106 protein-coding genes and 2 pseudogenes (2 of these 108 running past the window's edge) are annotated in these 115,343 nt (G+C 40.9%); 48 read left to right on the plus strand and 60 right to left on the minus strand.

Annotation, left to right across the window (positions count from 1 at the left end; translation table 11 throughout):
* The 3 genes from FTT77_RS03945 to FTT77_RS03955 all read right to left on the minus strand — a co-directional run.
* A protein-coding gene (locus FTT77_RS03945) for a TIGR01777 family oxidoreductase (protein ID WP_180108952.1) crosses the window boundary here: on the minus strand, nt 1-710 show its 5' portion. 226 nt of this gene lie to the left of the window's left edge; 710 of the gene's 936 nt are visible here — the first part of the coding sequence; it begins with the start codon at nt 708-710; its stop codon lies beyond the left edge, outside the window.
* Nucleotides 711-776: 66 nt separating this feature from the next.
* Entirely contained in the window at nt 777-1,226 is a 450-nt protein-coding gene (locus FTT77_RS03950) for an ABZJ_00895 family protein (RefSeq protein WP_180108953.1), read from the minus strand.
* Between the two features lie 400 nt (nt 1,227-1,626).
* A complete protein-coding gene (locus tag FTT77_RS03955) occupies nt 1,627-2,571 on the minus strand; it encodes a GGDEF domain-containing protein (RefSeq protein ID WP_180108954.1) in 945 nt (314 codons plus the stop codon).
* Nucleotides 2,572-2,740: 169 nt separating this feature from the next.
* Between FTT77_RS03955 and FTT77_RS03960 the strand changes: the two genes are divergently transcribed.
* The 3 genes from FTT77_RS03960 (at nt 2,741) to FTT77_RS03970 (ending at nt 8,113) form a co-directional block, all read left to right on the plus strand.
* Nucleotides 2,741-3,118 carry a VOC family protein gene (locus tag FTT77_RS03960; RefSeq protein ID WP_180108955.1) on the plus strand — a complete coding sequence of 126 codons (378 nt, stop codon included), beginning with the start codon at nt 2,741-2,743 and terminating at the stop codon, nt 3,116-3,118.
* A gap of 138 nt (nt 3,119-3,256) precedes the next feature.
* Complete coding sequence (locus FTT77_RS03965) at nt 3,257-4,510, plus strand: exonuclease SbcCD subunit D (protein WP_180108956.1); 1,254 nt, start codon at nt 3,257-3,259, stop codon at nt 4,508-4,510.
* Between the two features lie 9 nt (nt 4,511-4,519).
* On the plus strand, nt 4,520-8,113 hold the full coding sequence (locus FTT77_RS03970; RefSeq protein WP_180063882.1) for an AAA family ATPase: 3,594 nt from the start codon (nt 4,520-4,522) through the stop codon (nt 8,111-8,113).
* 48 nt (nt 8,114-8,161) lie between these two features.
* On the opposite strand, the gene FTT77_RS03975 is transcribed toward FTT77_RS03970, so the two are convergent.
* Nucleotides 8,162-8,962, minus strand: coding sequence for a thioesterase family protein (locus tag FTT77_RS03975; protein ID WP_180108957.1), 801 nt, complete (start codon nt 8,960-8,962; stop codon nt 8,162-8,164).
* A 193-nt stretch (nt 8,963-9,155) separates the two neighbouring features.
* Nucleotides 9,156-9,842 carry a YggS family pyridoxal phosphate-dependent enzyme gene (locus FTT77_RS03980; protein ID WP_180040456.1) on the minus strand — a complete coding sequence of 229 codons (687 nt, stop codon included), beginning with the start codon at nt 9,840-9,842 and terminating at the stop codon, nt 9,156-9,158.
* Nucleotides 9,843-9,967: 125 nt separating this feature from the next.
* On the opposite strand from FTT77_RS03980, the gene FTT77_RS03985 reads away from it, so the two are divergent.
* Nucleotides 9,968-11,005 carry a type IV pilus twitching motility protein PilT gene (locus FTT77_RS03985; RefSeq protein ID WP_078190026.1) on the plus strand — a complete coding sequence of 346 codons (1,038 nt, stop codon included), beginning with the start codon at nt 9,968-9,970 and terminating at the stop codon, nt 11,003-11,005.
* Between the two features lie 27 nt (nt 11,006-11,032).
* Nucleotides 11,033-12,154, plus strand: coding sequence for a PilT/PilU family type 4a pilus ATPase (locus FTT77_RS03990; RefSeq protein ID WP_168379063.1), 1,122 nt, complete (start codon nt 11,033-11,035; stop codon nt 12,152-12,154).
* A 78-nt stretch (nt 12,155-12,232) separates the two neighbouring features.
* Here the strand turns inward: FTT77_RS03990 and fur are convergent, their stop codons facing one another.
* Nucleotides 12,233-12,670: a ferric iron uptake transcriptional regulator gene (gene fur / locus FTT77_RS03995; protein ID WP_078193101.1), complete on the minus strand. Its 438-nt coding sequence runs from the start codon at nt 12,668-12,670 to the stop codon at nt 12,233-12,235.
* A gap of 112 nt (nt 12,671-12,782) precedes the next feature.
* On the opposite strand from fur, the gene FTT77_RS04000 reads away from it, so the two are divergent.
* Nucleotides 12,783-13,181, plus strand: a complete 399-nt coding sequence (locus FTT77_RS04000; RefSeq protein ID WP_078193102.1) for an outer membrane protein assembly factor BamE — start codon at nt 12,783-12,785, stop codon at nt 13,179-13,181.
* 43 nt (nt 13,182-13,224) lie between these two features.
* Here the strand turns inward: FTT77_RS04000 and FTT77_RS04005 are convergent, their stop codons facing one another.
* The 9 genes from FTT77_RS04005 to FTT77_RS04045 all read right to left on the minus strand — a co-directional run bounded on the left by FTT77_RS04005 (nt 13,225) and on the right by FTT77_RS04045 (nt 22,785).
* Nucleotides 13,225-13,551 carry an RnfH family protein gene (locus FTT77_RS04005; protein ID WP_180004252.1) on the minus strand — a complete coding sequence of 109 codons (327 nt, stop codon included), beginning with the start codon at nt 13,549-13,551 and terminating at the stop codon, nt 13,225-13,227.
* A complete protein-coding gene (locus FTT77_RS04010) occupies nt 13,551-14,633 on the minus strand; it encodes a hypothetical protein (protein ID WP_180004250.1) in 1,083 nt (360 codons plus the stop codon). The genes FTT77_RS04005 and FTT77_RS04010 overlap by 1 nt, the downstream gene beginning before the upstream one ends.
* 142 nt (nt 14,634-14,775) lie before the next feature.
* Nucleotides 14,776-15,231 (minus strand): bacteriohemerythrin, encoded by a 456-nt coding sequence (locus tag FTT77_RS04015; RefSeq protein WP_078190032.1) that lies wholly within the window; start codon nt 15,229-15,231, stop codon nt 14,776-14,778.
* Between the two features lie 263 nt (nt 15,232-15,494).
* Nucleotides 15,495-16,343: a class II glutamine amidotransferase gene (locus FTT77_RS04020; RefSeq protein WP_111885279.1), complete on the minus strand. Its 849-nt coding sequence runs from the start codon at nt 16,341-16,343 to the stop codon at nt 15,495-15,497.
* Between the two features lie 209 nt (nt 16,344-16,552).
* Nucleotides 16,553-17,461 carry an acetylglutamate kinase gene (argB, locus tag FTT77_RS04025; protein ID WP_078190033.1) on the minus strand — a complete coding sequence of 303 codons (909 nt, stop codon included), beginning with the start codon at nt 17,459-17,461 and terminating at the stop codon, nt 16,553-16,555.
* 10 nt (nt 17,462-17,471) lie between these two features.
* Complete coding sequence (locus tag FTT77_RS04030; RefSeq protein WP_180108958.1) at nt 17,472-18,896, minus strand: phosphomannomutase/phosphoglucomutase; 1,425 nt, start codon at nt 18,894-18,896, stop codon at nt 17,472-17,474.
* A gap of 562 nt (nt 18,897-19,458) precedes the next feature.
* Nucleotides 19,459-19,911, minus strand: a complete 453-nt coding sequence (gene dut / locus FTT77_RS04035) for a dUTP diphosphatase (RefSeq protein WP_111885270.1) — start codon at nt 19,909-19,911, stop codon at nt 19,459-19,461.
* Between the two features lie 64 nt (nt 19,912-19,975).
* The gene (locus FTT77_RS04040) at nt 19,976-22,015 is read right to left on the minus strand and encodes a UvrD-helicase domain-containing protein (RefSeq protein ID WP_078193107.1); all 2,040 of its coding nucleotides are present in this window, start codon (nt 22,013-22,015) and stop codon (nt 19,976-19,978) included.
* A gap of 137 nt (nt 22,016-22,152) precedes the next feature.
* A complete protein-coding gene (locus FTT77_RS04045; RefSeq protein WP_168379081.1) occupies nt 22,153-22,785 on the minus strand; it encodes an OmpA family protein in 633 nt (210 codons plus the stop codon).
* A gap of 247 nt (nt 22,786-23,032) precedes the next feature.
* On the opposite strand from FTT77_RS04045, the gene FTT77_RS04050 reads away from it, so the two are divergent.
* From FTT77_RS04050 to FTT77_RS04075, 6 genes are all read left to right on the plus strand, one after another.
* Nucleotides 23,033-23,956, plus strand: coding sequence for an acyltransferase (locus FTT77_RS04050; RefSeq protein ID WP_180050356.1), 924 nt, complete (start codon nt 23,033-23,035; stop codon nt 23,954-23,956).
* 15 nt (nt 23,957-23,971) lie between these two features.
* Nucleotides 23,972-25,036, plus strand: coding sequence for a preprotein translocase subunit SecA (locus tag FTT77_RS04055; RefSeq protein ID WP_373683471.1), 1,065 nt, complete (start codon nt 23,972-23,974; stop codon nt 25,034-25,036).
* Between the two features lie 125 nt (nt 25,037-25,161).
* Nucleotides 25,162-25,881, plus strand: a complete 720-nt coding sequence (minC, locus tag FTT77_RS04060) for a septum site-determining protein MinC (protein ID WP_078193110.1) — start codon at nt 25,162-25,164, stop codon at nt 25,879-25,881.
* Between the two features lie 65 nt (nt 25,882-25,946).
* A complete protein-coding gene (minD, locus tag FTT77_RS04065) occupies nt 25,947-26,759 on the plus strand; it encodes a septum site-determining protein MinD (RefSeq protein WP_067670152.1) in 813 nt (270 codons plus the stop codon).
* A gap of 2 nt (nt 26,760-26,761) precedes the next feature.
* A complete protein-coding gene (gene minE / locus FTT77_RS04070; protein ID WP_078190039.1) occupies nt 26,762-27,034 on the plus strand; it encodes a cell division topological specificity factor MinE in 273 nt (90 codons plus the stop codon).
* A gap of 183 nt (nt 27,035-27,217) precedes the next feature.
* The gene (locus FTT77_RS04075) at nt 27,218-27,505 is read left to right on the plus strand and encodes a PA4642 family protein (protein WP_067766167.1); all 288 of its coding nucleotides are present in this window, start codon (nt 27,218-27,220) and stop codon (nt 27,503-27,505) included.
* Between the two features lie 82 nt (nt 27,506-27,587).
* On the opposite strand, the gene FTT77_RS04080 is transcribed toward FTT77_RS04075, so the two are convergent.
* Complete coding sequence (locus FTT77_RS04080; RefSeq protein ID WP_180108959.1) at nt 27,588-28,490, minus strand: AEC family transporter; 903 nt, start codon at nt 28,488-28,490, stop codon at nt 27,588-27,590.
* A 104-nt stretch (nt 28,491-28,594) separates the two neighbouring features.
* On the opposite strand from FTT77_RS04080, the gene FTT77_RS04085 reads away from it, so the two are divergent.
* Nucleotides 28,595-29,491: a LysR family transcriptional regulator gene (locus FTT77_RS04085; protein ID WP_168379094.1), complete on the plus strand. Its 897-nt coding sequence runs from the start codon at nt 28,595-28,597 to the stop codon at nt 29,489-29,491.
* Nucleotides 29,492-29,532: 41 nt separating this feature from the next.
* Here FTT77_RS04085 and FTT77_RS04090 read toward each other — a convergent pair whose 3' ends face one another.
* Nucleotides 29,533-32,646, minus strand: coding sequence for a DNA translocase FtsK (locus tag FTT77_RS04090; protein WP_180108960.1), 3,114 nt, complete (start codon nt 32,644-32,646; stop codon nt 29,533-29,535).
* Nucleotides 32,647-32,896: 250 nt separating this feature from the next.
* Here FTT77_RS04090 and trxB point away from each other — a divergent pair, with 250 nt between their 5' ends.
* The 3 genes from trxB (at nt 32,897) to FTT77_RS04105 (ending at nt 35,530) form a co-directional block, all read left to right on the plus strand.
* The gene (gene trxB / locus FTT77_RS04095; RefSeq protein WP_111885274.1) at nt 32,897-33,850 is read left to right on the plus strand and encodes a thioredoxin-disulfide reductase; all 954 of its coding nucleotides are present in this window, start codon (nt 32,897-32,899) and stop codon (nt 33,848-33,850) included.
* Nucleotides 33,851-33,961: 111 nt separating this feature from the next.
* Entirely contained in the window at nt 33,962-34,693 is a 732-nt protein-coding gene (gene aat / locus FTT77_RS04100; RefSeq protein WP_180108961.1) for a leucyl/phenylalanyl-tRNA--protein transferase, read from the plus strand.
* Between the two features lie 21 nt (nt 34,694-34,714).
* Nucleotides 34,715-35,530, plus strand: coding sequence for an arginyltransferase (locus FTT77_RS04105; RefSeq protein ID WP_180108962.1), 816 nt, complete (start codon nt 34,715-34,717; stop codon nt 35,528-35,530).
* Between the two features lie 84 nt (nt 35,531-35,614).
* On the opposite strand, the gene rimI is transcribed toward FTT77_RS04105, so the two are convergent.
* The 7 genes from rimI to FTT77_RS04140 all read right to left on the minus strand — a co-directional run bounded on the left by rimI (nt 35,615) and on the right by FTT77_RS04140 (nt 43,481).
* Complete coding sequence (rimI, locus tag FTT77_RS04110; protein WP_180108963.1) at nt 35,615-36,073, minus strand: ribosomal protein S18-alanine N-acetyltransferase; 459 nt, start codon at nt 36,071-36,073, stop codon at nt 35,615-35,617.
* 117 nt (nt 36,074-36,190) lie between these two features.
* On the minus strand, nt 36,191-37,072 hold the full coding sequence (locus FTT77_RS04115) for a metal-dependent hydrolase (protein ID WP_180008205.1): 882 nt from the start codon (nt 37,070-37,072) through the stop codon (nt 36,191-36,193).
* Between the two features lie 218 nt (nt 37,073-37,290).
* Nucleotides 37,291-38,481 carry an elongation factor Tu gene (gene tuf, locus FTT77_RS04120; protein WP_180002848.1) on the minus strand — a complete coding sequence of 397 codons (1,191 nt, stop codon included), beginning with the start codon at nt 38,479-38,481 and terminating at the stop codon, nt 37,291-37,293.
* Between the two features lie 93 nt (nt 38,482-38,574).
* Complete coding sequence (fusA, locus tag FTT77_RS04125; protein ID WP_180004228.1) at nt 38,575-40,710, minus strand: elongation factor G; 2,136 nt, start codon at nt 40,708-40,710, stop codon at nt 38,575-38,577.
* A gap of 131 nt (nt 40,711-40,841) precedes the next feature.
* Nucleotides 40,842-41,312 (minus strand): 30S ribosomal protein S7, encoded by a 471-nt coding sequence (rpsG, locus tag FTT77_RS04130; protein WP_005011815.1) that lies wholly within the window; start codon nt 41,310-41,312, stop codon nt 40,842-40,844.
* 178 nt (nt 41,313-41,490) lie between these two features.
* On the minus strand, nt 41,491-41,865 hold the full coding sequence (gene rpsL, locus FTT77_RS04135) for a 30S ribosomal protein S12 (protein ID WP_000246374.1): 375 nt from the start codon (nt 41,863-41,865) through the stop codon (nt 41,491-41,493).
* Between the two features lie 155 nt (nt 41,866-42,020).
* Entirely contained in the window at nt 42,021-43,481 is a 1,461-nt protein-coding gene (locus FTT77_RS04140) for an EcsC family protein (RefSeq protein ID WP_180073192.1), read from the minus strand.
* A 273-nt stretch (nt 43,482-43,754) separates the two neighbouring features.
* On the opposite strand from FTT77_RS04140, the gene FTT77_RS04145 reads away from it, so the two are divergent.
* Together FTT77_RS04145 and hemJ are read left to right on the plus strand one after the other, a co-directional pair.
* Nucleotides 43,755-44,984: a beta-ketoacyl synthase N-terminal-like domain-containing protein gene (locus tag FTT77_RS04145; protein ID WP_111885033.1), complete on the plus strand. Its 1,230-nt coding sequence runs from the start codon at nt 43,755-43,757 to the stop codon at nt 44,982-44,984.
* 68 nt (nt 44,985-45,052) lie between these two features.
* Complete coding sequence (gene hemJ, locus FTT77_RS04150; RefSeq protein WP_180022661.1) at nt 45,053-45,505, plus strand: protoporphyrinogen oxidase HemJ; 453 nt, start codon at nt 45,053-45,055, stop codon at nt 45,503-45,505.
* Nucleotides 45,506-45,575: 70 nt separating this feature from the next.
* Here the strand turns inward: hemJ and FTT77_RS04155 are convergent, their stop codons facing one another.
* The 9 genes from FTT77_RS04155 to FTT77_RS04195 form a co-directional block, all read right to left on the minus strand.
* Nucleotides 45,576-45,818, minus strand: coding sequence for a hypothetical protein (locus tag FTT77_RS04155; RefSeq protein WP_180022662.1), 243 nt, complete (start codon nt 45,816-45,818; stop codon nt 45,576-45,578).
* Between the two features lie 51 nt (nt 45,819-45,869).
* A complete protein-coding gene (locus FTT77_RS04160) occupies nt 45,870-46,100 on the minus strand; it encodes a hypothetical protein (protein WP_180022663.1) in 231 nt (76 codons plus the stop codon).
* A 71-nt stretch (nt 46,101-46,171) separates the two neighbouring features.
* Nucleotides 46,172-46,837, minus strand: a complete 666-nt coding sequence (locus FTT77_RS04165; protein WP_180108964.1) for a hypothetical protein — start codon at nt 46,835-46,837, stop codon at nt 46,172-46,174.
* Nucleotides 46,838-46,945: 108 nt separating this feature from the next.
* Nucleotides 46,946-47,419 carry a peptidoglycan-binding protein LysM gene (gene lysM / locus FTT77_RS04170; RefSeq protein ID WP_078190053.1) on the minus strand — a complete coding sequence of 158 codons (474 nt, stop codon included), beginning with the start codon at nt 47,417-47,419 and terminating at the stop codon, nt 46,946-46,948.
* Nucleotides 47,420-47,609: 190 nt separating this feature from the next.
* Nucleotides 47,610-47,846, minus strand: coding sequence for an acyl carrier protein (acpP, locus tag FTT77_RS04175; RefSeq protein ID WP_078190054.1), 237 nt, complete (start codon nt 47,844-47,846; stop codon nt 47,610-47,612).
* An 85-nt stretch (nt 47,847-47,931) separates the two neighbouring features.
* Nucleotides 47,932-48,666, minus strand: coding sequence for a 3-oxoacyl-ACP reductase FabG (gene fabG, locus FTT77_RS04180; RefSeq protein WP_078190055.1), 735 nt, complete (start codon nt 48,664-48,666; stop codon nt 47,932-47,934).
* Nucleotides 48,663-49,643, minus strand: coding sequence for an ACP S-malonyltransferase (fabD, locus tag FTT77_RS04185; protein WP_180073191.1), 981 nt, complete (start codon nt 49,641-49,643; stop codon nt 48,663-48,665). Before fabD ends, fabG begins: the two co-directional genes overlap by 4 nt.
* 205 nt (nt 49,644-49,848) lie before the next feature.
* A complete protein-coding gene (gene rpmF, locus FTT77_RS04190; protein ID WP_004279227.1) occupies nt 49,849-50,031 on the minus strand; it encodes a 50S ribosomal protein L32 in 183 nt (60 codons plus the stop codon).
* 77 nt (nt 50,032-50,108) lie between these two features.
* Nucleotides 50,109-50,666, minus strand: coding sequence for a DUF177 domain-containing protein (locus tag FTT77_RS04195; protein ID WP_180108965.1), 558 nt, complete (start codon nt 50,664-50,666; stop codon nt 50,109-50,111).
* A 97-nt stretch (nt 50,667-50,763) separates the two neighbouring features.
* Between FTT77_RS04195 and FTT77_RS04200 the strand changes: the two genes are divergently transcribed.
* From FTT77_RS04200 to FTT77_RS04210, 3 genes are all read left to right on the plus strand, one after another.
* A complete protein-coding gene (locus FTT77_RS04200) occupies nt 50,764-51,426 on the plus strand; it encodes an elongation factor P hydroxylase (RefSeq protein ID WP_180026727.1) in 663 nt (220 codons plus the stop codon).
* Between the two features lie 89 nt (nt 51,427-51,515).
* Nucleotides 51,516-52,133, plus strand: a complete 618-nt coding sequence (locus FTT77_RS04205; RefSeq protein ID WP_078190059.1) for an L-threonylcarbamoyladenylate synthase — start codon at nt 51,516-51,518, stop codon at nt 52,131-52,133.
* Nucleotides 52,134-52,236: 103 nt separating this feature from the next.
* On the plus strand, nt 52,237-52,563 hold the full coding sequence (locus FTT77_RS04210; RefSeq protein WP_180108966.1) for a hypothetical protein: 327 nt from the start codon (nt 52,237-52,239) through the stop codon (nt 52,561-52,563).
* A 14-nt stretch (nt 52,564-52,577) separates the two neighbouring features.
* On the opposite strand, the gene FTT77_RS04215 is transcribed toward FTT77_RS04210, so the two are convergent.
* A complete protein-coding gene (locus FTT77_RS04215) occupies nt 52,578-53,297 on the minus strand; it encodes a GNAT family N-acetyltransferase (RefSeq protein WP_180108967.1) in 720 nt (239 codons plus the stop codon).
* A gap of 339 nt (nt 53,298-53,636) precedes the next feature.
* Between FTT77_RS04215 and FTT77_RS04220 the strand changes: the two genes are divergently transcribed.
* The 3 genes from FTT77_RS04220 to rluB are packed head-to-tail and all read left to right on the plus strand — an operon-like array spanning nt 53,637 to nt 56,184.
* Nucleotides 53,637-54,431 (plus strand): ScpA family protein, encoded by a 795-nt coding sequence (locus FTT77_RS04220; RefSeq protein WP_180108968.1) that lies wholly within the window; start codon nt 53,637-53,639, stop codon nt 54,429-54,431.
* Nucleotides 54,428-55,024 carry an SMC-Scp complex subunit ScpB gene (scpB, locus tag FTT77_RS04225; RefSeq protein WP_168379583.1) on the plus strand — a complete coding sequence of 199 codons (597 nt, stop codon included), beginning with the start codon at nt 54,428-54,430 and terminating at the stop codon, nt 55,022-55,024. The genes FTT77_RS04220 and scpB overlap by 4 nt, the downstream gene beginning before the upstream one ends.
* A 41-nt stretch (nt 55,025-55,065) precedes the next feature.
* Complete coding sequence (rluB, locus tag FTT77_RS04230) at nt 55,066-56,184, plus strand: 23S rRNA pseudouridine(2605) synthase RluB (protein WP_180005438.1); 1,119 nt, start codon at nt 55,066-55,068, stop codon at nt 56,182-56,184.
* Nucleotides 56,185-56,234: 50 nt separating this feature from the next.
* On the opposite strand, the gene FTT77_RS04235 is transcribed toward rluB, so the two are convergent.
* The 6 genes from FTT77_RS04235 to FTT77_RS04260 all read right to left on the minus strand — a co-directional run bounded on the left by FTT77_RS04235 (nt 56,235) and on the right by FTT77_RS04260 (nt 65,681).
* Nucleotides 56,235-57,974 carry an ABC transporter ATP-binding protein gene (locus FTT77_RS04235; protein ID WP_180026725.1) on the minus strand — a complete coding sequence of 580 codons (1,740 nt, stop codon included), beginning with the start codon at nt 57,972-57,974 and terminating at the stop codon, nt 56,235-56,237.
* 13 nt (nt 57,975-57,987) lie between these two features.
* On the minus strand, nt 57,988-59,127 hold the full coding sequence (locus FTT77_RS04240) for an ABC transporter permease (protein ID WP_078190066.1): 1,140 nt from the start codon (nt 59,125-59,127) through the stop codon (nt 57,988-57,990).
* Nucleotides 59,128-59,134: 7 nt separating this feature from the next.
* On the minus strand, nt 59,135-60,073 hold the full coding sequence (locus FTT77_RS04245) for an ABC transporter permease (protein WP_180108969.1): 939 nt from the start codon (nt 60,071-60,073) through the stop codon (nt 59,135-59,137).
* Between the two features lie 10 nt (nt 60,074-60,083).
* On the minus strand, nt 60,084-62,099 hold the full coding sequence (locus tag FTT77_RS04250; RefSeq protein WP_078190068.1) for a M3 family metallopeptidase: 2,016 nt from the start codon (nt 62,097-62,099) through the stop codon (nt 60,084-60,086).
* A gap of 23 nt (nt 62,100-62,122) precedes the next feature.
* A complete protein-coding gene (locus tag FTT77_RS04255; protein ID WP_373686319.1) occupies nt 62,123-63,886 on the minus strand; it encodes an ABC transporter substrate-binding protein in 1,764 nt (587 codons plus the stop codon).
* A gap of 67 nt (nt 63,887-63,953) precedes the next feature.
* Complete coding sequence (locus FTT77_RS04260; protein WP_180050335.1) at nt 63,954-65,681, minus strand: ABC transporter substrate-binding protein; 1,728 nt, start codon at nt 65,679-65,681, stop codon at nt 63,954-63,956.
* 772 nt (nt 65,682-66,453) lie between these two features.
* On the opposite strand from FTT77_RS04260, the gene FTT77_RS04265 reads away from it, so the two are divergent.
* From FTT77_RS04265 to FTT77_RS04285, 5 genes are all read left to right on the plus strand, one after another.
* Complete coding sequence (locus tag FTT77_RS04265) at nt 66,454-69,120, plus strand: TonB-dependent receptor (RefSeq protein ID WP_168379578.1); 2,667 nt, start codon at nt 66,454-66,456, stop codon at nt 69,118-69,120.
* 148 nt (nt 69,121-69,268) lie between these two features.
* Nucleotides 69,269-69,967 carry an energy transducer TonB gene (locus tag FTT77_RS04270; RefSeq protein ID WP_180026721.1) on the plus strand — a complete coding sequence of 233 codons (699 nt, stop codon included), beginning with the start codon at nt 69,269-69,271 and terminating at the stop codon, nt 69,965-69,967.
* A 37-nt stretch (nt 69,968-70,004) separates the two neighbouring features.
* Nucleotides 70,005-70,880 carry a MotA/TolQ/ExbB proton channel family protein gene (locus FTT77_RS04275; protein WP_373686699.1) on the plus strand — a complete coding sequence of 292 codons (876 nt, stop codon included), beginning with the start codon at nt 70,005-70,007 and terminating at the stop codon, nt 70,878-70,880.
* A 14-nt stretch (nt 70,881-70,894) separates the two neighbouring features.
* A complete protein-coding gene (locus FTT77_RS04280) occupies nt 70,895-71,320 on the plus strand; it encodes a biopolymer transporter ExbD (protein WP_078190074.1) in 426 nt (141 codons plus the stop codon).
* A gap of 18 nt (nt 71,321-71,338) precedes the next feature.
* Nucleotides 71,339-71,752 (plus strand): biopolymer transporter ExbD, encoded by a 414-nt coding sequence (locus tag FTT77_RS04285; protein WP_078190075.1) that lies wholly within the window; start codon nt 71,339-71,341, stop codon nt 71,750-71,752.
* 104 nt (nt 71,753-71,856) lie between these two features.
* On the opposite strand, the gene FTT77_RS04290 is transcribed toward FTT77_RS04285, so the two are convergent.
* From FTT77_RS04290 to FTT77_RS04315, 6 genes are all read right to left on the minus strand, one after another.
* Nucleotides 71,857-72,315: a nucleoside deaminase gene (locus tag FTT77_RS04290; RefSeq protein ID WP_180008179.1), complete on the minus strand. Its 459-nt coding sequence runs from the start codon at nt 72,313-72,315 to the stop codon at nt 71,857-71,859.
* Nucleotides 72,316-72,354: 39 nt separating this feature from the next.
* Nucleotides 72,355-72,999 carry a dethiobiotin synthase gene (bioD, locus tag FTT77_RS04295; protein WP_180026719.1) on the minus strand — a complete coding sequence of 215 codons (645 nt, stop codon included), beginning with the start codon at nt 72,997-72,999 and terminating at the stop codon, nt 72,355-72,357.
* A complete protein-coding gene (gene bioC, locus FTT77_RS04300) occupies nt 72,996-73,784 on the minus strand; it encodes a malonyl-ACP O-methyltransferase BioC (protein ID WP_180026718.1) in 789 nt (262 codons plus the stop codon). The genes bioD and bioC overlap by 4 nt, the downstream gene beginning before the upstream one ends.
* A 7-nt stretch (nt 73,785-73,791) precedes the next feature.
* Entirely contained in the window at nt 73,792-74,949 is a 1,158-nt protein-coding gene (locus FTT77_RS04305; protein ID WP_180026717.1) for an 8-amino-7-oxononanoate synthase, read from the minus strand.
* Entirely contained in the window at nt 74,946-76,238 is a 1,293-nt protein-coding gene (bioA, locus tag FTT77_RS04310) for an adenosylmethionine--8-amino-7-oxononanoate transaminase (RefSeq protein ID WP_180026716.1), read from the minus strand. The genes FTT77_RS04305 and bioA overlap by 4 nt, the downstream gene beginning before the upstream one ends.
* Before the next feature lie 86 nt (nt 76,239-76,324).
* Nucleotides 76,325-77,086: a hydrolase gene (locus FTT77_RS04315; RefSeq protein WP_180008174.1), complete on the minus strand. Its 762-nt coding sequence runs from the start codon at nt 77,084-77,086 to the stop codon at nt 76,325-76,327.
* Nucleotides 77,087-77,246: 160 nt separating this feature from the next.
* Here FTT77_RS04315 and FTT77_RS04320 point away from each other — a divergent pair, with 160 nt between their 5' ends.
* Complete coding sequence (locus FTT77_RS04320; protein ID WP_180026714.1) at nt 77,247-77,813, plus strand: peroxiredoxin; 567 nt, start codon at nt 77,247-77,249, stop codon at nt 77,811-77,813.
* Nucleotides 77,814-77,870: 57 nt separating this feature from the next.
* Here FTT77_RS04320 and bfr read toward each other — a convergent pair whose 3' ends face one another.
* Both bfr and rlmF read right to left on the minus strand, forming a co-directional pair.
* Nucleotides 77,871-78,335, minus strand: coding sequence for a bacterioferritin (gene bfr, locus FTT77_RS04325; RefSeq protein WP_067762676.1), 465 nt, complete (start codon nt 78,333-78,335; stop codon nt 77,871-77,873).
* A gap of 361 nt (nt 78,336-78,696) precedes the next feature.
* Entirely contained in the window at nt 78,697-79,671 is a 975-nt protein-coding gene (gene rlmF / locus FTT77_RS04330) for a 23S rRNA (adenine(1618)-N(6))-methyltransferase RlmF (protein ID WP_180005444.1), read from the minus strand.
* Between the two features lie 425 nt (nt 79,672-80,096).
* On the opposite strand from rlmF, the pseudogene FTT77_RS04335 reads away from it, so the two are divergent.
* Both FTT77_RS04335 and FTT77_RS04340 read left to right on the plus strand, forming a co-directional pair.
* A pseudogene (locus FTT77_RS04335) lies at nt 80,097-81,431 on the plus strand (ISNCY family transposase).
* Between the two features lie 333 nt (nt 81,432-81,764).
* Nucleotides 81,765-82,853, plus strand: coding sequence for an aldehyde reductase (locus FTT77_RS04340; protein ID WP_257224017.1), 1,089 nt, complete (start codon nt 81,765-81,767; stop codon nt 82,851-82,853).
* A gap of 66 nt (nt 82,854-82,919) precedes the next feature.
* Here the strand turns inward: FTT77_RS04340 and FTT77_RS04345 are convergent, their stop codons facing one another.
* Together FTT77_RS04345 and omp38 are read right to left on the minus strand one after the other, a co-directional pair.
* A complete protein-coding gene (locus FTT77_RS04345; protein ID WP_180026731.1) occupies nt 82,920-85,040 on the minus strand; it encodes a TonB-dependent siderophore receptor in 2,121 nt (706 codons plus the stop codon).
* Nucleotides 85,041-85,475: 435 nt separating this feature from the next.
* Complete coding sequence (omp38, locus tag FTT77_RS04350) at nt 85,476-86,528, minus strand: outer membrane protein Omp38 (RefSeq protein ID WP_180026712.1); 1,053 nt, start codon at nt 86,526-86,528, stop codon at nt 85,476-85,478.
* 378 nt (nt 86,529-86,906) lie between these two features.
* Here omp38 and FTT77_RS04355 point away from each other — a divergent pair, with 378 nt between their 5' ends.
* From FTT77_RS04355 to FTT77_RS04365, 3 genes and pseudogenes are all read left to right on the plus strand, one after another.
* Nucleotides 86,907-87,428, plus strand: coding sequence for a GspH/FimT family protein (locus FTT77_RS04355; RefSeq protein WP_180026711.1), 522 nt, complete (start codon nt 86,907-86,909; stop codon nt 87,426-87,428).
* A 113-nt stretch (nt 87,429-87,541) separates the two neighbouring features.
* Complete coding sequence (locus tag FTT77_RS04360) at nt 87,542-88,717, plus strand: thiolase family protein (protein WP_180026710.1); 1,176 nt, start codon at nt 87,542-87,544, stop codon at nt 88,715-88,717.
* 207 nt (nt 88,718-88,924) lie between these two features.
* Nucleotides 88,925-89,374: pseudogene (locus FTT77_RS04365) on the plus strand (VOC family protein).
* 69 nt (nt 89,375-89,443) lie between these two features.
* On the opposite strand, the gene FTT77_RS04370 reads toward FTT77_RS04365, so the two are convergent.
* From FTT77_RS04370 to FTT77_RS04390, 5 genes are all read right to left on the minus strand, one after another.
* On the minus strand, nt 89,444-89,929 hold the full coding sequence (locus FTT77_RS04370) for a DUF934 domain-containing protein (RefSeq protein WP_168379542.1): 486 nt from the start codon (nt 89,927-89,929) through the stop codon (nt 89,444-89,446).
* Entirely contained in the window at nt 89,922-91,565 is a 1,644-nt protein-coding gene (locus tag FTT77_RS04375) for a nitrite/sulfite reductase (RefSeq protein ID WP_078190090.1), read from the minus strand. The genes FTT77_RS04370 and FTT77_RS04375 overlap by 8 nt, the downstream gene beginning before the upstream one ends.
* 265 nt (nt 91,566-91,830) lie before the next feature.
* A complete protein-coding gene (locus tag FTT77_RS04380; protein WP_180108972.1) occupies nt 91,831-94,236 on the minus strand; it encodes a glucose/quinate/shikimate family membrane-bound PQQ-dependent dehydrogenase in 2,406 nt (801 codons plus the stop codon).
* Between the two features lie 170 nt (nt 94,237-94,406).
* Entirely contained in the window at nt 94,407-95,645 is a 1,239-nt protein-coding gene (locus FTT77_RS04385) for a carbohydrate porin (protein WP_257222677.1), read from the minus strand.
* Between the two features lie 216 nt (nt 95,646-95,861).
* A complete protein-coding gene (locus FTT77_RS04390) occupies nt 95,862-96,983 on the minus strand; it encodes a CaiB/BaiF CoA-transferase family protein (RefSeq protein ID WP_111885009.1) in 1,122 nt (373 codons plus the stop codon).
* 210 nt (nt 96,984-97,193) lie between these two features.
* On the opposite strand from FTT77_RS04390, the gene FTT77_RS04395 reads away from it, so the two are divergent.
* On the plus strand, nt 97,194-98,204 hold the full coding sequence (locus FTT77_RS04395) for an AraC family transcriptional regulator (protein WP_078190094.1): 1,011 nt from the start codon (nt 97,194-97,196) through the stop codon (nt 98,202-98,204).
* Between the two features lie 50 nt (nt 98,205-98,254).
* On the opposite strand, the gene FTT77_RS17370 is transcribed toward FTT77_RS04395, so the two are convergent.
* Nucleotides 98,255-98,692: a hypothetical protein gene (locus FTT77_RS17370; RefSeq protein WP_257224698.1), complete on the minus strand. Its 438-nt coding sequence runs from the start codon at nt 98,690-98,692 to the stop codon at nt 98,255-98,257.
* Between the two features lie 38 nt (nt 98,693-98,730).
* Between FTT77_RS17370 and FTT77_RS04405 the strand changes: the two genes are divergently transcribed.
* The 3 genes from FTT77_RS04405 to FTT77_RS04415 all read left to right on the plus strand — a co-directional run bounded on the left by FTT77_RS04405 (nt 98,731) and on the right by FTT77_RS04415 (nt 102,899).
* Nucleotides 98,731-99,936: an acetyl-CoA C-acetyltransferase gene (locus FTT77_RS04405; protein ID WP_180108973.1), complete on the plus strand. Its 1,206-nt coding sequence runs from the start codon at nt 98,731-98,733 to the stop codon at nt 99,934-99,936.
* 307 nt (nt 99,937-100,243) lie between these two features.
* Nucleotides 100,244-102,376 (plus strand): 3-hydroxyacyl-CoA dehydrogenase NAD-binding domain-containing protein, encoded by a 2,133-nt coding sequence (locus FTT77_RS04410; RefSeq protein ID WP_180108974.1) that lies wholly within the window; start codon nt 100,244-100,246, stop codon nt 102,374-102,376.
* A gap of 184 nt (nt 102,377-102,560) precedes the next feature.
* Entirely contained in the window at nt 102,561-102,899 is a 339-nt protein-coding gene (locus tag FTT77_RS04415) for a hypothetical protein (RefSeq protein WP_078190097.1), read from the plus strand.
* A 79-nt stretch (nt 102,900-102,978) separates the two neighbouring features.
* On the opposite strand, the gene FTT77_RS04420 is transcribed toward FTT77_RS04415, so the two are convergent.
* Nucleotides 102,979-103,404: a GNAT family N-acetyltransferase gene (locus tag FTT77_RS04420; RefSeq protein WP_252725871.1), complete on the minus strand. Its 426-nt coding sequence runs from the start codon at nt 103,402-103,404 to the stop codon at nt 102,979-102,981.
* Nucleotides 103,405-103,415: 11 nt separating this feature from the next.
* The gene (locus tag FTT77_RS04425; protein ID WP_180108975.1) at nt 103,416-104,639 is read right to left on the minus strand and encodes an SAM-dependent methyltransferase; all 1,224 of its coding nucleotides are present in this window, start codon (nt 104,637-104,639) and stop codon (nt 103,416-103,418) included.
* A gap of 107 nt (nt 104,640-104,746) precedes the next feature.
* Here FTT77_RS04425 and FTT77_RS04430 point away from each other — a divergent pair, with 107 nt between their 5' ends.
* Together FTT77_RS04430 and FTT77_RS04435 are read left to right on the plus strand one after the other, a co-directional pair.
* Nucleotides 104,747-105,388, plus strand: a complete 642-nt coding sequence (locus tag FTT77_RS04430; protein WP_180011623.1) for a hemolysin III family protein — start codon at nt 104,747-104,749, stop codon at nt 105,386-105,388.
* 145 nt (nt 105,389-105,533) lie between these two features.
* Nucleotides 105,534-106,847, plus strand: a complete 1,314-nt coding sequence (locus FTT77_RS04435; RefSeq protein WP_111885003.1) for an MFS transporter — start codon at nt 105,534-105,536, stop codon at nt 106,845-106,847.
* A 297-nt stretch (nt 106,848-107,144) separates the two neighbouring features.
* Here FTT77_RS04435 and FTT77_RS04440 read toward each other — a convergent pair whose 3' ends face one another.
* Nucleotides 107,145-108,155, minus strand: coding sequence for a metallophosphoesterase (locus tag FTT77_RS04440; protein ID WP_078190102.1), 1,011 nt, complete (start codon nt 108,153-108,155; stop codon nt 107,145-107,147).
* Nucleotides 108,156-108,259: 104 nt separating this feature from the next.
* On the opposite strand from FTT77_RS04440, the gene FTT77_RS04445 reads away from it, so the two are divergent.
* Nucleotides 108,260-109,879 (plus strand): phospholipase D family protein, encoded by a 1,620-nt coding sequence (locus FTT77_RS04445; RefSeq protein ID WP_257224699.1) that lies wholly within the window; start codon nt 108,260-108,262, stop codon nt 109,877-109,879.
* Nucleotides 109,880-109,923: 44 nt separating this feature from the next.
* Here FTT77_RS04445 and FTT77_RS04450 read toward each other — a convergent pair whose 3' ends face one another.
* The gene (locus FTT77_RS04450; protein WP_180108980.1) at nt 109,924-110,748 is read right to left on the minus strand and encodes a 1-acyl-sn-glycerol-3-phosphate acyltransferase; all 825 of its coding nucleotides are present in this window, start codon (nt 110,746-110,748) and stop codon (nt 109,924-109,926) included.
* Nucleotides 110,749-111,158: 410 nt separating this feature from the next.
* Here FTT77_RS04450 and hflX point away from each other — a divergent pair, with 410 nt between their 5' ends.
* The 6 genes from hflX to FTT77_RS04480 form a co-directional block, all read left to right on the plus strand.
* Entirely contained in the window at nt 111,159-112,493 is a 1,335-nt protein-coding gene (gene hflX, locus FTT77_RS04455) for a ribosome rescue GTPase HflX (protein ID WP_180026700.1), read from the plus strand.
* Nucleotides 112,494-112,536: 43 nt separating this feature from the next.
* Complete coding sequence (locus FTT77_RS04460; RefSeq protein WP_168379556.1) at nt 112,537-112,908, plus strand: hypothetical protein; 372 nt, start codon at nt 112,537-112,539, stop codon at nt 112,906-112,908.
* Between the two features lie 11 nt (nt 112,909-112,919).
* The gene (locus FTT77_RS04465) at nt 112,920-113,594 is read left to right on the plus strand and encodes an LrgB family protein (RefSeq protein WP_078190106.1); all 675 of its coding nucleotides are present in this window, start codon (nt 112,920-112,922) and stop codon (nt 113,592-113,594) included.
* Nucleotides 113,595-113,842: 248 nt separating this feature from the next.
* On the plus strand, nt 113,843-114,295 hold the full coding sequence (locus FTT77_RS04470) for a DUF2147 domain-containing protein (RefSeq protein ID WP_168379557.1): 453 nt from the start codon (nt 113,843-113,845) through the stop codon (nt 114,293-114,295).
* 60 nt (nt 114,296-114,355) lie between these two features.
* Nucleotides 114,356-114,805 carry a DUF2147 domain-containing protein gene (locus FTT77_RS04475; protein WP_168379558.1) on the plus strand — a complete coding sequence of 150 codons (450 nt, stop codon included), beginning with the start codon at nt 114,356-114,358 and terminating at the stop codon, nt 114,803-114,805.
* Between the two features lie 143 nt (nt 114,806-114,948).
* On the plus strand, nt 114,949-115,343 hold the 5' portion of the coding sequence (locus tag FTT77_RS04480; RefSeq protein WP_180005129.1) for a DUF2147 domain-containing protein. Its footprint extends 52 nt past the window's final position; 395 of the gene's 447 nt are visible here — the first part of the coding sequence; its start codon is at nt 114,949-114,951; its stop codon lies beyond the right edge, outside the window.

The raw sequence follows: 115,343 nt of genomic DNA on the forward strand, positions 1-115,343 counted from the left end.
ACTAAATTAAAAATATGCGGATCGATTGGCGTGGGTTCAAGCAACCCATATTTTTTCTCTGCTTGTTTCATTAAAAACAGCATACTTCGGATCACATCTTGTATATGTATCCACACAAAAGGCTGCCGACCGGAACCTATTTTGTTGACCAAATTGAGCTGAATCGGTCGCAGCATTTGCGGTAAGATTCCGCCACCTTCAGCCAAGACCACACCTAGTCGTGTGATAATGGTATTTTGTTCAGGAAATTGGCGTGTGACTTGCTCCCAACTTTGGCATAGCTCTGACATAAAAATGGCTTGTGGTGCAGCATTTTCATCGCACACTTTTGTCCATTGTTCTTCAATATCAATACCATAATAACCAACAGCCGAACCTGAAATAATGCATTTCGGAAAAATTTTACGTTTACGTAAATATTGATACAGCGCTTCTGTGGTTTTGACCCGACTTTCTAACAATTGCTGTTTACGCGTCTCTGTCCAGCGACCTTTGCCGATACTTTCACCTGCAAGATTAATCACATAATCAATTCTGTCATGAGGAATTTGATCGAGCTGCTGTACCCAAGTTAAATGTGGTGATTTAGAAATACGCCCAGCCTTACGACTGAGCCCAATCACTTTATAATCCGCAGCTAAAAGTGCCTTGATGAGATGTGTGCCAATAAAACCGCTGCCACCCGTCAGCAGTACTGTGGGCTGATGCATAATTTGTTCTTATCTATATGAAATAATACTGTTATCTATAGAACAAGATCACCAGATGATCAAGCTTTATGCGCCAAACTTTTGAGAAGCCATCCGCTGTGCTTGCGGACCATAAAACCAATAGGTGATTAAATACAAAGGGATAGCCATCAGTAATAACATGATCACCATTAAACTCATAAACTGAGGATGTTGAACATAGAGCATTAAATTTTGCCAAATTTCAGGATCTTTTCTTGAAAAAATTGCGATACCCAAAAGTACAAAAGCTAAATTATATAACCAAAAAATCAGGCTAAAACCTAAGGTAAATTTTTTACGCTCTGCCTGTGTCGGTGCTCTCTGATTTTTATTTAAAAACCGAAATAACACCACGATCATGGCAATCAGGTAGGGTACGACCGTTAAAATACCACCTACACCCTGTGGCAATAATGCAGCGATCACACCGCAAATACAGGTCATGATTAAACAAATGAAAAAAAACAATAAAAAATAACGTGTTAAAGACACCATGACCCTAACCCAAGAAGAAGTTGACACCTAGTATAAAAAAAAATGCATTTTTTTTCATTTTCATGTCAACCAATCTGTAATCAGCTACGTTATATAGGGTACAAGGTCTGTAGCAACCGATGATTTGGACGGCATCCACAATGTTTCGGTGACCTTTTTAAAAGCAATAAGTTTCATTTTGAATTTAAGTATGAACAGCAGCCATCACTTAAATTTGAAATCGATTTTTTGACCGACGATTTCATCATCACTCGAATCGTCGGTCTTTTATTTTGTGCCTCATGCATTTAGCATCGAATTTTATTCTTATATTCTACACCCCAAAAAAATCAGCCGATAAAATATCGACTGACTGAAAATTTTATGCAAGTTTAAAATAAGTCACAACTGCAAATCTATGTTATGCAGCACAGTAGCGATTACGCCCCTGTCTTTTGGCTACATAGAGGTTTTTATCAACTTGATCCAGAAATTGCATTGGATTATCCAGATCTGAAGGAATAATGGTTTTTACCCCCATGCTGAGTGTGACGAGTTCCGACACTGCAGAGGCTTTATGCGGTAATCGTGCAGCACGCACGGCATCCATAATTCTATCGGCCATCACTGCTGCTGCGGCTTCATTGGTCTCTGGTAAAATCCAAGCAAATTCCTCGCCACCAAAACGCGCAACTAAATCACGAGGTCGTGTACAACAAGATTCCAAACTTTTAGCAATTTGACGCAGACAGGTATCCCCAATCACATGACCATTCAAGTCATTGTATTGTTTAAAATAATCTAAATCGATCAAAATTAAACTCAGCGACTTTTGCGTGCGGATTGCGTTTAACCATTCACGCTGGTAAAAGTCATCAAACAAACGTCGATTTGCAATACCAGTTAAGCCATCTTTATATGAATATTCTTCGAGCTGACGTTGCAATTTTTGTAGTTGTTCCTCTTGTTTTTTCCGCTCGGAAATATCAAACATAAAGCCGACAAGACAATCTACATCACCATTTGGTTTACGCACGACATGAACAACATCACGTATCCAAAGATATGAACCATCTTCTTTAAGTGCACGATAATCTGCTTCATGATCTATACCAGCCATCGACTGTGAAACACAATAATTCAGTACATAATTACGGTCTTCCTCGTGCATACGTGATGCCCAATCATCTACCGTTTTCCAACTACTTTGTTTCCAACCGAGTAACTTTTCAATTTGCGGTCCAATATAACTAAATGTTTTACTGTCCCAATCAATACACCAAGGAATGGCTAATGTAGACTCTAATAAAGTCTTATACACCATACTATTTGCAAGTTTTTCTTCATCAAAAGGATTATTTGGCATGTTGCATCTCCTGCTACCCCAAATGCAGGCAATATACCCGCTGTACAATAATTCACCTATATACAGGATTAGAACAACATTTTATATTCCTAGTTCTTGGTATTTTTTAACCTAATTTCAGATCTCTACTATTTGAAATGTGTAATCCATCAAAGAAAATATAACAACAATGAACCAGCTCTACTATTTTGAAATTAAAAGTTCCGATCCAAAGCGTGAAGTGGCCTTTTATTCTGCAGTTTTCGGTTGGACATTTACCCCAGTTGAAGGGCTACCAATTCAGTACTTCCGTATTGAAACTCAAGGTATTCATGGTGGCTTGTTAGAACGCCCTGCTCAGACGCCACCGACGCACTGCGGCACCAATGCATTTACCTGTAGTTTTGAAGTTGAAGATTTCGACCAAATCACTAAGAAAATTTTGGCGCAAGGTGGTCAAATTGCCATGGAAAAATTTGCGATCCCCGGTCAATGTTGGCAAGGCTATTTCTTAGACCCAGACCACAATACCTTTGGCCTTGTGCAAGTCGATCCAAATGCACAGTAAACACTTGGTTTTTGATTGGGGAGCTTCTACTTGTCGAGAACGACTTAGTTTGACGTATGAATGATTAATCGCCCTCGAAAACGTGACCATCTGTGATACTTTAGAGCCCAATCAATTTTTTTGATTTTTGGGGCTTGCATGACTGTTCGTTTTTTTCATACTTCTGATTGGCATTTAGGACAATTTTTCTATAACCACTCACGTGACTACGAACATGAACAGTTTCTCAATTGGCTGCTTGAACAAATAGCACAAAAACAGCCACATGCCCTGCTCATTGCAGGCGATGTTTTTGATGTGATCAACCCCGCTTCCAGAGCGCAAAAACAGCTCTATCAATTTTTAGCCGATGCGCATGTGCGTGCCCCGCACATGCAAACCCTGATGATCGCAGGCAATCATGACTCAGGTTACCGTATTGAACAAGTTGAGCCATTATTAGAAAAATACCATGCCAAAGCTGTTGGCGTGGTCCATAAAAATACTGAAGGTCAGCTCGATTTAGACCGATTACTCGTGCCTATTTATGATGAACACAAAAATATTGTGGCATGGTGTCTAACCTTACCTTTTTTACGGGCTGCCGAGATCACCGGATTCAATGATCAAACCACCAATAGCCAAAACGCTATTACCTATGTGCATCAGCAATTAATTGCGGAAGCCAAAGCACGTAAAACTTCAGATCAAGCCTTAATTTTAATGTCACATGCCCACATGCAAGGCGGTGAAACGTCGGACTCAGAGCGCCCGATTATTATTGGCAATGAAGAAGCGCTTTCGACTGCCCTATTTGATGATGTAATTGACTATGTCGCACTTGGGCATTTGCATAAACCGCAAAAAGTCGCACAGACCCATATCCGTTATAGCGGCTCACCGATTCCCCTGTCATTTAGTGAAATTAATTATAAGCACCAAGTGCTTGAGATCAGTATTGATCCAACTCAAACAGATGAATCACGCTTTCAAATGGGGTCCTTAGCAATTCCGCGCAGTGTGCAATTGCATCGCATCAAAGGCACAATTCCAGAAGTTTTGGCACAATTATCTGCTTTGGCGAGCGGTGAAATTGAAGATATTGATCAGCGTGAATATGTCGAAATTGAATACCATACCGACACCCCGCCTGCACCTAATTTAAGACAGCAGTTTGAAGAGGCTTTAGCGCCAAACCGTTATCGTCTCGTACGGATTAGTCGTCGTTATTTAAATACAGATGTAAATGATTCGAAGCAAGCTGCAATTAACCTTGATCCGCCTACACCAGAACAACTATTTCAAAATCTTTGGGAAAAACAAGGGTACGGTGCTGATGATACCGTAATGAAAGATTTTTTAAGTTTGGTGGATGAAGCACAAAAATCACTTGAAGATGATGCGAACGCTTAAGGAATTGCCATGAAAATTTTATCTATACGTATTAAAAACTTGGCATCTTTAGCGGGTGAACATTTTATTGATTTTGAATCTGAGCCTTTAGCCAGTGCAGGCTTAGTAGCAATTATTGGCAAAACTGGTGCAGGTAAATCAACCATTTTAGATGCCATGTGTTTGGCGCTGTTTAATCGTGTGCCACGTTTAAAAGACAGCGATGGTAAACTGATCGATATCGATGGTTCAGAGTTGCCAACCAACTCACCGCAAACCGTATTACGCCGTGGCACAGGTCAAGGCTTTGCCGAGCTCAGCTTTGTTGCCCAAGACCAAAAAGTCTATTCAGCGCGTTGGGAAATTAAACGTGCCCGTGAAAACCCAAATGGCAAATTGCAAAGCGTACAGCGTTCACTGAAATGCTTAACGGATGGCAGTGTCGTTGCAGATAAAACTAAAGCGGTTGAGAGCCAAATTTTACGCATTACTCAACTCAGTTTTGAGCAATTTACTCGTGCTGTTTTACTGGCTCAGTCAGAAGTGACCGCTTTTTTAAAAGCGCGTGATAATGAACGTGGCGAGCTATTGGAATATCTGACCAATTCCAGTATTTTCGGAAAAATTGGTCAATTGGCCTTTGAAAAAACTAAACAAATTGCCAATCAGCGTAAAGAGCTGGAAAATGTTTTAGGACATATTGAAATATTGTCTGATGAAGATCTAATAACAACCACGAATCAATTCAATACGGTTTCTACAGAATATAAAAAGCTGGAAATAGAAAAATCAGCGTTCGAAAAAAATCAACAGTGGTATGAACAAAAGCAAAAATACGAAACTGATGTGCAAGCACGTCAGCAACAACTACAAAATCAGCAACAACAACTTGATGCACTTGCGCCTGAAAAGCTACAACTGCAACAACTTGAACGCTTTTCATCTATACGCCCAAGTGTAATTCAACAAAAAAATATCAAGCTTGAAATTGCACAATTACAGCCGCAATTGACACATGCACAACAGCATTTTTCAGAGATTGAACAACAATTCAATGCTGAAAAAACCATCTTTGAAAAAATAGATACAGAACAAAAACAACAGCATCAATTTGAGATTCAACATCAAGACAAAATTAAACTGGTGCGTGACCGGATTGCTGAACGTCTTGTATTGGTAGATCAATTACGCAAAGCGCAAGGTGATTTTAAAGAGATTGAAAACCAACTTGTTCCGCATATCAACAATGAAAAACAGATGAAGGAACAGCTTGAGCAACTGCAAACCAATATTGCTCAACACACGGCACAGCTAGAAAGTTCAAATCACTTTGCCTCACTCGATGATGCACTTTCAGCGCATATCACACAGACTCAACGATTTATTCAAAGTTATGCACAATTTGAAAAAAATTATGGCAATGTGCAACAAGCCAATACACAATTACAGACACAACAAAAACAACTTGAAAAATTAACGCAAACATTTGGGCAAGAAGATGCGCTCAATCAGAAAATTTCATCACTACGTTACGAACGTGACCAGCTTTTACAAAAATTAAATCAGCTCAATGTTGTTCAGCAACAATGGCAAAGCTTCCAAAATATTGATGCTGAAAACACCAATCTCATGACGGTGAAACGTACACTAGCTCAGCAAATTAAACAAAGTCATACGCAGCTAAAAACGGCCGAACTTACCTATCAAACGCAGAAAAATGAGCGTGAAAAACTGCAACACATGTTGCAACAACAGCGCTTACTGAATACGGAAAATATTGAAAAATTGCGTGCAGATTTGGTCGATGGCGAAGCGTGTTTAGTCTGTGGAAGTACCCATCATCCTTATTCAGAAAAAGAAGCTTTTTCTGATGAATTACTGAAACTACAAACGCAACAAGAACAACAAGCACTTGCATTGGAAAAAGTGGCTTTCGAAGCTTGGCAAAAATTACAAACCACCTCCACTCAGCAAACCGCGTTAATGGATGCCAATGCGCAACAGCTAGCGACCTTAAAAATACAACTTGATCAGGCAAAAAATGCGCTTCAACAACAATTAAATATTCTAAATATTTCTTTTGATTTTTCACATCAGCATGAAGCCTTGGCGCAACTGATTCAGACAAGAATCAATGAATCACAACAAGCGCAAAAACAAACTGAAGATGCCTTAATTTCACATGAAAATGCTCAAAAACAAAGTCATGCACTCATAACTTCAATTCAACAAACCACACAGCACTTATCCAGTGTGCAACAAGCTGAAATCAATATTCAGCATATTCTCATTGTGTTGAATGACGTAGAAAAAAAATTATGGGAACAGTCGACTTTAAGCGCGGCTAAACAGATTTATCACACACTACAACAACGTCAAAATTACTTAAAGCAACGCCACGAGTTAAATACTCAATATAATCAAACTTCACAACAGCTTGAGCACTATCAGCAACAAATTAAATTTAGTCAGGAAAAAATTCAAACGGCTCAAAATCTAATTGAAAATTTAACAATTGAGGGCAAAAAAAATAGTGATATTGCGATTCAAACTATTTTTGAGATGACCCAAACACAAGTTGAAAAACCACATGATTGGTTAAATGATTTTGACCAAAACAGACAACTGTTACAGACGAGATTCAATCAGGCTCGTCAAACATTCGATCAAGTACGTCAAGCCTTTGAAACCAGTCAAAGTCGCTTAAAAGAATACCTCACCCAGCAAACACAATTAGTCACTCAAATGAGGCATGTTGAAAATACGCTTCAACAATGGATGAGCCAAAATTCAGAATTTAGTGAAACGCTGTTAGCGCAACTTAGTGCAATTTCATATGAACAAGAACAGCAGCTTAAACAGCGTGTTTTAAATGCAGAACGTGCCTATTCAGATGCTCAAGCAGGTATTCAGGCTATTCAAGAAACGTTGAAACAGCATTTAAAAACACAGCCTGAAATACAAATTTTACAAATCGAGCGTGTCATTGCACTAAATCTTAAAGCCCTTGCAGAACAGCAAGAACTTAGAGATCAACTTAAAAGTAAGTTAGATGTTCATTTTTCTAACCTCAGCAAACAAAAACAATTTGCCGATCAGATTCAACAGATCCAATCTGAAGAACATCGTTGGAATAAAATTTCGAGCTTAATGGGCGATGCAACGGGCAAGAAGTTCCGTGATTTGGCGCAGCAATATAACCTTGATATTTTAATCGAGTATGCTAACCAGCAATTGGCGATACTTTCACAGCGCTATACCTTAAAGCGCCTTGAAAATTCCTTAAGTCTAGCCATTATCGATCATGACATGGATGGCGAAACTCGCTCTGTCTCTTCGCTTTCAGGTGGTGAGTCGTTCTTAACAGCACTCGCTTTATCCTTAGCCATTGCAAGCATGGCATCAGGAACAACGAAAATCGAAAGCCTATTTATTGACGAAGGATTTGGCACGCTAGATGCCTCAAGTCTACACATGGTCATGAATGCTCTAGATCAGTTGCAAAACCAAGGCCGTAAAGTAGTATTGATCTCGCATATTCAAGAAATGCACGAACGAATCCCTGTGCAAATTCAAGTCAATCCTGTCGGAGCAGGTGCAAGCACCATCCAAATCGTATCTTAAAAAAAGCCTGCTTAAAGCAGGCTTTATAATTTTTGATTCTCTAGATCATTACGTCCCGAGTGGACGTAGCGTTAAAATCTGTTCACTACGCCCAAATGGGCCATGGACATCATGCAATACAGAACTACTCAAACCAACACCATCCGCTCCATACTGCTGCACGGTTTCCAGACCTAACCACTGTCCCTGTGGTAAACGGTGCAAATGGATTTGTAGATCCAGATTTGGAAAGCCCCAGCCAAATGGCCAATCCTGACGCGGAACAATACCATTGGCGGTATCAACCATGCCCATTAAACGGACAAAATCAGCAGTCGGCTCACCTTCAACCATGTCATGCTGTGTTCTCAGCCACACAATGCCTTGACCTGCACGGCGCCGATGGCTTCTTGCTTCAATCGACTGAATATATCCCCCCGGCCACTGACGGATACCGTCCCAAATCGGCGCAGTTTCTGGCCCAGTCACATCAGCATCCTCCAAACCTTTCACGGACTGGCTATTTTGCGTCATCATGCGCCAAGTGCGTGCCACAATGCAGGTTTTGCCCTGAGCCCGCATTTCAGATTCAATCAGTTCAATGGTTTTTCCCGGACGAATCACTTGCGTGATTATTTCAAACTCGCCAGCAGGAATTAAGCCCAAAATATCGAGGCTAATGCGCCCGATACGCATATCATGACGTGGTGAAAAACGGTCTAATTCAGCACAAATAATGCCTGTAGCTGGTGCCATGTGTTGCTCATGTGCATTCCATGCACCTTGTGCTAAATTGGTCGAATGGTAATGTGCCGTGACACAGCCTTGCGCATCTACGTCGCGTTGAATCAACTGATAATATGCCGTCATGAACTTCCCTATTTGTCCAAGTGTGAATTACTTCAATATCAAAAACATCCTGATTATTTTGTACTCAACTTTAATGGAAAGTTCAAATTAAAAGGCTCACTTTGAACCCATAGGTTTCATCTATTGTGAAAATTTATCTGCTGTGCTTACACTTTATAAGCCTAGTTTTTGAAAGCAGGCTGAATCTTCTGTCCTATTTTGAATAATCACGTGCGCCAAACAATGCTGTCCCCACGCGAACCATCGTTGAACCCGCAGCAATCGCATCAGTCATATCGCCTGACATCCCCATACTTAATGTATCCCAATCTTCAGGTTTCGCATGCTGTGCTTTGACGTGTTCAAAGAGCATTTTGGCATCAGCAAACGCTTGCGGATTGTTTGGAGCAGGAATCACCATCAGTCCACGTAAGCGTAAATTCGGTAGCGTAGAAATCTGTGCGACCAAACCTGCTACTTCATTCGGCTGACAGCCATCCTTCGTATCTTGCGCATCAATATTGACTTGTAGGCAAATATTCAAAGGTGCTTGCGTCGCTTCTCGCTGGCTTGATAAACGCTCCGCAATAATCAAACGGTCTACCCCATGCACCCAAGCAAAGTTTGAAGCCAAATGTTTGGTTTTATTGCGCTGTACATGACCAATGAAATGCCAATCAATCTCTAAATCTGCCAAAGCCTCAATTTTTTCAAGCGCTTCTTGCAGATAATTTTCACCAAATGAGCGTTGCCCCGTTGCATACATTTCTCTTAGCATTTCAGCAGGATGCGTCTTAGATACAGCCAACAATTCAACCGATTGCTGTGGTCGACCCGCAAGTTGGCAAGCCTGCTCAATTTGCTGCAAGACTTGATTTCGTGCTTCTTGAAGTTTATTCATTGACTGGGTTCTCATTTCATTCATCTTTTTTTGCATTGCCCTGCAACTAAGTGTTGGTTAAGCTGTGGGAAAGCCTTATTATTCTATCAAAATAATTAAGATTTAATTTTTATCTCGGGGATTTTATGGACATTACAGAACTATTGGCCTTTGCTGCCAAAAATAACGCTTCGGATTTACATTTATCTTCTGGTATGCCACCAATGATTCGTGTGGATGGTGAAGTTCGTCGTATCAACCTTCCTGCTCTTGAACATAAAGAAGTGCACAAATTGGTTTACGACATCATGAACGATAAACAGCGTCGTGATTACGAAGAAAAATTAGAAACTGACTTTTCATTTGAAGTACCTGGTGTGGCTCGTTTCCGTGTGAACGCATTTAACCAAAACCGTGGTGCTGGTGCCGTATTCCGTACCATTCCTTCAAAAGTACTAACCATTGAAGATCTTGGCATGGGCCAAATCTTCAAAGATATTTGTGAATATCCACGTGGCATCGTATTGGTGACCGGTCCAACAGGTTCGGGTAAATCAACCACGCTTGCTGCGATGGTTGATTACATCAACGACAACCGTTATGACCATATTTTAACGGTCGAAGACCCGATCGAATTTGTACACGAATCAAAAAAATGCTTGGTCAACCAACGTGAAGTACACCGTGATACGCACGGCTTTAACGAAGCACTTCGTTCCGCACTGCGTGAAGACCCGGATATTATCTTAGTCGGTGAGATGCGTGACCTTGAAACCATTCGTTTGGCGCTGACAGCTGCTGAAACCGGTCACTTGGTCTTCGGTACACTCCATACAACCTCTGCCGCAAAAACCATTGATCGTGTGATTGACGTATTCCCTGCTGAAGAAAAAGACATGGTTCGTGCCATGTTATCTGAATCACTTCAAGCCGTAATTTCACAAACCCTACTCAAGAAAAATGGTGGCGGTCGTGTGGCTGCGCATGAAATCATGATCGGTATTCCTGCGATCCGTAACTTGATTCGTGAAAACAAAGTCGCGCAAATGTATTCTGCGATTCAAACGGGTGCCAACTACGGTATGACCACACTCGATCAAAGCTTAAAAAACCTTGTCGCAAAAGGCATTATTAGTACGCAAACTGCACGGACTGCAGCAAAACAACCCGAATCTTTCTTGTAATTTTTTTATTTTTCTGGGGCGATCGTTATGGATTTTAACGGCTTACTTGATTATATGGTGGAGAAAAAAGCATCGGATTTGTTTATTACAGCCGATGTTGAACCCTCGATTAAGATCAATGGGCAAATTTTGCCAATTGGCTCGACTAAGTTACCGGGCCCGACTGTCGGTCAAATCTTACATTCGATTATGTCTGACAAACAGCGTAAGGAATTTGCCGATACGCGCGAATGTAACTTTGCCATTAGTAATACCAGTAAATCTGCTCGTTTTCGTGTCAGCGCCTTTCAACAACGTGACCAGCCAGGTATGGTTCTGCGTCGTATCGAAACCGTTATTCCAACGATGGATGAGTTGAAATTACCGCCGATTTTAAAAGAATTAGCGATGACCAAGCGTGGCATTATCATTTTCGTAGGTGCAACGGGTACAGGTAAATCAACCTCTTTGGCATCTTTGATTGGCTATCGTAATGAAAATAGCAAAGGTCATATCATTACAATTGAAGACCCGATTGAATTTGTACACCAACACCGAGGCTGTATCATTACCCAACGTGAAGTGGGTATTGATACCGACTCTTTCGAAGTTGCCTTAAAAAATACGCTACGTCAGGCACCTGACGTGATTCTGATTGGTGAGATTCGTTCACGAGAAACTATGGACTATGCGATTGCCTTTGCTGAAACCGGTCACTTGGTTTTTGCAACACTGCATGCCAACAACGCCAACCAGGCCATCGATCGTATCATTCACTTCTTTGAAGCAGATCGTCATAGTCAGCTATTCATGGACTTGTCTTTGAACTTAAAAGCAATGGTTGCGCAGCAGTTGATTCCAACCATTGATGGTAATTCACGTCGTGCTGCCATTGAGATTTTGATCAACTCACCTTTAATTTCAGACTTAATCCGTAAGGGTGAAGTGCATGAAATTAAAGACCTGATGAAGCGTTCTCGTGAACTAGGTATGCAAACCTTTGACCAAGCCTTATATGACCTTTATAAAGCCAAGCAAATTAGCTACAAAGATGCGCTCAAACATGCCGACTCACCGAACGACCTGCGTCTACAAATTAAATTGTCTGAAGAAGGCGGTGAGCATTTACTGCGTGCAAATTCAAATATTACCTTTGATGGTCAACATTAATTTTGCTTAAACGCTTTCGGAAATAAAAAACAGACTTCACATGAAGTCTGTTTTTTATTCATTCTCATCCGCATCGGATTATTTTTTACGATATGCTTCTTGGCATTCAGGCGCATCACAATAGCCATAAAGATTTAATGAGTGACCTGTAAGTTGGAAACCAAATTTTTCTGCCACTTGATGTTGCTCATGCTCAATCACATCATTAGTAAATTCCACCACTTTATTGCAGTTTTGACACACAATATGGTCATGGTGATCTTCTTGCATAATCTCAAAAACAGAATGATTGTTTTCAAAATGATGGCGTTGAATAATACCTGCAGCTTCAAACTGTGTTAACACGCGATACACAGTTGCTAAACCCACATCTTCACCCTGTTCAAGTAAAGTCTTATAAATATCTTCTGCGCTTAAGTGATGTTGTCTTGAATTTTCAAGCAATTCCAATATTTTAATTCGTGGAAGTGTAACTTTAAGTCCAGCTTTACGTAAATCTTGATTTGAAATAGGCATGAAAAAAGGTCTCTCAACAAAATTAAAGTTGGAATATGCAACAAAGTTTAGATGCAGTATGATCTATCCTTGGATCAAATGCATCATAATTAATTTGGGATAGTTTAGCAAAATGCAAAAAATCATGCTGACGTTATTTGTCACTTCATTGCTCGTAGGCTGTTCAACCTTGGGCGTTTATAAAGTTGATATTCCACAAGGTACACCTTTAACTCAAGCACAAGCGGCTAAAATTCAAGTGGGAATGAGCCACCAACAAGTTCGCTTTTTGCTAGGTAGTCCAACTGTTGCCGATCCAATGAATCCGTTACGTTGGGACTACATTTATAAGTATACCCCAGGAACATATGCTAAAAAAGCCAAGATTCCTGCTGCACATGGTCAACACTTAAAAATCTTCTTTGACCAAAACGGTATCGTTCAAAAAATTGAAGGCTTAGAAACCATTCCAGAGTCTCAACCTGGCTTACCAGGTTCTAAAGAAGCGATTTTAACTGCGCCACCACTATAGTCGCTTTCAGATAAAAATAAACCCCTAAATTTAGGGGTTTTTTTTATAAGTACAATTGTTTGAAACGATTGCCTCGACAATAACGACCAACGGGATTTTTCTTGGCGCGATTACGACGAATATCTTTCGGATTAATGGTTAATGCACGATAGATTTCGACACGATCACCTGCTTCAAGTAACTGAGATGAATCGCTTACACGCGCCCCGAAGATTCCTAGTGTTAATACTTCTGGTAAATCTACTTGTTTTCGAATGCCACTTTGCACAATAGCATCTTCAACCGTCATACCGGGATTAAAGATTAGAGGAATTAATATCTGCTGTTCCACGCTCGCATAAGCCACCCACACTTGTAACTGAGCTGTCATTAGAATAACTGCCCAATCACAGCCACCAATGCCAATATTATTGACAAGGGCACTACGATACGTACAGCAATACGCCAAATATTATAAAAGGTTTCATGACTGAAGTTCATTGACTTACGTAGATGACTAATCTTCATAATCCAACCTGCGAAAATCGCATAAATCAGACAAATAATTAAGCCCCAAATCAACAAGGCAATATTAAATACTGGAACAACAGTGCTCAGTGCCCATACAAAAACCGCAACCAATAAAATCGCCCATTGCACCACTATGGCCAATTGGCGTTGTTGTAATTGTTCACGTGCCATTTGAATCAGCAATGCTGAAGCTGCGACTAAACCCACAACCAGTGCTAAAGCAGATACTTGTGCTTTTGCTGCGAAAAAGGCAAAAGCAACCACTGCCAAAAGTTGAGCGATCCAAATCGGAAATACCGTTTTGCTTGCAATCTCTTGTTGCTTCACGGCTGGTAAACTTGACTGCCAATACAAGCCCATCCCCAAACCACTTGCTACGAGCGCCAAGACAGTTGCATTGCCCCACTCACTAAATTCGAGCGCAGTCATTTTCCACTCTGGTAAGGCAGTTCCCATAACATTCGCTAAAACTACTGCAGCAATCACACCAATAGCGGTCAAAATCACTAAAAATTGGCGTGGTACAAACGACAATGCAAATGCAATGACCGCAAGGACAGCCAAAATAATGCTATAGGCAAAGCCATTAGCTGTAAAAATTGCCACATATTGCGACGCGGCTGAAAGCATGGCACCTGCTAAAAATGGAATAAATACTACGGCAAGCCAACCGACTATACGCCATTTGGGTGAAGCATCCGCATCACGTGTTAGCGAAGACAGTGCTTGAACTGCTGTAATTTTTGAACGTTTTGCTAAAGCAATTTCCAAATAACATAGCGGTAAAGCTAAAATAAGCATTGTACCTAGCCACAACAGCCAGAAATCTAGCTGACGTTCAATTTGAATACCTGTTACCGGTGCTAAAGTTGCAATAATGATAAAAGATAAACAGAACGCCATCAGTGGCGATAACCATTTCGACATCGCATTGTCCTGCATGACAAATTCCTTTGAAAATTCTAGCGCTATTTTGCCTTGCTGTGCCTTGAAAATCAAAAACAAAAAGCAAATCACCTTAAAGGTGATTTGCTGCGCAAATGATATTATTAGAATTTAATTGTTTTTATTTCATTTTTTGAGGTTATGAAAAGAAACGTGCAAACCAATTTTTGCCTTTTTTCTTTTCTTTTTCTTTGATGATACCCATCATATTTTCTTTAACCGCACCGACATAATCAGCATCATCGTGCTGAATATGGTTAATCAGCCATTTTGAAAGCACTTCATGTAATTCATTTTCAATCGCATGCCCCATTTCAAAACGGTCACGGTAAGATTCAATTTTTTTAATAAATAAATCATGTACGCGTTTATGTGGCACACGATATTTATAACCCGCTTCTTCTTGTAAAGATTCTTCGAAGGTAAAATGTGATTGCGTGTAATCAATAATGTTTTCCAGAATTTGTTTTACACGATCACGATCTGTATTTGCGTCAATGCCATCAATTTCATTGATGTAGTCAAGAATCCGTTTGTGTTGATCGTCAATCACATCGATACCAGTATTGTATTCTGGAACCCATTTCATTTTCATTACGACCACCTATAAATATGAAGGACTTATCACGTAAATTTCATCATATAATTAAAGAACTTAAATAAAAATGAAGTAAAAAGGTTGGTTTTAATTGAAATACTGCCATTCATATTGTAATCAATTGTTTTTATTATGTTAATTTATTTAATCCCGAGTATAAAGCTAAGATATTTTTTAATCAATTCAATATCTTAGAAAACACCCTTAATTCAATAAAGTGTAAGATATTCATTTTTATAATGAATATCTTTCATTCAAAATTAATACTGATCTGCACGTGTGACACGTTTTAAAGATGGGTCCAGCCGCTCACGTTCTAAACGTTCAACAACCGTCTTTGCAGCACGAATTGGACGACCATGTTGAAATAAAATCATTTCACCCGGCTCAAATGCTGTCCAAACTTCGTTTTGCGTTAGGGGTTCAGTGGTAATCACGGCAACACGGTCTTCAGGCGTAGTGACTTCACTAAAATCGACTTCAACATCAATATCAATCAACTGTGCAGGCTGAAATGGAAACTCTCGAACCAGCCAATGCAGCTTGGTAATCGCATAACTAAATAGCGCCTGCCCATTCGACAAACAAAAATTAAAGGTGCCATGTTCTGCAATTTTAGGAGAAATTTCTAATAACAGATCAAACACCTGATCGAGTGTAGGTTCGGTATAACCAAAACGTTTCACCATTTGCTCGAGCAAATAGCAAAAGGCCAATTCACTGTCGGTATTGCCGACGGGGCTGAAGCGCCCTGTGAGCTCAGGCTGAAAGCCATGTAGGTCGCCATTATGTGCAAAAATCCACTGTCTGCCCCACAATTCACGACTAAATGGATGTGAGTTTTCAAGATTAATTTTGCCTTGTGTCGCTTTACGAATGTGTGCAATCACATTGCGAGATTTAATCGGGTAGTTTCGGATCAGCTCAGCAATCGGAGACTCTACAGCAGATTGATTGTCGACAAATAAACGACATGCTTTATCTTCAAAAAAAGCGATACCAAAGCCATCACAATGATCTGAGGTAATTCCTGCTCGCTGCGAAAATCCCCGAAACGAAAAAGTTATATCGGTAGGAGTCGCACAATTCATTCCGAGCAGCTGGCACATATCGATCATTTCAGCAGTAAATCTATGATTTCTCTATTGTGCATGACAGTTTTAGTTGTTGTAAATCTAAAATCGGCGCCATTGTAAGAGTTTTTATAATCCAACAGGGCAAATACATTATTTGATCTTTTCAAAAGTTACTTAGCCAACTGATAAATAATAAAAAAGCCTCAAAAGAGGCTTTTTTATATCAAAAAATGCTAAGTATCTTAAGCTTTTTTCACATTGGTTCGATTGGTGATTAATGTACCCACACCATGATCCGTAAAGATTTCAAGTAATGTTGCATGAGGTACACGACCATCAACAATATGTGCGCTGATTACGCCGCCTTTGACTGCATCTAATGCACAGCCAACTTTCGGAATCATGCCGCCATAGATCACGCCAGTTTCAATCAAACGATCGACTTCTTGGGTGGTTAACCCAGTCAGCAGATTTTTATTTTCGTCTAAAACACCCGTGATATTGGTCAATAAAATTAGCTTTTCCGCACCCAATGCTTCAGCCACTTTACCTGCAACCAAGTCAGCATTGATGTTATAGGTGTTGCCGTCTTCGTCTACACCTAATGGTGCAATCACAGGAATAAAATCGCTTTGGGTAAACATTTCAAGTACGTCAGTTTTCACACCAACCACTTCGCCAACTAGACCTAAATCAATCTGTTTTACTGAACCATCTTCGGCTGTTTTTTCCATCAATAATTTTTGCGCACGGATCAAATTACCATCTTTACCCGTTAAACCAATTGCACGGCCACCGTGTTTATTGATTAAGTTCACAATCGATTTGTTCACGCTGCCGCCCAAGACCATCTCGACAACTTCCATCGTTGCAGGATCAGTCACGCGCATACCGTCGATACGATCAGACTCACGGCCTAATTGTTTGAGGAATGAATCCACTTGTGGACCACCGCCATGAACCACAATCGGATTTAAACCAACCGTTTTCAGCAGCACGATATCACGTGCAAATGAGCTCTCAAGCTCAGGATCGGTCATGGCATTACCACCATACTTCACTACCAGCGTCTTACCCGCAAAACGTTGAATATACGGCAAAGCTTCCGTCAGGATTTGTGCTTTGTCGATGCCAGTATGTTGATGTGGCATTTGCCTCTCCTTATTGAGCATCTGGAATGTCATGAGCAATGTCTGGATAGTGCTCAACTAACATGGAAACAAACAGATCTCGTATTTCTTTTAAGCGTGCTGATGAGTTGGCATCAAAGCGTAAAGTGAAATACTCACCTGTATTCGATGCTCGAATGATGCCAAATCCATCATCAAAATCAAGGCGTATTCCATCAATTTTACTGATTTGTGCCGGAATTCGCGTAGAATTGGCTTCAACCTGCTTTAAAACTTCCGCTGGATCATGCTGATGCGTACTGACATATAAATCTTCGGTACTAAAGCGCTCCGGATATTTCGCCAAAGCTTCTGACAATGTCAGCCCCTGAGTTTGAATATATTCTAATACCCTTAAGGCAGCATATAGACCGTCGTCATAGCCACCACCACGACCGTCATTAAAAACATAATGCCCTGCGTATTCACCACCAAAAACCGCTTTGCCTTTAGATTGGGAAATATATTTTCGCAAGAAACTACTGCCCGTTCGAATCATGACAGGCTGCGCATCTAGATCAGACACGGTATCCCGAATCATTGTTGAACATTTCACATCAAATACCACCTCTGCATGTGGTTTTTGAGTCAAACAAATTTCAGCAAATAAACACAATAATCGATCTGCAGAAACGACTTTGCCAGTCTCATCAATCAGCACTAAACGATCACCATCACCATCTAAAGCAATGCCAATATCGGCTTTTTGTAGCTGTATGGCTTGGCGGAGATGGGTTAAATGTTTGAGCTGTGATGGATCTGGAGCATGATCAGGGAAATGTCCATCAGCTTGGCAACGTAATGCCAAAACTTCACAGCCTAATTTATTTAATAATAAGGCTGCACAATGCCCAGCTGAACCATGCATGCCATCGATCACCACTTTAAGCGGTTGCTGTAAATGAATGTCATCTAAAATAAATTTCTGATAAGCCAAACAATATTCAGGCTTGATTTCGTGTGGCTCAAGTTCAGTCATCAAATGCACACGTTCCGATGAAAAACAATTTTGTGCTTCGACTGCAACGTGTTGAATCATCTCTGGACAAGGTGGCTCACCTTTGATAATCCACTTGATACCATTATCTGATTTTGGATTATGACTCGCCGTCACCATAATGCCATTGCCTTGAAATTGTCCCGCAATAAAATACAACATCGGGCTTGAGCAGCAGCCAATAATTTCCGCTTCAAGGCCAGCCTCATGGCAGACTTTTTGAATTATTTTTGCATAGGTTGGACTGGTTAAACGCGCATCATAGCCAATAGCAAGTCTCTTTTGCCCTACATCTAAATATTGTTTGACTAAGCCACAAGCAATTGACTGAACTAAATCAGCATTTAAGAGCGATATTTTCCCGCGAATGTCATATGCACGAAAAATATGTTGCGGAAAGTGACTAAACAGTGAACCCATACTATGTTCTTCTAATTACATCTTTATTAATTAAAAAATCTTAAATTCTATTGAGAATTTAAGCTTTTAATTAAAGGATAAAATCCTGAAAAAAAGTGTAGCTTTTTTATAACAATTTTAGTTAATAATCAATTAATAATATTTAAATACTGATCTAAAAATTACAATAACATTTATCCGCTAAATTATTTTTAAAATTAAATCAATATTTTATATTAAAAAAATTATCAAATCATCCCTTAGTTTTAAATATTTTACTTTTCAAACATTTTTAATTCATTTTTCTAATGTGTATAAATATAGTAAATCGATCAAATTTAAACCAATATACAAAATTCTAATTATTCTTTACCCTCACCTCTAAAATATAAACCAAGTAAATTCATCAGAATTAAAAATCCCGATAAGATCCAAAATATTCTAAATATCGATTTGAATTTGAATAAATTAAAAATTTAAATTAAATGATATAAATAAAAACCATCACGAGGATGGTTTTTTATTCGCTACTTGATTGTAGGCATTTACTTGTCAACACACTGGATCAAAAGTCTTGCGCTGATTAGTTTTTACCTGTATGACCAAAACCGCCTGCTCCTCGTTCAGTGGCTTCAAACTCATCCACAATATCAAACTGAGCTTGTACAACTGGCACTAAAACATATTGTGCTAAACGCTCACCCGGCTCTAGGCTAAATGCCGTTTGGCTACGGTTCCAAACAGATACCATCAATTCACCTTGGTAGTCAGAATCAATTAAACCGACCAAGTTACCCAACACGATTCCGTGTTTATGACCTAAGCCTGAACGCGGCAAAATTAAACCTGCAAAGTTAGTATCTTCGATATAAATCGATAGGCCTGTTTTTACCAGAACAGTTTGACCCGGTTCAATCACGGTGGTTTCTTCTACACATGCACGTAGATCAAGACCTGCTGAACCTGCTGTTGCATAAGTTGGCATTGGCCATTCCGTACCTAAACGTGTGTCGAGAACTTTAACTTGAACTTTCATGGTCCATTCCTGTTTCAATAAAACGAATTTCAAAAAATAAATAAAATATTCTACGCTTTAAGCTTTAACGCTTAATCAGCGCACGTAAATTTTCTAAATAATGCTGTGCTTGCTGTTTAGGATCGATATCCCCTGCCAGCTTTTTCTTGCGCCCTAACCACTCCAATTCATCTTGTGGCAGTTCGTCCAAGAAACGGCTTGGTGTCATTTGTCGCATTTGACCACCGGCTTTACGCTGCTCTGCAAGAGTCATGGTTAAACCTTGACGTGCACGAGTAATCCCCACATACATCAGTCGACGTTCTTCCTCAACCGTGTCGGCAGCAATGGAGTTTTTATGCGGTAGAATTTCTTCTTCCAGACCAATCAAATAAACGAATGGAAATTCCAGACCTTTCGACGCATGAAGTGTTAACAAATTGACTTTATCGGTGTCTTCTTCTTCTTGTTGCTGTTCTAACATATCGAGCAGCACCATTTTACGAATCACACTTTCAATGTTCTTTTCATCTACATCTTCAGCGCGGTTTATCAAACTTTGAATACTGCTATATAGCACTTCAATATTATCCAGTTTGGTTTTTTCCTGCGCAGGTGTAGCTGCAGATTCTTTAACATAGTCGATATAACCTGCTTCAATCATCATGCGACGAATGATCGGAACAGGTTCATCATCTTCTAATAATTCACGAGTAAAGGTCGAAATAAAGTCCGCAAATTCGGCCAATTGGGTTGTGGCTTTTTTCGGAATCGCCATGCTTAAGCGCTGGTCACCTGCTGCACTGAGTAAGGATAAATTACTTTCCTGCGCAAATAAGCCAAGCTTTTCCAAAGTCACAGGACCAATCGCACGTTTTGGCGTATTGATAATTCGTAAAAATGCACTGTCATCTTCAGGGTTGATGATCAAACGTAAGTAGCTCATCAAGTCCTTAATTTCAGCACGAGCGAAGAAAGACTGACCACCCGATAATTTATACGGGATCTGCATTTGGCGTAGCTGTGTCTCTAGAGCACGCGCTTGGAAATTACCACGGTATAAAATGGCGTAGTCTTTCCAATTTTTACCGTTCATCAGCTTGTGCGTAATCAAGTCTTTTACCACGCGTTCTGATTCATCATCGTCATTACGACAAGTAATCACGCGGATCACTTCACCATGGCCTTTATCTGACCAAAGCTTTTTATCGAAAATATGTGGGTTATTGCCAATAACTGTATTGGCAGCTTTTAAAATACGACTGGTCGAGCGATAGTTTTGCTCAAGCTTAATCACTTTCAGATTACGGAAATCTTCCTTCAATAAAGCCATATTCTCAGGCTTAGCACCACGCCATGCATAAATCGATTGGTCATCATCACCTACCGCGGTGAACTGTCCCATGACACCCACGAGTAATTTCACCAAAATATATTGCGCGGTGTTGGTATCTTGATATTCGTCGACCAATAAATAGCGGATTCGATTCTGCCAACGATCACGCACTTCTGCATTTTCTTGTAATAAGCGCGTCGGCATGACAATCAAATCATCAAAATCCACAGCATTGTAGGCACGTAAATTACGCTCATACAGTTGATACAGATGTGCAAACTGAACGTCTTCTGCTGTTTCACAGGTGGTATGCGCTTGCTCAGGTGGAATCAGATCGTTTTTCCAATCTGAAATCATTTTCATGGCTTTGGCAATCAGCTCTTTACTTTCTGCACCGGATAAATTGTCGCGATGCATTAAGTCCATCAAAATGCGTTTGCAGTCATCTGCATCTAAAATTGAAAAGTTATTTTTCAGTGGTGTATTTTTTAATTCCAAACGGAGCATGTTTAGCCCGAAGTTATGGAATGTAGAAACCGACAGCCCTTTTGCCTCTTCACGGCTCATCAGCTTCGTCACACGCTCTTTCATTTCACGCGCAGCTTTGTTGGTAAAGGTCATCGCGGTGATACGGTGCGCAGGAATACCACAATGCTTCACCAGATAGGCAATTTTACGGGTAATCACCGATGTTTTGCCTGAACCTGCCCCTGCAAGTACTAACAAGGGTCCTTGAGTGTATTTCATTGCTTCAAGTTGCTTGTCGTTCAACTGACTTGCCAGTGACATAGTCTTTCCTCTTATTAATTCGAGGATGATTATAGTCATCTGAAACGATCTTGCCTAATGCAAAATGTATTTTATCGGTCATTAAAAATGCCATAAAAAAAGCCACCCGAGGGTGGCCTTTCGTTTCGAACTAAAACTTATTTAGTTTCGTAAACTGAGATTTCTACGCGACGGTTTTGTTCACGACCTGCAGCAGTTGAGTTATCCGCTACTGGAGAAGTTGAACCGTAACCACGTGCAGTAATACGAGTTGAAGAAATACCTTGAGACGCTAGGTAGTTTTTCACTGAGTTTGCACGGTTTTGAGAAAGTGGGTTGTTGATCGCATCAGAACCTGTGTTATCTGTGTGACCGTGTACAACGATTGCAAGTTTGTTTGCAGTACCGTCTTCACGCAATACTTTAGCAACGTCATTCAACGCAGATTGGAACTGAGATTGAATAGTTGAAGAGTTAGTTGCGAAAGTTACTGATGGCATAACAAGGTTGATCGAACCATCTGGATTACGACCTACGTCAACACCAGTACCAGCCAATTCTTGTTTAAGACGTTTTTCTTTCTTATCAAGAAGAAGACCTGCACCACCACCAACTACAGCACCAATTGCAGCTGCTTGACCCATTTTGTCTTTATCAGCATTAGAATAAGCAATACCAGCGCCTAAAAGAGCACCTAGACCAGTACCGATTGCTGCTTTGTCATATTCCATGTTTTGACAACCAGTAAGTGCCATTGCCCCAACTACTGCCGAAATTACTAGTGCACGCATTGCATGCCTCCTTCTTTGTGTTTTGTTGTATGGTTGAAATGATGAAGTAAAACAAATGGCTGAACCATTGATTTTTTGTTAATAATAAAACGTTTAGTTACAATTTGTAATATGAATACGAGATTTATTTGTTAATTCCATCACAATTTCTTCACAGTTCTGCAGATGCCCTTTTTTATTTAATCAACTCGAACTATATTTATTAGAATCAATCATTATTTGGACAATTTCCGCTAGGACTTTTTATATGTCATCTCAAACAAATAAGCAACCGACACTAAAAAAAATTAGCAAAGGACTTACCGTCGGTTCAGTTATGACAGGCAGTACTTTTTTCCATGGTCCTCCTGTACTAGCCCTTGGTCTAACCAAACTCTTTAAAAAATCAAAAAAGGTTGATGAAACCAACATAAAAATTACCAACAGTTGGCTCATGGTCAATAACTGGTTAATTGATCACGTTTTACCCAACACAAAATGGGATATCACCATCGATGAAGGCCTCGACTTAAATTTGCATGGTCGCTATCTCATGACCTGTAATCATCAGAGTTGGGTCGATACGACAGTCAACCAATATTTTGGTTTAACCCGTATGCCACTGACGCGTTTCTTTACCAAATGGGAACTCATTTTCATTCCATTTGTTGGTCAAGCTTTTAAAATTTTAGGCTTTCCAATGATGAAACGACACAGCAAAGAACAAATCGCGAAAAATCCTGAACTTAAATATCGAGATATGGAAGAAGCGCGTAAATCTTGTGAACAGTTATTGAGCCAGCCTTTTACCCTGCTGAACTATTTGGAAGGCACTCGCTTCACCCCTGAAAAACATGCGCAACAGCAATCACCGTATCAAAACCTTCTTAAGCCGAAAGCGGGTGGTTTAGCACTGGCACTCAATATTTTAGGGGATCAAGTTGATGCTCTCGTAGATATGACCATCGTCTATCCAAATGGTGCACCAGGTTATGGCGAATTTTGGCTCGGTGAAGTTCCGCGTATCGCCGTGGATTTACGTAAAATTGAAATTCCAACGTGGGTGCATGGCGGCAACTATGAAGATGATGCAGAATTCCGTGAAAAATTTCAGCATTGGGTAGATGAGCTGTGGACGGAGAAAGACCAACTCATTACTCGTATGAAAGCTAAATACTCAGTTACTGAATAATTAAGAAGAAGTTTTATGTCGCAGAACAGCATGCCGCAAAACAAGAAATCTAAATATCATCATGTCAATCCAAACAGTTGGTCATTCAAACTGTTTTTGATTTATGACATATTCATGGTGTTTATTATTGTTTTTAACTTGTTCTGCCTGTGCATGAACTTTTTCCTCATGAGCAATCTTGGCAGTTGGTTCTTTAACAGTATCCACCTGCCCGATGTGCTGAGTTTTTACCGTGAACATTTACATCCATGGGTGATTACTACCGAAGCGTGGTTCATTATCTTTTTGATTGTAGAATTGTTGGTGCGCTGGGCGATTGCCATCATCAACAAGCACCATCAGCGCTGGTTCTTCTTCCCGTTTATACATTGGTACGAAATTTTAGCTATTGTGCCGCATTTACGTTTCCTGCGTTTATTTCGTGCGGGCATTATTGCTTATCGACTGTATGAAATGGGCTATCAAATCGTGCCTTCTGCATGGCAGAAAAAGGCATTGTTCTACTATCGAGTCGTGATGGAAGAACTGTCAGATCGTGTGGTACTTACCGTGTTAGATGGTGTTAAGCATGAGCTCAATACCAGTACAACCCATAAAGACCTAATTAGTAATCTTGTGCAGCATCACCGTGAGATGTTCACCCAAGTTTTAGCTGAGATTTTGCAAGAAAATTTAAGCAAAGAGCTACGTACTGAACGTGAATTGATCGCCAAAAATGTCGGACAAATCGTCAGTCAGGCCATCGAAGACACTCCAGAACTCACGCAGCTATTGCGCTTAGTGCCAATCGTTGGCAGCCGCATTGAACAGCAGATTCAAAGTATCGGGCAACGTTTGGGTGAAAATATTACCCAAGGTTTAATTTCCCCATTGGCTTATCCCAATACATCGACGGCTCAAAAACCCAATCTATATTTAGACATTTCACAGCGTGTTAGCCGTATTGAAATCGAAAATAATGTCCAGCTGGATGAGTTGGTTCGCTCTGCGGTTTTTGAAAGTCTAGAGGCTATTCGTAAGCAAGTGAAAGTAAAACAGTGGCAGCAGATTATGCAGGAACAGGACCAAGCTACAGAATAAACACTTAGTCAAAAATAATTGCGAACTCCGCTAGAGTATTCATGCAAATTGTTCTAGGATTTGCTCTATTTACAACATAACTACTTCGGCACAAAAGTAATAGTTAGAAGTCTCAAGGATTCAATATGGCTGATATACGGATAAAAGGCAAAATGGTCAATGCGATTCGCATTCACCTCGATACCAATGATCATGATGCGATCCGCCAGCAACTTACTCCAATGTTCCAAAAGGCTTTTCCACCCGGAACATTAGCCGTGATTGAAAGTACGGTTGATCAAGAACTAATTGCACTGATTCAACTACTTATTAGTATTGAAATTCAACCGATTGGTGTCACTGAAGGTCCGCTATCGGACCAAGCACGTGCTATCCAATTTCCCGTAGTTCCTGCGGATCGCAAACTACAACAAGTTAAACCGACACGCGAACAAGTGGTTGAAGAACCCGCGCCTGCAGAAGAAAAAACCGAAGATAAAATTGCTGCAGTCGAAGTACCGACCATTCGTCATGCTACGTCGTATCACAATGAAATCTTGCGTACAGGTCAATGTTTAGTCCAAGACCATGGCGATATCATTATTAATGCTGGTATTAATAGCGGTTCAGAAGTAATTGCTTCAGGAAATATACATATTTATGGTAGTGCTCGTGGTAGAGTCATTGCCGGAGCTGGTGGGAACACGGCTGCACGTATTTTCTGCCATTCATTAGAAGCTGAATTGGTTTCAATTGCAGGGACTTACTGTGTCGCTGATGACATTCCACCTCATGTGGTCAAACAGCCAGTACATATTTATTTGAATGACCAGCAAGAGCTAGTATTTGAAGCTTTGCAATTTTAATGTATAAATAATCACCAAACCCCTAATTAAAAAAGGGGATTTAAACCATAACAGGAGTGGATTCGGTGGCGAAAATTGTTGTCGTAACATCAGGTAAAGGTGGCGTAGGTAAAACAACTACAAGCGCATCTTTTGCAACAGGTTTAGCCCTTCGCGGCCACAAAACTGTTGTGATCGACTTTGATGTGGGTTTACGTAACCTTGACTTGATCATGGGCTGTGAACGCCGCGTTGTATATGACTTTGTAAACGTATTGAATAACGAAGCTCGATTACAACAAGCGCTTATTCGCGATAAAGATATTGAAAATCTCTACATTTTGCCAGCATCTCAAACACGTGATAAAGACGCGTTAACAGATGAAGGTGTAGCACGTGTGATGGACGAACTTTCTCAAGAGTTCGATTACATTATTTGTGACTCACCTGCGGGTATCGAACGTGGTGCAATTTTAGCAATGTATCATGCTGATGAAGCGATCATTGTGACGAACCCAGAAATTTCTTCGGTACGTGACTCTGACCGTATTATTGGTATGCTCGACAGCAAAACCAAAAAAGTAGAACAAAACGAAGGTCGTATCCGTAAGCATCTCTGTATTACACGTTTCAATCCAGAACGTGCGGATAAACAAGAGATGTTGACGATTGATGACATTTCAAAAGATATTTTACGCGTACCGACTTTAGGTGTTATTCCTGAATGTAAAAGCGTTCTACAAGCATCAAACGAAGGTAAACCAGTGATTCTGTTTACAGAAGAAGCGGCTGGCCAAGCGTATGATGACCTTGTTGCACGTTTCCTTGGTGAAGAGCGCCCTTACCGTCATATTACGGTAAAACCTAAGGGTTGGTTAGCACGTCTATTTGGAGCGTAATCATGGCAGGATTCTGGAGCAAACTTTTTAGCAGCGACGAGAAACCGTCAAGCGCACAAACGGCAAAAGACCGTTTAAAAGTCATCGTGGCATCTGAAAATGGTTTAGGTAAACGCCTTAGCCAAGACAAGATTGACATGATGAAAAAAGAAATCATGCAAGTAGTAAACCGCTATGTTCGTGGTGTAGATGAGCAACATATTCAAATGTCTGTTCGTTCTGAAGCGAATATTGAAATGCTTGAAATGAATATCAATTTGCCTGAAGAACGTTAATCTGAATACTGATTAGTCAAGCAAATTGAATCAAGGCAAAATATGAGCCAGAACAAAGCACTGCTTTGTTCTGGCGCAAGACCAGAAGCTTTGCTTCGAATAGACTAAATGAGTAAAGCCTTGCTTTGCTGATCTAGTCTCAAATTTTGCTTTTTTATATATCAAACCAGCAAGGAGATTGCGATGGCATTATCTCAGCCAGCAACGTTCAACGAAGAATGGTCAGATGAGCGTGTATTTGCCTACCTTACTCAGCTTCCTCCTGAAGGAGTGAATGGCGACTTTCACGTGCTTTACCATGCTTTCAAACATATGCGTCCAAATGACTATGAGCGTCTTTTGACTCAATTCGTTGCCGATGGCCGTGATGTGAACGCAACTAATCCTGAAGGTCAGCGTATTCATGACGTGATTGCTCAATACCCACGTCAAAGCGCAGGTTTCCTCGAAGTATTGGCAAAATTTGCTTAATTTCGAGTAACAAAAAAAAAGCCCGCATCATGCGGGCTTTTTTTATCTGATTTAAAATTAGCATTATTGAATATCATCATAATCAATGCATAGTCAACATGAGCAATGGAAACATCAAGCCAAAACCAATGGTTTGTACACTAATAATGGCCGCCATCAGTTGTGAATCACCTTGATAATAGCGCGTTAAAATATAGGACGATGATGCAGTCGGCAAAGCAAAAAATACCACTAAAATTATCCGTTCAAAATCAGTTAAACAAAGACAACTACTTATCACATAAGCCAAACTCGGCATTAAAACTAATCGCCCAATCGTATTTAAACTCAGACGACGTACATCTGCACGCATCTGCTGAAACTGTAATGCCGCTCCCACAGACAATAAACCCAAAGGTAAACTCATTGCCGCCAATATTTTTAGCAGCTCGGGTAAACCATTAAATAAGGTGAGACCTGATAAATTAAATAGAACACCGACTACACAACCTAGAATGAGCGGATTTTTCGCGATAGAAATACAGGTTTGTCCAAGCTGTTTAACGCTGATATTGGAAAAAGACAGGACAGAAATGATATTCACCAAAGGAACAGCCACAGCAATCAACATCGCAAACATTTGCATGCCTTCTGAGCCAAACAGCGCCCCCATTAATGACAAGCCAATATAGGTATTAAAACGGATATGACTTTGGATATACACGCCAAAACGCTGCACGGGAATATGCATAAACTGCTTGATCCCCCACAACACGATGCTGATCAAACAGGTGCCCGCAACCAGTACTGTCAACATTCGTGAAACAGTGTTCATATCCAATTGCACGGCTGATACATTCAAAAAAAGCAGCACAGGAAATAAAACGTAGTAATTGAGTTTTTCTGAATTTGCCCAGAATTCATCCTGAACAAACTGTGTGTATTTAAGCACATAGCCCATTGCGATTAATGCAACGAGGGGAAACAATGCGACGACGATATTCATGCTATACGCCTTGAAATAAACAAGCTATTTCATCTTTAACCATTTATGTAGCACAATATAATCCTCATCTAGACTCATAACAAAATGAGCAATTACTCATGGCAATGACATTTTCTCAGCTTGAAATTTTTATTAAAGTCGCAGAACAACAAAGCTTTACTCTCGCTGCTCGGCAACTGGGAATTACTCAGTCGGCTGTCTCTCATGCCTTAAAGTGTTTAGAGCAACATTGGAATGTCAGCTTATTTAGCCGTGAGCAAGGCGAAATAAGCCTGACCCACATCGGTCAGCAGTTATTGCTACATGCCAAAGAAGTCATCAATACCGCACAAATCATGCAGCAAGAAGTGCATGCCGCACATGGTATTCAACAAGGAACGCTGAGAATTGGTTCGTTTGGTTCTTCTAGTTCGATTCATCTGCTTCCAGAGCTGCTCAAAGCGTATCGGGAGCGCTATCCGCATATTGAAATCTATGTCGAAGAAGGTACCGATGCAGAAGTGTCACGTTGGATTTCTGAACGTCAGATTGATGTTGGTTTTGCTGTACTCCCTAAGCCGCAGCTGTTCACTTTCCCCCTAATTCAAGACATTTTCATTGCCTTGATTCCAGATAGTTATTCAGTTTCCAAACACAGTCATTTAAATATCCAAGACCTGCAAAACTACCCCTTTATTATGACCCGTGCAGGCAGCCAGTCCCATGTGGAAAAACTGCTTAAACAACACCACATACAACCTAAAATCACCTATCAAATGTCGCAACTGCTAACCATTTTAAACATGGTGAATTTACAGGAAGGGATTGCTATTGTTGCGGATATGGCGATGCCTACTGAGCTGTTGGCGCTACATCCACATGTGGTTAAACGTCCACTCTTTCCAAATACCCAACGGCAGATTGGACTCGCCGTAAAAAATCAAAAACTCATGAGCCCTGCCTGCAAAGCTTTTATCGAATTGGCCCAGTCCATGTTCTACCAAGATGAGTTCTCAATCTAAAAATAAAAAAACCTGCCGAAGCAGGTTTTTTATTTTAGGACTTAGACCAAAATATCTCGTTTACCATTTGGCCCCATCCCACTGACGATGCCATTTTCTTCCATCTGATCAATAATCCGTGCAGCACGGTTATAGCCGAGACTGAATTTACGCTGTAAAGATGACGTCGATGCTTTACGTGTTTCTAAAACGAAACTAACACATTGATCATACAACGCATCACGGTCTGATCCGCCATCACCATCTTCAAAACCGCGAGATGTCGGCTCTTCATCATAAGGCGTGAGGATTTCATCGACATAATTCGGTTCACCGCGCTCACGCCATGCATCACAAATACGGTTCACTTCATCGTCTGAAATAAACGCGCCATGTACTCGTTCAGGTTCAATTTTACCCGGTCCGAGGAACAACATATCACCATGACCCAGTAAGTCTTCCGCACCACCAGCATCTAAGATAGTACGTGAATCCAGTTTACTGTTCACACGTAGCGCAGCACGGGTTGGAATATTGGCTTTGATCAAACCCGTCACCACATCTACGGTTGGACGCTGTGTCGCCAACAGCAAATGAATCCCTGCTGCACGTGATTTTTGTGCAAGACGGGTAATCATTTCTTCGGCTTTTTTACCCACTTGCATGATCATGTCAGCAAATTCGTCGGCAACAATTACGATCAACGGCATTGGCTGTAAACGTGGCGCACGACTTTGGGTTGCAGAGTCATCTGGCTTCCAAGTTGGATCGATGAGATCTTCACCATTGGCCATTGCTTCTTCAATTTTACGGTTAAAGTCAGTCAGCTTACGCACTTTCATCAAGGACATCAGCTTATAACGACGCTCCATTTCATTGACACACCAGTTCAATGCACTCACCGCATCTTTCATGTCGGTTACAACAGGCGTTAATAAATGTGGAATATCGTTATAGTTGGCAAGTTCCAACTGTTTCGGGTCAATCATGATGAGTCGCAGTTGCTCAGGTGTATATTTCAACAACATCGATAGCAACATGGCATTGACTGCGACTGACTTACCAGAACCTGTAGTACCTGCCACTAACATATGTGGTGCTTTCGCCAAGTCTGCCAAGACAGGATTACCGGAAATGTCTTTACCCATCGCCATACTAAGTAAGGCATTTGGATCACGGTATGCCGGCGTTTCTAACAGCTCAATAAGTCGAACCATTTCACGTGAACTATTCGGAACTTCAATCCCGATATAGGGTTTACCTGGAATCACTTCCACCACACGTACAGAGGCCATAGACATTGAACGCGCCAAGTCACGTGAAATATTGGTCACTTTTGACGCTTTTACACCGGGTGCCAAGTCCAGTTCAAAACGTGTCACGACAGGGCCCGGCTGTGCCTCTACAACTTTAGCTTTGACATTAAACTCTTGCAGCTTAATTTCTAACAGTTCAGACAAACGAGACAATTGCTCTGCAGTGAAATTAACTTTCTTATTCGGATCTACAGGATCTAATATTTCCAATCCCGGCAAAGTCGGTAAATCCAAACGTTTTTGTGCCACTTGCATCGCACGAGACATTGGACGACCAGAGGCATCGGTTAAAGGCGCATCAAAGTCAAAATCATCTTCGAGATCTAAATCGATGTCTTCAGGTTTACCTGCCGTTTCTTGCCACACTTCACGGAATGCATCTTTATTCGAGCTGATTAAGGCTTTTTCATCATCAGATACAAAAGTCTGCGGCTGTGTATTGATTTCAGCACGAACCAAAGGCGTAGATTGCGCATAACTACTGGTTGTACGAACTGGCTGTACCTGTTCTATTGCTCGCTCTGCTTCTTCAACCAGCAAATCATCGAGATCATTAAATTCAGCTTCAGCACTGATATTTTTCGGTGTGGTGAGCGTTGTCGTTTTTGCAGCTGCCACACCTAATCCTACAACAGTTGCAGCAGTACCTGTTGCAAAATCATTTGAATGCGTTGCAGGACTTTCACTTTGTGCTGTATTAAATGGGCTATGCACATCAGTCGCTGTTTTACCATTTGGAACAGCGGCTAACAGCTCATCGAAGATCTCATCATCATCCCAATCCACTGATTTTTTAGCAGGTTGCACCGCTTCTGTCGGAGAAGTCGAATGCACATCCGCTGCTTTGTTGAAATATTCAGTTTGATTGGCAGGCTGCTCTTCTTCTGCAGCTTTCAGTAAAGCATCAATATCTTGTTTGTGCCGTTGGTCATCATTTGAATGCAAGGCACGCCAAACCTCTCCCGTCGCAACAACACGTTGTTGATCTTGCTCAAGCTGACGCACTTTCGCCAAAGTATGTTCAAAATCTTCATCGGATGGTGTAGCAGTCTCCGGCGAATTTACCTTAGATAAATGCTGTGCATTGCCTTCTTTGTCTGCCCATTCTTTATCAGCAATATCATCAAATAAACGCTCAGCAACACGATCACGTACTACAGGGTCAACCTCTACAGCATGATGCTCATGGGCGGGTGTGACTGGTGCAATCACTTTTGATACATTAGTAGCCACACTGCCTTTTTTAGTAGATGGTACGGTACGGTCAAAAGCAGTATCTCCTTCAGGGACATTGCGATAGAACAAATCTTGGAGATAAGCCGGTGTGGACTTCATGGTTGCCCATGTCTTATTCCACTTGATACCAAAGGCCAAAGTGAACAACATGATCCAAAATGCAATGAGAAATACTGCTGCACCATAGACCGTTAAAATTTGTTCAAGACTTTGACCCAGTTCATAACCAATAATCCCGCCCGATGCATTTTCTAAAGTATCTTCGGGAACATTCCAAAACAGGAAAAGTAAACTTGAAGTTGCCAGCAAAATAAAGAACTGAGCGGCATAGCGAAATGGACGGTTTAGAAAACTACGTGGCCACCAGACTTGAATTGCTTCGAGAAATAAATAGACAGGTATCAGCAAACTTGCCCAACCTAAAAATCCATAGAGTAAGTCAGCTATCCATGCGCCTGCGACGCCGCTAGCATTTGAAACTTGCTGAGTATCACTGGATAAATGCATCCATCCCGGATCAAATGGCGTATATGTGACTGTTGCAAGGAACAGATATATCCCAAATGAAACAAGGAATAATGTCATTATTAAGCGCTGTGCATATGCACCCGACACCGCTGTCATATACGTTCCTGTAACCAATTCTTCAATGTTTTTGTCATTACCCACAACAAAAATGGGCTGAATCTAAACCTGTTATTATGCACCTGTTCAATAAAAAAGATGCAAGATAATTTAAGTATAGTTGTTAACTTTATTGTATATAGCTCAAAACGATTTTGATGATCAATAATATCGACTTTAATCTCACACAATCGTTTCAAACTTTGACGTATAATTCCACAAATTATCATATAAAAAAAGGATTCTACGGATGAGCGCTCGTCACTCACGTCTAATTATTTTAGGTTCTGGTCCTGCAGGTTATAGCGCTGCGGTATACGCTGCCCGTGCGAACCTGAAACCGACACTCATCGCAGGTATTCAATTAGGCGGTCAATTGACTACAACGACAGAAGTAGACAACTGGCCAGGTGGTGCAGAAGGTTTAACAGGCCCAGCCCTAATGGAACAAATGCAAGCTCATGCTGAACGTTTTGGTACAGAAATTGTGTATGACCATATCAACGAAGTGGACCTCAATGTTCGTCCGTTCGTGCTTAAAGGCGATATGGAAGAGTTTACTTGTGATGCATTGATTATTTGTACAGGTGCAACTGCACAATATTTAGGTCTTGAATCAGAAGCTGCTTTCATGGGTCAAGGCGTGAGTGCATGTGCAACATGTGACGGGTTCTTCTACAAAAACCAAAAAGTTATGGTTGTCGGCGGCGGTAATACTGCTGTGGAAGAAGCGCTTTATCTTTCAAACATTGCTTCTCATGTCACTCTTGTACACCGTCGCGACACTTTACGATCAGAGAAAATTCTGCAAGATCATCTTTTTGCAAAAGAAAAAGAAGGTAAAATCAGCATCATCTGGAATCACCAAGTGGATGAAGTGATTGGTGATACGACGGGTGTGACTTCTGTACGTATTAAATCTACGCAAGATGATTCAACTCAAAATGTTGATGTCACTGGTATGTTTGTGGCTATTGGTCACAAACCAAACAGCGGTATTTTTGAAGGCCAATTAAACTTACGTGACGGCTACATCCAAGTTCAAAGTGGCACAGCGGGTAACGCAACACAAACGTCTATTCCCGGTGTATTTGCTGCGGGTGATATTGCCGATAGTATCTACCGTCAAGCGATTACTTCTGCAGGTTCAGGCTGTATGGCTGCACTCGATGCTGAAAAATACCTTGATGCACTCGGCGAATAATCTTTTGCTTCAGTCATTTGCTTAGCTAAATAGTTTTAAAAAATTAGCCGACCTGATGGTCGGCTTTTTTATGTATGATAAATATCCGTGTACCTCAATAAGAAGCTTGGCATGCCGATACTCCCTCCTTCTGAATTTACTTTCCCCGATCCAGTTGAATGCGATCCTGATGGTGAAGGCTTAATTTGCATCGGTGCTGACCTCTCCCCTTCCACACTGTTTGAAGCCTATAGTCACGGTCTTTTCCCATGGTTCAGTGAAGGTGATCCAATTTGTTGGTGGTGTCCTGAACCCCGCTGCATTATTCGACCGCATGACTATCATCCGAGTAAATCGTTATTACGCAGCATGAAAAAAATAGACTATAAGATCACCATTAATCATGCGTTTGAAACTGTGATTCGCTCATGTTCTTTGCCGCGTAGTTATGCCAATGAAACATGGATTTCAGAAGATATTATTCAGGGATATTCTGCGCTGTTTGACGCAGGCTATGCTTATAGCATTGAAGTTTGGGAAAACGAGACTGTTGTAGGTGGCCTCTATGGGGTCAATATTGGTCATGGCTGCTTTGGCGAGTCTATGTTTAGTACACGAACAGATGTCTCTAAAATGGCGTTTTACACCTTAATGCTCATCGGGCAAGAGAATCAGTTGCCATGGATTGATTGCCAATTGGTCAACGATCACCTCTTAAGCTTAGGTGCGAGTACACTTTCTCGCCAACAATACCTTAATTCGTTACAAGATGTTGTTAAACAACCCTCTATCGATTGGAAAAAGTATCAGGACAGTGTATTTTCAAGTAAAACAATAGCGCAATGGGCAAGTCTCAGCGCATGACAATAAAAGAGGGATATTACGATGAATTCCTATCAACCGAAGTCCCTGTTGAACGAATTACAGTACTACATCACGCCTCCGCATGATTGTAGCTACTTAGAAAATAAATCTGCCCGGATGGTCTTTCTTGACCCTGTCCATCGTATTGATGTGGTCACGTTATCTGAACTTTCCCGCATGGGTTTTCGTCGTAGTGGTGATTTTGTCTATCGCCCTGAATGTCATCTTTGTCGCCAATGTCTGTCCTCACGTGTGCCTGTTCTTGAATTTCAAATGAACAGCGTGCAAAAAAAAGCGTGGAAACGGAATCAAGATTTAACGGTGAAAATTAGCCGCCCTCAAGATACCGATGCAAAGCATTATGCCCTGTACGAACGCTATATCAATGAACGGCATGCTGATGGTGATATGTACCCACCCAGCCAAGATCAATTTGAAAAATTTTTAATCAATAGCTGCACTGACAGTTTCTTTTTAGAGCTGTGGTTGGATGAGCAACTGATCAGTGTATCTACCTGTGATCCACTCGATGATGGTATTTCAGCGGTATATACCTTTTTTGATCCTGATGAAAGCCGTCGCTCATTAGGTACTTTTGCCATTCTGAAACAAATCGAGCATGCACAAAAGCTTGGACTGCAATATGTCTACTTGGGCTATTGGGTGCCCGATTCGCAAAAAATGAATTATAAATCTCAGTACATTCCACTGGAACTTCTGCTTGATGGACAATGGCGTCGACTCAACCGACCACTGACCCAAGAAGAAATCAGCCAACTGGGGGATTCCCTGATGACCACCCTGCCTTCTGGTTGGAATAATCCTATTATTAAATAAAAGGGATCAACAAAAGATATTCAATAAAAAAGCATCCGTTTATTCACGAATGCTTTCTTTAAATCTGACTACGCTTCACCACTTTTATTTAAATAAAGCTGCAAAATCATCACTACAAGCCTTCACCATAATAATGGCATGTTCTCGTGTTCCATCGGCATTTGGATAATAATTCTTTCGCAAATCGATTTGATGAAAATCCGCTTTTTCATATAAACGGATCGCAGGTTGATTACCTTCTCGTACTTCTAAGAAGATTTGAATGGGGTTATTTTTGAGTAAAGCAATAGATTCATCGAGCATTTGAAAACCTAAGCCTTTGCCTTGCTGGCCCGGATCGATCGCCATCAGCAATAAATTTGCTTCATCTAAAACGGGTTGTAAAATGCAAAAACCTACAACTTTTCCTTGTCGCTCAATCACCGTACTTTGATAGGCAGCAATCGATTCTTGAAATTGTTTTATGGTCCAAGGATGGCTTTGTACGCGGCGCTCGATATCGTAAACCTGCTGTACATCAGCGTCTTGCATCAAACGAATCATCTTCGTTTATCTTTCTATAGCTAGGGTATGCGCATTATAAAAAGTTTGTCTCTAAAGTTGAATAAAAAAAAGAGCGATTTACATCGCCCTTCTCAAAAAGTCACCACAGCGCTGTGATTAGAGACCCAAATAAGCTTTCCACGTTTTTAACAAACCTGAAGTATCTAAATCATTCGGGTGAAAACCAGGTTTAAAATACATCAGCATTTCTTTACCCATACCAGTGATGATGCCTTTTGAAGGGCTATAACCATAGGTATAAATATCTTTTAATGCTTCAAAATTAAGCTTGTTATCTTCTTTTAATAAACGAGCAACAAAGTAGCTTTGTACGAAGAATAAAGTCACCATTGCGCCAATCAATGAACCTGTACGGAGTGCGTAGGCCTTAATTCCCTGACCAAAGACACCTTCAAAAACATCATAAGCCACGGCTTTATGTTCATTTTCTTCAATCGCATGCCACAACCACATATTTTTCATGGTTTCATCTGTCATTAAAACTTGAATATGTGGGTTAACCAATAACTGTGAAGCAATCGTTGCAGTGAAATGCTCAAGTGCCGTAGTTGCGGTTAGATCCACCATTTCTTGAGTAATACCAACAGGTTTACCAATACGTGCAAAGACTTTGCGCACGCCTTGGATAACTCGACCCGTTGCCTTATCAAGCGTTTCGACATCATGACCGTATTTTTGTGCAGAAGCATTGAAGCCTTCATGCTCTTGCGTATGCATGGCTTCCTGACCAATGAAAGCACTAATTTCTTTTTGTAAGGCTTCATTGTTTGCGATCGCTGGGTGTTTACGTACGGCACGCACACTATCAATAAAGAACATTTCACCCGCTGGAAATAAAGCAGATAATGCGGTCATAAAATGTGTCAAACCAGCTGAGCCGTTCATCCAATACTCTGGTACTGCATCAAATTCAAAATTCATGCGACGTACAGGGAAACTTGCACCTGCTCGATTAGTAATCTTTACTTTAGCGTTCATGCCTAACTCCTTTTTGAGTTATTAAATACTCAAACTTTTTATTGGTTTTCTTGAGTTCATATTACGGTTTTATTGAAGCGTAATTATTTCAGTTAAGGACAGTGAATTATCACTAAAGGACAGCTTTAAAAAATATTGTCAGACAATTTCCCCTATCACATTGAATAAGCATAAAAAAAAGCGCCTCAAAGAGGCGCTTTTTTACACACATTTAGTGATTATGCAGTTACTTTAGAAACTACACCAGCACCAACTGTACGGCCACCTTCACGGATCGCAAAGCGTAAGCCAGCGTCCATTGCGATTGGGTGGATTAATTCTACTGACATTTCTACGTTGTCACCAGGCATAACCATTTCAACGCCTTCTTTAAGCGCGATCGCACCAGTTACGTCAGTTGTACGGAAGTAGAACTGTGGACGGTAACCGTTAAGGAATGGAGTATGACGGCCACCTTCGTCTTTAGAAAGTACGTATACTTCTGCGTCGAATTTAGTATGCGGTTTGATTGTACCTGGTTTAGCAAGTACTTGACCACGTTGAACGTCTTCACGTTTAGTACCACGTAGAAGAACACCACAGTTCTCGCCCGCACGACCTTCGTCAAGAAGTTTACGGAACATTTCTACGCCAGTTACAGTTGTTTTAACTGTATCTTTAATACCAACGATTTCAACTTCTTCGCCTACTTTCACGATACCAGTTTCAACACGGCCAGTTACTACTGTACCACGACCTGAAATTGAGAATACGTCTTCGATTGGCATAAGGAATGCTTGGTCGATAGCACGTTCTGGTTCTGGGATGTAAGAGTCAAGAGCTTCAACAAGAGCAACTACAGCATCTTCGCCGTATTGACCAGCTTCACCATTAAGCGCTGCAAGAGCAGAACCACGGATTACTGGAGTGTCGTCGCCTGGGAAGTCATAAGTAGAAAGAAGTTCACGAACTTCCATTTCTACTAATTCAAGAAGCTCTTCGTCGTCAACAAGGTCGCATTTGTTTAGGAATACAACGATGTAAGGTACACCTACCTGACGAGAAAGAAGGATGTGTTCACGAGTTTGTGGCATTGGACCATCAGTCGCAGCACATACAAGGATCGCACCATCCATTTGCGCAGCACCAGTAATCATGTTTTTAACATAATCGGCGTGACCTGGGCAGTCTACGTGAGCGTAGTGACGGATTGGAGAATCGTATTCTACGTGTGAAGTATTAATTGTAATACCACGTGCTTTTTCTTCTGGTGCAGAGTCGATTGCAGCGTAATCTTTCGCTTCACCACCGAATTTTTTTGCACATACAGTTGCAATTGCAGCTGTTAAAGTAGTTTTACCGTGGTCGACGTGACCAATTGTACCCACGTTAACGTGTGGCTTATTACGTTCGAACTTAGCCTTAGCCATGAGATCTTCCTTTTTAAACTACTCATGCAGGGATACTGCATGAGCATTTGGTTTTTAACTATGAATTAGTTTGGGCTTATAGTAATCGAAAGATTACTCGTCGTCACCTTTTTTACCGCCAGATTGGAACTTAGCGATGATGCCTTCAGCCACGTTACGTGGTGTTTCAGCGTATTTAGCGAATTCCATAGAATAAGTTGCACGACCTTGAGACATAGAACGCATATGAGTTGCGTAACCAAACATCTCAGAAAGTGGAACTTCTGCACGGATAGCTTTAGTACCACCAGGTAAATCGTCCATACCTTGAACAAGACCACGACGACGGTTTAAGTCACCCATGATATCGCCCATGTAGTCTTCTGGAGTTTCTACTTCAACTTTCATGATAGGTTCAAGCAAGATAGGATCTGCTTTCATGAAACCGTCACGGAATGCGTAAGAACCAGCCATTTTGAACGATAATTCGTCAGAGTCGACGTCATGGTAAGAACCATCGAACAATGTCGCTTTGATGCCAACAACTGGATAACCAGCTAGGACACCATTCTTCATACGTTCTTGGATACCTTTGTCAACCGCACCGAAGAATTCTTTAGGTACTACACCACCTACAACTTCTTCAGCGAACTCGTAATCTTTGCCAGCATCTTCAGCAAGTGGTTCTAAACGTACGTATACGTGACCAAACTTACCTTTACCACCAGTTTGACGTACGAACTTACCTTCTTGTTCAACTGATTTTTTGATCGTTTCACGGTAAGCTACCATTGGTTTACCAATGTTCGCTTCAACGTTGAATTCACGCTTCATACGGTCAACAATAATGTCAAGGTGAAGCTCACCCATACCAGCAATAATTGTTTGACCAGATTCTTCGTCAGTACGTACGCGGAATGAAGGGTCTTCTTTCGCCAAACGACCTAAAGCAACAGACATTTTTTCTTGGTCAGCTTTAGTTTTAGGCTCAACCGCAAGCGCAATTACTGGCTCTGGGAATTCCATACGCTCTAGTGTAATTACATTGTTTTCATCACATAATGTATCACCAGTCGTAGTATCTTTAAGACCTACACATGCTGCGATATCACCCGCACGAATTTCTTCAATATCGTGACGGTCATTTGCGTGCATCTGTACGATACGGCCAACACGTTCGCGCTTCATTTTAACTGGGTTATAGCAAGGGCTACCTGCTTTAAGCACACCAGAGTAAACACGTACGAATGTTAAGTTACCTACAAATTTGTCGTTCATGATTTTGAACGCAAGCGCAGAGAACGGAGCATCGTCAGACGCTTCACGAGAACCTTCAGTTTCGTCTTTGTCGTCAAGGATACCTTTAATCGCCTCGACATCAGTCGGCGCAGGTAAGAATTCAATTACAGCATCCAACATACGTTGAACACCTTTGTTTTTGAACGCTGAACCACATAGCATTGGTTGAATTTCATTCAACAATGTACGTGCACGTAAACCTGAAACGATTTCTTCTTTAGTTAACTCACCTTCTTCAAGGTACTTGTCCATGAGTTCTTCTGATGCTTCCGCAGCAGCTTCAACCATGTTAGTACGCCATTCGTTAGCTAGTTCAACTAATTCAGCAGGGATTTCGCCATATTCAAACTTCATACCTTGAGACGCTTCGTCCCAGATAATCGCTTTCATTTCGATTAGGTCAACAACACCCTGGAAGTTTTCTTCTGCACCGATTGGAACAACGATTGGCACTGGATTACCACCAAGACGTGTTTTAACTTGTTCAACAGCACGGAAGAAGTTCGCACCAGTACGGTCCATTTTGTTCACGAATGCAATACGTGGAACTTTATATTTATTTGCTTGACGCCATACAGTTTCAGACTGAGGTTGTACACCACCTACAGCACAGTAAACCATGCATGCACCGTCAAGAACACGCATAGAACGTTCAACTTCAATAGTGAAGTCTACGTGTCCTGGGGTATCAATTACGTTAATACGGTGCTGTTCGAATTGGTTACCCATCCCTTTCCAGAAGCATGTTACTGCCGCTGAGGTAATAGTAATACCACGTTCTTGCTCTTGTTCCATCCAGTCTGTAGTTGCAGAACCTTCGTGAGTTTCACCAAGTTTGTGACTCTCACCTGTGTAGAACAAAATACGTTCTGAAGTGGTAGTTTTACCAGCATCAATGTGCGCAGAGATACCAATGTTACGATAACGAGAAATTGGGGTTTGACGAGCCATGATTTCTAGCATTCCTAAATTTTGTTGTTTAAAACAGGACGCTTTAAGCTGCATAGCAACTTAAAGCGATTCGATGACAAAACAGTGACAACTGATTTGTCACCCTCCTGAATAGGGGCTGTTTTATCCGCTTAGAAACGGTAATGAGAGAAGGCTTTGTTGGCTTCAGCCATACGATGCACATCTTCACGTTTTTTGATCGCTGCGCCTTTACCTTCAGCTGCATCAAGCAACTCACCAGCAAGACGTAAAGCCATAGTTTTTTCAGAACGCTTAGCAGCAGCATCTACTAACCAACGCATAGCCAAGGCAGTACGACGGGATGGGCGTACTTCCATAGGCACTTGGTATGTAGCACCACCAACACGGCGTGCTTTTACTTCGACCATAGGACGAACTTTTTCAAGAGTAGTCTCGAAAAATTCAACTGGGTCTACTTTAGATTTTTCTTGAACGCGGTCTAAAGCACCGTAAACGATACTTTCAGCAATAGATTTTTTACCATCTTGCATTACGTGGTTCATGAATTTAGCGATTGTTTGGCTGCTGAACTTAGGATCCGGAAGGATTTCACGGGCAGCAACTACGCGACGTCTTGGCATTTTAATACACCTAATAAATATGACACTTCAGGTTACTCCAGCAGGTGCACAAAGTGTCATGTGCTTTCGCTGGCCTTACTATACGTCGCTTGGAATTTTCACAAAAAATGCAGAAATCAGACAAGCGAGACGATAAAGGATTGCAGTTCTAACGAACTAAGAAGTTAATCTTTTCAGATTATTTCTTAGGACGTTTAGCACCGTATTTAGAACGAGACTGGTTACGATCTTTAACACCAGCACAGTCTAAAGAACCACGAACGGTATGGTAACGTACACCCGGTAAATCTTTAACACGACCACCACGGATAAGAACAACACTGTGCTCTTGTAGGTTATGGCCTTCACCACCGATGTAGCTAGAAACTTCGAAACCTGAAGTTAAGCGAACACGGCAAACTTTACGCATTGCTGAGTTAGGTTTTTTAGGTGTAGTTGTGTAAACACGTGTACAAACACCACGACGTTGTGGACAAGCCTTCAACGCAGGAACTTTAGATTTTTCAACTAAAGTTGTACGACCCTTACGGATCAACTGATTTGTTGTTGCCATTTGGCAATTCTCCCGTTAATAAAAAGCCCCAAAAAATACTACTTTTTGAGGGCATGCAATTGTAAGCGAAGACTTAAAATTGGTCAACAATATACGATCATCGAAAACATTTATTCATCGTGATTTGCGCAATTTTTCAGCCACAAATAAATAGTTTATTTTTCAGAAGAATCTGCTGATTTTTTTGTAACTTTATCTACGGCTGCTGTTTTGGCTTTACGCGGCTTAGTTTTGGGTGCAGCTTTTTCCACTGGGACATCCTCCTGCTGTACAGATTCCAACACATCAAACTCATCTTTTTCAGCTAAAGTAGGTTTTTGCGCAGCCCCGGGTGCATGAGGCTCAACAACTTTCTCCGCAAGTGCCTCCAAACCTTCTGAGACTTTTTGTTCCTGCTCTACTTCCACTTCGGCTGCATCAGAGTTTTTAACTTGTGCTTTTTTGATGACTTTTACTGCGCGGATACTCTCATGACCTGCAACATCTATGGTCTGATCTAGTACCGGCTCAGCCAAATCAATATCTTTCGCCTTAATACCTTCTAGTAATTTAGGTGTTGCTTGAGCAAGCAACTCAAGAGAACGCTCATAGGCATGTAAAGGTGACAAGCTAATATCCTGATGCTGCAAAATATATTGGCGCGCATTAGAAAAGACTTGCTGTGCCTTCTGATTCACTTCATCCACTAAACGGCGACTATACACTACACTTACACCAACACTCGCCACAGGAGATAATCGTGATAGCTGATTTAACAATGAAACTTTTGGCATTTGATTGAGCCATGCCCACTTAAACTGACCATTTTCATCTAGTACATATTTTTTCAATGCTGCTGCATCAGTATCTGAACCCACCAATTGCTGCAATTGATGTAAATCACTATTTTGTAGCGTACTACTCAGAGCTTTTATTGCCATAAGCAAAGTTTGTTTTTCTGCAATTAAACTCAAGTCGACCTGTTTAAAAATAAACTGAACAATATCTTGGTCACTTTCTTTGCTTAAGTCGAAACCATAAGAACGTCCAACTTGATAAATCACTCGCAGAGTCATAATCAGTGAAGCAGGGATATCAATACTTGAACCAATGACACCTGTCGCACCTGTTAAAGCCCCTTGAATCGAAGCAATCCATTTATTTTGCTCACCCAGAGCCTGACTAATACGACGCGAACGATCGACATCTTGTGTCAACTCTTCTAAATCACGTACCCCAGCTTCATCCAGTACAGCATCTACAGATGAAATATCCGAACTAAAATGATTAAGTCGATCAAATAAATAATCAGAAATTTTGTCACTAAATTGAGGAGCAACAAAATTAGCCACATTATTTACAGTATTAAAATGTCGACCGAATAATTGTCTAGAAACATTTGGAACGTGTTCACGTAAGATTTGCTGCGGATTATCATATTTTTTTACATCAAATACGCCCGCTTGCCTTGACTGCCCCTCCAAGGTTTGACCATTTTTTTGAGGTTGAATGACCTTAGTTACGGATTCGGGTGCGACATGATTAATGATGGACACCCCAGTAGAACTGAACTTTTTAGCCACTCCAAAGGCGTTTGAGAGTAGACCTGCCGTTGGTTTATTATTCGTTTTCACCATTCCCTACCTCATTAAAACTATTCTTGAAATTATTGATAAATACTAGGTGTAGTCAAACTTTATCACAACTTGAATATGTATCTTTAAGTTAAGTTTTTTGCTGCAAAGTTGCAAATTAGCTCAGTCAACAATAGGCATAGGATTTGCCATAAGAATTCAAAAAGCTTTCTGCTATCATTATTCCAATCAAATTATATGAGTTCGCCTATTTAGAAAGTTTCCTTCGTATACTTTCTATAGCTTGCTCACACACTACCTATAAAGGATCTGTAGATGAAACGTGTTGTAATCACTGGTATGGGCATCAACTCATGCATTGGTAATACATTAGAAGATGTCACTCATTCTTTGCAAAACGGGATTTCTGGAACACGTTTCAACCCAAGTTATGCTGAACTTAATTTTAAAAGTCATGTCAGTGCGGCTGCAGAACAAAACTTTGACGGTATTGACCGCCGTTTAAAACGCTTTATGGGCGTATGCGCAATGTATGCATACAACTCAGCTTTGGCTGCGGTAGAAAATGCAGGCTTAACAGCAGAACAAATCGGTGGTAATCCACGTTACGGTATTGCGGGTGGGTCAGGTGGTGGTTCAACTGCATCTGTTGTTGAAATGAAAGAACTTCTAGACACCAAAGGTGCACGTAAAGTTGGTCCATTCTTTGTACCACGTAATATGACCAACACCATTACTGCAAACGTGGGTGTTGCATTTAAAATGCAAGGTATTGCACACACCATTACTAGCGCATGTGCAACATCTGCAGATGCCATTGGTTATGCATACAATTTGATTCAATTAGGCAAACAAGACTTAATGCTTGCCGGTGGTGGTGAAGAAGACCATTGGTCACAAAGTCTTTTATTTGATGCAATGGGCGCACTTTGTTCAAAATATAACGACACTCCAGAGACTGCTTCACGCCCTTACTCTGCTGACCGTGACGGTTTCGTGATCGCTGGCGGCGGTGGCTTCGTTGTACTAGAGTCACTTGAACATGCTCAAGCACGTGGTGCAAACATTTTGGCTGAAGTTGTCGGCTATGCAGCAAATTCTGACGGCGCTGACATGGTTGCACCATCGGGCGAAGGTGCGACGCGTTGTATCCTTATGGCTTTAGAAGAAGCTAAACAACATGGTGTAGATACCATCGACTATGTTAATACACACGGTACATCTACTCCGGCAGGCGATGTCACTGAACTTAAAGCGATGGAGCGTGCTTTCGGTGAAGGGCAAGTTCCTCCGCTCAGCTCGACCAAATCGATGACCGGTCACAGTCTGGGTGCTGCAGGTGTACAAGAAGCGATTTACTCTATTTTAATGATGCAAAATGACTTTATAGCACCAAATATCAACGTGACTGAACTTGACGAAGGTGCAAAACCTTTTGATATCGTACTTGAAAAACGTGATGCAAAATTGAATACTGTGATGAGTAACAGTTTTGGTTTTGGCGGTGTAAACGCTTGCCTCGTTTTCAAAAAATGGGAAGCATAATATAAAGTTTGCTGCTTTGGCGCTTCGGTGCCAAAGCACATACCCACCGCCCTTTTAAGGGTTAATATATGGATGCTCCATCAGATGCTTTCCTCTGGGTAAAAGCATTGCATATCATCGCAGTTGTTTGCTGGTTCGCAGCGCTATTCTATCTCCCTCGCCTTTATGTCTACCATGCTATGAGTGATGATGCTACGAGTCATCAGCGCTTTCAAATCATGGAACGTAAGCTATACCGCGGCATTATGTGGCCCGCTATGATTGCTACACTGATCACGGCGCACTTCCTCGTCGATTGGGGCGATGCAACACGACACTACCATGAAGCGCTTTGGTTCTATTTAAAAGTTGGATTGGTTGGACTATTGGTGATTTATCATTTTGTTTGTGGTTATTACCGTAAAAAGCTTATCGAAAATGCACATTATAAGTCGCATAAATTCTGGCGTTATTTTAATGAAATGCCCACTTTGATTTTATTTGCGGTTGTCATTTTAGTTGTAGTGAAGCCAAGCTTCTAAACGACTGTAAAAAAAGCCCCTACTCATTGGGGCTTTTTTATTTCTATATCAAAATGTTTATATACAAAAACTACAACTGCACACAGCTATCTAAAATATTCCAATTGTGTGCTCTAAATTGCTCACGCGGATACGGCACTTCAGCACACAACATCCCCTCTTTCTTAAAGAAACGTCGACCGTGGCTATTTTGATTCAACTGCATTAAATCAGTCGCACCCTGATTCAACAAATTAAAAATCATAATTCGATCATTCAAAATGTGCCCCGCAAGTACATAGCGCTCCCAAGGCACCCACTCTATATTGGACAAAGTATTGCCCAAATAATTTTTGATATGCCAAGATGAATACTGTCCCTGTTTTTAACCACCCTGCATCCTAAACGAATCATAAGAAAGCTCAGATAGCTGTGCCGCCTCTTCATATTGCTTAAACAATTGATTTGCAGTTTGATTTGGCAAATACAACCAATACATCAAGGAGGTATTCCAGCCCGATGACTGCTGCACCTGATCCAACACCGCATATATGCCATAGGCTTCCAATTGTGCTGCTGAGCGCAAACTCAACTGACTGGCACTTAAAGGCTCCAAATAAACTACTTGTCCAGTCTTTAACTGCTCATTACGTATAATTCAAACATAACGTGCCAGCCAGCTTTGAATCAACATCCTTTCAACCAATGAGTTCGGGCGCTCAAGCATCTGCTGCAATCTGTGATATTCAGCCATATAGCATCCAGCTTATCCTCTTTATTTAACGCAATATTGATCTGATAAAGGATCGCTAACTGATTTAAATACTTAAAGTCTGGATATGCGGAATTACTCGGCATACTTAAACTGCGGTATTGGTCTGCATGCTGCAACCATGTGTTAAAGCGCTGCAACGGCACCTTTTCTTGCTGTATCAACGCATCAAGCACCTGATGATGCTCAACAACAAATGCGCTAGCTGCCTTAGGATCATCGACCAGCAATTGCTGAAACTCCGCAACTAAATTCGTCTGTTCTTCTGACCACTTTTCACGTGTTAGCTTCGCATTCAATGGCTGGCCCAATACATTCTGATGCTCTTGCCCCAACAAACTAAATGCCCAATCTTGATGATAACGATAGCGCCCAACATTCAATGCCGAAAACCGATCTGCGGCATTCAGCCCAAGCAAGTTAAAATACGGCTCTTGTGTGTAATTTGAATGATAAGAAATTTCAGACTGCTGCCACTTGAGCACCCGAGGATCAATACGCTCATCCCACCGCAGCCAAAGACAAAAACACACAACAACTGCAAGCAACAGCAAGAAAATAAAGATGATTTTTTGTTTCATTGATTTCTTATTTTGAATTATTTCAGCCGCATTATATTCAACTTCACCATTCACGCATACAAAAAAAAGCCATCACAAGATGGCTTTTTTTACTTTAAACACAAATATTTATGCAGGAATACGAAGCACCTGACCTGGGAAAATGTCATCGGCATTTTTTAGCAAAGGACGGTTTGCTTCAAAAATTTTATTGTATTGATTTGCATCACCATAAAATTCTTTAGAGATTTTAGACAGGTTATCCCCCGACTTGACAGTATAGAACTTACTTTCAGGCTCAGGACTCGTCACTGTTAACTGATCATCCACTTGCGCCACATGATCAATATTCCCTACCGCCAAGATAATCTTTTCACGATCCGCTTGGCTTTGTACCTGACCTTTCACTGTCGCTAGATCTGAAGTACCGTTATAACTCACAGACAAACCAGTTACAGGCAAGCCCAGTGCTTTAATATGACCCAATAACTTATTGGCAATTTCTTGTGCAGATGGTTCAGAAGGTGTTGCTGGCGCTGCCTGAGGCTCTGCAGGTGCTGTATTTTTTTTACCGATACCTTTTACAAAATCAAAAAGACCCATGTTTTTCTCCGTTGTTTTTACTGTTTTAAATAATTTAACTATTGTTCAAACTCTATTTTTATAGCTAAAAAATAACCGCTTTTGAGTTGTTGTTGGTGACAGAAACGTAAGCTAATGTAAAAACAAAATATTCGGCATAAAAAAGCCACCGAATGGTGGCTTTTTAAATCAGCATCGCTGAAATCTAAAATTAACCTAGTTTCTTAGAAACATAGTCAATTGCAGATTGTACAGTAGTGATTTCGTTTGAATCTTCATCAGGAATAGTGATGTCGAAATCGTTTTCGAAAGACATAACTAATTCAACTAGGTCTAGAGAGTCTGCACCTAAGTCATCCATGAAAGAAGCTTCGTTTTTGATCTCGTCTGCTTTAAGACCAAGTTGTTCAGCTACTGCTTGTTTTACGCGTTGTTCGATATCGCTCACAGGAATTCTCCTCATTGCTTGTGGCGTTTTTAATGCCGTTAGTTTAATTGAATCTAAATCGTTTTGAAAGTTTATACTTGAGCGCTTAGCTCATGTATAAACCACCATTTACATGTAATACAGTTCCGGTAATGTAACTTGCCTTTTCAGAAGCAAGAAAACTTACGGCATTTGCGATATCTTGCGGCTCACCTAAACGGTTTAAAGCCACTTGATCACTCATCTTTTTACGAATTTCTTCGCTTAACTGTTCTGTCATTTCTGTTGCAATAAAGCCCGGAGCCACTGCATTCACAGTGATTTGGCGGCTTCCCATCTCTTTTGCAAGGCTGCGACCAAAGGCCTCAATCCCTGCTTTTGCAGCAGAATAGTTTGCTTGTCCTGGGTTAGCAAAATGTGCAACCACAGAACTAATATTAATAATTCGTCCAAAACGTGCTTTGGTCATGCCCTTTAAAACACGTTTAGAAAGTCGATAAACGGCTTTCAAATGAATGTTGAGAATGTCATCCCAATCATCTTCTGACATACGAAGTAACAAATTATCTTTGGTAATACCCGCATTGTTCACTAAAACCAATACAGAACCAAAGTTTTGCTCAATGTCTGATACCAATGCATCGATTGCAGTTGCATCACGTACATCTAGAACTTTACCCGCACCATTTTCAGCAAAAGCAGCAGATAATTTTTCCGCACCCGCTTCTGAAGTTGCAGTACCTACAACAAAATAACCGTCTTGAATCAATTGCTGAGCAATTGCTGCTCCAATCCCTCGGCTCGCACCTGTTACTAAAGCAACTTTGCGTTCTTGTGTCATGCAATTTTCCCTTCTGCCACTAAAATGGCATTCAGTGCATCTTCCATACGACCTTTCGTGTCGAGTGGGAATGCTTTTTCAATATTTGGCAAACGTTTTGCGAGATTCGCAAGGACATTACCCGGACCACATTCAGCAATGTACTGAATACCTTGGTCTTGCAAATACTGCATGGTCTTTGTCCACTGTACAGATTGGTATAACTGTGCAGTTAACGCCTGACGTAATTGCGCTACATCAGTCGCGATTTCAGCGCCTACATTTTGTATTACAGGTATAGTAGGCAGCTCAATGGCAGTTTGTTCCAATGCTGTCGCAAACTGTTCAGCAGCAGGTTTCATCAATGCACAATGCGATGGCACAGAAACCGGAAGTGCAATTGCCTTACCGCCATTTTCCTTAGCAGCAGCCATAACCGCTTCAACCATGGCTTTATCACCCGCAATGACAACTTGACCTTGTGCATTGTAGTTTGCAGCATCTACTGAACCTGGGCCTTCTGCTTGAGCACAAAGTTCAATGACTTTGACATCATCTAGACCCAAAATTGCCGCCATTGCACCTTGACCTTCAGGTACAGCACTTTGCATCAACTGACCACGTAGGTTCACCAGTTTAACGGCATCACCTAGGCTCATCGCTCCCGCAGCAACCAAGGCGCTGTATTCACCTAATGAGTGACCTGCAAGGTATTTCGGTGCAACACCACCTAACTCTAACCACACACGCCATAAAGCAATACTGGCAGTCAGTAGTACAGGTTGAGTAAATTCTGTTTGGTTTAACCCTTCACCACTTTGCGCAATTTGCCAAAGATCAAAGCCAGCCGCTTCTGATGCTTCTGCAAATGTTGCTTGCACACTACTAAACTGTTCTGCAAGTTCAGCGAGCATGCCGACTTTCTGTGACCCTTGACCCGGGAACACGAATGCAGTTTTAGTAGCTTGAGCTGCTTGCTCGAGTTGTTTAGCAGACATAAAAAAATCCTTTATCAAGACTGGTGAATTTATGCTATTTGGACATTTATTCAACACAATCCCATGTAAGCTTGTTTCAGGGACGGAAATTTAACACTTAATTTTTGTCTTGGTAATTGCCAAATGCAACAAAAAATCGGTACAAAAAAAGGGAGCTTAACGCTCCCATTTTTTCTACTAAGCTTGACGCTTAATACATCACCAATTATTCAGCAGATGCTTTAGCGAATAATTGACGACCACGGTAGATACCATCTTTAGATACGTGGTGACGACGGTGAGTCTCGCCAGTAGCTTGGTCTACAGTTAATGCATTCTCGGTTAAAGCGTCATGTGAACGGCGCATGTCACGGCGAGAGCGACTTTTACGGTTTTGCTGAACGGCCATGATGGCTCCTTACAAAGATCGAAAAAATGGATCAGAACAAATTCGATTGTCTTATACTCAAGAGTATAACACAAAAATTAGTTAAGTTTACCCTTCAAACCTGCCAAAACATCAAACGGGTTGTCCCGTTTTTCTTCAACAAGCTCTTCAGCGGCAGGTTGATGCTTATGTTCACAAGCGTCATGCTTAGGTGACAAAGGCATCAACAATAACAATTCATCCTCTATCAGTGAGAGTAAATCAGCAGTCGCAGGCGCATCATATGAACCTTTGGTTGTTGCTTCACTTTCACCTAAAACGATGAAATCAGCATCCTCATCCAAGCGCTCTATCAGTGACTCGTCATCTACAAGAGCTAGATGAAAACTTGAAACAAACGGGATCTCAACAGTATCCAGACAACGCTGGCATTCCATTGGAACATTTGTTTCAACATGACCATCTAGCCATACAATGCGATGATAAGCATCCATTGATAGCTTACAGTCTATGTTAATCAATTGATCATCAATTGATCCAACAGCTTCACGAGCAATACGAACAAAGCGAGATAATGGCAGTGTTCCTGACCATTTAAAGCCCTGTTCAGCCCATTTAAACGGCTCAATCTGTGCCGGAAAGGTATTTGCTGACATAATTAAGGCGGCAATTCTACAAATTCATCAGTACTCTGTCAAAGATTAAGATACAATTTTGTACTTATTTAGACAGACCATTTGGGTAACTTAAGTTATGCATCTGTTGCAGCCGCAAACAGAAGTGAATATTTCATCACTTATGAGCACAATTTCAACGCTTGATTCTGACATTTCAACCGACCAAGTGCAACTCTCGGCTTGGGAGAAACTTTCCACAGAAACAGAACACGTCGATTGGCTCATCTTACACTTTAATCATTGGTTTTCCCACCTGAATGTGAGCTTAGTGAAAGGTGACTTTGAGCCCGAGTACTTTCCTGCTGATTCAAACGGCCCTGCCCGTATTCAATTTGCTCATGGTTATTTCAATAGCGCTTTGCATGAAATTAGCCATTGGACTATTGCTGGCGAGCAACGCCGTTTACTTCCCGATTTAGGCTATTGGTATGCACCAGATGGTCGCAGCAAAGAGCAACAAGCCCTCTTTGAACAGGTAGAAATTAAGCCCCAAGCGATCGAATGGTTATTTGCCAAAGCCTTTGGACGTAAGTTTCGTGTATCACTCGATAACCTCACTGGTGAAGGAGGAGATGGCAGCAGCTTTAAAGATAATGTCTATGCACAATTACAGGCTTATTTTAAAGGTGAAGCCAAACTTCCACGCGATGCTTGGCGCTTTATCCAATGCATTTGCCACTGTACACGTGCTGGCAAAATGTTACAGGCGAATGAATTTCAACGTGAAATGCTTGATTAAATTATACAATTTGACTGCATTTCACGTTGCACAAAGCGAATAGACCGCGACATAATGTCTAGAGCTTTTAATAATAAGAGGAAAACGACATGTTGCATTTAAGAATACATCCGGAAAATCCTCAACCCCGTTTAATTACGCAAGCCGTTGAACGGATTCGTGCCGGCGATGTGGTGGTTTATCCCACAGATGCCGCCTATGCCATCGGTTGCCAGATTGGGAACAAAAATGCCATGGAACGCATTGCCCAAATTCGTCAGCTCGATGCTAAACATCAATATGCGATTATTTGTGCAGATTTATCTGACATTGCCACGTATGCCAAAGTCGACAATGCCATGTATCGTTTATTGAAAAATAACACCCCTGCGGTCACCACCTTTATTTTGCCTGCGACCAGTGAAGTTCCTCGCCGTTTAATGCATCCTAAAAAGAAAACCATTGGACTGCGTATTCCGAGCAACCCGATTTGCCAATTGTTACTCAAAGAACTCGGTGAACCTTTATTAACATCGACCTTAATTTTACCGGGCCAAAAAGAACCGATTGATGATCCTTACGAAATTGAACTGCAAATCGGCAAAAGAATAGATGTATTAATTGATGGCGGTTTAGGTACTTTAAATACCACTAGCGTTGTAAACCTTGCAGGTGAATACCCTGAAGTGATTCGCCGTGGTGTCGGTGATGTCAGTGCCTTTGAATAGCATGTACTGTTAAATACATGCTGTTACCGATCAGAGGCACAGCATGTAAAAGTCCTCTGCTCAAAACGCGGTTAAAGCACCTTTCGATAAAGGAATCGACCTGATGACTTTATTTCAAATGTTACTCAAGCTGCAAAATGCGACAGACCTCAGTGTCTCCGAGCAAAGCAGTCTCAATCATTTTGCTATATATGCCACTGAGCCTTGGACTTTAGAATCCACGGCTCAACTAAGGGCAATAGATAAAAATTTAATTTCACCAATAGCGACAACACCGCCGCAGGTTTTTCGTTATTTTCTGCATGCATCAACGGTCAAATCACTGTTTAAACGTAAAGCTAATCAAAATCTCTGCTCGCAAGCGCAGTGCCAACTCATCATCGAATTTGCACTTGAGCAGAGAGTCTTACCAACAGGCTCAAAACCTTGATAGTGCGCTTTTCCTCAAGCGCTATAAAGCTGCATAAATTCTTTTAAATGAATTTTTTGTTGCCCTTGCTCATCAAAATTATTTGTATCGAGCCATGCTGCATAAGCTTGAGACAACATTGGCCAATCCTGATCCAACATCGCAAACCAAGCGGTATTACGATTACGACCTTTCACAATCACATGTTGACGAAACAACCCTTCAAATTGAAAGCCAAAACGCAAAGCAGCATTTTTCGAAGGCGTGTTCAAGTCATCACACTTCCACTCCACCCGTCGATAACCTGCTGCAAAGCACGCTTTTAACAATAGATAAATGGTTTCTGTTGCTGCGGTTGATTGCTTCATTAAACTTGAAAAATAGACATTGCCAATTTCGATGACAGCATGTGCTGGGCGTACATTGAGCAAACCAACCCATCCTACAATGGCATCACCAACTTCAATGACATAATGCATCGAACCTGCTAGATGAAAGGATTGCTGAAAATAATCACGCAATTGCTGCATGCTTTGAATTTGAGAATAAGGCAAATACGTCCAACAGCGTTCATCGGGTTCTTGTTGTACTGTCTGCCATAGCCGCTGTAAAAGACTATCATCAAGCTGATCGGGCAACATCGGAATAAGTCGAACAGATTGCCCCACTTCGGTTTTACATCTGAACTGGCATAGTTCAAACTGCGCCAACGTCATCCCTACGGCCTGACCCCATTGATTATATTGTTGTGGCATAGCAAATATACTTTTAGTCAATTCATTCAAATCATTTCATGCTGGACGCCCATCATCCAGATATCACAGCTTAAATGAGTTCATGGATTGATGAGTGTATTTTTTACAATTAACACAAGATGTGATCGATATCACAGCTTTAAAATTTTACATGTGTATAAATAAAGCCTATTCCCTATAAATTTTAAGTTTTTTACCCAATTCAACCGTTCAGTAATTTCTTTAAACGCATTTTTCCATTACACTATTCCCTATAACTTTTGTGCTTTTACTTTCGATGTGAGATCGAAGCGAAAGCTGTCTGCATGCCTTTGAAAATTCGCGTGGCCTATAATTGCAATGAACCAAACTGTCCATAATTCTATGGAAGATGCTCCACACATTCGTGTTTTGGATGAGTGGCAAGAAGCTATTCCAGAAGATTTGTACATTCCACCCGCTGCATTTGAAATTCTATTAGAGCATTTCGAAGGACCACTCGACTTTCTGATTTACCTGATTCAAAAAAATGGCTTCGACTTATTACAAGTCGATATTGCCCCGATTGCATCCCAATATTTGTCCTATATGGATACAATGAAATCTCTAGATATTGAATTAACCGCAGACTATATGGTGATGGCAGCCCTATTGGCCGATTTAAAATCGCGTCTATTATTGCCAAAACCTAAATCGACCGCAGCACATGAACAAGATCCTAAACAAGAATTGATTGACCGTTTAGAAACCTATTTGCGCATCAAACAAGCTGCGGAAAGATTAGGTCAAATGTCGGTATTGGATCGAGATACTTTCGATACCAATGTCAGTTTAGGAACTATTGTCGAAACCAATGATGGCTATGACATTCAATTACTTCGTGATGCCATACTCTGTGTTTTTAATCGACCAGAACCAGTTACCCACCAAATTTTGCAAGAGCCTGTCTTACTCGAAGAACGTATTGCTTATATTGAAACTAAGCTTGAGTCAGGTGAAGTATTAGACTTTGCGGACTTACTCAAACCAAGCCAAGGCCGCATGGGTGTTGTCGTGACATTTATGGCCGTATTGGAACTGACACGCCAACAAAAAGTTCAAATTGTCGCATCAGGTGTAGAAGCACCGCTTGCAATTCAGGGAGCACGTGCATGAACACTGAACTTAAACAAATGACTGCGGTGACTTCAGAAGATAATCTGCATGAAATTTTGATGCAGCTTGAAGCCATTATTTTTGCCAGTGAAGCGGCAGTGAGTATTGCCCGTTTAAAAGAGGCTTTCCAAGACCGTTTCAGTAAAACTGAATTACGCCAATATTTGCAGCAACTTTCAATGCTGCAACACGGCAGATCAATTGAACTTGTTGAAACCGCTCAAGGTTTCCGTTTTCAAGTACGTGCAAAATATCGTAATATTATTGCACAGACCTGGCCTGAACGACCAACTCGTTTATCGCCATCCTTGCTCGAAACTCTTTCTGTCATTGCTTACCATCAACCGGTAACCCGCGCAGATATTGAGCAAATCCGTGGGGTGACCAACAATAGTCAAATTTTACGTACGTTATTTGACTGGAACTGGATTAAAGAATCTGGTTTTCGTGAACTCCCAGGACGACCCGCGTTGTTAGTTACAACGCCTCAATTTTTAAATGCTTTTGGTCTAACCTCTTTGGGCCAATTGCCTCCCCTGCAGGATGCCAAGGAAGCTTTTATGGCCCTCGATGCGAATGCACCGAAGTCATAAATAGGTGAACTGTTGATGATAATTTCTAAGGTTATGCTGTCATGAGTGAAAAATTGCAAAAGGTGCTCGCACGCGTTGGTTTGGGTTCTCGCCGTTATATGGAAGAAGTCATTGCCGCTGGTCGTGTGAGCGTAAATGGGCAAGTTGCCCAAGTGGGTGAACGTATTGAACCGGGTGATGAGCTTCGCATCGATGGTCGTAAAGTTCAGTTCCAAATTGAAGACGAAATTCGTCGCCGTGTGTTGATTTACTATAAACCAGAAGGCGAAATTTGTTCACGCAATGACCCTGAAAACCGTCCAACGGTATTTGAACAATTACCTCAAATTACCGGTGATCGCTGGGTAATGGTAGGTCGTCTAGATATCAACTCTACAGGTCTATTGCTGTTCACAAATGATGGTGAACTGGCGAACCGTTTAATGCACCCTTCTAGCGAAATCGAACGTGAATATGCCGTTCGTGTCATGGGTGAAGTCACTCCTCAGTTAAAAAACAACATGTTACAAGGCGTTGTTTTAGATGATGGCCCTGCAAAATTTGAGTCATTCTCTGAAATTGGTGGTGACGGTATTAACCGTTGGTATCAAGTGGTCGTAAAAGAAGGTCGTAACCGCGAAGTTCGTCGTATTTTCGAATCTCAAGGCTTAAAAGTGAGCCGTCTTTTACGTACACGTTATGGTTCAGTAATTCTGCCACGCGAACTACGTACTGGTCGCTGGATCGAGCTAGATAAACAAGATATCGACAACTTAACCAAGTCCGTTGAGCTTAAACCACGTCAAGGTACTGGCCTGTTTGGTATGGCGAAACGTCGTACTGAACGTATGCAAGATAAACCAATGGCAGCACGTCGTGGTGGTTACTTACGCCAACAACGTCGTGACAGTGACGAAAACCAGCCACAACAAAGCAATGGTTATCAAGACAACCGTGGCGAACGTCGTACTGGTCGTACTGAAGGTGTTTTCCAAGGCAATGGATTTAACCGTTCAGAGCGTCGCAACGAAGGGTTCAACAATAACCGTAATGATCGCAACAGTGAAAACTTCGGTAACCGTGAACGTCGTAACGACAATTTTGGCAATCGTGAGCGTCGTAATGACTCTGTGCCAAGTCGCGCATTTAGCGGAAACAACAAAGGCTTTAAGAAATTTTAATTTCTTAAGTATAAAAAAACCGCTCATTTGAGCGGTTTTTTTTATGATTACTAAGCAAATTGTTCAGTGGTTTGTGGAATCGCACTCAGCAAACGCTTGGTATATTCATGCTGCGGCGATCTATACAACTCATCCGAGTTTGCAATTTCAACGATATCACCATGGTTCATCACCATGATTTGGTCAGAAATATATTTCACTACAGATAAATCATGTGAAATAAAGATATAGCTCAAACCAAACTCATCTTGTAAGTCTTGCAATAAATTCAGAACTTGGGCTTGAACCGAAACATCTAATGCAGAGACAGACTCATCACAGATCAAAATTTCTGGCTTTAAGGTCAAGCATCGTGCAATGGCAATACGTTGACGCTGACCACCAGAAAACTCATGTGGATAGCGATAAAATGCTTGTGCAGGCAAACTGACACGTTCAAGTAAATCAAACGCCATTTGCTCTCGTTCTGCATCATCCTTCCCAATCTGATGCACTTGCATCGGCTCCATCAGAATTTGACCCACAGTAAAACGTGGATTAAGTGAAGCATATGGGTTTTGGAAAATGATCTGTATTTTGCGCTGATATTGGGTAAATTCTTTTTCGCTCATCGCCAAAATATCATGACCTTCAAACAGCGCCTGACCACCTGTCGCTTCCTGTAGACGCATCAGTAAAAGGCCGATTGTGGTTTTACCTGAGCCAGACTCTCCAACCAACCCGAGCGTTTTACCTTTCGCCAGTTGAAACGAGACACCTTTGACCGCCTGATATTCATCCTTACCAAATAAACCCTTGCGGCTATAAAAAGATTTTTTCAGGTCTTTGACATCTAAAATAATCTGTTCGTTACCCGTAAGACCACGCGTTCGTTGTCTACGGGTTTCCTCAGATAAATGCACATCCTCAATCAGCTCATCACCATTTTGACGCATAAAATCACTGATCATTGGCAATTTATAAGGACGCTCAGACATCTGAGGACGGCACTTGAGCAAAGCGCGTGTGTAAATATCTTTAGGATGATCCAGCACTTCATTGACCAAGCCTTGTTCACGGATTTCTCCATGACGCATGACAATCACCTGATCGGCAATTTCACTTACCAATGCTAAATCATGTGTAATGAACAGCATCGACATCTCACGTTTCTTTTGCAAGGCTTCGAGTAAATCTAAAATTTGCTTTTGAATCGTCACATCAAGTGCTGTGGTTGGCTCATCTGCAATCAATAACTTCGGCTCACATGCAATTGCCATAGCAATCATGACCCGCTGTTGTTGGCCACCTGACATTTGGCTAGGATAGGCATCAATTTTCGTTTCAGGAGAAGGAATACCCACTTCCTTCAATAATTCCAAAGTCCGTGCTCTTGCCTGCTTACGTCCCATACCTAGATGAAGTCGTAATACTTCTGCAATTTGATCACCCACCGTAAAGACAGGATTGAGTGACGACATCGGTTCCTGAAAAATCATCGCAATATCTTTACCGCAGATATTGCGCATTTCTCTTGGTGACAGACTCAGTAAATCCCGCCCTTCAAAAACTATTTTACTGCTCGTATCTATACGGCTTTGATCACGTGGCAACAGCCCCATGGTTGCCAACGAGGTCACCGACTTGCCACTGCCAGATTCTCCCACAAGCGCCACAGTTGTATTGGCAGGAATGTCAAAAGATATTCCTTTGACCGTTTCGATATAACTTTTATCTTCAGCTTTAAAGCTCACTTTCAGGTTTTGAACACTGAGGAGCGTTGGTTTAACAGTTTGATTTTGTTCCGTCATCCTTTACTCCTCCTTATTTCAATTTTGGATCTAATGCATCACGCAATGCATCAGTAAACATTGAAAATGCCGTAACCAAAACCGCCATCGCTACAGATGCTGCGATAAGTTGCCACCATTTACCTAAAATCAATTCACTTTGTGCTTCATTAAGCATACTTCCCCATGACACAACCCCAACAGGAACACCAAATCCCAAGAAGCTCAAAATCACTTCTGACTTAATAAAGGCCACCACTAAAATCGAGATTTGCACCAATGCAATATGACTGACGTTCGGAAAGATATGCACAAAGATGCGTCGGAAATGACTCACCCCTATCGCTTTGGCAGCGAGTACATATTCACGCGAAGTATGTTTCATATACTCTGCGCGAATCAGACGATACACCCCCGTCCATCCAGTAAGCCCTAGAATGAGGACAATCGATAAGATCCCCTTTTGCTGTAGTACAGCAGCAATCGCAAGAACCAAGAGCAAATACGGAATCGAGGTAAAAATGTTATAGAACCAGTTTAAAATATCATCAACCCAACCACCAAAGTAGCCAGAAATTGCCCCTAAAATTGTCCCAATCACGACAGCAAGTAATGCAGCTACCACGCCAACAATAATAGATGTTTCAGCACCCTTAATGGTTTTTTGCAGGACATCCTGCCCCCATTTATCCGCACCAAACGGTAAAGTTTGTTTTAGCTCGCTTTGTTGATCTAACAAATGACCACCCAATTGCTGATCAATCGCCTTCATATCTTCTGCTAATGGATCGACAACGCCATAGTAGTCAATTGCATTGGCACCACCTTGCTCAGTCGCAATCTCTGCATTCAGTTCAGCAATTACATCCTTTAAAGGATCAACAGGATTTTCAGGCAATGCCATATCTTCTGCTGATGCTTTGGTTTTGGCTGTTTCATTGAGTTCCGCCCCAATAAAACTTGGAGGTGCATAACTAACTGCCACTTCTTTATTCCAATTGGATGCAACCACGCCTGTCATCGACAATAGCAACACCACGAAATAGCACAGTACAACGAACAACGACACCATCGCTAATTTATCGGCCTTTAGGCGTCGCATCGCCAACTTCCACAAGCCAGTCGATGCAGGTGTTGATGCCGTTGCTTTGGTCTTATTGAATATTCCTAGCATAGGCCACCTACTTCAACTGAACGCGAGGATCGACAAGTTTATAAATCAAATCCGCGATTAAGTTAAAAATCATTGTAGCCGCTGCAACGTAGACTGTAATCGCCTTAATGACAGGGAAGTCACTGCGTTCAACAGCAATAATGACTTCACGACCAATACCCGGAATACCAAAGAATCGTTCAATCAGGAAAGCGCCTATCAGCAGTGCCGGTAGACTCGACATGACATCGGTAATAATTGGAATTGAGGCGTTACGCAGTACATGTACACCTAAAATACGGCTTTCACCCACACCTTTTGCGCGCGCAGTTCGAACATAGTCTTGATTGACTTCATCCAATACAAAACTGCGGTATAAGCGCAAAGTTGGCGCAATACTCACCACCAACATAATTAATATAGGCAGTAAACCGTATTTAAATAAGTTTTCGCTAAAGTGATCACTCCAGCCTTGAACCGGAAACCAACTCAACTGATATGTAAATACGTATTGGAAAACAATAATGTAAACCAAAATACTGATCGACATACCAATCGTACAAAGCATCATAATCATACGATCGGTTAATGTGCCACGAACTGAAGCCACAGCAAGTGCCAAACCAATTGAAATGATCGTTTGCAAAATAGTTAAAGGAATTAAAATCGTCAGTGACGGTCCTAGACGGGTCAAAATAATATCTGACACCGACTCACCTGTACTCCAACTCATTCCATAATCAAAAGTTAAAATCTGCTTAATGAAAATCCACAATTGTACATAATAGGGTTGATCAACCCCCAACTGTTGACGGATGTTTTCAATTTGCTCTGGGTTCGACATTTTGCCTGCTAGAATATATGCAGGGTCCCCACCTACCCAGTTAAATAAGAAGAATATGAGCAGAACAACCCCCAACATCGTTGGGATCATCTGCCATATACGCCGTATGATATATGCCAGCATAAAGTTGTCCTTACTTCACTCGTTGTCCAGTAATTTCATCAAAGAAAGCTTTGTTATCAGGTTTACGACCTAAGAAATCATGCACCAATTTTTCTGCTTCATATTGACCACCTTGCGACAAGATCGTTTTGCGGTAGCGTTGTCCCACTTCAGGGTTATTTAGGTTATCTCCGAAAGCAGACAACATATCGAGTGCCATCACTTCAGACCACATATAGCCATAATAGCCAACTTGATAACCGCCCATGATATGGTTGAATTGTCCTGGGAATTCAGTACTTGGGACATAGCCTAAAGCTGTCTCGCCTTCCATTTTCTTCCAAACATCTAAAGGTTTAACACTCAAAGCATCTGATGAGTGAAGTGCCATATCATATTTTGCATACAAGGCTTGACGTGCATAATGTAAACCACGTCCATAGCTATGAACTGCTTTTAATTTATTAATCAGGGCATCATCTACAGGTGGACACGCTGGATTACAGTAATTTGCAAGCGTAGATAAAGTTTCTTTACGACGTGCCCACTCTTCATACATTTGTGAAGGCGCTTCTACAAAGTCGCGCTCTACTGAAGTCCCCGATTGAGATGCATAGCGTGTATTGGACAAAATACCGTGTAAAGCATGACCAAACTCATGAACAAAGGTTTCAAGTTCATCACTATTTAAACCTTTACGGTTAAAGTTGGTCACTAAAGCAGAAATCGGTTTACGCTTAGTCAAGGTACTACCACCTTTTACGCCCCAAACAGCTGCATGACCGTACTTCCCTTCACGTGGGTATTTATCGATATATAAACCACCAAGCAGCTCACCGGTCTTTTTATCTTTTACATCATAATATTCAACTTCTGACTGCCAAACATCAACTTTCGCAGGCTTAAATTCAATGCCATAAAGGTCAGATGAAATGGCAAAAATCCATTCTTGAGATGCTTGGGTTGGGAAATAGTCACGCAATTTTTCTTGATCGATTTGATACTTTTCTTTGCGAAGTTTTTCACTCCAATAACTCTCACTCCAGCGATTGATTTCAGCTTTTTCGAGTGGAATTTTCAGGCTTTTCGCTTTGAACTCACGTAAAGTCTCAACTTCTTTTTTCTCTAAAGGTGCCACCGTTTGATGAACATCGGCTAAGAACTTATTCACTGTTTCAGGGTCTTTTGCCATACGGTGTTGCAACACCCATTCGGCATAGCTTTTTTTGCCAAAGAGCTGCGCAATTTCATAACGTAAATCCATTGCTTGCTTTAACAATACTAAGTTTTTCTCAGTACCACGACGCGTGAATGCAGTTTGGTAACGCTTACGCGCATCATCACTTTCTGCTAGTTCCATAAATGGACGGTATTCTGGGTATTCAAAACCGAGCAAATAATTGCCCTTTTCATTTTTCTTTAAGCCCGAAATATAGCTGTCTGGCAAGCCTTTCAACTCCGCCGGTGTAAACTCCAGTTTTTCTTTATTATCTCGTACATTACGCGCATATTCTTGTTCAATTTTTGCCAATTCATCAAAGATAGCTTTCAAACGTGCACGTTTTTCAGGTGTAAATTGCACCCCTGTATTTTCAAAACCATCCAAGATGTCTTGACGCATTTTTTTATCAATTTCGTCATTGGTTTTGAGTTTTTTAATTTGCTCATAAAGTTTTGGATTTTGATAAACCGAAGTTTGAAACTCCATAATTTTAATTTCACAATCTTCCGCAGCCTTACGTAAAGCCTCATCAGGATCGACGTTGCTATATAGTCCGATTGGTCCATAAAAATCTTCAAATTTGGCAAAAATTTGATCCCACTCCGCCAAAACAGGTGCTGCTTTTGCATTATTTTTTATCTTTTTTTGCTCAAATGCCGCTAAATCTGTTTTCACTTGCTGAATTTTGGCATCACACAGCGCAGGTATTTCTTTGGCTTGGAACTTTGGCAAAGTACTCCGTATTGAATCTTCGGCTTGAACGAATTGGCTAGCGCCGATCATCAACATACTGAGGGTGGTGAGTTTCAAAGCTTTATTTTTCATAATTTCTCCAGTTTTGTTCCATTTTATTTTTTCGGGTCAATATCGATGTACATCCATTCTGTTGCCAAAATTGGATGCTTTTTATAACCAATCACGCGTGGTTGCGACAACACACTACGGTAACGTGCATAATTAATTTGGACAGGCATATACACTTCTAATATGCGTGACATTTTCCGATAGACTGCATCCCGCTCTGGTCCCGGTTTCATACGCTGTGTTTGTTCATATAAACGGTCGTATTCAGGTATTTTTGAACAGCCGTTGTTGGTGACATTGATATTTTTGCCATAGAACAATTGCATAAAATTGTCTGCATCTGGATAGTCTGCGATCCATGCAGATGCTTTAAACATGGTTTTACACTGTTTTTCGGCTTTTAAAGCTTCTGCAAATGGCATCGACTTTGTTGTCATTTTTATTTTGATGCTATCTAAAGTTTTCTTCCAAAATTCGCCCGACTGCTGACTACGGCTACTATTGCCCGCTATCGTCATTTCAATCGTTAGCGGTTTACCATTCGGTTGAGTACGCCAACCATCTGCGCCGACTTTATAGTTATAACGATCGAGCAATAAATTTGCCGCTTTGACCGAATATGGAATACTCGACTTATAATTCGGGTCATAGCCGACAACACCGAGTGGAATTGGGCTTTGTAATTTTTGCGCATCACCATTCATCAAAATTTTGATTTGATTATCTGCTGAATAAGCCATCGCCATTGCACGACGTAATGCAATTTTTTCTTTACTAAAACCACCAACCACAGGGTTTTGCATATTCCAATAGTGATAGTCGATAGAGGGGTCAGAAATGCGCGACATTTGGATGCCTTTTTTAGCCAACTCAGGCTTTAGCTCTCCATCTTTTAAGGCTTGTACCGACAAATCTCCATCGAGCACCAACAAATCAGCTTCATTTTTTGCAAAGGTCAACCAACGTGATTGTGATTCTTCCATCACCTGAATATCAATCACACCAATTTGTGGCATTTTTTTGCCTTGCATGGCTTTTACGATCTTTTCATCTTTGGCATCTGATGCCTTGAAGTCCCAGACAAAACCACGATAGTTGGGATTGGCCTTTAAAATAATTCGTGAGCCAGGTGTCCAGCGCGTCAAAATATATGGCCCTGTACCCACCGGTTTACCCATCACAAAACCCGCTTTGTCTCGATATTTTTCGACCACTTCACGTGCCATAGCCGATGCAGGTTGATGAGCCAATAACATTGGAAAGTTTTGATCTGGAGAATTTAAACGAATGACAAGGGTATAACGATCAGGAGTTTGTATGCCTTCAATTGGTGCATCATAGTCAAACTTACCTGTTTTTTTCGCCTTATCTAAAACCTTCTCCATGCCTAAAATGCGGCCATCGAGTAGCCAACTGTTTGGTGAGCGAAGTTGTGGATCGACTAAACGTCTAAAGGTATATGCATAATCAGCCGAGGTTAACTCTCTTTTCTTGCCCTTAAACACAGGATCATCAGCAAAATAAATGCCTTTTTGCAGGCGAATGGTATAAGTCAAACCATCAGCACTGATTTCTGGCATCGCAGCCGCCGTTTTAGGAACCAACTTTGCTGGTGATGCTAAATAGTCATAGGTATATAAGGTTTCAAAGATTGAGGTATTCACATGTGCAGAATACAGATCATGTACGCCAACTGGGTCAAAACCTGTTTCTGCGACAGGGAAAATATGACGTAAAACTTTATTTGGATCTGCTGGATTCTTTGCCATTGCTAATGTCGGCATCGCACTGAATAGCACTCCCCCCATCAAACACGCTGTAGCAAATTTGGTTAGCGTAAAATTCGAATTTCGCTTCATTGTAATCCTGACTCAATTATTTTTTACTAGGCTGAATATCGAGATATTGCCAACTGGTGTTCATCATTGGATGTGTTTTATACCCCTGAATTTCAGGGTGAATTAACCAATTACGAATCCGTGTAGAATGGATAATCCAAGGGTTATCCGCTTCAATTTGACGGTTCATTTTTTCATAAAAAGGTTCACGATCTTTAGGTTTCAACACAATTGCTTGTTTATATAAAGCGTCATAAGCTTTAGATTGATAACAACTTAAATTCCCTTGTCCTGAATTTGGCCCATATAGTAATTGAGCAAAGTTCTCCCCTTCAGGATAATCTGCAATCCACGCTCCTGACCACATCATATATTTACATTGCATTGCTTCTTTTAAATTATCAGCAAAGTTACTGACCTTAAACTGTACCCGTATCCCAATGGCATCGAGATTTTTTTTCCACAACTCAGATTGAATCACTGATTTAGAGCTATTTTCAGTATTTATTTTTAAGGTCAACGCTTTACCATCGGGCAAGGTTCGATAACCATCAGCACCTTTCTTATACCCAAATCGATCCAGTAATTTATTGGCCAGCAATGGGTTATATCCCAAACTGCTGCGATATTTTGGATTAAAGCCACTCACACCTTCTGGCAAAAACATTTCAGCCTTTACGGCCTGCCCTTGATATAACTGTTTAATCGCTTCAGCTTGATTGTATGACATGCTGATAGCACGGCGTAACGCAATCTTTTCAAGGCTTTGACCACCGACAAGCGGGTCTTGCATATTGAACATGCTGTAGGTGATTTCAGCATCTTTATTTGGATAATGCTTAATGCCGAGCTTTTGCATATCAGGCTTAAGTTTATTTTGCGAATCTAAGGCTTGCGGTACTGCATTTGAGGTCAATTTATCAAAATTCAGCTGCCCTGTTTTAAATGCTAACCACCGTGACTGTTCTTCTTCAATAATACTGACGGAAACTTTGCCGATTTGCGGCATTTTCTTCCCGTTCATTTCTTTAACTAACTGATTGTCCCAAGCTGTGCCTGTCGATTTAAAATTCCAGACAAAACCACGATAATTCGGGTTTGCAACCAGTTCGATCTTGCTACGTGGCACATATTTACTGAGCTGATACGGTCCCGTTCCCACAGGATGCTGTGCAATTTTATTGCCATAAAATTCAACAACTTCTTTTGAAATTGCACCAAACGTAACATAGGCCAAAATATATTGAAAATTATAGTCAGGGCGCGTCAAAGTAATTTGCAAAGTATAAGGATCTATCGCTTTTAGGCCGGCAATAGCCGCATTGTAATTAAATTTTCCTGACTTCTTTGCATCCGCAACGACCGCATCCCCTCCTAAGATTTTGCCATCAATAAATGAATAGGTCGGAGAACGGTTAGCTGGATCTAAAATTCGTTGAATCGCGTAAATGTAATCTTGCGCAACTAGCTCGCGTTTTTTTCCCTTAAAGGCTGGATCATCTGAAAAATGGATGCCTCTTTTGATTTTGAAGGTATAGACTTTTCCTTCTTGTTCAATCTTTGGCATCGCTTCAATGGTATTTGGAACAAGAACAACAGGACGTGCTAGATAGTCATATTTCAATAAGGGTTCAAAAATGGCTTCCGCAATATTGCCACTATAATAATTATAGGTTTTGACCATATCAAAACCATCATCAGGTGCTTCAAATGCAATATTTAAAACTTTATTCGATTGTGCAGAAGCTTGAACCTCGGCCATCATCCCTGTTGAAATTAATAATGCAAGGAGCGCTATTTTAAATTTTCTAGTTTCCAAACCTTTTCCTTTCTGATGATTTTTTAATAATACAAAGCCGCAAGCAGACTTTAAATAAAGCCACCCTCACTAAAATAAAACAATCTAGTTTAAATTGAGTTTTAAACGTAGAACTTAATACAGCAATTAATATAAAGCGAAATTCATGCCACCACTCCTTGGTTGAAAGTTATCTGAATTAAATATCCTTTTAAATTCATTTTTTAAGATAAATTTATACTAATAGCGACTTTCCGAGTAAAGCTCGTTTTTATCAAAAATTCAACTCTTGGATGTGTACTCATCCATGCACATTCTGCACAAATATAATACATTCCTGATTCATAATGGATCATGTTCAGATGAAATGACAGACAACAGACAACTAAGCCACTGAATTTATGGTTTTTATTTTTTATTTATTTCTCTTATTAGCCTTATAAATCAAACACATAAATATGAATTAAATCACACTTTTTATGGTTTAATTTGCACCTAATCATGTTTTTAAATTTTTTTTTGATCAAATGTTAAATTCCCAACAAACCCCAATCAAAAGGATAATTTTAAAAAATATACTTACCGTTCATCTTAAATTTCTCCAATTTAAAATCAATAATGTAGATATTTATCAGTATTTTATATTTGAAAATAAAATTTAAATATAAATATGGCACTTGAATTGCTTAAAAAGAATCAAGCAATATCGCTAACTACAACAAAAAGGAATACTTTTACTATGAAAGAGAAAAAAAATGCTAAATCTGTGGGGGGCACACCATTTAGCAAAACAATACTTAAATTAAGTACTCTTAGTTTAAGTATGCTGTGTTTATCTTTAGCGCATGCAGCAGATAATACGGACGAAGAAGAGAAAGCTCAGCCAAAAGTAGCTAAAGTGACCGTAACAGGCTCTTCAATTAAAGGGGTAGCAGCACAGAGTGCATCACCAATTACGGTGATTAAAGCTGAAGAATTAATTAAACAGGGTGTTACCACTGTGGAAGAAGCGATGAATAAAGTCAGTGCTAACCAGGCTGGCTTTGTGACTTCCCAGAATATTGGTAAAAGTAATACCTCTGGTTCTTCAGCAAATTTACGTGGTATTGGTACCGATAAAACACTTGTCCTTTTAAATGGTCGCCGTCTGGCAAATAGTCCATTCAGTACTTCAGAAGTCAATTTGAATATCATTCCATTGGCAATGGTAGACCGCGTCGAAGTCCTACGTGATGGTGCATCTGCCGTTTATGGTGCAGATGCAATCGCAGGTGTAATCAACTTTATCACTAAAAAACAATATACAGGCGCTGGTATTAGCGGAGGTATATTTGCACCTGAAGAAGCTGGAGGCGATAAAAAGGACGTCTCTATTTTTGGTGGTTATGGCGATTTAGATGAACAAGGTTTTAATGTCTATGGTGTTATCGATTATCGTAAAACCGACCCAATCTGGGCTAAAGATCGTAAAGTCAGTAAACGTGGCGGTTTAATTCCTGAACTCGGTATGGCAATTGGATCGACAGCTGGATTCCCTGCAAATATCGGTGATTCAGGCGTTGGTATTGTTAACCCGTATATCAACGATAACTGTAATAATGCACCAAATACATTTGTCTCTGGTACACGCTGTTTACTTAATACCCAAGCATTGATTGGTATTATTCCGGAAGAAGAAACACTATCTGCTCTTGGTAAAGCTACAATTAAAATCAATGACAATATCAATGCTGTTGCTGAATACATCTATACAAAAAGCGAAGTCACCACTTCTATTGCTCCAGATGTTTGGGGTGGTAGCCTAACTATTCCGAATACAAGTAAATACTACCCTGGCAATGGCATAACTCCAGGTATAACTGGTTTAAAAGATGATGAAGCTGCCCTTTATCTTCGTTCTCAAGCTGGTAATCGTGTATCACACACCATTAATGAATCGAATCGTGTCTTTGCCGGAATTGAAGGTGAAGCTTTAGGCTGGGATGTGAATGCTGGGGTGACATATGCCAAAGGTGAATCAAGTGACAGCTTCAAGAGCGGCTATCTCAACATGGAGAAAGTACAAGATGCGCTGAATGATGGAACACTTAATCCATTTGGTGCGCAAGCACCTGAAGATGCAGGGAAATGGTCGACTTTTGATGTTAGAGGTAAAACAAACGTCGCGAGTTTAGAATCAACTTCTGTTGACTTCACAATTAGCCGACCAATTTTCGAACTACCTGCGGGTGAAGTTGGTTTTGCATTCGGTGGTAGTTTCACTAAGCAAGATTGGGAGGCTAAAGTAAACTCACCGATTGTCGCTTTAGTTCCTGGTAGTGGTATAGACCCTGATAAACCAATCAGTAAAGGTGATCGAGAAAATACAGCATTCTTTACAGAATTCCACATTCCGATTTTACCAACCTTAGAAGCTCAACTTGCAGCGCGTTATGATGATTTCAGTGATTTCGGCGATACATTCAACCCGAAAGTTTCATTACGTTGGGAACCGACAAAGCAATTGATGTTCCGTTCGTCATATAGCACTGGTTTCCGTGCCCCAAGCCTTTGGGAAATCAACGCTCCACAAAGCGAAACATACACTAGCGCCAGCTTCGACAATCCAAGATTTTGTGATGCTGAGGGCAAGCCAAATGATGTTAACTACGCCGACCAATGTGGTATGCAATTCAAACGCAAGCAAGGTGGTAACCCAGATCTTCAACCTGAAGAATCAACATCATATACAGCTGGTTTCGTCTTTGAACCAATCAAAAACTTAGTCTTTACTGCTGATTACTACAATATTGAAATTGAAGATCTTGTTGGTTCAATTACACCTGACATGATTTTCGACAATCTTAGTCAATACGGTAACTTAATTGTATATGCACCAGATGGCCGAATTCAGTATTTAAATACAACACTGCAAAACATGGGTGGTTTAAAAACTTCTGGTGTTGATTTAAGTCTAAATTATCAAACTCCAAATACACCTACAGGACGTTGGGGCTTCGGTATTGATGGTACTTATGTCATCAAAATGGATTACCAAACTGAAAAAGGCGGTGAATGGGAAGGCTTAGTCGGTGTTTATGATGACCCTGCAGTTGTCCGCTGGAAACATACGGCCAACCTAAATTGGGCATATGAAAACTGGGGATTGCGTTTCGAACAACAATTCACCCGCGGTTATGAAGACGCATCTGAAACTCGTGATGTTGCTGACTATACCTTGTATAACGTTGCAGGTACTTACAAAGGCTTTAAAAATCTAGAGCTTACAGCAGGTATCAAAAATATGTTTGATGCCGAGCCAGCTGCATCTGACGCAAAAAACAATGCACAGTATGGTTATGACCCTCGCTACAGCGATCCAACAGGACGTACTTACTTTGTACGTGGTACATATAAATTCTTCTAAAACATAACTTTGCTAACACGGTTACTCGTCTAACCGTGTTAGTAGCGTTAATTTATTTAATTAGTCAAACATAAAAAATGCAAAAAACACTTATATCTCAAGTGCCAATTTCACTATTGATTGTTTGTCTCACATTTCAGGAGTAGTAATGGGCAAAAGCTTTTCCGAATTAGAAAATAATTCCGGCAAACGCCTGATCGGAATTGGGGCAGTCATTCTTCTGCATCTCATTGTACTCTACGGATTAATTACTGGCCTGTCCAAAAAAGGTGAGAAAACTGTAGAAGAACCTGTTGAATTAATCATTATTCAAGATAAAAAACCTGAGCCAGAAAAACCGAAACCAATTGAAAAACCACCTGAATTACCAAAACTCGTTAAGGAAGTGCTCAAAACACCAGACCCTCAACCTGAACAAAAGGTTGTTGAAAAAGCTGCACCAACACAAACAGTGAAAGCCGTTTCAACACCTACGCCTACAGCCTCTCCATCTCCTAGCCCTGTTGCAGCACCTGCACCAATCGCTGCGGCAGCACCCGCTCCTGCCCCTGCTCCAAAACCAGCTGGGGAAACACGTGGTGCATCTGAGGGTAGCGTTGGATGTAAAGAACCAGATTACCCTCGTGAAGCTGCAATGGCAGAAGAAGTAGGAACTGTCCGCATCTCTGTATTGGTTGGGCCTGACGGCAGTGCGAAACAAGTGAAGGTCAAAAAATCGAGTGGTACTAAATCTCTAGATAAGGCTGCTAGCAAAGCATTCAGCTTATGTACATTTAAGCCTGCACTCAAAAATGGTGAGCCAGTTGAAGATTGGTTTGATATTGAATACGAATTTAAACTTGATTAATGAATCTACAAAAATTTGGAGAATATGAATGAATAAAATGATGAAATCAGCACGTATTTTTGCATCAGCAACTGTATTAGCAACAACTACATTACTCCCGCTTCAATCTGTATTTGCTGAAGAATCTGCAACACCGCCAAGTATGGTTAAAGTCGAAATCAGTGAAGATAAAATTCAAAATACCGATGATGGAACACACACGCCACCACCAAAACCAGCAGCAACCCAAGAAGTCCACAACCCGTATGGCTTAGAAGCACTATGGCGTGAAGGTGACATCGTTGCTAAATCGACACTCTTTATCTTGGTCCTGATGTCGATTGGAACTTGGTACATCATGGTCACTAAATTTATTCAACAAGCTAAAATTAAGCGCCAAGGCAAAGAAGCTGAAGCTAAATTTTGGGATGCAGCTTCAATTGATAGCGCTGCAGAAACCTTAGACGAATCGAGTGCATACCGCTTTATTGCAGAAAAAGGCATTAATTCAACCAAAAAACACGGCGGTAATCTGCTGGAACGTATTGACTTCAACACATGGGTAACTATTTCAATCCAGCGTGCTATCGATAAAATTCAAAGCCATTTAAGTGGTGGATTAGCTTTCCTCGCTACTGTAGGTTCGACTGCACCATTTGTGGGTTTATTCGGTACAGTTTGGGGTATTTACCATGCTTTAACGGCAATTGGTATTTCAGGTCAAGCATCTATTGATAAAGTTGCAGGCCCAGTCGGTGAAGCCCTAATTATGACGGCAATTGGTTTGGCTGTAGCAGTACCTGCGGTTCTTGGCTATAACTGGTTAACACGTCGTAATAAAGCAGTTCTAGATAATGTTCGTACCTTTGGTTCAGATCTACACACCGTACTTTTAAGCGGTGAGATCAAAAACAATAATAACGACACAAAATAAGAGAGGCATCAGCCATGGGAATGATGGTCAATTCAGATGGTGACGAAGATGATGTAATTTCAGCCATTAACACAACACCTTTGGTTGATATTATGTTGGTGCTGCTCATTATTTTCTTAATTACAGTACCTGTTGCAATCCATACAGTTCCGGTGAAGTTGCCTGAGGAAAAGAATACGCCTTATGAAACTAAACCGATCAATATTCAGATTGCTGTCAATAAAAATGGCGATATCTTCTGGAATGAAAAATACATTGCAGATAAAGATACGCTGATCAGTCGACTACAAGCGGAAGCTAAAAAGCGTCCGCAACCTGAAGTTCATATCCGTGGCGATCAGGTGACAAAATATGAAGCGATTGATGAAGTCATTAGTGCAACACAAGCAGCAGGAATTGGCAAAATTGCTTTTGTCACCACCCCTGTTGCCGCACCATAATCGGATGAGGGACAAGGTATGGGAATGAATGTCGGTTCCGATAAAGACGATGATGTTATGTTGGACGTCAACATGACGCCATTGATCGATGTGATGTTGGTTTTGCTCATTATGTTTATTATCACAATTCCAATTCCAAATAACTCGATCAATATTGATTTGCCAAACGGTACGCCACCGCCAACCAATGAAAAGCCGCCTGAGCCGGTCACTTTACGGATTGATGCGCAAGGTAAATTATTTTGGAATGGTCAACCCGTTGCCAATAAGCAAGCTTTAGAAACACTTTTTGCTGGTGTTGCACAACAAGCAGATCAAGATACGATCAAAGTGCAACCTGACAAAATGACAGAATATAAAGATGTCGCTATGGTGATGGCAGCAGCACAACGTTTGAATGTCAAAAAAATTGGGGTCTCAGCAAATCAATAATTGCTCCCCAACAAAAAAAGCCAACTGATCACCTCAGTTGGCTTTTTTAATTCTTCACAGAAATCTATACAGTTAGTGACTCAGAAAGAAACTCTTAGTATTTATTAAGTATTTTTCTGCTTCCAAAATTCATATAGCTCATGATCACAATTTGGCTTTAACTGACTAAAACTCAACCCTTGCTGTTCATGAGGTTCATGTCTTAATTTTTCGGCAATCTCTGCTGTAGATAAGCCATAGGCTTCTGCATCAGCATTTGAATAGGCATACACAATTTTTTCAACTCCAACCATTCGCAGAGCTGCCAAACACATTGGACACGGTTGTCCGCTCGCATAAACGACACAGTCCTTCAAAGACGTCGTATTTAAATTTTGTGCGGCTTGTCTTAATGCATTTAACTCGGCATGAGATGTCGGATCGCCTGAGATTAATATTTCATTCACCCCTGTACTCACCACAGCACCATGCTTAACGATCACAGCACCAAATGGTCGCCCACCTTGCTCAATATTTTCTTTCGCAAGTTGAATCGCAAGTTCTATAAACGCATGATCCGTCATAATTACACCCAATCATTGTCAATATATAGAGTTAGCCCATTATGCCAATACAGGAACATCAATCCATAACGCCTCTGGAAAGAGTTTGGCTAAATATGCTTTTAAATATTCAGCAGTATCTTTAGAAATCAATGCATCTTGCGATTCATCATTTAAATTATAAGCCAGTGCATAAAGCGCCAAGCCACGACTTTTTAGTGCTTCCAAACTTAAAATCGTATGGTTAATGCTGCCCAAACGCCCCGAAGTCACCAAAATAACGGGATATTGCTTCTCTACAACATAGTCGATGGTTAAAAGGTCCGTAGTCAATGGCACCATCAACCCTCCCGCACCTTCGAGTAAAACGTTGTCATATTTTTCAGTTAAACGTTTTGTCGCGTATTCAATTTTAGCAAAATCAATGTCACGTCCATCGAGTTTGGTGGCGAGATGTGGCGACGCAGGATAACTAAATATTTCAGGCATCGTAAGTTTGGTTTCATCTTCGACCAACAACCCTGTACCCATAATTTGACGATGTTGTTCTATATCCTCAGAAATATCGACATTGCCTGTTTGGATCAACTTTTGCGTGATCGTTCGCGCCCCTTGTTCATTCCATATTTTAGCCAAATAGCCCGTGGTATATGTTTTACCGATGCCTGTATCGATCCCACTAATGAAATAAACTTGCCCTGTCATGGCATTCTCCGTGCAATACAAAAAATCGGATGATAGGTCAGTGTATAACGCATCTGCCCAGATTCATCACGCAAAGAAAACTGTTGATATGCTGAATAAAAATCAAAGAGCGATTGTTTCGTCCAACGAAAATGTGAGGCTGTCGCAGTCACACCTGTCGCTTTTAAATGCTGCAAAACCTGCTTTGGATGATCAAAATATAATGCCGCTGTCTGCTCTGAAAGATGCAGAATTTCAAAACCATTTTGACTTAATATAGCTTGAAGCATGTCGATATCGAGGTAGTCCAAACCCTGCCCAGTCAAAGCTTTTATTTCCTGTAAATTCTGCTGTCCAAAGGTCGAAAAACAAAAATATGCCTCTGGATTTAAACTTTGAAAGGCTTTTTCGACAATGCCCGCAAAGTTCCCTACCCATTGCAAAGCCGAACTCGATGCGATCAAGTCGATATGCTGTGGAAATTCAAGTTGTTCGATATCTCCAAGTCTGTACTGAATCTGTGGACTTGACGGAAAATGCTGTTGAATTTCTGCATATAGATCATTTAAAACCATACGATTGATTTGCATATTTTCCAGCATTAAATGGCTTAAATTCCCCGAGCCACATCCAATTTCAAAAAGCGTTTCCACAGGATGATTTTGCAACTTTGGATAATACTGCTGCATCAACTCAAATAAATGTTGAGCAATCTCTTTTTGTGCTACGGCATGTTCAGCATAGCTGTGCCCTGCCTGAGCAAAGCGTAACGCCACTTGGGATTTATCAATCTCAAAATTATTCACAAGTCACTCACAACAATTGAGTCAACTGATCAAGATCTGTTTGTGCAATCTGAGCAGTGAGTGAAATGCGTAAGCGCGAACTATGCTGCGGCACAGTGGGTGGACGTACAGGCATGATATAAAAACCTGCCGCTTGCAAAGCTTGAGCCTTAGCAACAGTTTTATTCGACTCGCCAATAATGACGGGCACAATATGTGATGTAGATGGACAATCAAAACCTTGGGATTGCACCGCTTGTTGCAAATTTTGACTGATTTGCTGTAAATGGTGACGCTCTGCTTTTAAATTTAAAACGTTCTTGAAAATAAAATCTGTCCACACCATACAGATCGGGGGCTGTGCAGTACTAAAAATCAACGGTCGCATCGAGTTAATCAAATAGTCACGAATAATCGAATGACAAATGAGATACCCCCCTATTGAAGCCAGTGCTTTACCAAATGTACCGACTAAAAGATCAATATCATCCATCACCTGATATTGCTCAGCACAGCCTAAACCACGCTCACCGCGCACACCGATTGCATGCGCCTCATCGACATACAACATCACTTTGGAAAATTGTTTTTTGATCCGTACCAATTCAGCCAAATCAGTTTCATCACCATCCATACTGAAAATCGATTCAGTCACCACAATGATCCGCTCAAAAGCCTCATCTTCATGGTATTTACATAAAAGCTGAAATAGATGCGCCAAATCATTATGGCGATAACGTACATATTTCGCACTCGATAATCGGATGCCATCAATCATACTGGCATGAATCAGCTTATCCGCCAATATCAAGGTTTTACTGTCTGCCAGTGCAGGTAAAATCCCGATATTCATGTGATAGCCGCTGTTAAATAACAGTGCTGATCGGCCATGAAAGGCATCACTTAATGTTGATTCAAGTTGCTCATATTCTGGAAAATTCCCCGTCAGCAACCGCGAAGAGGATGAACTCATCCAACGCTGTGCGTTCGGGGTTTCATCAAAAAATTGTTCACGTAGATGTTGGTTTGAAGCCAAACCTAAATAGTCATTTGACGCTAAATTCAACATGTTGTGATCGTGAATACTAATGTAACGATCGTGCTGATGATTTGAAGTGAACTGACGTAAGTTGCCTTGCTGTTTTAGTTGATCAAGCTGATCTGAAAAATGGTTGAGCAGATTCATGCTGGCTGCTCCATGTTTTTCACCACCTCAACCATTTGTTCTAGCAAAATTTTTAATTCATGCTCAGAAATAATATATGGCGGCATCACATAAACTAGCTTACCGAATGGACGAATCCAAATGCCACGACGGACAAACTCCTGTTGTAGCATTTTCATATCTACATTGAAGGTCAATTCCACCACACCAATAGCACCAAGTATTCGCACATCTTTGACATGTTCAAGCGATGAAAGTGCTAGTAAATGAAACTTCAATTGAGTTTCGATACGTCGAATATTGGCTTGCCAATCTTGAGAAAGCAGCAGTTCGGTACTTTTTACAGCCACAGCGCAAGCCAAAGGATTTGCCATAAAGGTTGGGCCATGCATAAACACGCCGGCTTCGCCTTGGCTAATCGTATTTGCGACTTTCTGCGTAGTCAGGGTTGCAGACAAGGTCATATAACCGCCTGTCAGCCCTTTACCAATACACATAATATCTGGCTCGACTGCAGCCCATTCCCAAGCAAAGAGTTTTCCTGTTCGCCCAAAGCCAGTCGCAATCTCATCAAAGATCAGCAAGATATTGTATTGCTTGCAGAGTAATTTAGCTTGACGCAAATATTCAGGATGATAGAAACGCATACCTCCTGCGCCTTGTACAATCGGCTCAAGAATCAATCCCGCAATATTTTCATGCTGTTCAATCAGAGTCTTTTCTAGTTCAGCAATATCCGCTGAATTCCACGCTTGGTCAAAGCCAATTTGCGGCGCAGGAACAAAAATTCGATTTGGCAAACTTGGGCCAAAAATTTGATGCATCCCTGTCACGGGATCACACACAGACATCGCATTCCAAGTGTCGCCATGATAGCCAGAACGTGGAGTGACAAAATTGGTTTTATTCGGTTGATGCAAAGACGCCCAATACTGCACTGCCATTTTCAAGGCTACTTCGACAGCAACCGAACCTGAATCGGCAAAGAAGATTTTATCTAAACTGGGCGGGGTGATTTTTAACAGTAATTTAGCCAGTTGAATCGCGGGATCATGTGTCAATCCACCAAACATGATATGAGACATCTGTTGCAGTTGATCGGTCACAGCTTGATTTAGCTCAGGATGGTTATAACCATGAATCGCACACCACCATGAAGACATACCATCAATCAATTGACGACCATCTTCAAGCTCAATCATCACCCCTTGCGCACGTTTCACTTTAAACGTTGGAAGGGGCTGAGTCATCGATGTATAGGGATGCCAAATATGCTGCTGATCAAATTGTAGATCGGTTAAATTGGCCATCCCTCACTCCATGTATCAGGCTAAAACATCAATGTGGCAAGATGTTAAACCCACGGCAATAAAAAATAAATTGCCATAAAGCCCAGCTAGTCAGAGATTTGTTCTATTTTCTTTAAATATTGGCATATTTTGCAACTTATGACTTCAGATTGAAACAATGGAAAGCCATGTGAGCCAGAAACCAATTCTGTCTCCAAAAACTTTACAGCCAAATTACGCAATAATCGCTCAACTTTGTAACTAACCAAATAATCTTGCTTAGCAAAAATATGGTATTGATGACCTGTGTAGTTTTTCAAGATACTGACATTATTGAGCTTCTCCAAACAATTCAATCCAGCTCGAAGCACATCTAAATTTTGCGCTTGAATCAAACTTTGCAAGATGATGAAATCTTGCTTGGTGCTATCAGTACCCTGACAAACCATATAACCAAACTTCTTTAAGGTAGAAATCGCATCCTGCTCGAAAGATTGTTTGAAGCTTTGAAAACTTGCTTGATCCATCGCAACAGGCCACTGTTCATCAGCCACAAAACTTGGATTTGAGCCTAATGTGATCAGCACTTTCTGTTGTTGATATTTTTTTTGAATTTCATCTACCAAAATCGTCGCCAATTGACCACCAAGAGACCAGCCAATAATCACATCAAATTGCTGCGCAAATTCAACTTTCTGTTCGAGCACTTCTAAATTTAAGGCATCAAAAATATTCCATAATTCAACCTGATAACCTTGTGCGATCAATGCCTGCTGTAAAGGAGCAAGTAATTTACGACCGCCGCCCCAGCCAGTAATAAGTAAAATATGTTGATTCAATACAAACTCTAAAATTAAACGATTCCACATAGTATAAAAGTTCAAAGCAAGTTTGATAGTGGCATTTCAGCACATCAACCGATTTGCCAAAAGACATTCGCAATCGACTTCAATAAATATAAAATCAGCCAGCCTACAGCGCTTTAAAATTTGTTAAGATCGAATAAAGAACAATATAAACTGATGCTCTATGAAAGTTTCTTCATTGCTTAAAATCTGTTTAATGACATGTGCTTTAATAGCAACGACCCAAATCACAGTTGCCGAAACATCAATACTCAGCACCAGTCAAAACAAACAAAAACAATGGGTTGGCACACCCGCACCCAACTTTAAATTGCAAGATCAAAATGGAAAATGGCACGAACTGAAGCAATATCAAGGGAAATGGCTCGTTCTGTACTTTTATCCCAAAGACAACTCACCCGGTTGTACAGAAGAAGCCAATCAATTTAAAACCCTATATCCACAATTTTTAAAAACTAATGCGGTTGTTTTGGGCGCAAGCTTAGATGATGTTGCATCACATCAAACGTTCTCTAAAGCACTCGGACTTCCCTTTCCAATTCTTGCCGACCTCCAACATAAGCTGGCGACACAGTTAGGTATTGTACGAAACTTAGGGATTTTGAAAGTTGCCAAACGTGAAACCTTTCTGATTGATCCGAAAGGCATTATTGTTTATCACTACACCAGTGTGAATACACAGACACATGCGGCGCAAGTCTTGGCAGATATTAAAAAACTACAACAATAGTTTTCATGGCCCAATAAAAAACCCAGCAGAAGCTGGGTTTTTTGGATATTTTTTAAATTACATTTGAGACTGAATATAGTTTGGTAGACCAATAAGTTCGATCAAACGCATTTGCTTTTCAAGCCAGTAAGTATGATCTTCTTCAGTATCTGACATTTGCTGACGGAGCATATCACGGGTCACATAGTCACCCTTTTCTTCACACAATTTTACGCCTTGTGCAAGTTTCTCACGAACATGATATTCAAGCGCCAAATCCGCTTTTAAACAAGTCACAACGTCTGTACCGACTTCAATATCATCACGATTCATATTCGGCGTTCCTTCAAGGAACAATACGCGCCGAATCAATGCATCTGCATGTGAGCCTTCTTCTTGGCTTTCATGATCGATACGTTCAAAGATTTTACTTAAGCCCCAATCTTCATACATACGGGAATGAATTAAGTATTGATCACGAGCAGCCAGTTCGCCACCGATCAGCATATTTAAGTAGTCTACGACTTCTGGATTGCCACGCATTTTCTTCACTCCATACCCTTTTCAAATATTATGGACAAGTTTCAAAATGAATGCAAAATATAATTTTTGTAAGTTTATGATTTATATAAAATTTAAATGATAAACATACGCATTTGCAGTTCAATTCCGCGCATTTTTCACATATAAAAGAAGCCCTTGCAGAAAATTTAAGGCATTTAGAACACGAAATAATCAAAAATCGCTGGATGCTGTTTTTTGTAACAATTAACAATGCGTCTTGTTTAGCAAAAATATCTCCTGATTGATTCAACACACTGAGCTTATCGCTATGGGAAACTTTATATTGATGCCCTATGCATTGCTGTCAAAGACAAGGCGAAAATCTCCAACGAAGACAGACTTAAGCTGAAGTCCAACGTGCATTCTTCCACGCTTGCTGTTGCCTTAAATCTAGAAAAGTCCAAGCGACAAAACGGCTTTCTTTTTGTCCCTGCGTCATTTTAATGGTTTTCACATCCACTGCGCCGCTCTTCGCTAAGGCCTTTAAAAGCACGGGCAATGTTGTTTTCTTGGAAACCAGCGTACTAAACCAAAGGCATTGCTCAGCAAAATGAATACTCTCTTGCACCATTTGGCAGACAAATCGTTCTTCACCACCATCACACCAGAGTTCGTTCTTTTGACCACCAAAGTTCAATACCACCTTGGTCCGATTAACTGGCTTACCCAGTTTTCTTAATTTTTGCGTTGCTGTCGCGTTGGCTTCATCTTGCGAGGCATGAAATGGTGGATTACACATGGTCAAATCAAAACGATCTGAAGGTTTAATCACACCATTGAAAATATTGCTCGCTGTCTTCTGCAATCGAATCTGAATCCCTTTACGCAGATTCGGATTGGCCTCCACAATAAATTGAGCACTTTTAACCGATGCAGCATGTATGTCTGAGCCGACAAATTTCCAACCATAGCTCCGATGACCAATGATCGGATAAATACAGTTCGCGCCAACCCCAATATCTAAGACTTGAACGGCGTGTCCAGTTGGAATCTGCCCTTTATTGTTTGCACTCAACAGGTCAGCTATATAGTGGATATAGTCCGCTCTACCCGGAATAGGTGGGCAAAGATAATCTTGAGGAATATCCCAATATTGAATGCCATAAAAATGCTTGAGCAATGCTTTGTTGAGCATTTTCACAGCGTGCGGATCAGAAAAATCTACCGATAAATCATTATATTTATTTGGGCTGACAAAAGGCGCAAGTTCCGGACAACTCTTGATTAACTGCGGAAAATCGTAACGACTGCGATGCAGATTTCGTGCATGTAGTTCCGATTTTTGTTGCGGAAAAGATTTCTTTGCTTGCGCCATATGAATGCCAATAATCAACGGGAGAACAGAATCATCTGATAAGGCAGGATCTATACCTGCAAATTAATCGATATTGTACGTGAATTTAACTGACAATGACGCCCCAATCCTTTTATTTGCCTATCTGCAAAATCCATAACCACTTGGAAGCCTATTCTTATTTTATCTGGACATTTTTGTTTGCTATAGCATTCAATCTCATTAAACAAAACTGTGAAACATTACTCAAAATTTAAGCATGGAACGGAAAGAATCTCGTAAAAAGCCCAATCACACATGATTGGGCTTTTTACATCAAGATAAAATCTTGTAATTTAAAGATAAATAAAAAGATGTTAGAAACCATTTAAAGTGTCTGTATTCTCACCAATAAAAATGTTTAGTCTATGATGTACATCAACATCATGGACCGGATATAATTTGAGATGCTGATCACTATGTCTGACAAGGAAATACAACGTCTTGCAGTTCTACAAGACGTTCGCGATCGACGTATTACACAAGTCCGTGCTGCTGAAATCCTGAATCTTTCTACCCGCCAAATTACCCGATTATTACAGAAGCTAAAGCAAGACGGTGTTTCAGGCCTGACACATGCCAGTCGTGGTCAACCTGGCCATCGTCGCCATGATGAAGCCGTAAAGTCTGAATGCCTTTCCATTATTTCTGAACATCTGCTGGGCTTTGGCCCAACCTTGGCTCATGAGAAGCTGATGAGCATGTTTGGTCTGAATATTCCTGTGGAAACGGTTCGTCGCTGGATGACTGCCAATGAGCTCTGGATTCCGCGATCCAAGCGTCTGAAACGGCCATATCAGCCTCGATATAACCGGGATTGCTTCGGTGATTTGATCCAGATTGATGGTTCATATCATGACTGGTTTGAAGGACGAGCCGCCAAATGCTGCTTGCTGGTTTATATCGATGATGCCACTGGAAAGCTGTTGCATCTGCGCTTTTGTGAGGCTGAAACAACCTTTGATTATATGCTTTCAACCCGAGCCTACATTGAGCAATACGGCAAGCCGTTGGCCTTTTATAGCGATAAACACTCGGTATTCCGAGTCAATCAGAAATCCTGCCAAGACAGCAAGATCACGCAATTTGGGCGGATCCTCAACGAGTTAAACATTGATATTATCTTTGCCAACTCACCGCAGGCCAAAGGTCGTGTGGAACGTGCCAACAGGACACTTCAGGATCGTCTGATCAAGGAGATGCGTCTGGAAGGCATCAGTTCGATTGCCGAAGCCAATGCCTGACTACCCTGCTTCATTGAGCAGTTCAATCAGAAGTTTGTCAAGTGTGCGAGAAATTCCAAGAACTTACATCGCCCTTTAACAGAGTTTGATGCTGAACTGGAGGATATTTTCACCTGGCAAGAACCGCGTAAGGTCACGAAGAACCTGACCATCACGTATGACAAGTGTATTTATATACTTGAGCCAACAGCACTGAATCATAAGCTTGTTGGGCAATACATTTCATTTCTGGAGTATCTGGATGGCACTGTAGCGATCATGCATGAAGGACGGAAGATCAACTATAGCACCTTCAATAAACTGGCTGGACTACAGCAAAATGCAGTTGTTGAGAATAAAAGATTAGGCTCGGTTCTGGCCCATATCCAGCAGCAACATGAGGAGTTGGAGAAACAGAATAAACGTTCCCGTCTCAAGAAAAGTATGCCGAGTCGTAAAGCTCAGAAAGCTGTTATTGAACAAAGATATTTAAATCCTGTTCTTGACTCTTGCAGTTAAAAACAGGACATTTTAAATGGTTTATCGCATAGACATTTTAATTGGTGAATAGCAGAAGAAGCTTAGACCGAAGATCTAGGCTTTAAATTAAAGCGTACTAGTTAGATATGACTCTTTGTCCATTTATTTGTGAGATTTTGCGTCCGTAATCATAAGAATATACATCTATCCAACATTCATCCCATATTCGCATTTTTAAAATCAATAAAAAATTACTTTTACAGCATTTAATGCATTCTCTGCTGAATTTAGAGCGTATTAAACCCAATCATCAACATATATTTTTTCAAATCAATCAAAGACAAAACCAAATATTCTCAATATGATAAAAAAATGCGTCAATTAAAGTTGAAGAATATGAATAGCAAGACAACAAGACAGATACTCGTCACAGGCGCGACAGGCTATATTGCCAGTTGGGTCATTAAAAACTTACTTGAATTAGAGCATACAGTACATGCCACTGTTCGCGATCTCAATAAAACATCAGGTTTTGCACACCTCGAAAAAATTGCAGCTGATACAACTGGCACTTTAAAACTGTTTCAAGCCAATTTATTGGATGAGGGTGCATTTGATTCAGCCATGCAAGGTTGTGACATTGTGATCCACATGGCATCTCCATTTGTAGTGACCAACTATAAAGACGCGATTAAAGATATTATTGAGCCGGCCATTTTAGGTACTGAAAATGTGCTCAACAGTGTCAATAAAACTGAGTCAGTAAAACGTGTTGTCGTGACTTCAAGCATCGCATCAACCTATGGTGATGCCATTGATATTCTACAGACCGAGCATAATGAATTTGATGAGTCTCACTGGAATACCTCCAGTTCAGAAACTCATCAGCCTTATCCATATTCAAAAGTAATGGCAGAGCGCAAAGCGTGGGATATGCAAAAAGCACAAAACCGTTGGGATCTGGTTTGTGTCAATCCAGCATTGGTCATGGGGCCATCTTTAACTGCGTCAACACAGTCAGGAAGCGTTGAAGTGCTACAACAGTTTGCCAATGGTATAACTTTGGCCGGTGTTCCACCAATGTGGAATGGTATCGTCGATGTTCGCGATGTTGCCGATGCGCACGTACAAGCAGCTCTCAATCCCGCAGCAAGCGGACGTTATATTATTAGTGGTGGAACACTAAGCCTATTAGACATGGGCAAATTATTACGCGCACATTTTGGGAATAAATTTCCATTTCCGCGCAATACCTTACCGAAGTTTGCCTTTAAGACATTTGGCCCTCTTGCCGGCTTCCCACGTAAATTTGTTGAACTCAATATGGGTTACCCAATTTACTTTAATGCAGATAAGAGCAAGAAAGAATTAGGGATCGAATACCGTGATATTCAAAACAGTGTGGTTGAGCATTTCCAACAACTCCTCGATGATGGTGTGGTGAAGCAATATATTCCGTGAATCCCTCATCAACAAAAAAAGCCACCTTAAATAGGTGGCTTTTTATATTAAAAAAACTAATCTAACTTAGAAATCAAAAGTCACACCAACTTTATAGGTACGGTCTGCACCAATCGTGGCAAAGTTTTCATTAAATACGCCCTCCCAATATTTTTTATTGGTCACATTGTCGACATTTGCCATAAATGTTGTAGATACACCACCTAAATTTGTTTTATAACGTGCACCTAAATCCACTGTCGTGAAATCAGGTAATTGTAAGGTATTTGCTGAATCAACATATTGTTCACCTACATAGTTTACTCGACCATTCACAGATAAACCGTCGAGTAAAGGTAACGCATAATCCAAACCAATTGTCGCTGTAAGATCTGGCATACCTAGAAGCTCATTGCCTTTATTGACTAATGCTTTGGTATATTCCGTATCAAGATAAGCCATGTTACCTAATATCGTTAAACCATCACGAACTTGTCCTGAGAAACTCCATTCAATGCCTCGAGCACGTGTTTCTGCACCATCAGTAGTCGCCCCATCAATTACCATAGTGTCAGGCTTTTTAATCTCATACAAAGCAAGTGTATTTAACCATGATCCATTTTGGTATTTAGCACCCACTTCATATTGTTCGGTTTTAAAAGGTGCAAAAGTTTTTCCAAAATTCAGATCACTTTCATCTGTAACTGTTTTACCTTGACTCAAACCCTCTACATAATTGGCATATAAAGAAAGATTTTCACCAAAAGGTTTAACTACAAGACCTAAACTAGGTGACCAAGCATTTTCTTCATAACGCCAATCAGCACTATTTTTACGTTGTGAACTAAAATTCTTCAAATCCATATCTTGGTAACGTAAACCGAGAATAAATTGAAGTTTGTCTTGAAGTAATGAAATTTGATCACTCAAAGTATAACTTGCAAACGTATTGTCATTTAATGGCATGACACTTGGTGCGACCGCCATTAATCCATTTTGACCGGGGTTATATAAGTTAGTTGAATATCCACTGGATGTAGCAGGGTTATGCTGATCTGTCTGAATATTAAGATAATCTGCTCGAAGACCTAATTTGTGTGAAACAATACCCGTATTAAATTTATAATCACCGCCAATATTTGCGGATGTATTTTTAAAGTGCGCGTATTGACCATAAGTCTGTGTAGTCGCATCACCTTGTTCATTATTCAGAACCATACGTGTGCCAAATACAAAGCCTTTATATTTTTTATCTGCATAACCAGCACCAGCAAAGATATTTGCATTCGGTGTTAATGCATATTTCGCTTTTAAACCAACAAACTTACTATCTATTTGAGTATCTGAATCATTAAAATAATTTAACCCACCTTCCGGTGCCGCAATCACTTTTTTAATCTTTGCAAACGAAACCATGGCTGGTGAACCATTTTCACGATCTTCATGTATTGCATAGGCATCAAAATTTACTTGTAATTGATCTGTAGTATAGTCTGCAGCAATTGAACCCAGTGCTTTAGTATCTTCTTCTCCATCAATATTACGTTTACCTTGGCCATAGACTAAATTCGTGCGAACACCAATTTTTTTTTGTTCACCGAAACGGCGTGAAACATCAAGATGACTTTGGTAATAACCTTCATCTTCCAGAGTAGAAGTCAGTCTAGTTAAATCTTCATGTGCACGTTTAGGCGTAATATTAATCACACCACCAACCCCTCCATTAGGTGCCATCCCAGCGACCAAGGCATTTGGCCCCTTCAAGACCATTACAGCCTCTAAGGTTTCTGTGGGTACACGACTGACCGGTGCCATTCCGTATAAACCATCTAAAGCAATTTCATCACCATGCACACCAAATCCACGAATTTGGAAATTTTCATATAAATGCCCCTGATTCGTGGTCATACGAATACTCGCATCATTTTTTAAAACTTGTGCTACAGTTGACGCTTGCTGTTCTTCAATCAGTTTTTCACTATATGCTGTTACGCTAAATGGCGTATCAACAATTTTTTGATTTCCCAAAGCACCTAGGTCTGTATTGGCTTTCAACTTACCATTTGCAAGTTGCTTTTCTGCAGGTACCTCAACCTCAATCGTCTCAAGTACCGTTGTATCCGCTGCAAACACAGATGTAGCCCCTCCAACACCGAGCAGCACCATAGTTATAGAACGTACTAAGTGTGTTTTTGCAAAATTATTCATCATTTCAAGATTAGTTTTACTTGAATAAGAATCATTATTATATTTAGAATAATTCTTAACTGCATCATGAATCCCGATGATTATATTTTTTTAATGAAAAATATAAATATTCATTTTTTATAAATTGTAGATAAGACAAATGTAAATAATTGTTTTTTTTATTGCTTTTATAAAAAAATAAAAATACAACCTGGTTATGTTCAATTAAAGCTCTTAGGCAAACAGATGATTAATTAATATACAATAGTTTGAATTTTTACATGCTTAATTGCCACATGAATAGATAAATCCTTTTACATCCAACGATTATTTAAAAGTAAACAACGCTTTTGCGTTAGTGCCTTTTAGCCAAATTTAAATCTCCTTTTTTAAATTTTTAACAAAAAAAAAGCGACTCAAAAGAGCCGCTTTTTTCTAACCGAAGTTAAACTCAAATTATTGAGCTTGACCAGGTTGAGCCACTACAGTACGGCTACCAGAAATCGTAGCGAATACGCGACGGTTCATAGCACGGCCTTCTTTAGTGTTGTTGTCAGCGATTGGTTGATCCCACGCGAAACCTTGAGTAGATAAACGAGCTGGGTCAACGTTGTATTCGTTAACAAGCGAAGATTTAACAGAGTTAGCACGAGCTAGTGATAAACGTTCGTTTAGAGCACGTGGACCAGTGTTATCTGTGTGACCTTCGATGTTCGCTGTAGCATTAGGGTATTCGCCTAATTTTTCAGCTACTTTAGCAATTTCAGGTTTGTATTGATCTTTGATGTTTGATTTGTTTGTATCAAAGAACACACGAAGTTCCATGTTAAGATCTTCAGTCAACTCTTGAGGAGCTGGAGCAACTGGAGCAACTGGAGTTACAGGAGCAACTTCAACTACAGGAGCAGCAGGTTTCAAGTGACCGCCAAGAACTACGTTAAGACCAGCCAAAGCTGTGTAGTTCCAGAAATCTTCATCGATGTTGTAAGTAGCACGAGCTTCAGTACGTAGAGATAAAGCATCGTTTAAGCGCCAGAAAGCACCTAGACCAGCGTTACCTAAAGTACCTTCTTCAGTAGTACCACGATCAGTACCGTTTACACCACGAGCAAGAGCTTCGTCAAATTTGTATTTATAGTGACCAGCACCTAACAATACATATGGCTTAACTTTGCTGTCATAGTTTTTAGTAATCAAATCAGAAGTAGCATAGAAGTTACCGTTGATTTGAGTTTGTTTGTATTCGCCGTGATCAACGTCTACATCACCTTTAACTTGGTTATATTCAGCTTCGAAACCTAACCATGGAGTTAATTCAACACCAAGTGCTGCACCAACAAACAAGTCGTCTTGTAGCTCTGGACCTTCAGTAAGGTTGCCACGGCTGTTGTTGTGTTGAGAATCTTGGAAAGTGTAACCAAGCATTAATGGAGTAACAGTTACGCCTGCGTTTGCAGCTGCTAAAGGAGCAGCTACGAGCATTGCTAATGCAATACGACTCATTTTCATGGATTTATCCTCCAGAGATAACAATTGTTGTTCAAGCTCAAGCCGAAAAATTGGCTATCCTGAGATAGGCTTTCTTAATACCCCAGTTTTTTTTTAAGCTATTTACGCTGAATCATACAAACACTTTATTCTTTTTCCAAGTGCTTGATTAATCTAATCAAGTAAATTATTGACAAAATTACTTACAATTTCCGTTGTAATTCGGTAAATTTTTACTCAATTTTGAGCAGTGAATCGCCTATTGTCACTTGCTATTTTCATTTTAACAGCTTTATCTAAAATTGAGTAATAAAATTCTATACTCAAAATTAATATCGCCATTAAAAACACATATAACACTAAACATATAAAAATAATATTAAATTTTGGATTAAATCAATGTCTTACAACAAAGAAACTGGCTTTACTTTATTTGAACTTTTAGTCTCAATTGCGATTATTGTCATTATCGTGACGATAGCTTTACCACATTTCAACAATTTAATGGCGCAGCGAGAAGCGAATAACATCAAATCGACTATTCAAAATCACAATGCATTCGCACGGGCTCATGCCACTATTTATCATTCCAATATTGTGATTTGTCCTAGTCTTGACTTTAAACTTTGCCAACCTAACAACTGGAACAGTGGTCTGATTATATTTATTGACAGTAATAAAAACCGTCAAGTTGATGCAAATGAAAAAATATTACTGCAAGACAAACTCAACTTAAAATATGGCGATCTGTCTTGGCGTGGGACTCTACACATTCCAAGTCTCACCTTTCAGGCTAGCTCCGGTTTACCCAATGGTTCAAATGGCAGTTTCTACTACTGTTCGAAATCAACGCTTCAACCGATCCGAGCAGTCTTAAGTCGAATGGGACATATCCGATTTGAAAACCCAACCAGTTGCTAATTTGAGAACCGGTGAGTCCAAAGCAGCCTTTTAAATTTGCTTTATTCCTGTTCAATTTTACTTATACTGCTGACGTATTCAAAAATTAATGTATAAGAAAATGGAGACATGTAATGACTGATATCGTCATCGTGAATGGTGCCCGTACAGCAATGGGTGGTTTTCAAGGGAGTTTAGCCGCTGTCACTGCACCAGAATTAGGCGCAGTTACGATTAAAGCAGCCATCGAACGCGCGGGTTTACAACCGACAGATGTTGAAGAAGTCATTATGGGCTGTGTGCTTCCGGCTGGCCTGAAACAAGGTCCTGCCCGTCAAGCGATGCGTAAAGCCGGTCTTCCAGATTCAACTGGTGCCGTAACCATCAACAAGCTGTGTGGTTCAGGTATGAAGGCCGTGATGCAAGCGGCAGATATGATTAAGGCAGGTTCGGCTCAAGTCGTGGTTGCAGGTGGTATGGAGTCAATGACCAATGCGCCGTATGTATTGACCAAAGCACGAGCTGGCTACCGTATGGGCCATGGTGATGTTAAAGATCATATGTTCTTAGATGGCCTAGAAGATGCAGAAACGGGCCGACTCATGGGTTCTTTTGCGCAGGATATGGCAAATACAAAAGGCTATACACGTGAACAAATGGATGACTTCGCCATTCGCTCGCTTAAACGTGCACAAACTGCAATTACTGAGGGTTATTTTGCTGACGAAATCGTGCCTGTCACTGTTTCGAGTCGTAAAGGTGATGTGATTATCGATAAAGACGAACAGCCTTTTAACGCTAATATCGAAAAAATTCCAACGTTACGCCCTGCTTTTGCTAAAGATGGAACGATTACCGCTGCCAATGCTAGTTCTATTTCTGATGGTGCGTCTGCTTTAGTTTTAACTTCAGCAGAGCAAGCTTCAGCAAAAGGTTTAAATCCGCTCGCGAAAATTGTGGCTTATGCATCAAATTCACAGCATCCTTCAGAATTTACTATTGCACCTGTAGGCGCAATTCAAAAAGTTCTAGATAAATCGGGTTGGAATGTTGCTGACGTAGATTTATGGGAAATCAATGAAGCCTTTGCTATGGTCACGATGTGCCCAATTGATGAATTTAAATTAGATGCTGAAAAAGTAAATATCAACGGCGGTGCTTGTGCACTAGGACATCCAGTTGGTTCTACCGGTTCACGCATTATTTTAACGTTGATCCATGCATTAAAACGTACAGGTGGTAAGCGTGGTATTGCAGCGCTATGTATCGGTGGTGGTGAAGCGACTGCTGTGGCGATTGAATTGCTTTAATCCTCTGCTGACTCCCTTCACAAAGGACGATTTAGAGGGAATATTCTTTAATCCTCCCCTAACCCCTCCTTTAATAAAGGAGGGAGACTGAAAATCCCTCTGTAAGAGGGATTTTTTATGCTTACATTTTAGACATAAATTGTTCCCATACTGCTCAGCAAGGGCTCATAAAAATAAATGTCGACATAATAAAAATGGATGACCTTTATGCAGCTCAATCAATACTTGAATTTTAAAGGCAATATCTAAGCAGCCTTTAATTTTTATCGCTCTGTACTTGGTGGAGAATTCCTCAATGTGATGCGTTATGGTGATATGCCTGCTGAGGAAGGCATTTCACTATCCGATGCAGATCAGCAAAAGATTATGCATATTTCCCTACCGATCAATGAATTTACCGTGCTGATGGCCTCAGATGTCAACGAACAATTCTGTGCGCAATCCAATCAACGCTTTACCTTAGGCAGCAATCATTATATTTCGATTAATTTAGACAGCAGTGAACAAGCTGAAGCCAAACGACTGTTTGATGGCTTGTCCAAAGGAGGCTCTATAGAAATGCCTCTCGAAAAGACCTTTTGGGGTGCGCTGTATGGCGCATTTACCGATCAGTTCGGTATTAAATGGATGGTCAATTGCCAGCTTAAAAATGAATAATCACTCATTAAAAGTATTTCGATCAATAAAAAAGCCTCCGAATGGAGGCTTTTTTATTGATCAAGGCACTTAAGCACCTGTTTGATAATGCGCTTGCGGCACAGCAGTTGAAGCTTGGTATGGATTGGTAAAATCACCTAAGCCAGCAGCAGCTTCAGCAATATCTTTACCTTCTTTCACCACAAATGTATCAAAACCTGAACGCTTCATGTAGTTCAACACATCTTTGAATACATCACCTGTCGCACGTAGTTCGCCTTGGAAACCTTGGCGACGTAACAATGCAGCAAATGAGTAACCTCGACCATCGTTAAAACCGGCAAATTCGATGAAAATAGCATCTAACTGGTCAAGCGGGAATTCATTGGTTTCAGGTGAAGCATCCACCGTTACGAAAAGTGCTTTTTTACCAGACACATTCGCAAGTTGATCTAACTGCTCAACTGTTAAAACCACGTCACCTTGTGGCAACACACCATCTTCACCAATGACTTGGTAAGTATTGTCTGCAATCGAGCCATCTTTAGAGAGGACTTGTAGTGCTGTATTAAGCATATGCACGCTCCTTAAATGGTTGGATGCCAACACGGCGGTAAGTATCAATAAACTCTTCGCCTTCAGCACGAAGGTCTAGATAAGTATTTAAGATTTCTTCAATGATGTCTGGTACAACTTCGGCTGCAAATGATGGGCCTAAGATGTCACCAATTGATGCATCATGGTCGGCATTACCACCCAAAGTGATTTGATAGAACTCAGCACCCTTTTTATCTACACCTAAAATACCGATATTACCGACATGGTGGTGACCACATGCATTCATACAACCAGAGATGTTCAGATCCAATTTACCTAAATTGTAAATGGTATCTAAGTCATCAAAACGACGAGAGATCGCTTCAGAAATTGGAATCGATTTCGCATTTGCCAATGAACAGAAATCACCACCTGGGCAGCAAATGATGTCGGTTAAGAACCCAATATGCGCACGTGCAAGATTATGTTGATCAAGGATTTTCCATAGATCAAACAAATCTTTTTGCGGTACATCAACAAGCGCAATGTTTTGCTCATGTGTGGTACGGAACTCACCAAAGGTATATTTGTCAGCCAAGTCAGCAATCAGGTTCATTTCTTCAACAGTCATATCGCCCGGTGCAATACCCGCACGTTTCAAAGAAATCGTAACGATGCGGTAACCTTTGACTTTATGTGCATTGGTGTTGATGTTGAACCATTGTTTAAATTTCGGCTCTGCGGCAAATTGCTCTGCAAAATCTTCATCCGCATAATCTTGGTAATCAAATGGTGTGAAGTTCTCATCCATTTTCGCCAAGGTATCAGCATCAATTTTTAAAGTTTTGATGGTATGTGCAAATTCAGCTTCCACTTTCTCTGCAAATACTTCTGGTGTTAATGCTTTCACCAAAATTTTGATACGTGCTTTATATTTGTTATCACGACGACCGTGTAAGTTGTATACACGAAGTACCGCTTCTAAATAAGCAATCAAATCTTCACGTGGCAAGAAGTCACGAATAAAACTACCAATCACTGGTGTACGGCCTAAACCACCACCAACTTTGATTTTATAGCCAATCTCGCCTGCTTCATTTTTCACGATATACACACCGATATCATGGAAAGACGTTGCCGCACGATCAGTTTCTTCCAGTGCTGAAACTGCAATCTTGAACTTACGTGGCAAGAAAGCGAATTCTGGGTGGAAAGTTGACCATTGACGAATCAATTCACACGTTGGGCGTGGGTCAGCAATTTCACCCGCAACCACACCTGCATATTGGTCAGTGGTTGTGTTACGAATACAGTTACCCGAAGTTTGAATCGCATGCATTTGAACAGATGCGAGCTCTTGTAACATATCAGGCACATTTTCTAGTGCAGGCCAGTTAAACTGAATGTTTTGACGAGTAGATACGTGCGCATAACCACGGTCATAGTCCTGAGCCAATGACGCAATTTTACGTAATTGTTTAGAATTCATCAGGCCATAAGGTACTGCAATACGTAGCATCGGTGCATAACGTTGTACATAAAGGCCGTTTTGAAGACGCAGTGGACGGTATTCATCTTCCGTCAATTTACCTGCTAAATAACGTTCCGTTTGATCACGGAACTGTGCAACACGTTCATTAACCAGTTGCTGGTCAAAATCAGTATATAAATACATGGCGTACAGCTAGTAATTTCTATTATAACAATGCACAGCATAACGAGATTTTATCTATCAAGAAAATGCGTTTTTTACATATTTAATAGCGATTTTATTGATAAGACTGTCGCAATTTCACTGATATAGCGGATTTCGGTCCTTTACTTTTTATTTATTAATATATTGAATTATTTTTCTATTACTTAGCATAAATTTACATAAAGAATTTCAGCTAATAAAAAGCCCGATAAATCGGGCTTTTTATTTAGCGATGTAAAATCACTTATTTTTTATCTGGTAAAGCATACGCAACAAGGTAATCACCAAGTTTTGTACCAAATGAACCATGACCACCAGCCATGATCACAACATATTGTTTACCATTTGCTTCATAAGTCATTGGAGTCGCTTGACCACCTGCTGGTAGACGACCTTCCCACAAAGTATCACCATTCGTTACATTGATTGCACGGATATAGTTATCTTGTGTTGCGCCTACAAACATGACATTACCAGCAGTCGAGATTGATCCACCAAGACCCGGTACACCAATTTTCACAGCAGGTAATTGGAACAATTTCGGTAAACTATCACGAATTGTACCAATACGTTTTTTCCAGACCACTTCATGTGTATTTAAATCTACACCTGCAGTAAAGCCCCATGAAGGTTGTTTACAAGGTAAGCCAAGTGGTGACAAGAAGGCTTTGATTTCCACACCATAAGGTACGCCATACATCGGTTGCACGCCTTGTTCAGTACCCGCACCTTTCGCAGTTTGCTCACGGTTTGGATCTGTAGGAATCAACTTAGTCACAAATGGCAAGCCAATTGGGTTCATCACAGCAACTTGACGGTCTTGGTTCACCGACATACCACCCCATTCAAATACCCCAAGGTTACCTGGGAATACCAATGTGCCATTTTCAGAAGGTGGTGTATAAATACCGTCGTAGTTTAATGATTTGAAATACACACGACACATCAACTGGTCAAACATAGTGGCACCCCACATTTGTTTATCAGTCAATTTATCTTTTGGTGCTAAATCAAAATCAGAGAATGGTTGAGTTGCAGAATAATGCTCACCTTTAGTTTGTGGACCACGTTTTACAGTTTGTGGAACCGCTTTTTCAGTGATTGGCACAATCGCTTTACCGGTACGACGGTCAAGGACGAATGCATTACCTGTTTTGGTTAAGACATAGATCGCAGGAACAGTATTACCTGATTTATCTTTGATATCTGCCAATGAAGGTTGTGATGGTACATCCATATCCCACAAATCATGATGCGTGGTTTGGAAATTCCAAATTAATTTACCTGTTGATGCATTTAATGCCAACATTGAGTTTGCATAGCGTTCATCTAATGGCGTACGGTGACCACCAAAAATGTCTGGTGTGCCTACACCTGTTGGCACATAAACGATGTCAAGTTTTTCGTCATATGCTAAAGGTGCCCATGCATTCGGTGAGGCTACAGAGTATTTTTGACCTTCGCCTGGCATGGCATTTGGATCTTCCGCCCCTGTATCAAAGATCCACAATAATTCACCGGTATTGACATCATAACCACGGATGACACCAGATGGCTCTTTAGTCGAGAAGTTATCGGTAGTTGAACCGCCAATCACAATAGTTGTACCAGTAATCACTGGAGGTGAAGTTGGGATATAACCGCCCGGATACGGATAAGGCATATCTTTTTGTAGATCGACTTCGCCGTTATGACCAAAATCACTACATGCTTTACCTGTGTCAGCATTGACTGCAACCAAACGACCATCATTTACAGGCAAGATCACTTTGCGCGGACATTCAGTTGAAGTCGAGCGTTTGTTCTCTAAGCTTTTTGCAAACTGAGTGGTATTTGCTGCGTCAAAATAAGACACACCACGACATGTTAAATGTTGATAGGTATTGTCCGCTTTAAGCTTAGGATCGAATGCCCATTTTTGTTTACCTGTCGCAGGATCAAGTGCAATTAAACGTTGGTGAGTTGTACACATAAACATGTCATTGCCGACTTTAATCGGAGTGACTTGGTTTGTGGTTTCACCTGAGTCATTTTCTGTTGGTAACTCACCTGTACGGAAAGTCCACGCTACTTCTAAATCTTTAACGTTGTCGCTATTGATTTGGGTGAGTGGAGAATAACGTACACCACCTTGTGTACGACCATAGGCAGGCCAATCTTCAGGAGCAATACCCTCAATCGCTTTGGCTGTTTGAGGTTGTGCATTTTTAATTTCACCATGAATTTCTTGCGGATCATTAAAAATTGAATAGATCATCACGATAATCGCAATCACCAGTGTGCCTGATAATGTAATTTTCGCAGTTTTGCCATTTTCCATACCGCGTGTCACGGCAGGAATCAGTAACCAAAGGCCCAATAAGCCTAAAATATCAAAACGCGGTGCAAGTGCCCAAAAGTCAGAACCTGCCTCCCAAAGTCCCCAAATCACTGTACCCAGCATCAACGCTGCATAAATGTATAAAGAACTGTTTTGAATTTTTCTTAAGTATATTGCTGAAGCCAGCATTAACAGGCCGGCGATAATGTAGTACCAAGAACCGCCAAGGACTGCCAGCCAGATACCACCAATCAATAGAACTAAGGCGAAAATTGCCATCACAACGACGGTAAATGTTCGCATCCCAGTTCCAGTAGATGGGTTGCTCATGTTGACCACCTCTATTGTCGAATGTTGTATTTGGTGCGTGAAACACATTCAACACACCACCGTTTTTATGTCGCAAAGAGAAGTTGTTACAAAAACAATTCAAGGGAAAATATCGTAATTTTTCTCAGAATTACCGAATTGCTTTTATAAGAACTCTAATTTGACATCAATTAAAATGCTGTTTGAAATTTGATACCGCCGACCCACGCATTCTCACCATTTTTGTAAGCACCGACGTGACGGATATATTGAATATTTGGACGAATAGTCAGCCAGTTTGCTGCATGAATACCGTAGTAAATTTCTGCGTCATACTCTTCACTTTGTAGACCGCGTGCATCAACGCTGTTATTGGCAATATTGGCATCATTCACATCATCATTAATGCTGATACGACCTAAACCAATCGCAATTTCATCCTGAGGACGTGCATCAAATGCACCTTTGTAGACCAAGCCAATGTTTTGCATATCACTCACATTGTTGGTGTCTGAGTCATGCACAGTCACATTCACAAAACCGCTTAAGCCACGTGAGGCATCGTCTTTGTGTGCTGTCAGTTGTTGTTTCGCCACAATCCAACCACCTTGATGGTGATCTTTTTCATTTACTGGGCTATCAATGACATCGGCATCAGCGGTACTGTAGTAGTAACCTGCACGGTATTCACCCGGTAGCTTTTGTGTCCCCACTTTTGGAGTCCACACCACTTCAGCAGGAATAATCGCACCTTTAGAACCATCAGTACTCAAGTTCCAACCTTTACCACGTTTTAGATTTTCAGGGTTGTATTCATAAACCCCGACTTGTGCGTAGAGTTCAGGCTGAATGTTATATTTCACGCGAGCAGCCCATTGGCTAACTGGCCAGTTGTACCATTGGTCACCAACCCAGTTACCCACTTGTGAACCACAAAGTGCTAGGTTTTGAAAGTCACAGTCAAAGCTGTTGAAATCTTCACCTTCACCAAAACGACCGACTTTAATATCTAATTTTTGGTCTAAGAATTTTTTCTTGATCCAAAAATCAGTCAAACGCCAAGTTTGACCACGACCCCACACTTCTTGTGTTGCACTTAAATGACCATTTAATGCATCTGAAGTTTGAGACAATGAACGACCATTACGTTCAGTGATATTGATTTGTGCTTCGGTATCTTTCCAACCCGCAATTTTTTCTAAATCGAGATGTGCCCCGATCGCGAATTGGTCCGCATATTCAGTGCCATGACCAGAAGCATGCTTTGCATCTAACAAAGTGGCTAATTCGCCACCATAACTAAAACTAAAATCGTAACCTTTCTGTTGAAGCGCTGTTCGTTGACCGTTCCAATCACCGAACATCCATGGGCTTTCAGAACTGAAAGCATCTGCAGTAGTTGCCGCTTGGGTTGCTGAACCCGCAAGCATTATGCCGAGGCTAAGATATAAAGATCCAAGTTTACTCACAGCTATTTTCATTTGGAGACCTATATACCAATTGTGTTAATAGCTCATATAATACTCTCACATTTGTATAATTTATTTATTTTTTTGTTAACAACTCTCAATATTTACATAGATGTTTATCTAATTAAGAGATTTTAAAGGTTTTATTGTTTAACTTATCACCTTTTTTTATACCTTTCATAACCAATTATCCGCACCTAAAGTTTTACCCACATGGGTATAAATCAATGCTGATCTAGAAAATTTAATCGGACATGCCAGTTGAGTTTGTGTCATTGTGTCGCCTTCTTGTAGCGGAACTTCAACACACCAATGCCGCTCTTGGGCCAATTGTGAATTTAGAGCTTCGTCCAAACTTAAAACTGGTTCCACACAGACATCTTGAGAGGCAAAAATCTTTTTCCACTCAGCCCATGTTTTGGTTAGTATTTTTCGGGCAATTGCATGCTTAATTTCAGTCTGGTCTTGCGGATCAAATGACATGCCTTGCGTTGCTAAAGCGGGTAAATCTAGAATTTGCGCCAATCCATGTAAAAACTGTGGCTCCAAACCACCTATAGACAGATAACGACCATCTTGGGTTCGATAATAGTCATAGAAACTTCCGCCATTCAGATGTGCCGTCTCTGCCGCGGTTACCGCATTGGCAGCCAATACGCCAGCTGCAGCCATATTGTTCAATGCGACAGCGCAATCGGTCATGGAAATATCAATATATTGTCCTAAGCCGCTACGGTAACGCTCAATCACCGCAGCTAAGATGCCAGTAATCGCATGCATTGATCCGCCTGCCACATCGGCGATTTGAATCCCCATCGGTGGCGGGCCACTATCTTGGCGTCCGCTATGACCTGAAATACCCGATAAAGCCAAGTAGTTGATGTCATGCCCTGCACGGTCTTTGTAGTGCCCAGTTTGACCATAACCCGTAATCGAGCAGTAAATAAGTCGCGGATTAATTTCGGCCAAAACTGCATAATCCAAACCCAAGCGTTGCATGACACCTGGACGAAATTGTTCTACCACGATATCAAAATCTGAAATTTTGGCTTTGATCAATTCAATACTTTTCGGATCTTTTAAATCTAATGCGATGGATTGTTTATTGCGATTTAAATAACTATGCGCTGTGGCTTGCCCATTGGCATAAGGTGGCATCAAACGAACCAGATCGGGACGCGTCGGTGACTCAATATGCACAACTTCCGCACCCATGTCAGCCAAATACAAGGTCGCAAATGGCCCTGGGAGTAATGTCGAAAAGTCGAGTACTTTCAATCCTTTTAAAGCAGCTTCCATGGATATTTTTCTCTAATTGTGTAGATTTTTTATCCATGGTAGAAATATAAAATGATTAAAACAATGTCATGTTCAGCCATTTACCTTGATAGTTTCGGCAATTTACCATGTAAAAATGGCAAAACCGCTGTTGTAAATTGCCATGATTTCTTTTTTTAGCGTCATTTAGGTCAAACATTTGTGAACATTAAAGAGACTGAAGGATTAAACATGAGTCGTGATACGATCAGTATCCATTTCGTCAACGCAGCCTTAACTGGTGTGAAACGTCTCGGCATGGATGTCGAAACTTTATTGTCTCATGTTGGCATTGAGGCTGAACTTCTACGCCAACCCAAAGCGCGTATTTCACCTGAACAATACACACGTTTTATTAAAATGTTGTGGATGGTGACTCAAGACGAACATGTCGGTTTTGATATTCAACCGCGCCGCTTGGGTACTTTTGCCATTATGTGCCAATTGATTATTCATGCAAAAACCCTCGGTGATGCACTCGAATTGTCTTCGCAGTTCTACAAACTGTTTGGCGATGAATGGTCGGTGACACTAGAACGTGATAAGCACGAAGCACGTTTAGTTCCTCAAATTCCAAAATCTATGGACCCAGACCATTTCATTACAGAAAGTATGCTGATGATTTGGCATGGTCTCGCTTCTTGGTTGATTGAACGTCGTCTGCCTTTAGAGCGTGTTCACTTCGGTTATGAACGTCCTGAACATGCTGACGAATATGATGCCTTGTTTTTTGCACCTGTCATGCAGTTTGATACACCACGAACTGAAATTACATTTGCAGCGGATTATTTAGATTTACCCATTCGTCAAAACGAAGAAACGCTTGAAGAATTCTTAAAAGCGGCTCCTGCACAGTTATTGGTTAAATTTAAAAATACTAATTCATTAACATCTCGTATCCGTGATGTGCTGAAGAGTCAAATTGGCGAAGAAATGCCAACCTTGAACGATGTTGCTTCAATGCTGTATCTATCGCCGCAAACACTACGTCGTCGTTTAGCCGCTGAAGGTAAGAGCTACCAAGGTGTGAAAGATGCCTTACGTCGTGATGCTGCAATTCACTTATTGCTTAATCCAGACTTAACGCTTGAAGATGTTGCACAGCAAGTCGGTTTTAGTGAAACCAGTACTTTCCACCGTGCCTTTAAAAAGTGGACCGGTGTAACACCAGGCCTATATCGCCAATTACATGGTTATCATTAAGCAATATTCAAAAATAGCATTCTCTAAAACCTGATCTCGATCAGGTTTTTTTATTTCGGAAAATCTGCACGTTGTTTTTGACAAAGCAATGGATCGACGGGCGTGATCACGCGTTTGCCATCCTGTATCCGATACATTTCTGCCTTGGTTACATGATCATTTCGATCATACTCACAGGCTAAGCCGCCAGTCCCTTCATCTGAAGGATGAATGCCATAGATCATATAAATATAAAAACCGATCAAGCATACAAAACCTAAGCAGCCTGCAAAAACAAGCCAAGCCAGACCTTTCAACACTCGCTTCACATTTTTATGCATAAGCAGATCTTCAATATGTACTGAATCGATAGCAACTGATCTTAACCGATCCTCGCTTTCAATGTGCAGGTTGATTTTTATCTTATTCAGCAGCAAGCGTTGACCAAAAATATCAAACGACTCGCCCGTTCTCATCATTGCACCGGCTTGATTAATCCGTACACTCAAAAAACCAATAAAAATTTATAGATCATAGGGACAGGATTATGAGCGAGGCTTACATCATTGATGCCATTCGCACACCGCGCGGCAAAGGAAAAAAAGACGGTTCACTACATGCCGTTAAACCGATTAGCCTACTGACCAGTTTATTGAACGAATTACAAAACCGACATCAATTTGACACCGCTGCAGTAGACGACATTGTACTGGGCTGCGTGACCCCCATTGGTGACCAAGGTGCGGACATTGCCAAAACCGCAGCCATTGCAGCAGGTTGGGACAATGATGTGGCAGGTGTTCAGATCAACCGTTTTTGCGCCTCAGGTTTAGAAGCAGTCAATATGGCTGCGCAAAAGGTCCGCTCTGGCTGGGAAGACCTTGTGGTGGCTGGCGGTGTAGAGTCGATGTCTCGTGTGCCGATGGGCTCAGATGGCGGTCCTTGGGCGCTTGACCCTGAAACCAATATGGCCTGTGACTTTATTCCACAAGGCATTGGAGCCGATTTAATTGCCACCATTGACGGTTACAGCCGAGCAGATGTGGATGCCTTTGCAGCCAACTCTCAGCAAAAAGCCGCAGCAGCTCAAGCCAATGGTTATTTTGACCAATCTGTCGTTCCTGTTAAAGACAAAGCAGGCGTGACAGTTTTAGCCAAAGATGAATTTATTAAACCAACGACCACAGCAGAAGGCTTAGGCAAGCTCAACCCAAGTTTTGCCATGATGGGACAAATGGGCTTTGATGCCATTGCCTTGCAAAAATATCCTGAAGTCGGCGCAGTCAACCATGTACACCATGCAGGGAATTCATCGGGCATCGTTGATGGTGCTGCCGTAGTATTGCTTGCCTCTGAAAAAGCGATCAAAGAACAAGGCCTAAAACCGCGTGCCAAAGTGCTTGCCACTGCATTGGTGGGTGCAGACCCAACCATTATGCTGACTGGCCCTGCACCTGCTGCACGTAAAGCCTTAGCCAAAGCTAACTTAACCATTGATGATATTGACCTATTTGAAGTGAACGAAGCTTTTGCAGCAGTCGTGATGCGTTTTATTACCGAACTCAAGGTTGATCCTACCAAAGTCAATGTGAATGGCGGTGCAATTGCATTAGGACATCCGCTGGGTGCAACAGGCGCCATGATTTTAGGCACCCTGATGGATGAACTAGAACGCCAAGGTAAAAAACGCGGTTTAGCAACCTTGTGTGTGGGCGGTGGTATGGGCATCGCAACGATTATTGAGCTAGTTTAATTAACCGAACCGTACACAGCATTTGATACTTGGTATGTGTCATCCACAACCTGACCAAAAATTGAAAATAATGTTTCTGCGAACTTTTAGAAAAAAGACATTAGTTGACAGGTTTTGTGGATGACAAATGGTTTTGCCTACTTTTGCCGAAACAAAAGTAGGTCGAACCTGAATGAAGCTAAAGCACTGCTTTAGCTGAAATGAAAAAAACAGTAATAAACAAATTTGTAAAGACTCCGTAGTGACGATGAATAATTTAAATCTCAAAAATCACTAGCAAAGTCATAAAAATATTTGGATAAAATTTATGAGCGCAATTCAATTTGAAAAAAATGCCGACAATATCGTCATTTTAACTTTAGATTCTCCAAACCAATCTGCCAACACCATGAATGCAGACTTCCGCACGGCACTGGCTGAAACGGTAGACAAACTGCAAGCAGATGAAAATATTGTAGGGATTATTTTCCGTTCCGCAAAAAAAACCTTCTTTGCAGGCGGTGATTTAGACGAACTGATTCAAGCTACACCTGAGCATGCAACTGAATTCTTCAATATGATTGAAGAAATGAAAGCCAAACTGCGTTATATCGAAACACGCGGCATTCCTGTTGTTGCAGCCTTAAATGGCACAGCGCTGGGCGGTGGTTGGGAGTTAGCACTCGGTTGTCATTATCGAATCGCACTGAATGATGCTAAGGCGAAATTTGGCTTACCAGAAGTAACTTTAGGCTTACTACCGGGCGGTGGCGGTATTGTACGTATGGTACGTTTATTGGGTCTGCAAAATGCTTTTCCGCTCTTGATGGAAGGCAAACAAGTTGGTGTCGAAAAAGCCAAATCGCTCGGGCTGATTCAAGACACTGCAGATAGCCTTGAAGACCTGATGGACAAAGCGATTGCGTGGGTCAAAGCCAATCCAAAATCACAGCAGCCCTTTGATGTAAAAGGCTATAAAATTCCGGGCGGTACGCCATCGACTCCTGCTGTGGCGCAAATGCTCGCCATTGCCCCCGCTATGCTGCGTGACAAAACCAAGGGCTGTTACCCTGCGCCTGAAGCCATTATGTCGGCTGCTGTTGAAGGCGCTCAGGTCGATGTTGATACGGCGCTCACGATTGAATCACGTTACTTTACTTACCTTGCAACCGGTCAAATTTCTAAAAATATGATCGGCACCTTCTGGCATGGTCTCAACGCTATTAAGTCTGGTGCAAGCCGTCCAAAAGACGTCGCGAAATGGCAAGCCACCAAAGTTGGTATTTTAGGTGCAGGCATGATGGGTGCAGGCATCGCTTATGCCACAGCATCAAAAGGCATTGCAGTTGTACTCAAAGATGTTTCTGTTGAAGCTGCTGAAAAAGGCAAAGCCTATAGCCAAAAACTGCTAGATAAAAAAGTATCTCAAGGCCGTTTAAGTGCAGAAAAATGTGATCAAGTTTTAGGACTGATTCATGCCACTGCAGATGCTGCCGACTTACAAGGCTGCGACTTGATCATTGAAGCGGTATTTGAAAATGTCGAACTCAAAGCCAAAGTGACACAAGAAGCAGAAGCCTATTTGGCAGATGGCGGTATTTTTGCATCCAACACCTCAACCTTGCCGATTTCAGGCTTGGCCAATGCATCTCAAGATCAAGCTAAATTTATCGGTCTACATTTCTTTAGTCCTGTCGACAAAATGCAATTAGTGGAAATTATTAAAGGTAAAAACACTTCGGCTGAAACTTTGGCTAAAGCCTTTGACTTTGTGCAGCAAATTGGCAAAACGCCAATTGTAGTGAATGACAACCGTGGCTTCTTTACCAGCCGTGTCTTTGGCACCTTTGTGCAAGAAGGTTTACGTCTGCTGTCTGAAGGCGTACACCCTGCCCGCATTGAAATGGCTGCACTAAAAGCCGGCATGCCTGTAGGCCCATTGGCGATTCAAGATGAAGTGTCTTTAACGCTGTCTGAGCATGTTGCGGCCGAGACACGTAAAGCCTTGCAAGCCGAAGGCAAAGACCTACCACGTTCAGGTGCGGATGACGTTATTCAAACGATGATTCATGAGTTCGGACGTAAAGGTAAAGTAGCTGGTGCAGGTTTTTATGAATATCCTGAAGGCGGTAAAAAGCACCTTTGGGATGGCTTGAGCAAATGGCAGAAAGATAATACTATTTCTGAACAGGAAATGATTGACCGCTTCCTGTTTGTACAGTCACTCGATACCTTACGCTGCCTAGAAGAAGGTGTTTTAGAATCGACTGTTGATGGCAATGTCGGATCAATCTTCGGGATTGGTTTTGCCCCTTGGACAGGTGGTGCACTTCAATTTTTAAACCAATATGGTTTGGAAAAAGCGCTATTACGTGCCAATACACTAGAAGCAAAATATGGCGAACGCTTCAAAGCACCGCAATTGCTGAAAGACAAAGTGGCGAAAGCTGAGCAGATTTAATTATTCATTTTGAGCATGCAAATTTTGCTGTTCAATCACATCAAAAGGAGCTTCGGCTCCTTTTTATTTTCCTTCTCAGTCGCGTGTTTGCAAACAAGCCTAGAATTTACGCGAACTCTCATCAGTTTTATGTTATAAAGTAACAAGTTTTTTGATTTCTTTTTATCCGATTGAGTAGCTTGTTATGACAGATCATACTTCTCCTGAAAAATCACCATGGGGCTGGAAAGCACTGATTATCTTCTGTATTTTAGGTGCGCTATTCATGGGTATTTTCTGGCTTGCTGTGACCAATGAACCAGACTATATGCCGAGCCAACAGAAAAAAGACAATACTCAACAGCATGCATTTAAAAATGCCCCTGTGATGTCAGAAGAAGCGTTGAAAAAGGCGCAAGCTGATCAAGCAGCTCGTGAAGCATCTGCACCGACTGCAGCAGACATGCATATGACCGAAGAACAACATGCACATATGGATGACATGAGCCCTGAACCTACTGCATCGAATGATCATGGTCACTAAGCTTTGACCCAATCTATGCAAATAAAAAACGCTTAAAATATTAAGCGTTTTTTATTTATAGCTGTCCAATTTTAAGTATTTAAGCCAAAGCCATATACATATCTTGATGCGGAATACCACAATCTAAATATTCATCACCTTCAACAACAAAACCCAACGCTGCATAAAAAGGGATAGCATGCACTTGTGAAGATAGTTTTAAATATTCACGTTGCTCTAATGTCGCTTGTTGAATGATGGCTTGCATCAAGATTTTACCAATCCCCTGACCGCGATGAGCCTTTAAAACAGCAACACGGCCTATACTGTTATTTTTCAACAAACGAGCAGTTGCAATAGCTTTCATCCCATCATGAACAATAAAATGCAGTGAAATCTCATCTTCTGCATCCCATTCATCTTCGGGCGATATCTGCTGTTCTAAAATAAAGACCTGTTCACGTATCGATCGAGCTGCAGATGCCAGTTGCTCCCACGGACCGAATTGAATATTTAACTGCTGCATCCCTTCATCCTTTAGCATTTACAGCCAATATCTTGCTGGTCCCATTGATCATTTAACAATAATTCCAAGGAATGCTTTTGAATGCCATACATGTCTTTTAAAGCTTGGATCTGCGCCAATACCGCTTGATCAGGCTCGACATAGTCTGCACGTTTGGTTGCCAAGATCATTTTATTTTTACTGGTATGCTCAAGTGCCACAAATTCAAAGACTTTGGTTTCATAACCATATGCTTTCAATAAAAGTGCACGAATCGTGTCAGTAAGCATCTCTGCTTGCTGGCCCGAATGAATGCCAAATTGCAACATCGGTGCAAGTACTTGCGGCGCTTTCAATTGCGGACGCAATTCTTTATGACAACACGGCGCACACATGATCATTTGCGCATTTAATCGAATGCCGGTATGAATCGCAAAGTCCGTTGCTACATCATAAGCGTGCAGTGCAATCATGACATCTAAGCGCTCAGGCGCATATGTACGAACATCGCCTTGGAAAAAATCCAGTTGGCTGAAATTCGACTGCTGCGCAACGCTTTGGCAAAATTCCACCATTTTCGGATTTAGCTCAACCCCTGTCACTTTAGGCACTTGCTGGTGTTTTGCTAAATAATCATATAATGCAAAAGTCAGATAGCCTTTACCTGAACCAAAATCCACGACATGTAGAGATTGATCGGTCTCTTTGATCTGGCTTAAAGCGCCTGAAAAAATTTCTACAAATTTATTAATTTGTTTCCATTTACGTGCCATGCTCGGAATAATTTGTGCTTTTGCATCCGTAATACCGAGTGGCTGTAAGAAATAACTGTTTTGATCGACATAGCGATGTTTCGCTCGATCATGTCCTTGCTGCTCCGTAGGAATTTTCCCTAAGGCTGGCTGCTTTTTGCTGATGCTTAGCATCGCTTTCTTTTTATTTTTTTTGAGCTGAATTTCTTCATCCAAGGTCATCAGGTTGGCTTGCTTACAACAACTCAATAAACTTTCGACTTGTTGATATGCGGATGCGATTGGATAGTTTTTGGTGATGTCTTGGGTTTTGTAACGATATAAACAGCTGAGAAATGACTCTCCTTGCAGCGAAATGACTCGCAAGGTCATTTTTTCTAATTGCTCTAATTCACCTTTATACTGACTCAAGATCATGCGATCAAAACGCTGTGTTTCAATGGCTTGCTGAAAGGCTGCTAAAAATTGCTGCTCTTGCGTAGAGGGAGAAGCCAAAGATGACATAATATAAACCTAGATAAATTTGCAAAACAATTTTAAATCTTCTTACACCAAAAGCAAAATTGAATTACTATACATATGTATATTTAAATTATTATAAAAGATACGTTATGAATGCTCCCCATCTTTTAGCTTATGACCCAGCTGAAGAAAGACTGAATTTCTATACCCATGCTTTCGGTGCGGCTTTGTCTGCCATCGCAGGTATCCTACTGATTTTAAAAGGCTCCTACCTTCCAACTGGACAATGGCTTGCACTTTGGGTGTATGCATTCAGTATGCTGTTATTGTTTTCAGCATCGAGTCTATATCACTTCGCAGAGTCTCCTGAGCGCCGTGGTTGGTACAAAAAACTCGACCATACTGCAATCTATTATCTAATTGCAGGTACTTACACCCCGTTTCTGGCAATCGCACTGCCTACCGCAAAAGCGCATTATTTACTCATTGCACTGTGGGTGATTGCCGCAATTGGGACACTATTCAAATTAATTTTCATTCATCGTTTTCAAAAGATTTCGTTGATTGCCTATTTGGTGATGGGATGGCTTGCGGTACTGGTAATGGATGATATGCAACGCTTTTTATCTGATCAAGCTTTAACCTACCTGATCATTGGCGGGCTATCTTATACAATCGGTGCATTGTTTTATGCCTTAAAAAAGGTAAGATATACACACGCTATCTGGCATATTTTTGTATTGATAGGTGCAGGATCACATTTCCTGTCGATTTATCTCTACGTGATATAACCCACTGACACTGCATTCTTTAGTGACCCTAATCCCGCAGTTCGTAAGTTGGTATTTCGTATTTTTTTAAGAAATTACGCCTTTTTTAAAAAGATTACGCTTTTAAAACTAAGTTCAATTATTTTTAGTAAGTGTAAGGTCCACCATGGCGTCTTCAAGTGCTGCTGCGACTGAACAGCAACCAACAAATTCAAAATTCCGCGTACTTACAGCAAGTCTTGTAGGTACCACAATCGAATTCTTCGATTTCTACATCTATGCAACTGCGGCTGTAATTATCTTCCCGCATCTGTTCTTCCCTGCAAGTACAGATCCAACAACCGCAACGATTCAATCTCTAGCAACGTTTGCGATTGCCTTTATTGCTCGCCCGATTGGTGCAGCATTCTTTGGCCATTTAGGTGACCGTATCGGTCGTAAAGCCACATTAGTTGCCGCTCTCCTCACCATGGGGATTTCTACAGTATGTATCGGCTTGCTTCCAACCTATGCTCAAATTGGTATCGCTGCTCCGCTCATGCTTGCACTTTGTCGCTTAGGTCAAGGTCTGGGTTTAGGTGGTGAATGGTCAGGTGCCGTGCTACTTGCAACTGAAAATGCGCCAGAAGGCAAACGTGCTTGGTATGGTATGTTCCCTCAATTAGGTGCGCCAATCGGCTTTATTCTTGCAACAGGCTCATTCTTGACCTTAGGTCACTTCATGTCTGAAGCTGAGTTTATGCAATGGGGTTGGCGTATTCCATTCATTGCAAGTGCGCTATTGGTTATTGTCGGTCTGTGGATTCGTTTAAAATTACATGAAACACCAGCGTTCCAAAAAGTATTGGATAAGCAAAAAGAAGTAAATATTCCGTTCAAAGAAGTGATCACTAAGCACTGGGGGATGTTAATTCTCGGTACGATTGCCGCGATTTGTACATTTGTAGTGTTCTACTTAACCACAGTATTCGCTTTACAATGGGGTACAACCCAGCTTGGTTACACACGTGAAGAATTTTTAAAACTTCAACTGGTTGCCACACTTTGTTTTGCTGCCTTCATTCCACTTTCTGCTGTATTTGCTGAAAAATTTGGTCGTAAAACGACTTCGATTGCGGTATGTGTTGTATCTGCATTGTTTGGCTTAGTCTTCTCAAGCATGCTTGAGTCTGGCAGTACTGCGATGGTGTTCTTATTCCTATGTATCGGTCTTGCGATCATGGGTTTAACCTATGGTCCAATTGGTACGGTATTGTCTGAAATCTTCCCAACGTCTGTACGTTACACAGGTTCAGCTTTAACCTTTAACATGGCAGGTATTTTTGGTGCATCTTTCGCACCACTGATCGCAACTAAACTTGCAACTGGCTATGGTTTATATGCAGTAGGTTACTACCTAACTGCGGCATCAATCCTTTCATTGATCGCGTTCTTAATGATTCGCGAAACCAAAAATGATGATGTGAATAATCAGGTTTAATCTGTACATAATAAAAAAGCCAGCACATATTGCTGGCTTTTTTATGTCTCAAATTGAGTCAATGAACTGATGAATACTCTGTAGTTGACAGCATTTTAAATAATTAAATTCATGCATGCAGCTTAGATCCCACTGAGTAGCAATACACATCTTATGTTGCAAGACACGGTCATTCACTTAATTTCAAACAGCAAATGAATGGCACGATTCAATTTTATTAACCAAACAAGGCCTGTAGCTCTACATCAAGAAGAACATTCACCAAACCGTTTAGCGATAATGAACGGTAGTTTTTGATTAAACCAACTCGATAATATCAATGGTCGGTGGCACAAGAAAACGGAAAGGTACCCCAACCATGCCCGTACCAACAGTGACAAAGACATCTGCATTGTCATGCTGATATAGCCCTTTTTTATGACCTAAAATCGACACTTTTTTCATTACATAATCGGTCAACCATGGCAATTCCACTTGTCCACCATGTGTATGACCCGACAACATCAATGGTCGTCCCGGAAGTTTAGGTACCATATCGACGGTATCTGGATTATGCGACAAAATGATCCAAGGCTTATCCTGTGGCAATTCTGGCAAATAGCGCATATCGGCTTTACCAGCCCATAAGTCCCCAACGCCTAATAAACGAAACTCATTAAACTCAACCACTTGCCCTTCGATATCCACCACATGATTACTTTCTAATGCATGCTTTAACAACTCTTGAATAGGCGGACCGGGATATTGCTCATCATGATTACCATTCACCGAATAAATCGGAGCAATAATTTTTTTTAGTACGGCCAGTTCTTCAGCTAACTTATTTTCTGGCTCGTAAGTCCAATCCCCTGCAACCACGACCAAATCAGGATTTTGTGCATTGATCTTATCGACGATCATTTTTAACTGACGTTCATGGCCCGAAAATAAACCAATATGTAAATCACCAATTAAAGCAATGCGTACAGGCTTTAATAATTGTCGTGTTTCATGCAATTGATATTGACATTTTTTCACCTGAATCATGTGCGGCTCGATAAATCGGGCATAGCATAAAAGGCCCGTAACAGCACCGACAAAAATCGCTTCATGCAGTGAATAATAGCCACTCCAGCCTGCATAAAAGCTAAAGAAGAACAAAGGAATAAGTAAATACGAGAGATAAAATGCCAACAAATGTACGAAGGCTTTAAACGGATGAATCGTTTCCGTACGCGACTGACTTAACCAAGCTTGGGAAATTGCCCAAACACCTAGCACAGCCAACCCGATATAAAAATACATCACTACGGAATCTAATTCCCACATACATTTGCTCTACAATTTGCCTAACGAGAAAACTCGGTCACTATATTTATCTTTTCACAGCTGACACTTATACTCAAATCAAATTTTTTAGTATGTCTAACAGTATGAACTCAGCTACACCGAAACAGCAAAATTTGCCCTTCATACACAACCACACTAAGGCGGTTTTGCTGAGTTGTAGCCTTGTTTTGACTTTATCTGCATGTAGTACCTTGCCTAAACAGCAAACTCAACCTGTGGAATATGCCTTTAATACTCCCACTGACGATACTAGCCTTGCGAAAATTGTGCTGCCGCTACGTGAACAAAATCCAAATTTAACTGGTTACCACGTACTTTATGACCCATTAGAAGCCTTAGCGGCTCGAATCGAACTGATCAATAAAGCCGAAAAAAGTTTAGATCTACAATACTATATTTGGGATAACGACAAAATTGGTGCTTTGGCCCTGCATGCCATGATCAAAGCTGCAGATCGTGGGGTGAAAATTCGTTTATTGGTCGATGACAACAATGCAAAAAAGATGGAAGGGATTTATATGGCACTCGACCAGCATGCCAATATTGATGTCAAACTGTATAACCCATACCGCTTCCGACATTTCCGCCCTGTCGATATGGTGCTGGATCTAAAACGCATCAACCGCCGTATGCACAACAAAAGCTTTATTGCAGACAATCAAATCGCATTGATTGGTGGTCGCAATATGAGTAACCAATACTATAACGTCAGTGATAATTATCAATTTTCCGATGTTGACGTCATGCTGGTCGGTGCGGCATCCGATGAAATCATCCATTCTTTTGACGAATATTGGAATGATGATTATGCCTTTCCAGTACGTCAATTGGTCAATCCACGCCACTATAGTTTGCGCTTTGACAGTCTCAAACAACAACTCGATGACTATAATCAAGAAGCCACTGTGGTCAATTATTTGGACTTAGCTAACCGTTCACATGCCTTTGATGACTGGCTCAACAATAAAATCCAATTTGATTGGGTCAAAGCCGAAGTGGTCAAAGATTCCCCGAGCAAAATCAAATCTAAGGCTAAAAAAGAAGAGCATCTCAACTTTCAGCTCCTCAACCGTTTAGATAAACCGGAACAAAGTGTCGATATCGTTTCGGCCTACTTTGTCCCAGAAAAAAAAGGGGCTGAACGCCTAAAAAATCTTCGTGCAGATGGCGTAAAAGTCAGAGTCTTGACTAACTCATTCCAGGCCAATGACGTGCCATTGGTTCATGCTTTTTATAGCAAATATCGTCAAGATCTCTTGGAAAACGACGTTCAACTCTATGAATTTCTCTCTAGACCTGATGCAGAAAACCTCAACACCAATACCAAAGAGTTGGCGGAAAAATCTAAAGTTAGTCTAAAAGGTTTAAGCCGTTCAAGCCTACATGCCAAACTGATGGCAATTGATGAAAAACAAGTCTTTATCGGCTCATTTAACTTTGATCCACGCTCAGCATATTTAAATACTGAAATTGGGGTATTACTGAATAGCCCACGCTTAGCCAAAGCCGTCCACTACACCATGGATGAAAATTTAAGTAAATATGCCTATAAGTTAGTGCTCAATGCAGACCAACAGATCAATTGGAAAATTAAGCTGTCAAATGGTCAAACGCGTATTTATCCACGTGAACCGAAAATCAAGTGGTGGCAAAAAGCGGGGGTGAAATTTATCTCTTGGTTGCCGCTCGAAGGCTTTATGTAAGGATTGTGCTGCAAAGGCATCCCCTTGCAGCCTGTATCATTAAATTATTTAGCTTCAACTGGAACTGGCGCTTTAAGAACTTTAGCTTGAAGCTCTGCTAATCCCTGATTCATTTTTTGCTGCACTTCTTGTGTCAGACTGTCAACAGTATGACCTGCCGAATCAATTGCGGGCAATATCATCAGATGCGCTGTGACTTTCGGCATTTCTAAGACATTTTTGACATGTCGATCAAAGCTAATGTCTCCGACATAGGGTGCAATATTATCGAGTTCACCGTCCTGATTCACATAGCAAATTAAGCAAATTTGGACTGGACGTTCGGCTTCAATCGCCGCACCTAAAATACGACCATGAATTTTTTTAATTTTGCTGCCATCTGAAGTGGTGGCTTCTGGGAAAAAGAGTACCGGCGTATCTTGTTTTAAGAAGCCTGTAATTTGTTCTTTAATTTTAATCGAGTCGCCAGAGCCACGCTTAATAAATAAGGTGCCACCGCCTTTTGCCAAATTACCCAGCACTGGCCATTTTTCAATTTCAGCTTTCGCCAAAAAGAAAACACGTGCGCCAGAACCCAAAACTGCCACATCTAACCATGAAATATGATTACTTACCCAAAGGGCTGGTTGACGTGGAATTTCGCCATGCACTTTGACTTCAAGATTAAATACTTTGCATAACTTGCGACAAAAATACTGCACATAGCGGGTATTTTGCGGGTTATTCGGGTCTTTATACAATTGATGACGATAAACCAAATAAAAACCCTGCGTCACGGCAACAGCTGCTGCACCGACTTTTTTACAATACAAATAAAATTTTGAAAACACATTAATTTGCGGTGTATTGACGATTTGAGGTTGATTCATAAACGGTTCACTAAAAGGACACGGTGCCACAATTTGGCGTAAATTTTCATCATCATATACCGAAGACAGTTTTTTTGCATTGATCATAAAAACCGAAGTCGAAGATAATATTTCCCTATTTTAATCGTTTTTAAAAATCAAATATTATTTTTATATCGGTTTTAAAGGTTAAAATTATGAATCATTCATATTCAGACAATCCCCCTATTTCTTCATGGCAAGCGTTAAAAGCCATTGCTGGTTTTTCATTGATATATGTTTGTGTGCTTTTCTTATTGGCGCTGAGCTTTCGAAGCTTTCTCTAATTGAATAGCACGACATACAGAACTTAGCCATTAATCCCTCACTTAGATTAACCCTCGTACTGCATTTTCGCCTAAAATGAATCTTTAAACAGGAGTGTGTGCTGAGTGGAAAATTTAAATCAACATCAAGCGAGCGGTGAACGCGTAATTTTAGTCAGTGTGGCAGTACAAATGCTCGCAGACCTTGATGCCGAAGAATTCCACTTACTTGCTCAATCTGCAGGTGCCAATATTTTACAACATGTGCATGCTCAGCGTATTAAGCCTGATGCCAAATTATTTATCGGCTCAGGGAAAGCTGAAGAAATTGCAGAAGTGGTTGCAGAGCATGAAGCCGAATTGGTCATTTTTGACCATGCCCTCACCCCTGCCCAAGCACGTAATCTTGAAAGCATCATGCGATGTCGTGTGGTCGATCGCACTGAATTAATTTTAGATATTTTTGCCCAACGCGCACGTACCTATGAAGGTAAATTGCAAGTTGAATTGGCCCAATTACAACATATGGCTTCACGGCTGATTCGTAGTCGTGGCGATCTCGATAGCCAAAAAGGTGGGATCGGCCTACGTGGACCGGGTGAAACGCTGCTGGAAACTGACCGTCGGCTACTCAAGCTCCGTATGGGACAACTCAAAGCGAAACTTGAGAAAGTCCGCCAAACACGTATGCAAGGTCGTGTGGCACGTCAAAAAGCTGCTGTTCCAACCGTGTCATTGGTGGGTTATACCAATGCTGGTAAATCGACCTTATTTAATAATTTAGCAAAAAGTGATGTCTATGCAGCAGACCAACTGTTTGCGACACTTGACCCAACTTTACGCCGTCTACATTGGGATGGTATCGGCAACTTAGTTCTCGCAGATACTGTAGGTTTTGTGCGTAATTTATCGCACTCACTGGTCGAGTCGTTTAAAGCCACCTTAGAAGAAACGTTGGAGGCGACCTTATTGTTACATGTCATTGACTCCAGCAGTCCTGACATGATGGAACAAATCGAGGCTGTCGAAAAAGTACTGAAAGAAATTGGTGTCGATGTTCCGATTCTGCGCGTTTATAACAAAATTGATGTCAGTGGCGAAGATCCTAAAATCATCTATGGCAAGCCACATCAGCCGGAACGTGTCTATGTCTCAGCACATAGTGGTAAAGGTCTACCCTTATTACGCCAAGCGGTTCAAGAATGCTTAATGGGTCAAATTCAAAGCTTTGAAGTCCATCTAAAACCGGCTTATGGTAAATTAAGAACACAACTATATGCGCTCAATGTGATCCAAAATGAAAGTTATGATGAACAAGGCAACTTAATTTTGCATGTCATCATTGCCCCACATAAGTTAGAACAACTGATTAAACAGGCGCATTTACCCATTGATGAAATTTTGGGAACACGTGCGCAACAATTCCAACATCCTCTTGAAGAATTTGAAATTAAAGATTAAATCGGTTAAAACTTGATTTGTATAATTTTAACGAAAGACAAAAATGGACTGGATCAAGCGCATCGACTGGAAAGCCTGGATAGGCACTCTTGCATTAATTATTCTTTTCCGTGAAGGTGCGGTCTGGGTCATGAAGCAATTCAGTCACCCAGAATTAGGTAATCTCGTCGGACTGATTAGCTTGCTGATCGTGCTTTCATTTTGGAGAAAATTCAACAAAATTCCAGCCAGTTTGGTCGATACCAATAATAAAATCATGAAAGAAAGTGCCTTTGCCTTCTTACCCATTAGTGCAGGCTCATTGCTGATGATGATGCATTTAGGTGATGAAATTCCAATGTTTTTGATTGTTCTCTTTGTCAGCACCCTCATACCGCTGTGGGTCTACGCAAAAATGTCTAAGAAATGGCTATAAGGAGAATCAACATGCTTTCAATCATCTCTGGATTCATCATTACCCTGATCGCCTATCTTGTCGCAAAACCCATTAATAAAAAATTACCGCAAATCCCCGTGATTGTGATTGGGATGTTTTTCGTCATTGGTATGCTCTATCTTTTTGGCATTTCCTATGAAAGTTATATGGCACAGGTCAATCCACTGTTCAATAACTTACTCGGCTATGTCACAGTGGCCTTGGCCATTCCTTTAGCAGCAATGCGCTACGATGACTTGCCATTAAAAGCCGTGGGCGGGATTTTAGTCTTTGCCAGTATCAGTGCCGTTGCCCTCCCTATGGGGCTGGCTTATTTATTGCATTTGTCAGATCCAACCATTATGGCTTTTGCTACACGGGCAGTGACCACCCCAATTGCCATCAACATTGCGACGCTGCTGCATTCCCCGATTCCTTTGGTGATTTTGATTGTGATTTTATCAGGGGTGATTGGCGCAGCATTTTCACCCATCATACTCAAAAATATTCATGATGAACGTGCATCAGGACTCGCCTTAGGACTTGCTGCACATGCGATTGGCACAGCTCAAGCTTGGCAGCGCGGCAGCATTGCTGGGCGCTATGCAGCATTTGGCATGGCGGTAAATGCAGTCTTCACAGCAATCTGGTTGCCAACTTTCATACTCTATCTACAAAATATGTGACTGAGCAATCACTTTTAAATGATTGTTTTGTATAAAAAATAAACTTAATATAAATTCAAGGGTACGCCACAACACATTGAACGATGTGCTGTGGATGTTACATTTTTGGTAAAGTCACTTTTGTGCAACATGTCAACTTTCCCGAATAAAATGTAAATATTTATGCTTAGAGTAGTTGCTCTAAGTTCAAATATTACCTAGTATGATCAATAAACCCTCACAAAGTGTATTGATAAAGGATTATTAATATGATCGAAAAAAGTTTGAAATGGGCTGCATTATTCGGTGCCGTAGTCACAAGCTCTGCACTTTATGCTCAAGATCTTACAGGGACTTGGCAACAAATTGACGATAAAACCGGTTCGCCTAAAGCACTGATCGAAATTCGAAAAGATGCCAAAGACACCTATACCGGCAAAATTGTCAAAGTGACGCCACGTCCGGGTTATACACCAAAGGAAAAATGTGTGAATTGCCCTGCACCTTATACCAACCAGCCTATTTTAGGGATGGATGTATTTAAGGGGCTGAAACTTGAAAGGGAAAATACCTACTCTCAAGGGAAAATTATTGATCCTTTGGCAGGCAAAATTTACAGCTTAAAAGGCAAAATTTCTGCCAATGGTAAGCGCTTACATTTACGTGGATATCTGGGGATTTCCGCGATTGGTCGTACACAGACATGGATTCGCGCTGAATAAATTTTAAATTTATTCAGTAAATTGATTTGACATAGGTGAACCACCTACAGGGAATATCTGATGAAAAAATTAAAAGTGAGCCTCTTATTCTTAGCTGCTGTAATGAGTGGTTCAGCTTTTGCTCAAGACCTTTCAGGGACTTGGCAACAAATTGATGATAAAACAGGTTCACAAAAAGCCATTATTGAAATCCGTAAAGAAAGTAATGGCACATTCGTGGGTAAAATCATCAAAGTGACGCCGCGTCCGGGCTATACACCACGCGACACCTGCGTAAACTGCCCTGCACCCTACAAAAACAAGCCAATCTTAGGCCTTGATATCTTAACAGGTTTAAAACATATTGAAGGCACTAATAACTACGACAAAGGCCGTATTATTGACCCTCTTTCAGGCAAAGTTTACGACACAAAAATCCGTTTAAATGCCAGTGGGAAACGCCTAACTTTACGGGGTTATATGGGTGTTTCTGCACTTGGTCGTAGCCAAACTTGGATTCGCCAAGAGTAACCCCAAACAAGTAAAAAAACCGCCGACATGGCGGTTTTTCTTATTCCGAATATCTTCAAATTATTTTTAAATTAAAGTTGACTATTCTCATAAACTTTCTAACATACGTGCTCATAAATCATGCTTCTCGGGGACAAGCGATCATGTTTAAAAAAATATTATTCAGCCTATGTACATTGGGTATGATGAATGTTGCATTTGCAAATGACATTGCTGGCACATGGCAACAAATTGACGATAAAACAGGAGCTGCAAAAGCAATTATTTCGATTCACAAAGAATCAAATAATACCTATACCGGTAAAATTATTAAAATTACACCACGTCCGGGCTATACACCGCAAAAAAACTGTAATAAGTGCCCTGCGCCTTATACCAACCAACCGATTCTCGGCATGGAAATTGTTAAAGGTTTAAAGCAAATTAATAATACGAATAATTATGAAAAAGGTCGTATTATCGACCCTCTTTCTGGCAAAGTTTATGATGCTAAAGTCCGCTTAAACAGCACAGGAAAACGTATTTCGATCCGTGCAAG

The organism is Acinetobacter sp. YH01010, assembly GCF_013420775.1.
Taxonomy (GTDB): Bacteria; Pseudomonadota; Gammaproteobacteria; order Pseudomonadales; family Moraxellaceae; genus Acinetobacter; species Acinetobacter amyesii.

Coding starts and splice junctions, on each gene's coding strand:
- hemJ (WP_180022661.1), top strand. CDS start 45,053: ATGGATGCTCCATCAGATGCTTTCCTCTGGGTAAAAGCATTGCATATC.
- FTT77_RS04315 (WP_180008174.1), bottom strand. CDS start 77,086: ATGTGGAATCGTTTAATTTTAGAGTTTGTATTGAATCAACATATTTTA.
- FTT77_RS04425 (WP_180108975.1), bottom strand. CDS start 104,639: ATGTCATCTTTGGCTTCTCCCTCTACGCAAGAGCAGCAATTTTTAGCA.
- FTT77_RS04440 (WP_078190102.1), bottom strand. CDS start 108,155: ATGTGGGAATTAGATTCCGTAGTGATGTATTTTTATATCGGGTTGGCT.
- FTT77_RS04255 (WP_373686319.1), bottom strand. CDS start 63,886: ATGGGGGGAGTGCTATTCAGTGCGATGCCGACATTAGCAATGGCAAAG.
- FTT77_RS04140 (WP_180073192.1), bottom strand. CDS start 43,481: ATGGTGAAAACGAATAATAAACCAACGGCAGGTCTACTCTCAAACGCC.
- rpmF (WP_004279227.1), bottom strand. CDS start 50,031: ATGGCCGTTCAGCAAAACCGTAAAAGTCGCTCTCGCCGTGACATGCGC.
- FTT77_RS04410 (WP_180108974.1), top strand. CDS start 100,244: ATGAGCGCAATTCAATTTGAAAAAAATGCCGACAATATCGTCATTTTA.
- FTT77_RS04290 (WP_180008179.1), bottom strand. CDS start 72,315: ATGACGGATCATGCGTTTATAGAACTTGCGATTCAACTTGCGAAAGAA.
- fabG (WP_078190055.1), bottom strand. CDS start 48,666: ATGACACAAGAACGCAAAGTTGCTTTAGTAACAGGTGCGAGCCGAGGG.
- FTT77_RS04200 (WP_180026727.1), top strand. CDS start 50,764: ATGCATCTGTTGCAGCCGCAAACAGAAGTGAATATTTCATCACTTATG.
- dut (WP_111885270.1), bottom strand. CDS start 19,911: ATGAAAGTTCAAGTTAAAGTTCTCGACACACGTTTAGGTACGGAATGG.
- FTT77_RS04475 (WP_168379558.1), top strand. CDS start 114,356: ATGAAAAAATTAAAAGTGAGCCTCTTATTCTTAGCTGCTGTAATGAGT.
- FTT77_RS03970 (WP_180063882.1), top strand. CDS start 4,520: ATGAAAATTTTATCTATACGTATTAAAAACTTGGCATCTTTAGCGGGT.
- FTT77_RS04360 (WP_180026710.1), top strand. CDS start 87,542: ATGACTGATATCGTCATCGTGAATGGTGCCCGTACAGCAATGGGTGGT.
- FTT77_RS04450 (WP_180108980.1), bottom strand. CDS start 110,748: ATGAATCAACCTCAAATCGTCAATACACCGCAAATTAATGTGTTTTCA.
- FTT77_RS04265 (WP_168379578.1), top strand. CDS start 66,454: ATGAAAGAGAAAAAAAATGCTAAATCTGTGGGGGGCACACCATTTAGC.
- FTT77_RS04050 (WP_180050356.1), top strand. CDS start 23,033: ATGTCATCTCAAACAAATAAGCAACCGACACTAAAAAAAATTAGCAAA.
- FTT77_RS04000 (WP_078193102.1), top strand. CDS start 12,783: ATGCAAAAAATCATGCTGACGTTATTTGTCACTTCATTGCTCGTAGGC.
- minC (WP_078193110.1), top strand. CDS start 25,162: ATGGCTGATATACGGATAAAAGGCAAAATGGTCAATGCGATTCGCATT.
- FTT77_RS04165 (WP_180108964.1), bottom strand. CDS start 46,837: ATGAAACAAAAAATCATCTTTATTTTCTTGCTGTTGCTTGCAGTTGTT.
- FTT77_RS04405 (WP_180108973.1), top strand. CDS start 98,731: ATGAGCGAGGCTTACATCATTGATGCCATTCGCACACCGCGCGGCAAA.
- FTT77_RS04045 (WP_168379081.1), bottom strand. CDS start 22,785: ATGCGTGCACTAGTAATTTCGGCAGTAGTTGGGGCAATGGCACTTACT.
- FTT77_RS04370 (WP_168379542.1), bottom strand. CDS start 89,929: ATGCTTAATACAGCACTACAAGTCCTCTCTAAAGATGGCTCGATTGCA.
- lysM (WP_078190053.1), bottom strand. CDS start 47,419: ATGGGTCTTTTTGATTTTGTAAAAGGTATCGGTAAAAAAAATACAGCA.
- FTT77_RS04305 (WP_180026717.1), bottom strand. CDS start 74,949: ATGAATCTGCTCAACCATTTTTCAGATCAGCTTGATCAACTAAAACAG.
- bioA (WP_180026716.1), bottom strand. CDS start 76,238: ATGGCCAATTTAACCGATCTACAATTTGATCAGCAGCATATTTGGCAT.
- rlmF (WP_180005444.1), bottom strand. CDS start 79,671: ATGGCGCAAGCAAAGAAATCTTTTCCGCAACAAAAATCGGAACTACAT.
- FTT77_RS04030 (WP_180108958.1), bottom strand. CDS start 18,896: ATGGGTTCACTGTTTAGTCACTTTCCGCAACATATTTTTCGTGCATAT.
- FTT77_RS04235 (WP_180026725.1), bottom strand. CDS start 57,974: ATGACGGAACAAAATCAAACTGTTAAACCAACGCTCCTCAGTGTTCAA.
- FTT77_RS04080 (WP_180108959.1), bottom strand. CDS start 28,490: ATGAATATCGTCGTCGCATTGTTTCCCCTCGTTGCATTAATCGCAATG.
- FTT77_RS04250 (WP_078190068.1), bottom strand. CDS start 62,099: ATGAAAAATAAAGCTTTGAAACTCACCACCCTCAGTATGTTGATGATC.
- FTT77_RS04385 (WP_257222677.1), bottom strand. CDS start 95,645: ATGCTTGCGGGTTCAGCAACCCAAGCGGCAACTACTGCAGATGCTTTC.
- tuf (WP_180002848.1), bottom strand. CDS start 38,481: ATGGCTAAGGCTAAGTTCGAACGTAATAAGCCACACGTTAACGTGGGT.
- FTT77_RS04090 (WP_180108960.1), bottom strand. CDS start 32,646: ATGACAGCGGTGTCGGGTGCATATGCACAGCGCTTAATAATGACATTA.
- fur (WP_078193101.1), bottom strand. CDS start 12,670: ATGCCTATTTCAAATCAAGATTTACGTAAAGCTGGACTTAAAGTTACA.
- FTT77_RS04215 (WP_180108967.1), bottom strand. CDS start 53,297: ATGCCACAACAATATAATCAATGGGGTCAGGCCGTAGGGATGACGTTG.
- FTT77_RS03965 (WP_180108956.1), top strand. CDS start 3,257: ATGACTGTTCGTTTTTTTCATACTTCTGATTGGCATTTAGGACAATTT.
- FTT77_RS04320 (WP_180026714.1), top strand. CDS start 77,247: ATGAAAGTTTCTTCATTGCTTAAAATCTGTTTAATGACATGTGCTTTA.
- FTT77_RS04260 (WP_180050335.1), bottom strand. CDS start 65,681: ATGATGGCCGAGGTTCAAGCTTCTGCACAATCGAATAAAGTTTTAAAT.
- FTT77_RS04010 (WP_180004250.1), bottom strand. CDS start 14,633: ATGCAGGACAATGCGATGTCGAAATGGTTATCGCCACTGATGGCGTTC.
- FTT77_RS04390 (WP_111885009.1), bottom strand. CDS start 96,983: ATGGAAGCTGCTTTAAAAGGATTGAAAGTACTCGACTTTTCGACATTA.
- FTT77_RS04270 (WP_180026721.1), top strand. CDS start 69,269: ATGGGCAAAAGCTTTTCCGAATTAGAAAATAATTCCGGCAAACGCCTG.
- FTT77_RS04210 (WP_180108966.1), top strand. CDS start 52,237: ATGACTTTATTTCAAATGTTACTCAAGCTGCAAAATGCGACAGACCTC.
- argB (WP_078190033.1), bottom strand. CDS start 17,461: ATGCCACATCAACATACTGGCATCGACAAAGCACAAATCCTGACGGAA.
- FTT77_RS03960 (WP_180108955.1), top strand. CDS start 2,741: ATGAACCAGCTCTACTATTTTGAAATTAAAAGTTCCGATCCAAAGCGT.
- aat (WP_180108961.1), top strand. CDS start 33,962: ATGCCGATACTCCCTCCTTCTGAATTTACTTTCCCCGATCCAGTTGAA.
- FTT77_RS04015 (WP_078190032.1), bottom strand. CDS start 15,231: ATGAAAATGAAATGGGTTCCAGAATACAATACTGGTATCGATGTGATT.
- FTT77_RS03990 (WP_168379063.1), top strand. CDS start 11,033: ATGGATTTTAACGGCTTACTTGATTATATGGTGGAGAAAAAAGCATCG.
- FTT77_RS04115 (WP_180008205.1), bottom strand. CDS start 37,072: ATGAACGCTAAAGTAAAGATTACTAATCGAGCAGGTGCAAGTTTCCCT.
- omp38 (WP_180026712.1), bottom strand. CDS start 86,528: ATGAAAATGAGTCGTATTGCATTAGCAATGCTCGTAGCTGCTCCTTTA.
- FTT77_RS04205 (WP_078190059.1), top strand. CDS start 51,516: ATGTTGCATTTAAGAATACATCCGGAAAATCCTCAACCCCGTTTAATT.
- FTT77_RS04055 (WP_373683471.1), top strand. CDS start 23,972: ATGTCGCAGAACAGCATGCCGCAAAACAAGAAATCTAAATATCATCAT.
- scpB (WP_168379583.1), top strand. CDS start 54,428: ATGAACACTGAACTTAAACAAATGACTGCGGTGACTTCAGAAGATAAT.
- FTT77_RS04075 (WP_067766167.1), top strand. CDS start 27,218: ATGGCATTATCTCAGCCAGCAACGTTCAACGAAGAATGGTCAGATGAG.
- FTT77_RS03985 (WP_078190026.1), top strand. CDS start 9,968: ATGGACATTACAGAACTATTGGCCTTTGCTGCCAAAAATAACGCTTCG.
- FTT77_RS04040 (WP_078193107.1), bottom strand. CDS start 22,015: ATGTCACTGGCAAGTCAGTTGAACGACAAGCAACTTGAAGCAATGAAA.
- FTT77_RS04445 (WP_257224699.1), top strand. CDS start 108,260: ATGAACTCAGCTACACCGAAACAGCAAAATTTGCCCTTCATACACAAC.
- FTT77_RS04245 (WP_180108969.1), bottom strand. CDS start 60,073: ATGCTGGCATATATCATACGGCGTATATGGCAGATGATCCCAACGATG.
- FTT77_RS04220 (WP_180108968.1), top strand. CDS start 53,637: ATGAACCAAACTGTCCATAATTCTATGGAAGATGCTCCACACATTCGT.
- FTT77_RS04280 (WP_078190074.1), top strand. CDS start 70,895: ATGGGAATGATGGTCAATTCAGATGGTGACGAAGATGATGTAATTTCA.
- FTT77_RS04085 (WP_168379094.1), top strand. CDS start 28,595: ATGACATTTTCTCAGCTTGAAATTTTTATTAAAGTCGCAGAACAACAA.
- FTT77_RS04380 (WP_180108972.1), bottom strand. CDS start 94,236: ATGAGCAACCCATCTACTGGAACTGGGATGCGAACATTTACCGTCGTT.
- FTT77_RS04240 (WP_078190066.1), bottom strand. CDS start 59,127: ATGCTAGGAATATTCAATAAGACCAAAGCAACGGCATCAACACCTGCA.
- FTT77_RS04470 (WP_168379557.1), top strand. CDS start 113,843: ATGATCGAAAAAAGTTTGAAATGGGCTGCATTATTCGGTGCCGTAGTC.
- FTT77_RS03980 (WP_180040456.1), bottom strand. CDS start 9,842: ATGAATAAACTTCAAGAAGCACGAAATCAAGTCTTGCAGCAAATTGAG.
- FTT77_RS04195 (WP_180108965.1), bottom strand. CDS start 50,666: ATGTCAGCAAATACCTTTCCGGCACAGATTGAGCCGTTTAAATGGGCT.
- FTT77_RS04005 (WP_180004252.1), bottom strand. CDS start 13,551: ATGACAGCTCAGTTACAAGTGTGGGTGGCTTATGCGAGCGTGGAACAG.
- fabD (WP_180073191.1), bottom strand. CDS start 49,643: ATGTCTGCTAAACAACTCGAGCAAGCAGCTCAAGCTACTAAAACTGCA.
- FTT77_RS04145 (WP_111885033.1), top strand. CDS start 43,755: ATGAAACGTGTTGTAATCACTGGTATGGGCATCAACTCATGCATTGGT.
- trxB (WP_111885274.1), top strand. CDS start 32,897: ATGAGCGCTCGTCACTCACGTCTAATTATTTTAGGTTCTGGTCCTGCA.
- FTT77_RS04435 (WP_111885003.1), top strand. CDS start 105,534: ATGGCGTCTTCAAGTGCTGCTGCGACTGAACAGCAACCAACAAATTCA.
- FTT77_RS04415 (WP_078190097.1), top strand. CDS start 102,561: ATGACAGATCATACTTCTCCTGAAAAATCACCATGGGGCTGGAAAGCA.
- FTT77_RS04465 (WP_078190106.1), top strand. CDS start 112,920: ATGCTTTCAATCATCTCTGGATTCATCATTACCCTGATCGCCTATCTT.
- FTT77_RS04430 (WP_180011623.1), top strand. CDS start 104,747: ATGAATGCTCCCCATCTTTTAGCTTATGACCCAGCTGAAGAAAGACTG.
- FTT77_RS04285 (WP_078190075.1), top strand. CDS start 71,339: ATGGGAATGAATGTCGGTTCCGATAAAGACGATGATGTTATGTTGGAC.
- FTT77_RS04345 (WP_180026731.1), bottom strand. CDS start 85,040: ATGAATAATTTTGCAAAAACACACTTAGTACGTTCTATAACTATGGTG.
- rpsL (WP_000246374.1), bottom strand. CDS start 41,865: ATGGCAACAACAAATCAGTTGATCCGTAAGGGTCGTACAACTTTAGTT.
- FTT77_RS03950 (WP_180108953.1), bottom strand. CDS start 1,226: ATGGTGTCTTTAACACGTTATTTTTTATTGTTTTTTTTCATTTGTTTA.
- FTT77_RS04395 (WP_078190094.1), top strand. CDS start 97,194: ATGAGTCGTGATACGATCAGTATCCATTTCGTCAACGCAGCCTTAACT.
- FTT77_RS04460 (WP_168379556.1), top strand. CDS start 112,537: ATGGACTGGATCAAGCGCATCGACTGGAAAGCCTGGATAGGCACTCTT.
- rpsG (WP_005011815.1), bottom strand. CDS start 41,312: ATGCCAAGACGTCGCGTAGTTGCTGCCCGTGAAATCCTTCCGGATCCT.
- FTT77_RS04375 (WP_078190090.1), bottom strand. CDS start 91,565: ATGTATTTATATACTGATTTTGACCAGCAACTGGTTAATGAACGTGTT.
- minE (WP_078190039.1), top strand. CDS start 26,762: ATGGCAGGATTCTGGAGCAAACTTTTTAGCAGCGACGAGAAACCGTCA.
- FTT77_RS04420 (WP_252725871.1), bottom strand. CDS start 103,404: ATGCAGCAGTTAAATATTCAATTCGGTCCGTGGGAGCAACTGGCATCT.
- FTT77_RS04020 (WP_111885279.1), bottom strand. CDS start 16,343: ATGTGCCAGCTGCTCGGAATGAATTGTGCGACTCCTACCGATATAACT.
- bioD (WP_180026719.1), bottom strand. CDS start 72,999: ATGACAGGGCAAGTTTATTTCATTAGTGGGATCGATACAGGCATCGGT.
- FTT77_RS04275 (WP_373686699.1), top strand. CDS start 70,005: ATGATGAAATCAGCACGTATTTTTGCATCAGCAACTGTATTAGCAACA.
- FTT77_RS03955 (WP_180108954.1), bottom strand. CDS start 2,571: ATGCCAAATAATCCTTTTGATGAAGAAAAACTTGCAAATAGTATGGTG.
- rluB (WP_180005438.1), top strand. CDS start 55,066: ATGAGTGAAAAATTGCAAAAGGTGCTCGCACGCGTTGGTTTGGGTTCT.
- fusA (WP_180004228.1), bottom strand. CDS start 40,710: ATGGCTCGTCAAACCCCAATTTCTCGTTATCGTAACATTGGTATCTCT.
- bfr (WP_067762676.1), bottom strand. CDS start 78,335: ATGCGTGGCAATCCAGAAGTCGTAGACTACTTAAATATGCTGATCGGT.
- rimI (WP_180108963.1), bottom strand. CDS start 36,073: ATGATTCGTTTGATGCAAGACGCTGATGTACAGCAGGTTTACGATATC.
- FTT77_RS04105 (WP_180108962.1), top strand. CDS start 34,715: ATGAATTCCTATCAACCGAAGTCCCTGTTGAACGAATTACAGTACTAC.
- FTT77_RS03975 (WP_180108957.1), bottom strand. CDS start 8,962: ATGACGGCATATTATCAGTTGATTCAACGCGACGTAGATGCGCAAGGC.
- FTT77_RS04340 (WP_257224017.1), top strand. CDS start 81,765: ATGCGTCAATTAAAGTTGAAGAATATGAATAGCAAGACAACAAGACAG.
- FTT77_RS04355 (WP_180026711.1), top strand. CDS start 86,907: ATGTCTTACAACAAAGAAACTGGCTTTACTTTATTTGAACTTTTAGTC.